Origin of the sequence: Streptomyces sp. NPDC048383 (assembly GCF_040651775.1) — a bacterium.
GTDB lineage: Bacteria > Actinomycetota > Actinomycetes > Streptomycetales > Streptomycetaceae > Streptomyces.
This window is the reverse complement of sequence record NZ_JBEZKS010000005.1, coordinates 1-113,173: the sequence shown is the minus strand read 5'-3', so window position 1 is coordinate 113,173 and position 113,173 is coordinate 1. Positions and strand designations below refer to the sequence as shown.

The 113,173-nt window shown below is 69.9% G+C and carries 103 protein-coding genes and 8 pseudogenes (1 of these 111 cut by a window edge); 78 read left to right on the top strand and 33 right to left on the bottom strand.

The window, feature by feature from the left end; all coding sequences use genetic code 11:
• From AB0D46_RS06185 to AB0D46_RS06170, 4 genes are all read right to left on the bottom strand, one after another.
• Positions 1–157, bottom strand: partial view of a branched-chain amino acid ABC transporter permease gene (locus tag AB0D46_RS06185; protein ID WP_362876156.1) — the 5' portion only. It extends 908 nt beyond the left edge of the window; only the first 157 of its 1,065 coding nucleotides appear in the window; its start codon is at positions 155–157; its stop codon lies off the left edge, out of view.
• 64 nt (positions 158–221) lie between these two features.
• Positions 222–1,112, bottom strand: a complete 891-nt coding sequence (locus tag AB0D46_RS06180; RefSeq protein WP_362876083.1) for a branched-chain amino acid ABC transporter permease — start codon at positions 1,110–1,112, stop codon at positions 222–224.
• Positions 1,109–1,903 (bottom strand): ABC transporter ATP-binding protein, encoded by a 795-nt coding sequence (locus tag AB0D46_RS06175; RefSeq protein WP_362876082.1) that lies wholly within the window; start codon positions 1,901–1,903, stop codon positions 1,109–1,111. Before AB0D46_RS06175 ends, AB0D46_RS06180 begins: the two co-directional genes overlap by 4 nt.
• Entirely contained in the window at positions 1,900–2,697 is a 798-nt protein-coding gene (locus AB0D46_RS06170) for an ABC transporter ATP-binding protein (protein ID WP_362876081.1), read from the bottom strand. Before AB0D46_RS06170 ends, AB0D46_RS06175 begins: the two co-directional genes overlap by 4 nt.
• 203 nt (positions 2,698–2,900) lie before the next feature.
• Here AB0D46_RS06170 and AB0D46_RS06165 point away from each other — a divergent pair, with 203 nt between their 5' ends.
• The 3 genes from AB0D46_RS06165 to AB0D46_RS06155 all read left to right on the top strand — a co-directional run bounded on the left by AB0D46_RS06165 (position 2,901) and on the right by AB0D46_RS06155 (position 7,485).
• Positions 2,901–4,109 carry a helix-turn-helix domain-containing protein gene (locus AB0D46_RS06165; protein ID WP_362876080.1) on the top strand — a complete coding sequence of 403 codons (1,209 nt, stop codon included), beginning with the start codon at positions 2,901–2,903 and terminating at the stop codon, positions 4,107–4,109.
• Between the two features lie 274 nt (positions 4,110–4,383).
• A complete protein-coding gene (locus tag AB0D46_RS06160; protein WP_362876079.1) occupies positions 4,384–6,606 on the top strand; it encodes a helix-turn-helix domain-containing protein in 2,223 nt (740 codons plus the stop codon).
• A gap of 306 nt (positions 6,607–6,912) precedes the next feature.
• Positions 6,913–7,485, top strand: a complete 573-nt coding sequence (locus tag AB0D46_RS06155) for a snapalysin family zinc-dependent metalloprotease (RefSeq protein WP_362876078.1) — start codon at positions 6,913–6,915, stop codon at positions 7,483–7,485.
• A gap of 219 nt (positions 7,486–7,704) precedes the next feature.
• Here AB0D46_RS06155 and AB0D46_RS06150 read toward each other — a convergent pair whose 3' ends face one another.
• Entirely contained in the window at positions 7,705–7,932 is a 228-nt protein-coding gene (locus AB0D46_RS06150) for a hypothetical protein (RefSeq protein ID WP_362876077.1), read from the bottom strand.
• Positions 7,933–8,429: 497 nt separating this feature from the next.
• On the opposite strand from AB0D46_RS06150, the gene AB0D46_RS06145 reads away from it, so the two are divergent.
• The 4 genes from AB0D46_RS06145 to AB0D46_RS06130 all read left to right on the top strand — a co-directional run bounded on the left by AB0D46_RS06145 (position 8,430) and on the right by AB0D46_RS06130 (position 12,223).
• The gene (locus AB0D46_RS06145; protein ID WP_362876076.1) at positions 8,430–8,747 is read left to right on the top strand and encodes an STAS domain-containing protein; all 318 of its coding nucleotides are present in this window, start codon (positions 8,430–8,432) and stop codon (positions 8,745–8,747) included.
• A 222-nt stretch (positions 8,748–8,969) separates the two neighbouring features.
• A complete protein-coding gene (locus tag AB0D46_RS06140; protein ID WP_362876075.1) occupies positions 8,970–9,533 on the top strand; it encodes a dihydrofolate reductase family protein in 564 nt (187 codons plus the stop codon).
• Between the two features lie 113 nt (positions 9,534–9,646).
• Positions 9,647–9,805: a hypothetical protein gene (locus tag AB0D46_RS06135; protein ID WP_362876161.1), complete on the top strand. Its 159-nt coding sequence runs from the start codon at positions 9,647–9,649 to the stop codon at positions 9,803–9,805.
• A gap of 57 nt (positions 9,806–9,862) precedes the next feature.
• Entirely contained in the window at positions 9,863–12,223 is a 2,361-nt protein-coding gene (locus AB0D46_RS06130) for a phosphoketolase family protein (RefSeq protein WP_362876074.1), read from the top strand.
• An 87-nt stretch (positions 12,224–12,310) separates the two neighbouring features.
• On the opposite strand, the gene AB0D46_RS06125 is transcribed toward AB0D46_RS06130, so the two are convergent.
• Together AB0D46_RS06125 and AB0D46_RS06120 are read right to left on the bottom strand one after the other, a co-directional pair.
• On the bottom strand, positions 12,311–13,138 hold the full coding sequence (locus tag AB0D46_RS06125; protein WP_362876073.1) for a PRC and DUF2382 domain-containing protein: 828 nt from the start codon (positions 13,136–13,138) through the stop codon (positions 12,311–12,313).
• A gap of 888 nt (positions 13,139–14,026) precedes the next feature.
• Entirely contained in the window at positions 14,027–14,410 is a 384-nt protein-coding gene (locus AB0D46_RS06120; protein ID WP_362876072.1) for a helix-turn-helix domain-containing protein, read from the bottom strand.
• A 92-nt stretch (positions 14,411–14,502) separates the two neighbouring features.
• On the opposite strand from AB0D46_RS06120, the gene AB0D46_RS06115 reads away from it, so the two are divergent.
• From AB0D46_RS06115 to AB0D46_RS06105, 3 genes are all read left to right on the top strand, one after another.
• Positions 14,503–15,342, top strand: a complete 840-nt coding sequence (locus AB0D46_RS06115; RefSeq protein ID WP_362876071.1) for an NAD(P)H-binding protein — start codon at positions 14,503–14,505, stop codon at positions 15,340–15,342.
• Positions 15,343–15,788: 446 nt separating this feature from the next.
• A complete protein-coding gene (locus tag AB0D46_RS06110) occupies positions 15,789–16,013 on the top strand; it encodes a hypothetical protein (RefSeq protein WP_362876070.1) in 225 nt (74 codons plus the stop codon).
• 231 nt (positions 16,014–16,244) lie between these two features.
• A complete protein-coding gene (locus tag AB0D46_RS06105) occupies positions 16,245–16,841 on the top strand; it encodes a hypothetical protein (protein WP_362876069.1) in 597 nt (198 codons plus the stop codon).
• A 142-nt stretch (positions 16,842–16,983) separates the two neighbouring features.
• On the opposite strand, the gene AB0D46_RS06100 is transcribed toward AB0D46_RS06105, so the two are convergent.
• Positions 16,984–17,280, bottom strand: a complete 297-nt coding sequence (locus AB0D46_RS06100; RefSeq protein WP_362876068.1) for a hypothetical protein — start codon at positions 17,278–17,280, stop codon at positions 16,984–16,986.
• Between the two features lie 499 nt (positions 17,281–17,779).
• On the opposite strand from AB0D46_RS06100, the gene AB0D46_RS06095 reads away from it, so the two are divergent.
• Genes AB0D46_RS06095 through AB0D46_RS06080 form a run of 4 tightly spaced genes read left to right on the top strand, consistent with a single transcriptional unit; the run spans position 17,780 to position 20,451 of the window.
• On the top strand, positions 17,780–18,286 hold the full coding sequence (locus AB0D46_RS06095) for a hypothetical protein (RefSeq protein ID WP_362876067.1): 507 nt from the start codon (positions 17,780–17,782) through the stop codon (positions 18,284–18,286).
• Entirely contained in the window at positions 18,283–18,627 is a 345-nt protein-coding gene (locus AB0D46_RS06090; protein WP_362876066.1) for a transcriptional regulator, read from the top strand. The genes AB0D46_RS06095 and AB0D46_RS06090 overlap by 4 nt, the downstream gene beginning before the upstream one ends.
• Complete coding sequence (locus tag AB0D46_RS06085; protein ID WP_362876065.1) at positions 18,624–19,580, top strand: ABC transporter ATP-binding protein; 957 nt, start codon at positions 18,624–18,626, stop codon at positions 19,578–19,580. The genes AB0D46_RS06090 and AB0D46_RS06085 overlap by 4 nt, the downstream gene beginning before the upstream one ends.
• A gap of 10 nt (positions 19,581–19,590) precedes the next feature.
• Positions 19,591–20,451, top strand: a complete 861-nt coding sequence (locus AB0D46_RS06080; RefSeq protein ID WP_362876064.1) for an ABC transporter permease — start codon at positions 19,591–19,593, stop codon at positions 20,449–20,451.
• A 204-nt stretch (positions 20,452–20,655) separates the two neighbouring features.
• Here the strand turns inward: AB0D46_RS06080 and AB0D46_RS06075 are convergent, their stop codons facing one another.
• Together AB0D46_RS06075 and AB0D46_RS06070 are read right to left on the bottom strand one after the other, a co-directional pair.
• On the bottom strand, positions 20,656–22,143 hold the full coding sequence (locus tag AB0D46_RS06075) for a UDP-N-acetylmuramoyl-L-alanyl-D-glutamate--2,6-diaminopimelate ligase (protein WP_362876063.1): 1,488 nt from the start codon (positions 22,141–22,143) through the stop codon (positions 20,656–20,658).
• Between the two features lie 322 nt (positions 22,144–22,465).
• Positions 22,466–22,612, bottom strand: coding sequence for a hypothetical protein (locus AB0D46_RS06070; RefSeq protein WP_362876062.1), 147 nt, complete (start codon positions 22,610–22,612; stop codon positions 22,466–22,468).
• 169 nt (positions 22,613–22,781) lie between these two features.
• Between AB0D46_RS06070 and AB0D46_RS06065 the strand changes: the two are divergent.
• The 6 genes and pseudogenes from AB0D46_RS06065 to AB0D46_RS06040 form a co-directional block, all read left to right on the top strand.
• Positions 22,782–22,898 (top strand): annotated as a pseudogene (locus tag AB0D46_RS06065) (IS5/IS1182 family transposase); the annotation flags it as partial.
• A gap of 406 nt (positions 22,899–23,304) precedes the next feature.
• The gene (locus tag AB0D46_RS06060) at positions 23,305–23,757 is read left to right on the top strand and encodes an SRPBCC family protein (protein WP_362876061.1); all 453 of its coding nucleotides are present in this window, start codon (positions 23,305–23,307) and stop codon (positions 23,755–23,757) included.
• Positions 23,750–25,339 (top strand): NAD(P)/FAD-dependent oxidoreductase, encoded by a 1,590-nt coding sequence (locus tag AB0D46_RS06055; protein WP_362876060.1) that lies wholly within the window; start codon positions 23,750–23,752, stop codon positions 25,337–25,339. The genes AB0D46_RS06060 and AB0D46_RS06055 overlap by 8 nt, the downstream gene beginning before the upstream one ends.
• Before the next feature lie 462 nt (positions 25,340–25,801).
• Positions 25,802–26,509: a hypothetical protein gene (locus tag AB0D46_RS06050; RefSeq protein WP_362876059.1), complete on the top strand. Its 708-nt coding sequence runs from the start codon at positions 25,802–25,804 to the stop codon at positions 26,507–26,509.
• 81 nt (positions 26,510–26,590) lie between these two features.
• Positions 26,591–27,229 carry an ATP-binding protein gene (locus AB0D46_RS06045; RefSeq protein ID WP_362876058.1) on the top strand — a complete coding sequence of 213 codons (639 nt, stop codon included), beginning with the start codon at positions 26,591–26,593 and terminating at the stop codon, positions 27,227–27,229.
• A gap of 307 nt (positions 27,230–27,536) precedes the next feature.
• A complete protein-coding gene (locus tag AB0D46_RS06040; protein WP_362876057.1) occupies positions 27,537–28,415 on the top strand; it encodes a SigB/SigF/SigG family RNA polymerase sigma factor in 879 nt (292 codons plus the stop codon).
• A 130-nt stretch (positions 28,416–28,545) separates the two neighbouring features.
• Here AB0D46_RS06040 and AB0D46_RS06035 read toward each other — a convergent pair whose 3' ends face one another.
• Entirely contained in the window at positions 28,546–29,211 is a 666-nt protein-coding gene (locus AB0D46_RS06035; RefSeq protein ID WP_362876155.1) for a response regulator transcription factor, read from the bottom strand.
• 275 nt (positions 29,212–29,486) lie between these two features.
• Here AB0D46_RS06035 and AB0D46_RS06030 point away from each other — a divergent pair, with 275 nt between their 5' ends.
• The 5 genes from AB0D46_RS06030 (at position 29,487) to AB0D46_RS06010 (ending at position 35,472) form a co-directional block, all read left to right on the top strand.
• Entirely contained in the window at positions 29,487–30,455 is a 969-nt protein-coding gene (locus tag AB0D46_RS06030; protein WP_362876056.1) for an ATP-binding cassette domain-containing protein, read from the top strand.
• Positions 30,452–31,273, top strand: coding sequence for an ABC transporter permease (locus tag AB0D46_RS06025; RefSeq protein ID WP_362876055.1), 822 nt, complete (start codon positions 30,452–30,454; stop codon positions 31,271–31,273). Before AB0D46_RS06030 ends, AB0D46_RS06025 begins: the two co-directional genes overlap by 4 nt.
• Before the next feature lie 122 nt (positions 31,274–31,395).
• A complete protein-coding gene (locus AB0D46_RS06020; RefSeq protein WP_362876054.1) occupies positions 31,396–33,126 on the top strand; it encodes a histidine kinase in 1,731 nt (576 codons plus the stop codon).
• A gap of 238 nt (positions 33,127–33,364) precedes the next feature.
• Positions 33,365–34,558 carry an FAD-dependent oxidoreductase gene (locus AB0D46_RS06015; RefSeq protein ID WP_362876053.1) on the top strand — a complete coding sequence of 398 codons (1,194 nt, stop codon included), beginning with the start codon at positions 33,365–33,367 and terminating at the stop codon, positions 34,556–34,558.
• The gene (locus AB0D46_RS06010) at positions 34,555–35,472 is read left to right on the top strand and encodes an RNA polymerase sigma-70 factor (protein ID WP_362876052.1); all 918 of its coding nucleotides are present in this window, start codon (positions 34,555–34,557) and stop codon (positions 35,470–35,472) included. Before AB0D46_RS06015 ends, AB0D46_RS06010 begins: the two co-directional genes overlap by 4 nt.
• A gap of 157 nt (positions 35,473–35,629) precedes the next feature.
• Here AB0D46_RS06010 and tal read toward each other — a convergent pair whose 3' ends face one another.
• The gene (gene tal, locus AB0D46_RS06005; RefSeq protein ID WP_362876051.1) at positions 35,630–37,297 is read right to left on the bottom strand and encodes a transaldolase; all 1,668 of its coding nucleotides are present in this window, start codon (positions 37,295–37,297) and stop codon (positions 35,630–35,632) included.
• 708 nt (positions 37,298–38,005) lie between these two features.
• Between tal and AB0D46_RS06000 the strand changes: the two genes are divergently transcribed.
• Both AB0D46_RS06000 and AB0D46_RS05995 read left to right on the top strand, forming a co-directional pair.
• Entirely contained in the window at positions 38,006–39,364 is a 1,359-nt protein-coding gene (locus tag AB0D46_RS06000) for an APC family permease (RefSeq protein ID WP_362876050.1), read from the top strand.
• Between the two features lie 285 nt (positions 39,365–39,649).
• Complete coding sequence (locus AB0D46_RS05995) at positions 39,650–39,778, top strand: hypothetical protein (RefSeq protein WP_362876049.1); 129 nt, start codon at positions 39,650–39,652, stop codon at positions 39,776–39,778.
• A 582-nt stretch (positions 39,779–40,360) separates the two neighbouring features.
• Here the strand turns inward: AB0D46_RS05995 and AB0D46_RS05990 are convergent.
• Positions 40,361–40,984 carry a TetR family transcriptional regulator gene (locus tag AB0D46_RS05990; RefSeq protein ID WP_362876048.1) on the bottom strand — a complete coding sequence of 208 codons (624 nt, stop codon included), beginning with the start codon at positions 40,982–40,984 and terminating at the stop codon, positions 40,361–40,363.
• 128 nt (positions 40,985–41,112) lie between these two features.
• Between AB0D46_RS05990 and AB0D46_RS05985 the strand changes: the two genes are divergently transcribed.
• Together AB0D46_RS05985 and AB0D46_RS05980 are read left to right on the top strand one after the other, a co-directional pair.
• Entirely contained in the window at positions 41,113–42,063 is a 951-nt protein-coding gene (locus AB0D46_RS05985) for an alpha/beta hydrolase (protein ID WP_362876047.1), read from the top strand.
• A 68-nt stretch (positions 42,064–42,131) separates the two neighbouring features.
• A complete protein-coding gene (locus AB0D46_RS05980) occupies positions 42,132–42,611 on the top strand; it encodes a hypothetical protein (RefSeq protein ID WP_362876046.1) in 480 nt (159 codons plus the stop codon).
• 281 nt (positions 42,612–42,892) lie between these two features.
• On the opposite strand, the gene AB0D46_RS05975 is transcribed toward AB0D46_RS05980, so the two are convergent.
• Positions 42,893–43,756, bottom strand: a complete 864-nt coding sequence (locus AB0D46_RS05975) for an ABC transporter permease (protein WP_362876045.1) — start codon at positions 43,754–43,756, stop codon at positions 42,893–42,895.
• A complete protein-coding gene (locus AB0D46_RS05970; protein ID WP_362876044.1) occupies positions 43,753–44,664 on the bottom strand; it encodes an ATP-binding cassette domain-containing protein in 912 nt (303 codons plus the stop codon). Before AB0D46_RS05970 ends, AB0D46_RS05975 begins: the two co-directional genes overlap by 4 nt.
• 132 nt (positions 44,665–44,796) lie before the next feature.
• Here AB0D46_RS05970 and AB0D46_RS05965 point away from each other — a divergent pair, with 132 nt between their 5' ends.
• The gene (locus AB0D46_RS05965) at positions 44,797–45,966 is read left to right on the top strand and encodes a histidine kinase (protein ID WP_362876043.1); all 1,170 of its coding nucleotides are present in this window, start codon (positions 44,797–44,799) and stop codon (positions 45,964–45,966) included.
• Positions 45,963–46,625: a response regulator transcription factor gene (locus AB0D46_RS05960; protein WP_362876042.1), complete on the top strand. Its 663-nt coding sequence runs from the start codon at positions 45,963–45,965 to the stop codon at positions 46,623–46,625. Before AB0D46_RS05965 ends, AB0D46_RS05960 begins: the two co-directional genes overlap by 4 nt.
• A gap of 515 nt (positions 46,626–47,140) precedes the next feature.
• On the opposite strand, the gene AB0D46_RS05955 is transcribed toward AB0D46_RS05960, so the two are convergent.
• The gene (locus tag AB0D46_RS05955; RefSeq protein ID WP_362876041.1) at positions 47,141–48,484 is read right to left on the bottom strand and encodes a polysaccharide lyase family 1 protein; all 1,344 of its coding nucleotides are present in this window, start codon (positions 48,482–48,484) and stop codon (positions 47,141–47,143) included.
• A 511-nt stretch (positions 48,485–48,995) separates the two neighbouring features.
• Between AB0D46_RS05955 and AB0D46_RS05950 the strand changes: the two genes are divergently transcribed.
• From AB0D46_RS05950 to AB0D46_RS05940, 3 genes are all read left to right on the top strand, one after another.
• A complete protein-coding gene (locus AB0D46_RS05950) occupies positions 48,996–49,562 on the top strand; it encodes a SigE family RNA polymerase sigma factor (RefSeq protein WP_362876040.1) in 567 nt (188 codons plus the stop codon).
• The gene (locus tag AB0D46_RS05945; protein WP_362876039.1) at positions 49,559–50,419 is read left to right on the top strand and encodes a hypothetical protein; all 861 of its coding nucleotides are present in this window, start codon (positions 49,559–49,561) and stop codon (positions 50,417–50,419) included. Before AB0D46_RS05950 ends, AB0D46_RS05945 begins: the two co-directional genes overlap by 4 nt.
• 547 nt (positions 50,420–50,966) lie before the next feature.
• The gene (locus AB0D46_RS05940; RefSeq protein WP_362876038.1) at positions 50,967–53,027 is read left to right on the top strand and encodes a pectinesterase family protein; all 2,061 of its coding nucleotides are present in this window, start codon (positions 50,967–50,969) and stop codon (positions 53,025–53,027) included.
• Between the two features lie 428 nt (positions 53,028–53,455).
• On the opposite strand, the gene AB0D46_RS05935 is transcribed toward AB0D46_RS05940, so the two are convergent.
• Positions 53,456–54,775, bottom strand: a complete 1,320-nt coding sequence (locus AB0D46_RS05935; protein ID WP_362876037.1) for an ROK family protein — start codon at positions 54,773–54,775, stop codon at positions 53,456–53,458.
• A gap of 185 nt (positions 54,776–54,960) precedes the next feature.
• Between AB0D46_RS05935 and AB0D46_RS05930 the strand changes: the two genes are divergently transcribed.
• Genes AB0D46_RS05930 through AB0D46_RS05915 form a run of 4 tightly spaced genes read left to right on the top strand, consistent with a single transcriptional unit; the run spans position 54,961 to position 59,546 of the window.
• Positions 54,961–56,277, top strand: coding sequence for an extracellular solute-binding protein (locus AB0D46_RS05930; protein WP_362876036.1), 1,317 nt, complete (start codon positions 54,961–54,963; stop codon positions 56,275–56,277).
• 13 nt (positions 56,278–56,290) lie between these two features.
• Positions 56,291–57,286, top strand: a complete 996-nt coding sequence (locus AB0D46_RS05925; RefSeq protein WP_362876035.1) for a sugar ABC transporter permease — start codon at positions 56,291–56,293, stop codon at positions 57,284–57,286.
• Between the two features lie 31 nt (positions 57,287–57,317).
• A complete protein-coding gene (locus tag AB0D46_RS05920) occupies positions 57,318–58,157 on the top strand; it encodes a carbohydrate ABC transporter permease (protein ID WP_362876154.1) in 840 nt (279 codons plus the stop codon).
• Between the two features lie 33 nt (positions 58,158–58,190).
• On the top strand, positions 58,191–59,546 hold the full coding sequence (locus AB0D46_RS05915; protein ID WP_362876034.1) for a GH1 family beta-glucosidase: 1,356 nt from the start codon (positions 58,191–58,193) through the stop codon (positions 59,544–59,546).
• 330 nt (positions 59,547–59,876) lie between these two features.
• Here the strand turns inward: AB0D46_RS05915 and AB0D46_RS05910 are convergent, their stop codons facing one another.
• Positions 59,877–60,896, bottom strand: a complete 1,020-nt coding sequence (locus tag AB0D46_RS05910) for a LacI family DNA-binding transcriptional regulator (protein WP_362876033.1) — start codon at positions 60,894–60,896, stop codon at positions 59,877–59,879.
• A gap of 371 nt (positions 60,897–61,267) precedes the next feature.
• Here AB0D46_RS05910 and AB0D46_RS05905 point away from each other — a divergent pair, with 371 nt between their 5' ends.
• The 4 genes from AB0D46_RS05905 (at position 61,268) to AB0D46_RS05890 (ending at position 69,933) form a co-directional block, all read left to right on the top strand.
• Positions 61,268–63,472 (top strand): discoidin domain-containing protein, encoded by a 2,205-nt coding sequence (locus AB0D46_RS05905; RefSeq protein WP_362876032.1) that lies wholly within the window; start codon positions 61,268–61,270, stop codon positions 63,470–63,472.
• 342 nt (positions 63,473–63,814) lie between these two features.
• Positions 63,815–65,995, top strand: a complete 2,181-nt coding sequence (locus tag AB0D46_RS05900) for a discoidin domain-containing protein (protein ID WP_362876031.1) — start codon at positions 63,815–63,817, stop codon at positions 65,993–65,995.
• Positions 65,996–66,181: 186 nt separating this feature from the next.
• Positions 66,182–67,267, top strand: coding sequence for a DUF1996 domain-containing protein (locus tag AB0D46_RS05895; RefSeq protein ID WP_362876030.1), 1,086 nt, complete (start codon positions 66,182–66,184; stop codon positions 67,265–67,267).
• A gap of 179 nt (positions 67,268–67,446) precedes the next feature.
• Positions 67,447–69,933: a glycoside hydrolase family 3 C-terminal domain-containing protein gene (locus tag AB0D46_RS05890; RefSeq protein WP_362876153.1), complete on the top strand. Its 2,487-nt coding sequence runs from the start codon at positions 67,447–67,449 to the stop codon at positions 69,931–69,933.
• A gap of 181 nt (positions 69,934–70,114) precedes the next feature.
• Here the strand turns inward: AB0D46_RS05890 and AB0D46_RS05885 are convergent, their stop codons facing one another.
• Together AB0D46_RS05885 and AB0D46_RS05880 are read right to left on the bottom strand one after the other, a co-directional pair.
• Positions 70,115–70,786, bottom strand: coding sequence for a response regulator transcription factor (locus AB0D46_RS05885; protein WP_362876029.1), 672 nt, complete (start codon positions 70,784–70,786; stop codon positions 70,115–70,117).
• A complete protein-coding gene (locus AB0D46_RS05880; RefSeq protein WP_362876028.1) occupies positions 70,783–71,958 on the bottom strand; it encodes a sensor histidine kinase in 1,176 nt (391 codons plus the stop codon). Before AB0D46_RS05880 ends, AB0D46_RS05885 begins: the two co-directional genes overlap by 4 nt.
• 227 nt (positions 71,959–72,185) lie before the next feature.
• Here AB0D46_RS05880 and AB0D46_RS05875 point away from each other — a divergent pair, with 227 nt between their 5' ends.
• The 4 genes from AB0D46_RS05875 (at position 72,186) to AB0D46_RS05860 (ending at position 75,639) form a co-directional block, all read left to right on the top strand.
• Positions 72,186–73,106 carry an ATP-binding cassette domain-containing protein gene (locus AB0D46_RS05875; RefSeq protein WP_362876027.1) on the top strand — a complete coding sequence of 307 codons (921 nt, stop codon included), beginning with the start codon at positions 72,186–72,188 and terminating at the stop codon, positions 73,104–73,106.
• Complete coding sequence (locus AB0D46_RS05870; protein WP_362876026.1) at positions 73,103–73,957, top strand: ABC transporter permease; 855 nt, start codon at positions 73,103–73,105, stop codon at positions 73,955–73,957. The genes AB0D46_RS05875 and AB0D46_RS05870 overlap by 4 nt, the downstream gene beginning before the upstream one ends.
• A 795-nt stretch (positions 73,958–74,752) precedes the next feature.
• Complete coding sequence (locus AB0D46_RS05865; protein WP_362876025.1) at positions 74,753–74,956, top strand: EF-hand domain-containing protein; 204 nt, start codon at positions 74,753–74,755, stop codon at positions 74,954–74,956.
• Between the two features lie 551 nt (positions 74,957–75,507).
• Positions 75,508–75,639, top strand: coding sequence for a hypothetical protein (locus AB0D46_RS05860; RefSeq protein WP_362876024.1), 132 nt, complete (start codon positions 75,508–75,510; stop codon positions 75,637–75,639).
• Positions 75,640–75,865: 226 nt separating this feature from the next.
• Here the strand turns inward: AB0D46_RS05860 and AB0D46_RS05855 are convergent, their stop codons facing one another.
• Positions 75,866–77,116 carry a PP2C family protein-serine/threonine phosphatase gene (locus tag AB0D46_RS05855; RefSeq protein WP_362876023.1) on the bottom strand — a complete coding sequence of 417 codons (1,251 nt, stop codon included), beginning with the start codon at positions 77,114–77,116 and terminating at the stop codon, positions 75,866–75,868.
• A 461-nt stretch (positions 77,117–77,577) separates the two neighbouring features.
• Between AB0D46_RS05855 and AB0D46_RS05850 the strand changes: the two are divergent.
• The 5 genes and pseudogenes from AB0D46_RS05850 to AB0D46_RS05830 form a co-directional block, all read left to right on the top strand.
• A pseudogene (locus AB0D46_RS05850) lies at positions 77,578–77,778 on the top strand (cold-shock protein); the annotation flags it as partial.
• 104 nt (positions 77,779–77,882) lie between these two features.
• A complete protein-coding gene (locus AB0D46_RS05845) occupies positions 77,883–78,251 on the top strand; it encodes a transposase (RefSeq protein WP_362876022.1) in 369 nt (122 codons plus the stop codon).
• Between the two features lie 336 nt (positions 78,252–78,587).
• Complete coding sequence (locus tag AB0D46_RS05840) at positions 78,588–78,758, top strand: hypothetical protein (RefSeq protein WP_362876021.1); 171 nt, start codon at positions 78,588–78,590, stop codon at positions 78,756–78,758.
• A 195-nt stretch (positions 78,759–78,953) separates the two neighbouring features.
• Positions 78,954–80,303, top strand: coding sequence for an FG-GAP-like repeat-containing protein (locus AB0D46_RS05835; RefSeq protein WP_362876020.1), 1,350 nt, complete (start codon positions 78,954–78,956; stop codon positions 80,301–80,303).
• A gap of 134 nt (positions 80,304–80,437) precedes the next feature.
• Positions 80,438–81,571, top strand: coding sequence for a transglycosylase family protein (locus AB0D46_RS05830; RefSeq protein WP_362876019.1), 1,134 nt, complete (start codon positions 80,438–80,440; stop codon positions 81,569–81,571).
• Positions 81,572–81,869: 298 nt separating this feature from the next.
• Here the strand turns inward: AB0D46_RS05830 and AB0D46_RS05825 are convergent, their stop codons facing one another.
• The gene (locus tag AB0D46_RS05825) at positions 81,870–82,874 is read right to left on the bottom strand and encodes a hypothetical protein (RefSeq protein WP_362876018.1); all 1,005 of its coding nucleotides are present in this window, start codon (positions 82,872–82,874) and stop codon (positions 81,870–81,872) included.
• Positions 82,875–83,113: 239 nt separating this feature from the next.
• Between AB0D46_RS05825 and AB0D46_RS05820 the strand changes: the two genes are divergently transcribed.
• From AB0D46_RS05820 to AB0D46_RS05780, 9 genes and pseudogenes are all read left to right on the top strand, one after another.
• Positions 83,114–83,440, top strand: a complete 327-nt coding sequence (locus tag AB0D46_RS05820; RefSeq protein ID WP_362876017.1) for a hypothetical protein — start codon at positions 83,114–83,116, stop codon at positions 83,438–83,440.
• Positions 83,441–83,556: 116 nt separating this feature from the next.
• Positions 83,557–83,868, top strand: coding sequence for a hypothetical protein (locus AB0D46_RS05815; RefSeq protein WP_362876016.1), 312 nt, complete (start codon positions 83,557–83,559; stop codon positions 83,866–83,868).
• Positions 83,865–83,987 carry a hypothetical protein gene (locus tag AB0D46_RS05810; protein ID WP_362876015.1) on the top strand — a complete coding sequence of 41 codons (123 nt, stop codon included), beginning with the start codon at positions 83,865–83,867 and terminating at the stop codon, positions 83,985–83,987. Before AB0D46_RS05815 ends, AB0D46_RS05810 begins: the two co-directional genes overlap by 4 nt.
• 178 nt (positions 83,988–84,165) lie before the next feature.
• Positions 84,166–84,801 (top strand): NAD(P)H-dependent oxidoreductase, encoded by a 636-nt coding sequence (locus AB0D46_RS05805; protein ID WP_362876014.1) that lies wholly within the window; start codon positions 84,166–84,168, stop codon positions 84,799–84,801.
• Between the two features lie 277 nt (positions 84,802–85,078).
• Positions 85,079–85,513, top strand: coding sequence for a hypothetical protein (locus AB0D46_RS05800; RefSeq protein ID WP_362876013.1), 435 nt, complete (start codon positions 85,079–85,081; stop codon positions 85,511–85,513).
• Positions 85,514–85,523: 10 nt separating this feature from the next.
• Positions 85,524–85,909, top strand: a pseudogene (locus AB0D46_RS05795) (transposase family protein); the annotation flags it as partial.
• A gap of 185 nt (positions 85,910–86,094) precedes the next feature.
• Positions 86,095–86,307: a hypothetical protein gene (locus AB0D46_RS05790; protein ID WP_362876012.1), complete on the top strand. Its 213-nt coding sequence runs from the start codon at positions 86,095–86,097 to the stop codon at positions 86,305–86,307.
• A gap of 306 nt (positions 86,308–86,613) precedes the next feature.
• Complete coding sequence (locus AB0D46_RS05785) at positions 86,614–87,504, top strand: aminoglycoside phosphotransferase family protein (protein WP_362876011.1); 891 nt, start codon at positions 86,614–86,616, stop codon at positions 87,502–87,504.
• A 279-nt stretch (positions 87,505–87,783) separates the two neighbouring features.
• Positions 87,784–88,068 (top strand): hypothetical protein, encoded by a 285-nt coding sequence (locus AB0D46_RS05780; RefSeq protein ID WP_362876010.1) that lies wholly within the window; start codon positions 87,784–87,786, stop codon positions 88,066–88,068.
• Between the two features lie 600 nt (positions 88,069–88,668).
• On the opposite strand, the gene AB0D46_RS05775 is transcribed toward AB0D46_RS05780, so the two are convergent.
• The 3 genes and pseudogenes from AB0D46_RS05775 to AB0D46_RS05765 all read right to left on the bottom strand — a co-directional run.
• Positions 88,669–89,247: a dienelactone hydrolase family protein gene (locus AB0D46_RS05775; protein WP_362876009.1), complete on the bottom strand. Its 579-nt coding sequence runs from the start codon at positions 89,245–89,247 to the stop codon at positions 88,669–88,671.
• Position 89,248: 1 nt separating this feature from the next.
• Positions 89,249–89,548, bottom strand: a complete 300-nt coding sequence (locus tag AB0D46_RS05770; protein ID WP_362876008.1) for a hypothetical protein — start codon at positions 89,546–89,548, stop codon at positions 89,249–89,251.
• Positions 89,549–89,593: 45 nt separating this feature from the next.
• Positions 89,594–89,830: pseudogene (locus AB0D46_RS05765) on the bottom strand (hypothetical protein); the annotation flags it as partial.
• A 199-nt stretch (positions 89,831–90,029) separates the two neighbouring features.
• Here AB0D46_RS05765 and AB0D46_RS05760 point away from each other — a divergent pair.
• From AB0D46_RS05760 to AB0D46_RS05745, 4 genes are all read left to right on the top strand, one after another.
• Positions 90,030–90,440, top strand: coding sequence for a transposase (locus AB0D46_RS05760; protein WP_362876007.1), 411 nt, complete (start codon positions 90,030–90,032; stop codon positions 90,438–90,440).
• Between the two features lie 850 nt (positions 90,441–91,290).
• Complete coding sequence (locus tag AB0D46_RS05755; protein WP_362876152.1) at positions 91,291–91,479, top strand: hypothetical protein; 189 nt, start codon at positions 91,291–91,293, stop codon at positions 91,477–91,479.
• 564 nt (positions 91,480–92,043) lie between these two features.
• On the top strand, positions 92,044–93,528 hold the full coding sequence (locus tag AB0D46_RS05750; protein ID WP_362876006.1) for an MFS transporter: 1,485 nt from the start codon (positions 92,044–92,046) through the stop codon (positions 93,526–93,528).
• A gap of 150 nt (positions 93,529–93,678) precedes the next feature.
• Positions 93,679–93,825, top strand: a complete 147-nt coding sequence (locus tag AB0D46_RS05745; protein ID WP_362876005.1) for a hypothetical protein — start codon at positions 93,679–93,681, stop codon at positions 93,823–93,825.
• Between the two features lie 96 nt (positions 93,826–93,921).
• Here the strand turns inward: AB0D46_RS05745 and AB0D46_RS05740 are convergent, their stop codons facing one another.
• On the bottom strand, positions 93,922–94,110 hold the full coding sequence (locus AB0D46_RS05740; RefSeq protein WP_362876004.1) for a hypothetical protein: 189 nt from the start codon (positions 94,108–94,110) through the stop codon (positions 93,922–93,924).
• Positions 94,111–94,305: 195 nt separating this feature from the next.
• On the opposite strand from AB0D46_RS05740, the gene AB0D46_RS05735 reads away from it, so the two are divergent.
• Together AB0D46_RS05735 and AB0D46_RS05730 are read left to right on the top strand one after the other, a co-directional pair.
• Positions 94,306–95,202 (top strand): aminoglycoside phosphotransferase family protein, encoded by an 897-nt coding sequence (locus AB0D46_RS05735; RefSeq protein WP_362876003.1) that lies wholly within the window; start codon positions 94,306–94,308, stop codon positions 95,200–95,202.
• Positions 95,203–95,441: 239 nt separating this feature from the next.
• Positions 95,442–96,251, top strand: a complete 810-nt coding sequence (locus tag AB0D46_RS05730) for a recombinase family protein (protein ID WP_362876002.1) — start codon at positions 95,442–95,444, stop codon at positions 96,249–96,251.
• 105 nt (positions 96,252–96,356) lie between these two features.
• Here the strand turns inward: AB0D46_RS05730 and AB0D46_RS05725 are convergent, their stop codons facing one another.
• Entirely contained in the window at positions 96,357–97,355 is a 999-nt protein-coding gene (locus AB0D46_RS05725) for a quinone oxidoreductase (RefSeq protein WP_362876001.1), read from the bottom strand.
• Positions 97,356–97,457: 102 nt separating this feature from the next.
• On the opposite strand from AB0D46_RS05725, the gene AB0D46_RS05720 reads away from it, so the two are divergent.
• Positions 97,458–97,646 (top strand): recombinase family protein, encoded by a 189-nt coding sequence (locus tag AB0D46_RS05720; protein WP_362876000.1) that lies wholly within the window; start codon positions 97,458–97,460, stop codon positions 97,644–97,646.
• 870 nt (positions 97,647–98,516) lie between these two features.
• Here AB0D46_RS05720 and AB0D46_RS05715 read toward each other — a convergent pair.
• Entirely contained in the window at positions 98,517–98,744 is a 228-nt protein-coding gene (locus AB0D46_RS05715) for a hypothetical protein (RefSeq protein WP_362875999.1), read from the bottom strand.
• Between the two features lie 241 nt (positions 98,745–98,985).
• On the opposite strand from AB0D46_RS05715, the gene AB0D46_RS05710 reads away from it, so the two are divergent.
• Positions 98,986–99,192 (top strand): hypothetical protein, encoded by a 207-nt coding sequence (locus AB0D46_RS05710; protein ID WP_362875998.1) that lies wholly within the window; start codon positions 98,986–98,988, stop codon positions 99,190–99,192.
• Between the two features lie 240 nt (positions 99,193–99,432).
• On the opposite strand, the gene AB0D46_RS05705 is transcribed toward AB0D46_RS05710, so the two are convergent.
• The 3 genes and pseudogenes from AB0D46_RS05705 to AB0D46_RS05695 all read right to left on the bottom strand — a co-directional run bounded on the left by AB0D46_RS05705 (position 99,433) and on the right by AB0D46_RS05695 (position 100,511).
• Entirely contained in the window at positions 99,433–99,633 is a 201-nt protein-coding gene (locus tag AB0D46_RS05705; protein WP_362876160.1) for a hypothetical protein, read from the bottom strand.
• 18 nt (positions 99,634–99,651) lie between these two features.
• Positions 99,652–100,115 (bottom strand): annotated as a pseudogene (locus tag AB0D46_RS05700) (transposase); the annotation flags it as partial.
• A gap of 117 nt (positions 100,116–100,232) precedes the next feature.
• Positions 100,233–100,511: a hypothetical protein gene (locus tag AB0D46_RS05695; RefSeq protein ID WP_362875997.1), complete on the bottom strand. Its 279-nt coding sequence runs from the start codon at positions 100,509–100,511 to the stop codon at positions 100,233–100,235.
• Positions 100,512–101,270: 759 nt separating this feature from the next.
• Here AB0D46_RS05695 and AB0D46_RS05690 point away from each other — a divergent pair.
• The 3 genes and pseudogenes from AB0D46_RS05690 to AB0D46_RS05680 all read left to right on the top strand — a co-directional run bounded on the left by AB0D46_RS05690 (position 101,271) and on the right by AB0D46_RS05680 (position 102,852).
• Entirely contained in the window at positions 101,271–101,462 is a 192-nt protein-coding gene (locus AB0D46_RS05690) for an antitoxin (RefSeq protein ID WP_362875996.1), read from the top strand.
• A 258-nt stretch (positions 101,463–101,720) separates the two neighbouring features.
• Positions 101,721–101,991, top strand: a pseudogene (locus AB0D46_RS05685) (IS5/IS1182 family transposase); the annotation flags it as partial.
• A gap of 44 nt (positions 101,992–102,035) precedes the next feature.
• Positions 102,036–102,852: pseudogene (locus AB0D46_RS05680) on the top strand (IS5 family transposase).
• Between the two features lie 8 nt (positions 102,853–102,860).
• On the opposite strand, the pseudogene AB0D46_RS05675 reads toward AB0D46_RS05680, so the two are convergent.
• A pseudogene (locus tag AB0D46_RS05675) lies at positions 102,861–102,962 on the bottom strand (IS5/IS1182 family transposase); the annotation flags it as partial.
• 66 nt (positions 102,963–103,028) lie between these two features.
• Here AB0D46_RS05675 and AB0D46_RS05670 point away from each other — a divergent pair.
• The 7 genes from AB0D46_RS05670 (at position 103,029) to AB0D46_RS05640 (ending at position 111,176) form a co-directional block, all read left to right on the top strand.
• Complete coding sequence (locus AB0D46_RS05670) at positions 103,029–104,729, top strand: alpha-glucosidase (protein WP_362875995.1); 1,701 nt, start codon at positions 103,029–103,031, stop codon at positions 104,727–104,729.
• Positions 104,730–104,786: 57 nt separating this feature from the next.
• Positions 104,787–105,785: a TIGR03885 family FMN-dependent LLM class oxidoreductase gene (locus tag AB0D46_RS05665; protein WP_362875994.1), complete on the top strand. Its 999-nt coding sequence runs from the start codon at positions 104,787–104,789 to the stop codon at positions 105,783–105,785.
• Entirely contained in the window at positions 105,782–107,476 is a 1,695-nt protein-coding gene (locus AB0D46_RS05660; RefSeq protein ID WP_362875993.1) for an alpha-amylase family protein, read from the top strand. Before AB0D46_RS05665 ends, AB0D46_RS05660 begins: the two co-directional genes overlap by 4 nt.
• Positions 107,477–108,444: 968 nt before the next feature.
• Complete coding sequence (locus tag AB0D46_RS05655) at positions 108,445–109,017, top strand: dihydrofolate reductase family protein (protein ID WP_362875992.1); 573 nt, start codon at positions 108,445–108,447, stop codon at positions 109,015–109,017.
• A gap of 270 nt (positions 109,018–109,287) precedes the next feature.
• Positions 109,288–110,121: a hypothetical protein gene (locus tag AB0D46_RS05650; protein ID WP_362875991.1), complete on the top strand. Its 834-nt coding sequence runs from the start codon at positions 109,288–109,290 to the stop codon at positions 110,119–110,121.
• Between the two features lie 350 nt (positions 110,122–110,471).
• Positions 110,472–110,636: a hypothetical protein gene (locus tag AB0D46_RS05645; protein WP_362875990.1), complete on the top strand. Its 165-nt coding sequence runs from the start codon at positions 110,472–110,474 to the stop codon at positions 110,634–110,636.
• A gap of 171 nt (positions 110,637–110,807) precedes the next feature.
• Positions 110,808–111,176, top strand: a complete 369-nt coding sequence (locus tag AB0D46_RS05640; protein ID WP_362875989.1) for a transposase — start codon at positions 110,808–110,810, stop codon at positions 111,174–111,176.
• A gap of 151 nt (positions 111,177–111,327) precedes the next feature.
• Here AB0D46_RS05640 and AB0D46_RS05635 read toward each other — a convergent pair whose 3' ends face one another.
• Positions 111,328–112,569 carry a transposase gene (locus tag AB0D46_RS05635; protein ID WP_362875988.1) on the bottom strand — a complete coding sequence of 414 codons (1,242 nt, stop codon included), beginning with the start codon at positions 112,567–112,569 and terminating at the stop codon, positions 111,328–111,330.
• Between the last annotated feature and the right edge of the window lie 604 nt (positions 112,570–113,173).

Here is a 113,173-nt window from a genome sequence, read left to right as displayed (position 1 = left end):
GCTGACCGGTGGCCCCGGTGAGCAGGTTGAGTCCGATGGCCCCGATGGCGGCGGCCATCGCGAACAGCCCGGCCTGCAGCCAGAACCGGTCGAGGTAGAACGGCAGGCCCAGGAGGACCAGGCCCGCGGCTGCCGCCGACACGCCACGTACGCTCATCGACCGCGACCGGCCGCCCGCCCGGGAGGTGGCGGCCGCGGAGCGCCGCACGGCGCTGCGGGTGTCAGACACGGGCCAGCTCCTTCGTGCCGAGGAGTCCGGCGGGACGCACCAGCAGGACCGCGACCATCACCAGGTACGGAGCCAGGTCGCCGATGCCACGGCCGAGGAAGGCCAACTGTCCCTGGTAGCCGGTGGCGAGCGCCTCGGTCACTCCGACGATCAGACCGCCCGCCAGCGCGCCCGACGTGGAGTCCAGGCCGCCGAGGATCGCCGCCGGGAAGGCTTTGAGCGCGGCGAGGGAAGTGGCCCGCTCCAAGCCGGGAGTGGGAAAGACCGTCAGGAAGAGCGCGGCCACGGCCGCCAGGGCCCCGGCCACCGCCCAGGCCGCCAGCGAGACCCGACCCAGCCGTACGCCCATCAGCGCGGCCGTCTCGGGCCGCTCGGCGGCGGCGCGCATGGCCACGCCCCATGAGGTGTGGCGGAACACGAGCAGGAAGACCGTGATCAACAGAGCGGCGGCGAGGATCGCGGCGATCCGCGTCTGGGGCACCGTGACCGCGCCGAGATGGACGACGCGATCGCCCCACGGATCGCCGAGCGAGAGCACGTCCGTGCCGATGCGCCGGGTGAGGTCGGTGATGAGGAGGATGTCGACGCCGATGGTGACGATGGCCAGCACGCTCTGGTCCTGGCCCCGGTAGCGCCGCATCACCAGGAATTCGATCGCCGCCCCCACCGCCGCCGCCGCGAGGACGCCGGTCAGCAGGGCGCCCCAGAAGCCCAGTTCCTCGTGCAGCGTCGCGGTGACGTACCCGCCGGCCAGCAGCAGGGAGGCGTGGGCGAAGTTGACCACCTCGGTCGCCTTGAAGATGACGACGAAGCCGAGGGCGATCAGCGCGTAGACGGAGCCCATGGAGAGCCCGCCGAGGAGGAGTTCGAGGAAAGTGGTCATGCCGCCGGCTCCTCCTCTCCGAGGTACGCCCGGATCACGGCCGGATCGTTCTGCACCTGCGCGGGAGTTCCGCCGCCGATGCGCCTGCCGAAGTCGAGTACGGTCACCGCGTCCGCGAGCCGCATCACCACCCCCATGTCGTGTTCGACCAGCACGATCGAGATGCCGAGGCCGTCCCGCACGCCCGCGATGACGGCCGCCGTACGGTGCCTCTCGTCCGCCGTCATGCCGGCGACGGGCTCGTCGAGGAGCAGCAACCGCGGCTCCACGCACAGCGCCCGGGCCAGTTCGACGAGCTTCTGCTTCCCGTACGGAAGGGAACCCGCGGGCGCCGCCAGATCCCCATCCAGTCCGACGAACTCGGCTATCTCCGCCACTCGTTCGCGGTGCCGGCGCTCCTCCCGGGCGGCGGCGGGCAGGCGCAGGCCCGAGGCCAGGAACCCGGACCGCATCAGCCGGTGGCGGCCCAGCAGGAGACTGTCGGCGACGGTGGTGTGCGGGGGCAGCGCCAGGTTCTGGAAGGTACGGGCGACGCCGAGGTCCGCGACGGCGTGCGGCGCAAGGTCCGTGAGCTCGGCGTCGCCGAACCGGACGCTGCCGGCGGAGGCCCGGTACACCCCGGACAGCACGTTGAAGCAGGTCGACTTGCCCGCCCCGTTGGGGCCGATGACGGCGTGGACGCTGCCGGGTTCCACCGTGAAGGACACGGAGTCGAGCGCGGTCAACCCGGCGAAGCGGACCGTGACGTCGGTGACGGTCAGTGCCGGGGGAGAGGACGAGGACGCGCTCACGCCGACCACCGCCCCAGCTCCCGCCGCTCCCCGACGGGAGCCGGTACGGAGCCGTCCCCATCGGTGATGCCGAGGTAGCGGCGCCGCACCTCGTCCGAGGCGGCCAGTGCGGCCGCCGGGCCGTCGAGGGTCACCTCGCCGACCTCCAGGACGTACGCGTGGGAGGCGAGACGCAACGCCAGCGCGGCGTTCTGCTCGACGAGGAGGACCGAGGCGCCCGCGGCGTTGATCTCGGTGATGGTCTCCGCGATGGTGGCGGCCATCCTGGGCGCCAGCCCGAGGGTGGGTTCGTCGAGCAGCAGTAGGCGGGGGCGGGCCATCAGGGCGCGCCCCAGGGCGAGCATCTGCTGCTCGCCGCCGGACAACAGCCCGGCGCGCTGCCGCGCCCGGCGACCCAGTACGGGGAACAGCTCGTGGACCCGGGCGAGCGAGCGGGCGGTGTCGGCCCGGGATCCCGCGCGGCCGCCCAGCGCTCCGGCCCGCAGGTTGTCCGCGACGGTCATCCGCGTGAACACCTGCCGGCCCTCGGGGACCTGCACCACCCCCGCGGCGACGACCCGTTCCGGACCGAGCCCGTCCAGCGGCCTGCCGTCGAAGCTGACGCTCCCGCCCGTCACGGCGCCGCGGTGGAACCCGAGCGAGCGTGACACCGCGCGCAGCAGCGTCGATTTCCCCGCGCCGTTGCCGCCGAGCACGACGACCACCGCGCCGGCCGGCACATCGAGCGACACCGAGCGCAGGGCCCGGACCGGCCCGTAGCCGACGGACAGCGCGCGCACCTCCAGCGAACCCACGTCCTCCTCCATCCTCTGCACGGCCCCGCACGGGCCTTCGAAGGGCCGACGAACGGCCCGTGTGCTGGCGCACACCCCAACACCGGCCCGGGGCACCCGTCCACGCCCGGATGCGGAATCGCTGCCGATGACCAGCCGGAACCGGAACGTGTTGTGCACCGGCACAGACCTGGTACGCGCGCCCCTGACGGGGGCGGCGGCGGATGACATTCTCAGCGGCCATGGGCGGCGGACGCAGAACGCGCACGGAAGAGGAATGGTCGGTCCTGCTGTCGGCGGCGGACGTGTTGATCGCCGACATCCCCGGGCTCACCGAGCACCTCATCGAGGACCTGGCGAAACACTCGCCGCTGTTCGACCTGGCCGTCCCGCGCGACGAACACTGGCAACAGATCAGCGAGGCCATGCACTACGGCATCGAAGCCTTCACCGCCCGCCGGTCGGCCCCGCGCAAGGACCTGGCGTACGCGGAGGAGTTGGGCCGCCGGCGCGCCGAACAGGGCCTGCCGCTGGACCTCCTCCTCTACGCGTACCGCCGGGCGGGCCGGCTGACGTGGGACGCGCTGCTGGACACCGTCACCGAGAAGGAGCCGGAGGCGCTGCCGGTACTGGCCCGCGCGGCCGGGGCCATGTGGGCGGGCATCGAGCAGCAGGCGACCGCGACCGCCGAGGCGTACCGCACCACGGAGGTGGAGATGCGCCGACGCAGCGACGAGAGGGTGCAGGCCCTCCTGGACGCCCTGCTGGAAGGGGACACCGCCCCGGCCCTGGCCGCCCAGGTGGCCCTCGCCCTGGACCTGCCCGAACCGGGACGCTACGTGGTGGTGGTGCTGCCGGCCGACCGGGGCGAAGCGGTACACCGGGTGGCGGCGGCGAACGGGATGCGCCTGTTCTGGCGGATGCGCACCGAGCGCGAACTGGCCGTGGTCGCGTTGGGCGACTCCGCACCGTCCGACCTCGTCGCGGAGCTCGCGGACCGCTGCCCGGGACCGGGCGGAATCAGCCCGGTGGTGGGCGGACTCACCGAACTGGGCCGGGCCCGTCGGCTCGCGGAGACGGCGCTGCGCACCTGCGGGCAGGAGGAACGGGCCCTGGTGCAGCTGGCCGACCGGCTGCCCACCGCGCTGGTGGTGCGCCAGCCCGAACTCTCGGCGGAACTCGTCCACGCGGTGCTCGGCCCCTTGCTGGACCTCGATCCGGCGGACCGGGCGATGCTGCTGGAGACCCTCGACGCCTGGCTGGCGGCGGAGGGCTCGGCGGGCCGCGCGGCGAGCCGGCTGTACTGCCACCGCAACACGGTCTTCAACCGCCTGCGCCGGCTGGAACACCTGACCTCGATGTCCCTCTCCCGCCCCCGCGACCTGATCGCCCTGACCCTGGCGCGTGACGCGTACCGCCTCTCGGGCGGCTGACCGCGCCCTCGGGCGACGTCCGCGGTACCTCCGACCGCGGCGAGGGGGTGGGACATGGAACTCCCGTACCCGATCGGAACCGAGAAGGGCTACCGCCGGCCCTGCGCCGGATGCCGGACGCCGGACGCCGGAGGCCGGAGGCCGGGCCGATGTGCTGACCGCCGTCTTCCGCGACGGCACCGGAAGCCTCACCGGCAGAAGTGGCGTCGGGCATACTTCTGCCGGAGAGGTACGGCGTTCCGGCTGGGCCGCCCTGACCAGGGGATACGCAGACATGGACAGCGGTACACCGGCCACCGGCGGATTCGGCGCGCTCCTGCACGGTCTGCGGACGGGAGCCGGGCTCAGCCAGGAGGAGCTGGCGCACGGTGCGGGGGTGAGCGTACGGGCGCTGTCGTCCATGGAGCGCGGCCACACCCGGGGCCCGCAGCGCCGCACCGTGCAGGCCTTGGCCGCAGCCCTCGGCCTGGACGCGGTCGCCGCCCAGCGGCTGGAGCACACCGCGAGCCTGGGCCGTCCCCGCCCCGCCCGCGCGACGCAGGCCCCGCCGGCCGCCGCCGCAGGGGATGCCGTGGCACCGGCGGGCGTGCCCGATCTGCTGCCGCGCGCGCCGCGCGGCTTCCACGGTCGGGCGACGGAGCTCGACGCCCTGTCCCGGGCCGCCGCGGACGAGGCGCCCGTCTGTCTGGTCGTCGGGCCCGCCGGCGTGGGCAAGACCGCCCTCGTGCTGCACTGGGCCCACCGGTGCCGGTCCGGATTTCCCGACGGGCGGCTCTACGCCGACCTGCGCGGTTTCGGCGACACGGGCGGGCCCGCCCTCCTGGAGGTGCTGCGCGAGTTCCTGCCGGCGCTCGGGGTGCCGCACGGCCGGATTCCGGAGTCGGCGAACGCCGCGGCCGCGCTGTTCCGGTCGCTCGCCGCCGACCGCGGGCTCCTCGTCGTCCTCGACAACGCCCGGGACTCCGAGCAGGTCAGGCCGCTCCTTCCCGGCGGTCGCCGCTGCGTCACCGTCGTCACCAGCAGACACCGGCTGTCGGGGCTGATCGTCACCGACTCGGCCCGGCCCGTCGCCGTGGACGTGCTCGGGCCGCAGGACGGCACGATGCTCCTCGCCGGGGTGCTCGGCACGGAACGGGTGCGCGCGGAGCCCGAGGCCGCGCGACGGCTGGCCGCGCTGTGCGGCGGGCTGCCCCTCGCCCTGCGGGTGGCAGGAGCCCGGCTCGCGCAACGGCCCGGCTGGTCGCTGGACGCGATGGCGGACGAACTGTCCGACGAGACGCGCCGACTGAGCCTGCTGGACGTGGAGGACACCGGTGTGCGAGCGGCGCTGCGCGTGACCCTGCAACAGCTTCCGTCCGAAGTCTCCCGTCAGTTCGCCCATCTCGGTCGACACCCCGGCACGCACGTCGACCGGTATGCGGCGGCGGCCCTGGCGGACACCGACCCGGCAGCCGCCGAAACCGCCCTGGAGCGGCTGGCCGTCGCACACCTCGTCACGGAGACGGCGCCCGGACGATGGACGATGCACGATCTGGTGCGGCTCTACGCGCGCAGCCTGGACGTCGGGCCCGACGCGCTCAAGCGCGTGCTCGACCACTTCATCGCCACCGGCCTCGCCGCGGTGGCGGCGGCCGAGCCCGGCAACGAGGAGTGCTTCCCGCTGCCGCCGGACTTCCTGCCGCCCGCCGCCGTGCGGGAGTTCGGCGATCGATCCGCCGCCGTGGCATGGTACGCGGCCGAACGGGACGACCTCACCCTGGCGGTGGCCGCCGCGCACGCCGCCGGACTGCACGGCAGGACCTGGCGGATCGTCATGACGCTGTGGCCCCTGATCGTCTGGCGGGTACGGGACGGCTGGGTCCCGCTCCTGGAGACCGGGCTCGCGGCGGCACGCGCCGGCGCCGACCGGTACGGCGAGTCACGGGTGCTGAACGTGCTCGGCTGGGTGCTGATCGAGGAAGGACGCATCGCGGATGCGCTGACCCGTCTGGGGGCCGCTTGTGCGCTCGCCTCCCGGGCGGGTGACGCGGTGGCCGAGGCGAACGCCCTCATCGTTCTGGCCGTGGCACAAGCGGCGCTCGGCAAGCTGGACGAGGCCGCCGAAGGATGCGAGCGGGCGGTGGAGCTGTCGCGCCGGGCGGAGGACCGGACCATCGAGCGGCTGGCGACCCAACACCTCGCCCGCCACCGGGCCGACGCCGGGAATTGGCGCCAGGCCCTCGACACGGCGACCGAGGCGCTGGCCTTCGACGACCGACCGGGCACGTCCGACGTGCCCCGGATCCTCCTCCTCGTGGTGAGGGGGGAGGCGCTGCTGGGTCTCGGGGACGAGGCCGAGGGCCTCCGGCAACTCGACCTGGCGGCCCGGGAGGCGGAATCGTGCGGCTACGACGACGGCGCGGTACGGGCGCTCCGCGCCCTGCTGCGCGCATCGGCCGATGAGGGACTTCAGGCACGATACGAGGCGGCCGTCGCGCGACTCACGACGCGGACGTGACGCGGCGACCGTCTCGGCCGGGCAGCAGCGCATCCGCGAAGGCGGCGGCCGGTCGACCTTCTGAGAGGACGTCACCATGCGCGTCCCGCCCGGTCACGCGCCCTCCGCTGACCGGGCACCGGCCGGAGTCCCTGCGGTAAATGGCTGGCAGGTGCATGACGAGTGAGGGAGGCGGGGGGCTACCTTCTTAGGGCTCCGGAGGGGCGGCCGCCCGAACGCGCGTGCCACAGGCGGGCGGTGGCGGCGTCTCCAGTGCCCCGGCTCCGCCGAGGGGTCGGGTCCCCCCACGCGTGAAGGAAGACAACCATGTCTCTGGGCATCTGGCTGAAAGCAGGCACCTCCGCCGCCGCGCTCGTCCTCGCCGCGGCAACCGCCGCGACCGCGGCACCCGCACCCGCTCCGGACGCCACCGCGGCAGTGGTGACACTCCGTTACGACGACAGTCGGGCCGTCGGCTGGGAAGCGGCCGTCGCAGCCGGGGTCGCGTCCTGGAACGCGAGCGTCGGCAACGTACGGCTGGTGGAGGCCGCCCCCGGGGTCCGGGCCGAGATAGTGATCGTCGCGACCACCGGCTGGCCGCAGGCCAACCTCGGGCCGGTGCGTCCGGGGCGACAGGTACGAGTCGAACTCGGTGCGCAGGCCGTGAGCCAGGGCTACGACAAGACGCGCATCGCCGCGCACGAGCTGGGCCACAGCCTGGGCCTGCCGGACACCAAGCCGGGGCCGTGCACCCAGCTGATGTCCGGGTCCAGCGCCGGGACGGCCTGCACGAACGCCGTGCCCAACTCGACGGAGCGGTCCCGCGTGCAGAACGCCTACGCGAACGGGCTCGTGGGGGCGGTCCCGGCCGACGGCCGGGTACTCATCGACGCCCCCTGACCATCGGGGTGGGCGAGTGGGCCGGTGCGGGGGCCCGACCGGAGGTCGGGACTCCCGGAGGGCAGCCGTGCCGGTCCACCACCACGCCTTCATGAGGAAGCGGCTCCGGGCGCGGGTGCCGCGGCTCGGCGGTCACCTACGACCGCCCCTCCGTTGCGGGCGGGCGGGTCCTGCCGCGCCCTACCCCACCGTCCTCCCACACCCGAGCAGGCTGGAGTACTACGCGCGCGGCGTCCGTCGGCCCACGCCCCACTCGCCGAGCGGCGCGACGAGGTCGGAATCGGACAGCTGGTATCCGATGGCCACCGTCGCGTGCGGGGCGGGGACGAAACGGGGCCGGCCGCGGTCCGCCTCGGACGCCTGACCGGAGGCCGCGGCCGCGGCCGCGATCACGACGGCACCGGCCACGGCCGTGGCACCGGCAACCAAAAGGAACTTCTGCTTCATGCTGGCTCTTGCCTCTCGTTGTGCTCGACACGTCCCGCTCTTCATTCCTGGACCACGTGGGGGGCCAGGACAGGGGCGCTGTGCGCCGGCGGCAGGGGCGACCGCCGGTGCGGGGGCAGCGCCCCTGCGGCAGGCTCAGTCGATCACGGCGGACGGGTACGGTCCCAGGCAATTCCACCGGCAGAAGTACGGTGGCGTTCTTCTGCCGGGCGTCGGATCCACCGTGCCGAATCCGACCCCGCCGCGAACCTCGGCTTCCCCGCCGCCGCCCCGATCGCCCGCGCCGCGCACCGGCCCGACCTTCGGTTCACCCCCGTCAGCGAGCAGGGACGCGCCGGCACCTGACGTGCCACCCTGGCGCGGAGTGCACCGCGCGCCGGTGCGCCCGTACGGTGTAGACCCGACGGGACGGCCGGTGTTCCGCGAGGAGGAATCCACCGCTTCGGCCGGCGGGCCCGTACGGTCGGGTCAGGCTGTGCTGATGAGGGGAGATGCTGGTGGAGGCGCCAACGGTGGCGGTGCGGTCCGAGACGGGCGGCGTGTGCAGGGTGGTGTGCTCGGGAGAGTTCGATCTGGACTCGATCGGCCTGCTGGCGGACGCCTGTGACCGCCAGGCCGCCGACGCCGACCTCCTGGTCGTGGACGTGGCCGGGCTGACGTTCGCGGATTCGGCGTTCCTCGGTGTGCTCGTCCGCCTGCGCCACACCCGCCGGCTGGTTCTCGCGGGCCCGGTGCCCGGCCAGTTGCGGCGGCTGCTGGAGATGACGGGCGTCCTGCCCCTGTTCGAGATCCGCGACGACAGCACACCGGCCTGACCCGGCGCTGCCCAGGGCGCGCGTCCCGGCGGAGGCTGTCCGGGCAAGGCCCAGGTCCCCACTCCGGGGCGGGCGGGGCGCGCCAGTGCGGGGACTGAAGCACGGCTGGATCCACGCGGAGGGCTTCGCGATGCCGACACCGGTGGCAGTGTGGCTGACCGATGATTCTGCCGCGCCGTGCTGGTCTGTACGTCGCATGCCGACTCACAGGAGGCTGACGCCGTGCGGAAACTGACCTTTGCCATGAACGTGAGCCTGGACGGATACACCGCCGCGCCCGGCGACGACCTCGGCTGGAGCGTGCCGAGCGACGAGATGTTCCAGTGGTGGTCCGACCGGGTGGCCGCGACGGGCCTGGCGCTGTACGGGCGCAAGCTGTGGGACGAGATGAGCTCCCACTGGCCGACCGCCGACCAGCAGCCGGGTGCCACACCGGCGGCGATCGAATACGCCGGGCGCTGGCGGGACATGCCGAAAGTGGTGTTCTCCTCCACGACCGGCACGGTCGACTGGAACACCCGTCTCGTCACCGGCGACGCGGTCACCGAGATCACCAGGCTCAAGGCCGAAGACGGCGGCCCCATGGACATCGGCGGTGCCACACTCGCCGCGGCGGCCATGCGGGCCGGGCTGATCGACGAGTACGTGATGCTCACCCATCCGGTCCTGGTGGGCGGCGGCACGCCGTTCTTCACAGCCCTGGACACGTGGGTGAACCTGACCTTGAGGGAGACCCGGACGTTCCCCGACGGCCTGCTCCTGACCAGGTACGAGACCAAGCGCTGAGCCTCCCGTGGCCGAAGCCCCGATGCGGCATGGGTGTCGACACGTACTGTCGACACGTACTCGGGGACCGCGCCCCTCATCGCCGACCGCCGATTCATGGACCGCGCGCAGGTGTGAGGCGTACGCGAACGACCAGGCCCGCCGGCTGGCTCAGCCTCGGCGAGGGCGACATGGCGGAGATCTCCGCACTGGACCGGGGCGAGCGGACCGGCCCCGACCCCGACCGGTTCAACGGCTGCGCCCCTCCTGCCACCCCGCGGCGCCGGGACTGATCCGCGCTCGGCGGGGCAGGCGCGGGGCGCGCGCCCCCCGACGAGCGGAGTCCTGTCGTGACCGAGTCCCCCCAGCCGCCCGTACAGCCGGATCCGCACACCTACCGGCGGGCCGCGGACTACGCGGCCGCGGCCCTGATCCACCTCCAGGACAACGTCCTGCTGAGGGAGCCGCTGCGGCCCGAGCACATCAAGCCGCGTCTGCTGGGCCACTGGGGCACCTGCCCCGGCATCACCATGGTCTACACCGCGCTCAACACCCTGGTCCGCGAGCGCGGCGCCGACGTCCTGCTCGTCACCGGACCCGGGCACGGAGCGCCCGCCCTGCACGCCAACCTCTGGCTCGAAGGGACCCACGAGGACCACGACCCGGAACTGGCCAGGACCGAGGCCGGCCTGCGCACCCTCGCACGCCGCTACTGCGCCCCCGACGGCTTCCCCAGCCACCTCTCCCCGGCCGTGCCGGGCACCCTCCACGAGGGCGGCGAGCTGGGCTACGCCCTCGCGACCGCGTTCGGCGCCGCACTGGACGCCCCCGACCGCATCGTGGCCTGCATCGTCGGTGACGGCGAGGCGGAGACCGGACCGACCGCCGGAGCCTGGCACTCCACCAAGTACCTGGACCCGGTGAGCGGGGGAGCGGTACTCCCCGTCCTCCACCTCAACGGCTTCAAGATCTCCTCGCCCACCGTCTTCGCGACGATGTCGGACGAGGAACTGACCGCCCTCTTCCGCGGATACGGATGGGACCCGCGGATCGTGGACGCCACCGACGATCCGCCGGCAGACCCCCTCGGGGCCGCGGTCCTCGACGCCCACGCCGCCATCCGCCGACTCCAGCAGCGTGCCCGCACGGGGGACGAGCCGGTCCGCCCGGCCTGGCCCATGATCGTGCTGCGCAGCCTCAAGGGCCAGGGCGCGCCCGCCGAGGTCCAGGACAAGCCGATCGAGGGCACCTTCCACGCCCACCAGGTACCGCTGCCCGGCGTCCACGAGGATCCCGAGCAACTGCGGGCCCTCGAAGGCTGGTTGCGTTCCTACCGGCCGCAGGACCTGTTCGACCGTGAGGGACGCCCGCTGCCCGACGTCCTCGCCGCCGTACCGGAGGGCGCCGCCCGCATCGGCGCCCAGCCCGCCGCCAACGGGGGACACCTGCGCCGGCCGCTCGACCTCCCCCCGCTGGAGCCCCACGCCGTCGACCTGCCCCGGGGGCCCGGAACGGCCGACGCGAGCCCCACCCGCGCCCTCGGCGAATGGCTGGCCGAACTGATGCGCACCAGCGCCGAGAACCGGGACTTCCGCATCGTCTCGCCCGACGAACTGGCCTCCAACAAGCTCGACGCGGTCCTGCAGGTCAGCGGCCGTGCCTACGTCTGGCCGGCAGAGGGCTACTCCGAGGACCTGACCCGCGACGGCCGGGTGATGGAGATGCTGTCCGAGCACAACTGCCAGGGCTGGCTCCAGGGCTACCTGCTCACCGGCCGCCACGGCCTCTTCCCCACCTACGAGGCCTTCGCCGCGGTCGTGGACAGCATGGTCAACCAGTACGCGAAATGGCTGAAGGCCTCCCGCGACGTCCCCTGGCGCACCTCGGTGAGCAGCCTCACCTACCTCCTCACCAGCGAGGGATGGCGTCAGGAACACAACGGCTACAGCCACCAGGGCCCCGGGTTCATCAACAACCTGCTCAACCGGAAGAACACCGTCACGGGCGTCTACCTGCCACCCGACGCCAACACCCTGCTGGTCACCATGGCGGACCTGCTGGACGAGACCGGCAAGGTCAACGCCGTCGTCGCGGGCAAGCACGACGCCGCCCAGTGGCTCGACCTCGACGCGGCCCGCGCCCACTGCCGCGCGGGCGCCTCCGTGTGGGAGTGGGCGAGCACCCACGGCGGCGAGGAACCCGAGGTCGTCCTCGCCTGCGCCGGAGGCATCCCCACCGTCGAGACGCTGGCCGCCGTCGACCTGCTGCGCCGCGACCTGCCCGACGCCAGGATCCGCTGCGTGAACGTGGTGGACCTGTGCGCCCTCGCGCCGCCGGAGCGCCACCCCCACGGGATGGCGGAGGACCGCTTCCGCGCCCTGTTCGGCGAGGACGTCCCCGTCGTCTTCGACTTCCACGGATACCCCTCGGCCGTGCACCAACTGCTCCACGGCCGCCCGCACCCCGAGCGGTTCCACGTCCGCGGGTACGTCGAGGAGGGCACCACGACCACCCCGTACGACCTGCTCACCCTCAACGGGACCTCGCGCCACGACCTGGCCGCCGCCGCACTGGCGTACACGGAGAGCCGCTCCGGCCGGTCCCGGGACCTCGCCGAGCACTACCGGCGGACCCGCGACCGGCTGCGCGCGGAGCTGCGGCGCACCGGCGTCGACCCGGCCGAGATCACCGGATGGCGGTGGCCCGTCTGACGGTTCCGGCCCACCGGGCGTGCGGGAAGGGCCCGGACTCGTCGAGTCCGGGCCCTCCCTCACGCAGGCGGCCGTGGCCGCGCCGGATCAGCGGCGCGGGCCGTTCCTGCCCTCGCCACGGCGGCCGTTCTTGTCCTCGTCGTAACGGACCTGCTCCTTGCGGACGGTCTCGGAGACCTCCTGCTGCTCCGTCACCCTCTCGGTCTCCAGCCGTACGCGCTCGACCGGCACGGTCTCCTTGCGCGTCACCGCGCGTTCGGCGTGCAGGGTCACTTCCTTCTCCGCCTCACCGATGCCGCCCCTGACCCGCTCGCCCTTGCGGATGGGCTCGCGCACGACGCGGACCTCCTCGTGGCTGACGGGGACGGTGGTGGTGACGTTCTCGGTGACGACGACCTTCTTCAGCCGGGCGCGCCCGACCTCTTCGTTCGTCGTACCCACGCGCAGCCGCTCCTCGGAGCGGACCACCTCGTCGCCGCCGCGGCCCTCGCGCGGCTCGTCTACGTACGTTCCCGTGGCGGTCCCGGGGGCGTCCACGGCGGTGCGGCGGGCCTTGCCGTTGCCGTTGCCCTTGCCCTTGCCGTTGTCGTGGGAGCCGGGCAGGCCGTAGTGCTGGTACAGCCTGCGCTCCTCATCGACGTCCAGGTGCTGGTCGGCGTCGACGCGCGGAGCGTCCTTGACGAGCTCCTTGGCGTGCGGGACGTGCAGGGCCTCGCCGTCGCTGCGGGCGCCGGCCAGCGGGACGAACGACTCCTTCATGCCGAACCAGCCGGTCTTGACGGTGACCCACTCGGGTCGGCCGGTCGCGTCGTCGCGGTACACCTGGCCGATGCTGCCGATCTTCTCACCGTCCGTGTCGTAGGCCGTGAGGTTGATCAGCTGCTCGGTGCTCAGGAATCCGTTTCCAGCGCTCATCGGTGCATTCCTCCAGTGCGGTACGGCACGTGGCGCGCAGCGACCTCGATGTCCCGCGCTCACCTCGTGCCCCTCCCCAGCCCGCACCCCGGGGCGCCCGCCCGCAACCGCTCGGCGACACCGGAACGCGGGAGGAGGCGCTGCCGGACCTGCGACACACGGTGTGTCGCAGGTATGACGTGTAGTGACCGCTCTGATCCGAACGGGTGAACGCGTGAACGGGTATCGGCGCCACCGGTGCAGCGCGTGCGCGGCGAACGTGGCGAACCAGGCGACGGCGATGGTGGGCCGTACGAGGTCCAGCAACTCGGCCGTGGCGGTGCGCGGGTCCAGGAGCCGCCCCTCCGGGTCGCGGTACCAGGCCACCGTCTCCAGGGCCGAACGTTTGGTGACGGCCTCCGGCTGGGTCCCGCGCACCCGTGCGATCAGGTCGGCCAAGGCCTTCTCCTGTCGGGCACGGGCACGGGCGCGGCGGGCGCGCACATGGCGGGGCCCGGGAACGGCGAACCCGTCCACCATGGCCGTGCAGTCGCGTGCCGGCTCCGAGGCCGCCGAGTCGCTCAGGGGGAGCCCCGCCCAGTCGCACACCGCCCGAGCGAGGACATCGGCGATCAGGTCGAAGAGCACCACCCTGAGTTCTGACCACCCTTGCGGACTCCCGGCGCATCCGGCCGCGCAGCTACGCGAACCCGTACATCAAGAGGCCGAGGGTGCTGTCGTTCCACGGAGCGGCGGGATTCCTGGAAGGGGTCATGCGGCGCGGCTACCCGATGCGATGTACAGCACACCCATCACCCGCTCCTCGAAGCGGAGTTGGGTGCCCGGGATGACGGGAGCCGGCAACCGTGTCGATCGGTTCCGCGCAGTCGCTTCGCCGGCCTGCCGTGCTCAGTCGCTCTGCGGCGAACGTCCGCCGGCCGGCAGCCGCCGCGTGACCCGGTCGAACAAGTCCGTCAGGGGCTCGGCGATGTCCTGGCCGAACTCGGTCACCCCGTAGGTGACTTGGGGTGGTGTCGTCGGTTCGACCTCGCGCCAGAGCAGACCGTCCTGGACCAGTGCGCGCAGCGTCTGAGCGAGCATCTTCTCGCTGATGCCCTGAATGCTGTCGCGCAGCTCGAAGAAACGCAGGTTGTTGTGCCGCAGGGAGATCAGAACCCAGATCCCCCACCTGCTGGTCACATGGTCGACCACGTCCCGGGCGGGGCAGTCGGTGTGAAACACCTCATACGGCCGGCCCGCCTCGGCCTGCGTCAGCTGCGCGCCTTCCTTCATGTCCGGAGCTTACCTCCGGGTATGTCCTTACGGAAAGTAAGTCGGCCTCCTAGCGTCGGTTGTCACAGCGCACAACTGACCAGGAGCAGAACATGATGGTGGTGACCGGAGCTACCGGGAACGTGGGCCGGCCTTTGACGCAGGCCCTGGTCCAGGCGGGCGAGCAGGTGATGGCGGTGTCGCGACACGAGGCGGCGGTGGCGAACGGGGTCCGGCACGTGCGGGCCGACCTGTCCGAATCGCAGGGTCTCGCCGCAGTGTTGGAGGGGGCGACGGCGCTGTTCCTCCTGCTGTCCGGCGACCTGCACGCCCCCGAAGCCAGGCCGACCGAGATCATCGATCTGGCCGAGGCCGGCGGGGTCCGCCGGGTCGTCCTGCTGTCCTCGCAGGGCGTGGCCACCAGGCCGCTCGGCCCGTCGCGGATCGCGATGCGCGCGGTGGAGGACGCCTTGCGCGGGTCCGGCATGGACTGGACCGTCCTGCGGCCGGGCGGCTTCGCCTCCAACGCCTTGGCCTGGGCTGAGTCCGTCCGTACCCGAGGCACGGTCGCCGCGCCCTTCGGCGATGTCGGGGTTCCGGTCGTGGACCCGGCGGACATCGCCGAGGTCGCGGCGGCCTGCCTGCTGGACGACCGGCACACCGGCCAGATCTTCACGCTGACCGGTCCCGAGGTGATCACGCCGCGCCGGCAAGCGGCAGTCATCGCCGCCGCGCTCGGCGGGCCGCTGCGGTTCCACGAACTCACCCGCGAGGAGGCCAAGGACGCGATGACCCGGTTCGTTCCGCCGGAGCTCGCAGACGACACCCTCGACATCCTTGCCGCCCCGAACCCCGCCGAACTGCGGATCAGCCCGGACGTGCAACGAGTCCTCGGCCGCGGCCCGCGCCCCTTCGACAACTGGGTCGCCCGCAGCATCGCCGCGTTTCGCTGAGCCGCGACTCAGCCGAGTCGACGGCACCGCCTCCAGGACGCCGCATCCAAGGACAGCGGCACCGCGCGCGGGGTCTCCCGGCCGGAGCGGTGACAGGAGCCGGGCCGCGCACGTGGACTGCCGGAAGCGGCCTTACTGGGTGCGCTGACCCCTGGCGGGCCCGCACCGCAGTCCGACGCCGTGGCCGTGCGGCTCGGAGAGACCGGGGGCGGGCGGATCCGGCACAGCCACCGGCGCGCGGACCGCCGGCCGCGTCGCACGGATCTGCTCGCACACCCCCGACCCCGCGAGGCGGTCCGCGAGCGAGGACACACGCTCGCGGACCGGCTCCGCGACCGGCGCCGACGACGTACGAGCTCTGATCGGGCCCGCCCCCACGAAGGAGGAAGGAGAAGCGAGAAGCCCTGGGAGACCGAACCCCCTCACTCGCTTCGTACACTCGTCCCGTGGACGGGATGAAATGCACGTACTGCGGCGCCGTCGGACTCGAACCGGGTTTCGTCGAGGACGCGGGGGAGGGCTCGCGCGGCTACGCACGCTGGATCGCCGGGACGTTGGAGCGTGGTCTGTTCGGGGGCGCCAAGCGGCTGGGCCGGCCCCGCCGCAGGATCGAGGCGTACCGCTGCTCCCGCTGCGGCCACCTCGCACTCTTCGCCACCGAACCCGTCTGACGGTGCCCGGAGGGGACCTCGGCGCCGCGCGCTCCGGCGGCCCCGCGGGATCACCACCCGCACCGAGACGCCTGCCACGGGCGAGAGTTCGCACAACCCGAAGAGGCTCACACCGTCCTTGAGCAGAGGCGGCCACCGCCTGCCCCGGGCACCTTCAGCCCCGCGCAGGTCGTGTGAAAAAATGACCGATGGTCCTGCCCCGCCCGGTGGGGAAGGGAATGGGAGACCACCGTGACACGCTCGCCCCGGCTCGCCGCCGCCGCTGCCCTCGTCCTCTGCTTGTCGGCCATGGCCGCATGCGGCACCACGCAAGCCGGTGCCGGCGCGGTCTCCGAGAGCGCGCCCGTCGCCGCTCCGATCCCCACGGACCCCGTGGCAGCCCATGACAAGGACTTCCCGGGGATAGCGGCAGGCTGCCCCGCGACGGCCGCGTCGGAGCCCGCGCCGACCGAGCCTTCCGCCCTGCCCACGGATCCCGAGGCCGCCAAGTACGCCGAGAACCACGCCTACCGGCAGACGACCCGACTCACCCCGGCGATGCGCTGCCGGGGCGACGCCCACGCCCTGCGCATCCGTCAGGCGTTCACCCGGCCCGGCGCCACCACGCCCACCGCCGAAGCGGAGCTTGAGTCCGTGCTCAAGGGACTCGGCTACCGCTCGGACAGGCACGACGCGCACGTCTACCGCACCGGCGGCGCGCTCGCCTTCACGCTCTTCATCCCCGGCGCCGGCCCCTGCGTCACCGGAACACCCACCGATCCCGACGGGATCAAGGCCCACGGCGCCTACGGGGAAGGCGGCTGCATCGCACCGAGCGGCGGTCACTGACTGAATCGACCGGTGGTCGCGCGGGGCGGACACGTACACCTCGACGTCGACGCGGGTGTCGGGGGGCGCAGGCGCTCACAGGCCCCGCAGCGGCCGGTTCGCTGCGGGGCTGTCAGCTCACGCGAACTCCGAGCGGCCGGGGTCAGCCCTTGACGGTCGGCACGTTGGGTACGCAGAAGAGGCCCTGCAGGTATCGGAAGACGATGTGCTGGCCATCGGGACACCAGCCCTGGTTCGGGTCCTTGTCGAACGGGATGCCGTCGTACACGCCGCGCGTGCAGAACGCCTTGGCGTCACTGTTGTAGCCGCCGAAGAAGCCGCCGTTCTTGAAGCACTGGTCGGCGGTGACGGTGGTCGGGGTGGCGGCGGAGGCAGTCGCCACGGGTGCGAGGGCGAGGGCGGCCCCCAGAGCGAGGGCGGCCGAAATGCGGTATCGCATGACAACTCCTTTATGTGGTGGACAATTTGGCAGAAGCCGCCACTCATGTTTCCCGCCCAGCAACCCACGGGCCACACGTCCCGACCCCTGTTCCGCCCCTGAAGCCCCCTCAACCGGACCCAAGAGCCGCCCATCGCCGGCCCTGGCGGAGCCCGCCGGGTGGCTCCTCCGAACCGCGAAGCGGGCGGGGCGTTGCCCCCGGGCAGGGGCCGTCACCGCCCAGATCGTCGAAGAGGTCGACACGGAGTTCCCGGGACTCGCCTGCTGGTAGCAGCGGCGAGCCTCTCCCGTGCCCTGCAGGGGATTGGGCCCCTCAGGGCCCCGGGGAAAGGCGTGCGATCCGAGGTTGGAGATCGCCGGAACGGGCCATCGGCCATGGATCGAGGAGACCGTTGCCGGTCCCGCCTCCCCGCTCCGGCACACTTTCGACTTGCCTGCCAGGAAAGTCGAAGGTAACTTTCCTGGTGGGAAAGCAATCGAGATCGGGAGAGTAGTGATCATGGGCACGCCAGTGGATGCCGAACAGGCATGGAAAGACCTCCAGCGCATCCGGGTGCCGCAGGAGCGGGTGTACGACGAGTTCGAGCGCTCCGCGTCCGGCGGGCGCGGCATGGCCTACGGCACGGCCGCGCTCATGTGGGTGTTCCTGGCCGGCGTCGGCTTGGACCTGCCCGGGTGGGGCGTCGGACTGTTCATGGCCGCCTACGTCGGCCTGTTGAGCGTTCTGATCGTGATGAGCAGCCGGAGGAACCGGATGCAACTGCACCACACGCGCTACCCCGGGCGCACGTGGGCGGCGTTCGGTGTGACGGCGGTGCTGGTCGGCGGGACGATCGTGCTGGTGGACCTCCTGACCGAACCTCTGGAGCCGATCTACGCCGGCCCCATCCAGGCCACGGTCGCGGTGGCCGTCTACCTGCTGTCCCTCGGTCCTGTCAACCGCTGGGCGGTCGACGCGGTGCGGAGCGGCGGCAAACCGACCGCCGACCAGGAGGCGGGCCGATGAGCACCCCCACCGGCTTCGATGAGCTGATCCACCCCGCCACCCGCCTTTCGGTGGTCGCGCTGCTCGCCGCCACCGAGTGGGCGGACTTCGCCTTCATCCGCGACAGCCTCTCGCTCAGCGACTCCGCGCTGTCCAAGCAACTGCACACCTTGGAGGGGGCCGGGTACCTGGAGACCCACAAGGAGGGCGGCGGCCGCAACCGCCGTACGAAGGTACGCCTGACGGACCGCGGCCGCACCGCCTTCAAGGGGCACGTGGCGGCACTCCGAGCCATCGTCGACGGCGCCGGACCCGCGATGGAGGCCGCCCGACAGCAGCCCCACGCGCAGACCGGCCGATGACGGCGTACGGGCGCACCGACGTCCAGCCGGTGATCCAGGTACGCGATCTGACCATGGCGTACGGCGATGTCGACGTCCTGCGCGGCATCGATCTGGACGTTCACCGCGGCGAGGTCTTCGCGCTGCTCGGACCCAACGGCGCGGGGAAGACCACCACCGTCGAGATCCTGGAAGGCTTCCGGCAGCGCTCCGGCGGGGAGGTGAGCGTCCTCGGCACCGACCCCGAGCGGGGCGGCGACGCGTGGCGGGCCCGGATCGGCCTGGTCCTGCAGTCCTGGCGCGACCACCGCCGTTGGCGGGTCGCCGAGCTGCTGACCCACTTCGCGACCTACTACCCCGACCCACGCGACCCGGCCGAACTGCTGGCCCTGGTCGGCCTCACCGACCAGGCCAGCCAACGGGTGGACCGCCTGTCGGGCGGGCAGCGCCGGCGCCTCGATGTCGCGCTCGGCATCGTCGGGCGCCCCGAACTCCTCTTCCTCGACGAGCCGACCACCGGCTTCGACCCTCAGGCGCGGCACGAGTTCCACGTCCTGGTCGAACAACTGGCCCGCGACGAGGGCGTCACCGTCCTGCTCACCACCCACGACCTGGCGGAGGCCGAGCGGCTCGCCGACCGGATCACCGTGCTGGTCGGCGGCCGGATCCGGGCTTGCGGCACACCTGCGGAACTGGCCCGGCGCGCCGCCGCCCAGGCCGAGGTCCGCTGGACGGCCGACGACGGGACGCCCCGCCGCGAACGCACGGCGGAACCCTCACGGCTGGTCTGGGAACTCCACCGACACGCGGACGGCCCGATCGCCGACCTGCAGGTCCGCCGCCCGACGCTGGAGGACACCTACCTGCACATGGTGCACCGGGAGGCCGGCGGCACGAACACGGACACGATTACGGACACCATTACGGACACGGATGCGGATGCGGACACGGACGCGGAAACACCAACCGCATGAGGGGACACCGATGACGAACCGGGCGAACAGCTGGCGTGCCGGACTCCAACGCGGCGGAATCGAGCTGCGGCACTTCCTGCGCAACGGCAAGGAGATGTCCGGCCAGCTGACCAACGTGGTCGTCGCGGTGCTCGTCGCCGCCTACCTCAGCGACGACGTGCCAGGCACCCGAACCCCGATGTCTCATCTGGTGCTGGCGGGTTTCGCCGCCTACCTGCTGTTCCAGGTCGGGCTGATCAACCTCCCGCAGATCCTCGTGACCGAACGGGAAGAGGGCACCCTACTGCGGCTGCGCGCCACTCCCGGCGGGATACCCGCCTACCTCGTCGCCAAATGCCTGCTGGTGGTCGTCCTGGCGGTCGGCACCCTGGCGCTGCTCCTGGTCGCCGGCGCCCTGCTGGCGGACGGACCACTACCGCGCGGGCCGGGTGACTGGCTGACCTTGCTGTGGGTCACCGCCCTCGGGTTGCTCGCCGTCGTACCCCTCGGCGCGGCCATCGGCGCCGTCCTGCCCAACCCCCGCGAGGCCCTGGCACTGATCATGCTGCCGACGATGGGGCTGCTGCTCACCTCGGGGACGGTGTTCCCCATCACGGCACTGCCCGTGCCGGTCCAACAGGTGGCCTCGGTGTTTCCGCTCAAGTGGATGGCGCAGGGCCTGCGTTCGGCACTGCTCCCGGACTCGGCACGGACCGCCGAGCCGGCCGGTTCCTGGGAACTGCCCACGGTCGCCCTGGTCCTCACGGCTTGGGCGGTCCTCGGGTTCCTCCTCGCGGTACCGCTCCTGCGCCGCGCCGCCCGCCGCGAGTCCGGCTCGCGGCTGACCGCCCGCCACCGCAAGGCGGTACGGAACGGCGCGCCGGCGGCGTAGACGGCCTCGCGACCACCGGGCCACGCCGCCCCCGGGATCTCTACCTCGGTGACCGGGCCCTCGCGCTGGAGCGGCCGAACCTCGTGTGGGAGCGGCCGAAGGTCCATCCGGCCGCACCCCTGCCCTGGGACGCGACGGACAGCAGCGGGGGATCGGGCGTCATCCGAGGTCGGGGTGGTGGCGGGCTCGGTTCGGAGCGCTCTTTCAGCTGCCGGCGAGTTCGCGGACCGTTGCCATGTCACTGAAGGGGATGAGTTCCTCGCCGATGATCTGGTGGGGTTCGCTGCCCTTCCCGGCGATCAGGACGGTGTCGTCCGGACCCGCCGCGGAGAGGGCGAAGGCGATCGCGAGCCGGCGGTCGGTGAACCGGTGGAACGGTGTGCCGGTCGAGGTGAGCCCGGGGGCGATCTGGTCGAGGATCGCTTCGGGGTCTTCGGTGCGGGGGTTGTCCGAGGTGAGGACGCACAGGTCGGAGTGGGCTCCGGCGATCTCGCCCATCTCCGCGCGTTTGGTGGTGTCGCGGTCTCCGCCGCAGCCGAAGACGGTGATGACCCGGCCGGTGGCGTAACCCTGGATCGTGGTCAGGACGTTGCGCAGGGAGTCGGGGGAGTGGGCGTAGTCCACGATCACCGAGGTCCTGCCCGGGGTCTCGAAGCGTTCGAACCGGCCCGGGATCGGAGGCATCCGGGCGAGCGCGGCGATGAGCCCGGCCAACTCGTGTCCCAAGGTGTGGCAGGCCGCCACCGTGGCGAGCGCGTTGGCCACCGCGTACCGGCCGGGCACGGGGATCGACGCCGGGTATGCGTGGCCGTCGTGGTGCAGGGTGAACCGCATGCCCGAGGCGTCCATGTCGATGTCGGTCGCCCGGTAGTCCGCCTCGACAGCGTCGAGGGCGTACGTGGTGACCGCCTCGGGCATCAACCGCTGGATCCCGGCCCCGACGGGGTCGTCGGCGTTGACCACCGCGTGCCGGCACAGGCCCTGGAACAGACGCAGCTTGGCGTCCCGGTAGTTCGCCATCGTTCCGTGGTCGTCCAGGTGGTCCTGCGTCAGGTTGGTGAAGACCCCGACATCGACGAAGGCGTGGTCCAGCCGGTGGGTCAGAAGGGCCATCGAGGTTGCCTCCAGCACCACGCCGGCGACGTCGCGGTCGCGCATGTAGCCGAGCAGGTACTGCAGGTCGGGTGCCTCCGGCGTGGTGAGCACCGACGGCGGCATCGGGATCAACTCGTCACCGATCCGGCTGCCACCCGTCCCGATGACCCCGGTCTTCGCCCCCTCGGCGATCCGCAACGCCGACTCGACCATGTACGACACCGAGGTCTTCCCGTTGGTTCCGGTGACCGCGACCACGTCCATCCGTCGTCCCGGTTCTCCGTGGTAGCGCGAGGAAGCGAGCGAGGCTGCCTTCCGGGTGTCCGCCACCCGGACCAGACAGACTCCGGAATCGGACGCCCGTACCGATGCGGGAAGGCCCGGAAGGTCGCTTTCGACGAGTACCGCCACCGCACCGCGCGCGACGGCGGCTCCCACGGACTCCGGGCCGCCCGCCCGATGACCGGGTACGGCGAAGAACAGTGAGCCCGAGGTCACCCGGTGTGCGTCGAAGGCCGTTCCCGCGGTGACCAGCACCTCGGCGTCACCCCTGAGTACCTCGTGGTCGTGCCCGGCCAGCAAGTCGCTGAGCTTCACAGTGATTCCTTCGAAAACGGCGCGGCCCTGTCGTGCGACCGTCGCCGGACGGCAGGACCGGCGGCATGCCGGAAGCTGCGGTGGTGACGTGGAACGGTCCTCGGCGAGCCGGCTGCGACGGGGCGGGTTCGGCCGTTGGACGGGGTCCTGCGGTGCGATGGAGGGGAGGAACAAGCACCCGGATCCGGGCAGCCTGAGGTCGAACAGCCTGAGGTAGAGCAGCCCGAGGTCGAGCTGCTCACCGGTCCGCGCGGTCGCGACCTTGATCGACCGGCAGAGCGGGCGGGGCCTGAACGGCCCTGTGGTACGAAGGGAAAGCCAGCTAGCCGTGGCCGTGCAGCGCGCGGAGGACGGACTGCGGCGCTTCGGCGCGGCAGGCGGAATCCAGACCTTGACGGCCGGGGATGGCGGCCGGGTACGGCGCCGTGGCAGCCCGCGGGCTCGTCGTCACCACCCCGCCGGAACTCATGAGCCGAGTGTACGGCCCCCGCGCCACGCCCCACGCCGCCCGTGATCACCCCGGAAGGCATCGCGCGCGCCGCGCCCGGAGTCGGCCATGCCGCCCGCCGATACGGGTCACCTGCCCGCCCCGGCCCCCGAGGCCCGCTGTAGGGGAGCCGGCCCCCGCCACGGGCAGGGCCAGCATGCGCATCACACAGTGCGGAGCCGGCCGACCACGCACCCGGCCCCACCGGGTGGTCGGCGACAAGGGCTACTGGTTCCGCAGGATCCGCGCCCCCTTGCGCAAACGCGGAAGCGCCCGCCACTGCTGCCCCTGTTACGTCGCCGTTCACCGGATCGCGTCCGATGTCGACGGATGTGGACGACGTCGAGGGACGTCACACACGTGGCCGAACCCGTCGGAGGCGGGTGGCAAGCAGCATCGGGTCCCCCGGGCGTAGGCGCCAGTGAGGGTCCGGCGGCGCTCCGGCGTGGCCCGCCGATCAATGCCCGCCACTCCGCGCGTCGATGTCGGAGCTTGCGCGGCCGGTGGCTCGCGTCGATGTCCGGCCGTCCCTCCGCGGGCCGCGTGATTCGGCGGGAGCGGGGTACGCGCCCCATGACCATGCCATCACCCCTGCCTCAGGGAGCACTCCCGTCCCGGTCGCAGCGGCGCGGCAGGTTTGGTTCCCCGTTCCGCTCTGCCGTCAGGAGGTCATCGTGGCCGTACGCCATCAGCTCATCCGGCGCCCCCCGCGCGCCGTGTGGGCCGTACTCGCCGACCCGAACCGTTACGGGGACTGGGTAGTGGGGCCGTGTGACTCCACCCCGCTCGACAGCGCCTGGCCCGAACCCGGTTCCCGGCTGCGCTACACGATCAAACTGGGGCCGTGGGCCACCGAAGGCACCACCACGGTCCGACATCGGGAGACCGGCAAGGAACTCGAGCTGGAGGCGGCGTTCAAGTCCCTGGGTACGGCGAGGATCTTCCTCCAGCTCAGGCCCTGGGGCGAGGAGACGCTGGTCGTCTGCGACGAGCACCCGTTGCGGGGCCTCGGTGGAACCCTCCACAACCCGATCAGCGAGGCCGCTCTCCAATTGAGGCATCGCGGCATGCTGGCCCGCCTGGCCAGGATCGTGGAACAGCGGCCGCACGAGGTGCTCCATGCCTGACGCGGTGGTCATCGGGGCCGGTCCCAATGGGCTCGTCGCCGCGAATCTGCTGGTCGATGCCGGGTGGAGCGTGGAGGTCCTGGAAGCACAGGACGAACCCGGCGGCGCCGTGCGCAGTGATCGGGGGGTCGACCCGGATTTCGTCTCGGACGTCTTCAGCGCGTTCTATCCGCTCGCGGCGGCTTCTCCGGTCCTCGCCGGCCTCGATCTGGCCCGCGAGGGCCTGCGCTGGACTCACGCCCCGAGTGTCCTCGCCCACCCGCTGCTCGACGGCAGGTGCGCGGTCCTGGAGCGACGCGTGCAGGACACGTGCGCGGGGCTGGCAGAGTTCGCGGACGCGGACGGCGATGCCTGGGAGGCCCTGTACCGGACGTGGGCGCGGCTGGGTCCCGACCTCGTGCAGGCTCTTTTCACACCGTTCCCGCCGGTCCGCGACGGACTGCGGTTGGCGGGGAAGCTGCGTGCCGCGGGCGGGCTGCGGTTCGCCCGCATGGTGGCCCTGCCCGTACGACGGCTGGGCGAGGAGACGTTCGTCGGCGAGGGCGGCCGCCTGCTCCTGGCGGGCAACGCGCTGCACGCCGACCTGGCCCCCGAGGCGGCCGGCAGCGGCGGCTTCGGTTGGCTGATGTCGATGCTCGGGCAGAGCCACGGCTTTCCGGTCCCCGTGGGCGGGGCAGGCGCCCTGACCACGGCCCTGGTCGACCGATTCCGTCGCGGTGGGGGCGTCCTTCGGTGCGGGGAGCGGGTCGCGTCCGTCGTCGTACGGAGCGGCCGCGCGGTCGGGGTCAGGACCGAGGGCGGCGAGGACGTGCCGGCGGGCCGTGCCGTGCTGGCGGACACCTCCGCGCCCGCCCTCTACCGGGACCTGGTGGGTGAGGAGCACCTCCCTGCACGCCTGATGAGGGACCTGGAACGCTTCCAGTGGGACTTCGCGACCTTCAAGGTCGACTGGGCCCTGACCGGGCCGGTGCCGTGGTCGGCGCCCGGGGCGGTGGGGGCGGGAACCGTCCATCTCGCCGACGGCGTGGACGGCCTCACCCGCTTCGCCTCCCGGATCGCCACCGGTTACGTACCCGACGAGCCGTTCGTCCTCTTCGGACAGATGACCACGGCCGATCCCGATCGCTCGCCCGCCGGCACGGAGTCCGCCTGGGCCTACACGCACCTGCCCCAACGTGTCATCGGAGACGCCGGCGCCGACGGCATCACCGGCCGCTGGGACACCCGCGAGCAGGAAGCCATGGCCGACCGCGTGGAAGCGCAGGTGGAGCGGTACGCCCCGGGCTTCCGCGCCCTGATCGGCGCCCGCCGGATCCTGGCTCCCACGACTCTCCAGGCCATGAACGAGAACCTCCACAACGGTTCCATCAACAACGGCACCACCGCCCTGCACCAGCAGGCGATCTTCCGCCCCACCCCGGGCACCGGCCGCCCCGAAACCCCCATCGCCCACCTGTACCTGGCTTCGGCGGCCGCCCACCCCGGCGGAGGCGTCCACGGGGCACCCGGGGCGAACGCCGCACGGGCAGCCCTGCGGCGGCGCGCCCTGCACCCCCTCTTCCACCGCGCCCAACGGGTCTGACGACCTACCGCGACGCGCGGCACCCGTCCCCGCCGTCGCGTCCAGCGGGACCGACCACCGCCCCGGAGAGCCGGGGCGGTGGTCGGTGGTGTTGCGGAGTCAAGACGCCGCGGGAGCATGCGCGGGCGAACGTTGCGCACAGTTGACGGCGGGCTACGGACAGCGGCCGTGATGAGCCGCTCGGTCGGGGTCGGTAGTGCGTCGTATGTCGGCGACAACTTCCGGACAGGCGGCGCTTTCGGCGGTGCCGACGGATGGTCCCAGGCGGCCTTGTTCCAACGTCCGCTCCCGAAGCAGGGTGCGTGAGCCTTGTGGCGGCGGGTTCGAGGTGGGGCGGCGGATCCTTTCCCCAGTACTACTGATCCGCCCATGCGGGTGGACCCGCCGGACGGTGCCGGGCGGGCCTCGGCACCCGCACCTATAAAGGGGCCCGTCACATTGATCGACTGATGGGCCCTCACCATGTTCCAGGCCGCTCTGCGGGTGCTCGCCGCCGTCTCCCTCGCCTCCCTCGGCTTCGCCGCCGCCGTCTCTCCCGCCACGGCGGCCGTGTCCCCCGCCACCTCGGCGGCCGTCCGCGACGACCCGCTGACCGCGCCCTGCGGGCCCGCGGTCGAGTACCGGGCCTGGGACTGGTGGCGCACGACGACCAACCCCTCGCTGGCAGGCCCCGTCGCCGGCGCAGCGGCGTTCGAGCGGTGGCAGTGGCGCTCGGACGTCAACGCCCTGTGGCGCGGCGACACCCGCGAGACCGTGGACGAGATCTTCCGGACCGGTTTCACGCCCCGGGGCGAGCAAGTCACCCCGCTCGCCGAGTACATCGTCAAGGGTGGCGGCCAGAACAGCGCACACCTCAGCACCAGTTGTGAGAAGTGGGTGGCGCAGAAGTTCGCCACGTACGGCAGCGCGAAGACCGGCTGGGTCTACGAGATCCACGCGCCCGGCGGCATCGACGTCAACGCCACCGCCCGCCTGAACAACTACAACTCGCCCTACCTGTGGAACAAGGAGGTCGACTTCCCCGGCGGGGTCATGGGCCGTTTCATCAAGGGGGCCTGCAAGTTCCGGCTGACCCACACGGATCCACAGACGAAGGTCAACACCTACGAGGAACTCGGCTGCAAGAACAACGACGGTTTCGCGCCCTACGTGACGGACGACGCCGCATAGGGCGCGGCCCGCGGACGCCGATCCGCTCGGACAGCGGATGACCCGCCTGCCGAGGCCGGCTGTCCATCGCAGCCGACGAAAATGCCTCAGGACCTCGACCAGGAGGCGCGCTCCCGGTGCGTCGTCCGAGCGGCACTTCGAAATGCCGAAGAGGAAGGGTCCGCCGGCGAAAGTCCCGCGCTCGGCCGGCCCTTGTCCCCCGCGGTCACTTCGACCGCGGGGGCGGGGGACCGGTATGCGAGCATCGGCGTGGTCCAGCGGATACCGGGCAGACGCCGAGACATGGAACGGTCACGAGGGAGCGACGAGCGGGGTGGACACAGCCCCCACTCGGGAACGATCGCCACGGCTGAACACCCCCCGCTTCCCACCACGGTGGCCGACGCCCGCCGCCAGGTCCAGGACCTGCTGCGGCGATCCGGATTCTCCCGCGATACCCGCGCGGTGACGGACGCCCTGATGGTGACCTCCGAGCTCGTCACCAACGCCGTACGCCACGGCGACGGCCTGACCGACTTCCGCGCAGACGTGCACGGTGGCGTGCTGCGCCTCTCGGTGGCCGACCGCAATCCCCGAGCCCCGCTCTCCCGGACCGGCCCCACGGCCGTCATCCGCATAGGCGGCTACGGCTGGCCCCTGGTTCAGAGCCTGGCCGATCACCTCACCATCACCCCCTCCGGCAACGGTAAGCGGATCACCGTGGACCTGAACCTTCACTGAGCAGAGTCACGCCGGAGCGCACCTCTCAGCACCGTCCTGAGGGCTGCCGACGGCGGGTCACACCGCCCGGTTCCACGACACGAGACCGCCGTCCGCCCCGTGACGGGCGACCGACCTGCCCCTACCGACCTGCCCGGACTCTCGGAGGGAACGCTTCACTCCTGCACAGCAACTGAACTCGCGAAACCTGTTTCGCGTATTGCTTGACGGGTGTGGCTGTCTGACGCATGATCTGGGGGTCAGCACACAGCAGCGCCAGGCCGGGGTGCCTCCCCGGGCGTCGGAGCCGAGTACTTGGGGAGATGAGATGGACACCCTCACCACGCACGCAGCGGACACCACGACCGAGGCGGTGACGGAGACCCCGCAACTCCCCACGCAACTGCCCCGGATCGCCGAACCCCGCGAGGTCGCGCCGGAAGACGCCCGCGCCCTTTCGAAGGCCTTCTTCGAGCGGCTGCGCACCCTGGACGAGGGCACCCACGAGCGTCAGTACGTCCGCAACACGCTGATCGAGATGAACCTGTCCCTGGTCCAGTTCGCGGCCCGCCGGTTCCGCAACCGCACCGACGGTACGGACATCGAGGACATCATCCAGGTCGGCACCATCGGCCTCATCAAGGCCATCGACCGCTTCGACCCCACCCTCGGCAACGAGTTCACGACCCTGGCCCTTCCCTACATCACCGGGGAGATCAAGCGGCACTTCCGCGACACCACCTGGGCGGTGCGCGTCCCGCGCCGCCTGCAGGAGCTGCGCATCGCGCTGGCGCGCGGCAAGGAAGAACTCCACGCGGTCCTCGACCGCGCGCCGACCGTCCGGGAACTGGCTGAGCACCTGGACATCACCGAAGAAGAAGCCGTGGAGGGCCTCGTGGCCGCCAACGGCCACTCCAGCCAGCCCCTCGAACAGGACACGGACGAGTCCTCGGATACGGCAGCCCGGCCGCTGGCCGAAATCCTGGGCACCGAGGACCCCGCGATCGAGCTCTTCGAGGACTTCCGCACGCTCGCCCCGCTGCTGAATCAGCTCGAAGGCCGTGAGCGGCTCATCCTGCAGATGCGCTTCGGGCAGGAAATGACTCAGGCGCAGATCGGTGAGCGCCTGGGCATCTCCCAGATGCAGATCTCCCGACTCCTCACCCGCACCCTCACCCGCCTCCGCGAAGGCATGCTCGCCGACTAGCGGACGTGCCGAACGGGGCCGGAGTAGGTGCACAGGACCGGTCCCACGGTGAGTTCCGGCTCTTCGCCGGGTAGCCATACGACGACGTTCCCATCCCCGGCGCGGAGCCGGCCGCGTTCGGCCCCGAGGGTCAGCGGGGGAGTGGCGGGAGCAGGCCGGCCTCATACGCGCAGATGGCGGCTTCCACTCGGTTGCGTACGCCCAGTTTCGCAAGGACCGCGCTGACGTGCGCCTTCACCGTTCCCTCGACGAGATGGAGCCGGCCGGCGATCTCCGCGTTGGACAGGCCCGCACCCAGTGCGGCCAATACCTGCCGTTCTCGTTCGGTCAGCCGTTCCAGCGACCGGTGCGGATGTGCCGCGCGGTGGGCGCGCATCCCGGCGATGACCCGGCCGGCGACCCGCGGTGACAGGTAAGCCCCGCCCGCTCCTACGGCCCGTACCCCGTTGAGGAGTTCTCGCGGGTCATCGGCCTTGAGCAGGAAGCCGTCCGCCCCCTCTTCCAGGGCGCGGGTGACGTACTCGTCCTGACCGAACGTCGTCAGCATGATCACGCCGACTCCGGGCAGTTCCCTCTGAAGGTGGGTGAGCGCCGTCAATCCGTCGAGTGCGGGCATCTGGATGTCCAACAGGACCACGTCCGGACGGTGCCGACGGGTGAGGTCCATCGCCTCGTACCCGTCGCCCGCCTCGGCGACGACCTCGATGTGCGGATCGCGGGCCAGGATGGCCCGTACTCCGGCCCTGACCATCGCCTCGTCGTCGACCACCAGGACGCGGACCGGCCGGTCGTTCATCATCGTCTCTTCCACGTCGCGAGCCTACGGTCGTGCCGTGACCTTCTCGGCGCCGAGCCGCGCGGATACACCCAGGGGCTGATCACACCCCTGACGAAAGTCAAGGTGCTGGTGCCCCATGACGGATGGGCCGCGGTGTCGCGGCCTTCTAGCGTCGCCTGGGTACGGAAGAACGCGGCGCCGGACGGCTGGGAGGCCACCGGACGGGGGCGGCGGCGCCGGCGAACTCGCGGCTTCCGTACGCCTCGTGACGCGACCGACAACGAAGGATTCTTGTGATCACCTTGCGTGGACTGAGCAAACGCTACGGCGGCACCGTGGCCGTGGACGACCTGACCTTCGATGTCCAGGCCGGACGGGTGACCGGCTTCCTGGGACCCAACGGAGCCGGGAAGTCCACCACGATGCGGATGATCCTGGGGCTCGACCATCCCACCGGCGGGCGTGCCCTGATCGCAGGCCGTCCCTACGCGGACCTGCGGCAGCCACTGCGCGCGGTCGGAGCGATGCTGGACGCACGAGCCGTGCACCCGGCCCGCTCCGGCCGCGCCCACCTGATGGCGCAAGCCCGCTCCAACGGCATCCCGGTCCGTCGTGTGGATGAGGTGCTGGAGACGGTGGGCCTGGCCAAGGCGGCCCGGCGGCCGGTCGGGACGTACTCGCTCGGGATGAGTGGGCGCCTCGGGGTGGCGGGCGCCCTGTTGGGCGACCCGCCGGTGCTCGTCCTGGACGAGCCGGTCAATGGCCTCGACCCGGACGGGGTGCGGTGGATCCGGCGGCTCGTGCGCGAGGGGGCGGCGGAAGGCCGCACCGTGTTCCTCTCCAGCCATCTGATGAGCGAGATGCAGTTGACGGCCGACCACCTCGTCGTCATCGGGCGTGGCCGACTGCTGAGCGACACCTCCATGACGGAGTTCCTCGCCGCCGCGTCTCCCGCGTCGGCGCGCGCCCTGGTGCCCGACCCGGAAGAGCGGGCGATGCTGGTCCGCCGCTTGATCACCAGGGACGGAGTGCGCGTGGAGACCTCCCCGGCCGGCGAACTCACGGTCGAGGGACGCAACGCCGTCGAGGTCGGCGACCTCGCCCACGCGTGCCGGGTCCGGCTGCACGGGTTGAGCGACGTTCGAGTTTCGTTGGAGCACGCCTACATGGACCTCACCGCACGAAGCGTCGAGTATGCCACCGGCGTGGAAGCGCGCCCGGCGGGAACCACCACCGCGTCGAACGACGGAGGACGAAAGTGACCCCGACAACGGCACCCGCCGAACGGACGGACACGTTCCAAGGCGGAGCGGCCCGCGATCGGAGCCGAAGGGGTTCCGCGGGCTTCACGGGGGCGATCGCCGCCGAGTGGACGAAACTGTGGTCCGTCCGTGGCCCCTACTTCTGCCTCTTGGCGGGCCTCGCGATCACCGGGGTGTTCACCTACTACTACGCCGCGATCGCCCGTATCAACGGGCATGCGGTCCAGCCCGTCGGGAACGCGTCGGCCGCCTCCACCGTCCTGGCGCAGTTCGCCGTCGTCATCCTCGCCACGATCGCGGTGACCTCCGAGTACTCGACGGGGAGCGTGCGGGCGTCACTGTTGTGGGTGCCCCGGCGTCATCGGGTCCATGTGGCGAAAGCGGCGGTGGTCGGCGGAGTCGCCTTCATCGCCGGGATCGGCTTCGCGATCGTGGGGATGGTGGTGGCATGGGGAGGGTTCGGCGGGCGGGCCTCGTTCGAAGCGGGCACGACCCTCACTCAGATCCTGGCCATCGGGAGCTACCAGGCGCTGATCGCCTTGCTGACCGTCGGCGTTGCCTTCGTCACGCGTCACGCGGCCGGAGCACTGTCGATCCTCACCACGCTCCTGTGGGCGTTGCCGAGCCTGCTCCTCGGGCTCGGCGGTCCGACCCTCGCGGCCATCAACGACCATCTGCCACACGGTGCGGCAGACCACTTCATGTTCATCGGCACCGACGCGCCGCACTCGGCGGCCACCTCCGTTCTGATCGTCGTGGCATGGGCTGCGGCGGCGCACCTGATCGGCTTGTACGTCCTTCGCCGCAGGGACGCCTGACGGCCTGTCGAAACCTGTCCGTGGCGGGGTCGTCGAACACCCTGTGGTCGCTGGTTCGGAGCCGTCCCGCAGAATCGACGGAGGTAGACCAAAACAGCCACCGACCGGAGGGGCGACGTGCCATGGCGTACTCGCGCATACCCCTGCCCCCGGCCAGGGTCCTGTTCGGCGACGTGGCCCTGTGGGCCGTACTCGCCGCCGCGACCGGCTACGGCTTTCGGGACGCGGGCGCGGTGTCCCCCTTCTCGGACCTGATCCTCCCTTTGGCCGTCCTGGCAGTGGCCGTGCCGCTGTCCCGCAGTCGGCCGGGGGCCGCTGTCATCCTCGCCAACGGGCTGTGCGCGCTGGGCCTGGCCGACTCCTCGACCCCGGCCAACGCCCATGTCCTGTCGCTGGCTGCCCTCGGTTGCCTGCTGGGAGCCCGGGTCACTGCTGCCCGTGGCCCGCTTCTCGTGCTCGCCGCGTGCCTCGCTGTGGATGTCGCGACGTGTGCGGTGCTGCGGGTGCAGGTCGTTTGGTGGTTCTGGGCGCTGACGGTACTGCCCGCCGCTCTCCTCCTTCCGTGGCTGATCGGCAGGCACTGGCGGGGCCGCCGCGAATTCGTACGCGAGGGATGGCGCACGGCCCGAAGCCTTGAGGAACGCCAACACCTGGTTGCGGAGCGGGCGCGCCTGACCGAACGCGCCGACATCGCGGCCGACATGCACGATTCCCTCGGCCACGCCCTGAGTCTGGTGGCCCTGCGGGCCGGGGCCCTGGAACTCTCCCCCGATCTCACCGACCGCGACCGCACCGAGCTCTCCGACCTGCGGGGCACGATCGCGGACGCCGTCGAGCAACTGCGGGAGACGATCGCCGTCCTGCACGAGACCCCCGAACCGGGCACGGACCGCCCCGTCAACGACACCATCGACGACCTCCTCGGCCGAGCCGTCACCTCCGGAGTGCCCGTGCGGTGGGAGCGGCGCGGGGCGGTGCCCGCGTTGTCGCCCCTGGTCGACCGCGGAATGTATCGAGTGGTGCAGGAGGCCGTCACCAACGCCGTCAAACACGCCCCCGGCGGCGCGATCCGTGTGGAGATCGCACACGGCGCCGACCGCACCCGCGTGAGTGTCGTGAACGCCGCCCCGCCGGCGGACGGAGCACCACGCGCCGGCGCGGAAAGGGCGGACGGTCTCGGGCGCCGAGGACTGACCGGGCTCCGCGAACGGATGACGGTTCTCGGCGGCTCCTTGCGCACGGGCCCCCACCGGGGCGGCTTTCAGGTCATCGCCCTGTTCCCCCACCAGGCGACAGCTCGCTCTGCCACCCCGGCCCCGGCACCGAGGACGGCGCCCGGAAGGCCGCCCTGGAACCGGCGCACACATGCGGGGCTCGCGTCGCCGTCCTCCGACATCACCCTTCCTCCGGCCCCGGAAGCCACCGCCACTGAGTTCACCAGGCGGCTCGCCCACGCACGGCGCACCGCTCGACGCCGCTCCGTCGTGGCCTTCGCGGCGCCGGCCGCCGCAGCGGCCGTCTTCGTGCCCACCGTCGGCTTCCTGGCCTGGCAGTTGACGACGAGCGTGCTACCGCCCTCCGCCTTCGACGAGTTGACCACCGGCCGGCCGCGCACCGAACTTGCCTCACTGCTGCCGGCCCGCCCCTATCCCTACCCGCCCGACCACGCCCGCTCCACCCCTCGACCAACCGGCACCACGTGCGAGTTCTACCGATCGGGCCGCGACCTGCTGGAACAAGTCGACCTCTACCGCCTCTGCTGGTCCGACGACACCCTCATCACCAAAGACACCGTCCCCGCGGGCCGAACCGGCCGCGGGACCGCTTCTCACCGATCAGCCGACGTGGATTGACGTGTGCCGTGACCGACGCGCCGTCGGAGTCGGTGACATCCGGCCGACGACCGCGCCCGGCGCGGCGGCGTCCGGGCGCAGAACGCCCCGGCGCAAACGCACGGCGAACGATGGACACGCTCCCTCCCCTTCGTGTGACGCGGGTCATATCGGCTCCATGTCACGAACGGCAGGGCAGCTTGCGTCTGGTGGTCGTCCGCACAGCGGGAACGACCGACACGAAAGAGACAACAGAGCGATGAACGTGACAGCAACGCAGCAGCACGAGGTCCTGGTCCTGGGCGCCGGCTACGCCGGGCTCTCCACCGCGATCCAGCTCGCGGCCCGCACCAGGAAACGCGGAAACCTGCGAGTGACGCTGGTCAACCCCTACGACACCTTCACCGAGCGGCTCCGACTGCACATGACCGCCACCGGTCAGGAGACGGCCGAGATGAACATCCCGGAGCTGCTGGACGGCACCGGCGCCGGATTCGTCCGTGGCTGGGTCACCGCCGTGGACGCCGGGGCGAAGACCGTCCGGATCGACGACGACCGCGTTCTGCGCTACGACACCCTGGTCTACGGCCTGGGCAGCATCGCGGACACCGTCGCCGTCCCCGGCGTGGACGACCACGCCCACACCCTCAACAGCCCGGAGGACGCCGCCCTCCTCGCCGACCGGCTGACACGCCTCGACGGTGGGACCGTCGTGGTCGCCGGCAGCGGCCTCACCGGCGTCGAGGCCGCCGCGGAGATCGCCGAGCGGCACCCGGAACTCGAGGTGGTGCTGCTGGGCCGGCAGGAGCCGGGCGCGAGCATGCACCCGAAGGCCAGGGCCCACCTGGACGCGGCGCTCGCCCGGCTCGGCGTGCGGGTGCGCAGCGGCGTCGAGGTGGCCAAGGTGCTGCCGGACAGCGTCGAGCTCGCGGACGGATCCGTCATCCCGGCGGGCGTGGTGCTGTGGACCAGCGGCACCCGTGTCTCCCCGCTGGCGGCCGCCGCGGGCCTGACCGTCGACGAGCGCGGCCGTGTGGTCACCGACAGCGCGCTGCGCTCGGTCTCCCACCCGGACGTCTACGCCGTGGGCGATGCGGCAGCGATCCGTCAGGGCTACGGCGTGATGCACGGGACCTGTCAGGGGGGTATGCCCACCGGCGTGCACGCGGCCCTCTCGATCCTGCGGGTGCTGGCCGGCAAGGAGCCCAAGCCCTTCCGTTTCGGCTACTACCACACACCCGTCAGTCTGGGCCGGAACGACGCCGTCGTACAGTTCACCCACCCCGACGACAGCCCGCGACGGATCGTGCTGTCCGGCAAGCGAGCCGCAAAGTACAAGGAGACGGTCACCGCCGCGCCGTGGCCGACCTTCGCCCGCATGAAGAAAATGCCCGCCTCGGGCGCGTTCTGGCCGCACGGCGGCCGCTACACCCGGATTCGGAGCGTCAAGTGACCCAGCCGCAGCAGGTCGGCCCCGACCAGCTCGCCTTCCAGCAGTACCGCACCCTGCTCTTCTCCGTCGCCTACCGCATCCTCGGTACCGCTGCCGATGCCGAGGACGTGGTCCAGGACGCCTGGCTCAAGTGGTCGGCGGCCGACCGGTCCCAGGTCGCCGACCCCAAGGCCTACCTGGCCCGGATCGTCTCCAACCTGTCGATGGAGCGGCTCCGTTCGACTCGCCATCAGCGCGAGACCTACGTCGGGCCATGGCTCCCCGAGCCGATCCTCACCGGCCCGGACACAGCTGACGGCGTTGCTTCGTCGGACTCGGTCTCCATGGCCCTGCTGGTCGTGTTGGAGACGCTGAGCCCCCTGGAGCGCGCGGTCTTCGTGCTGAAGGAGGTCTTCGCCTTCAGCCATGCGGAGATCGCGCAGGCGGTGGAACGTTCGGAGGCGGCGGTCCGGCAGGCCGCGCACCGCGCCCGCGAGCACGTACAGGCCCGCCGGCCCCGTTTCACCGCGGACCGCGCCCGCCAACGCGACATCACCGAGCGCTTCTTCGCGGCGACGGCGGGCGGCGACATCAACACCCTCATGGAGCTGCTCTCCCCGGACGTGACGCTGTGGACCGATGGCGGGGGCAAGGTCCGCCAGGCCCTCAAGCCGGTCGTCGGACTGGAGACCGTGGCCCGTTGGTTCGCCGCGCTCGGCACCGCGACCTATCAGGGCATCGAGCCGGGGCAGATGCGGGCAGAGCTCACCTGGATCAGCGGCGGCCCGGGCGTGGTCTTCCTCGGCCCGGACCGCGTGGTCGCCACGCTGACGTTCGACTTCGATCCGGAAGGCCGCATCTCGACCATCCACAACGTGGCCAACCCCGACAAGCTCCACGCAGTCGCCGACGGAACTCGACACGACCTCATCTGAGGCGCCTCATCGCAGCGGGCGGGCTCTGACGGCTGGACCGAGGTCGTCCTCGACCCCGCCGGCGGACACGGCAAACCGGAGCCAGGCAGGCGCTTCCGCCACACCATTCAGCGACTCTCCATCGTGCGTGCCGCCGAGCAGCCGGTGTTGTCCCGGATCAGGAAGCGGGGGAGGGCCGGGCACACAGCACCCGGGCGACTGCCGTGCTGCGCACTTCGTCCACGAGCCTTGCCTGCTGGTCGGCGCGCTCCAGCAGTGTGTCGAGGGCGGGGACGGAGAGACGGCCGTCGGTCTCGGCCAGGGCGCGCAGGGTCCGCCAACCGGCCGCCTTGCCGTGGACGGCCAGGAGCATCGATTCGGCCTCCACGACGGCGCTGAGGGGCGAGCGGGACACCATGTGACCGTTGGGCTTGAGGCGGCCCGCCTTCTCCGCGAGCCACCCCATGGCGACCTTGGAGTGGCTGATGGACACGCCCAGATCAGCCATGATCTGTGCCAACGAGTCCCGGTCCTCCGCGATCCGTCGCGCCAGGCCGGAGAGCACTTCGCCGCCCTCCTCGCCCGCGTTCGCCTTCGCGGCGCGACGGAACAGCTCCAGACCGCCGGTCGCCGCGGAGTAGTGATCGTTGAGGTAGATGGAAAGGAGCCCGGCCTCGGTGTTAGAACCATCGTCCGGATGCCCGTTGACGTCGCCACGCCGGTCGGTTTCCGAAGCCATCTCGCGTTCCACCGACGCTCCCAGCTCCTTCCAACTGGCCTCGAACTTCGCCAGACCCTCGCGTTCGAGTGTGTCGGTGACGTCCCCGAAGTCGATGCCGACCCGCTCCAGCTCCTCGAAGTGGGTCGCGGCGGCCGCGAATTCGTCAGCCGCGACCGGGGGGCCGGGCAGGGCGCCGTGGTCGGCGTACGCGGCCAGCGTGGCACCCGGCATCGTGTTCACGGTGCCGGCGATGACGAGTTCGCTGACGTACCTCGTGTCGGGGTAGGACGGGTCCTTGACCCCGGTGGACGCCCACAGCGGGCGCTGCATACGTGCTCCGGCCGCGGCGAGGACCTGCCAGCGCGGCTCCAGGAGCATCCGCTCGTACGCCTGGAACGCCAAGCGGGCGTTGGCGACCGCGGACTTGCCCCGCAGCGCCCGGGCCTCGGCCGTGCCGAGGGCGTCGAGACGGCGGTCGACTTCGGTGTCGACGCGGGAGATGAAGAACGAGGCGACCGAGTGGATGTCCGCCAGTGGGCGTCCGGCGGCGTGCGCCCGCTCCAGACCGCTCTGGTAGGCGTCCATCACCTCGCGGTAGCGGTCCAGGGAGAAGATCAGCGTGACGTTGACGCTGATTCCCTCGGCGACGGCGGCGGTGATCGCCTCCAGCCCCTTGCGGGTGGCCGGAATCTTCACGAGCAGGTTCGGGCGGTCGACGCTCTCCCACAGCCGGCGGGCCTGCTCGCCGGTCGCGGTGGCGTCCTGGGCCAGTCGCGGGTCGACCTCGATGGACACCCGTCCGTCGATGCCACCGGTGCGCTCGTGGACGGGAAGGAAGACGTCGCAGGCGTCACGGACGTCATCGGTGGTGAGAGCGAAGACTGCCTCATCGACGGTGGTACCCACGGCCGCGAGACGGCGGAGCTGCGCGGTGTAGCGGTCCCCCTTGGACAGGGCGGACGCGAAAATCGTCGGGTTGGTCGTCACCCCGACCACGTGTTTGTCGGTGATCAGCTCCTTGAGCCCACCGCCGGCCAGAAGTTCCCGGGACAGGTCGTCGAGCCAGACCGAGACCCCCGCGTCGGACAGAGTGGCAAGCCGGTCAGTGGCGGTGGGACCAGACATTGAAGACCTCCATAAGGGCGCGGCGCCGCCGACTGATCACGCTGCGGCGCCCGGCACCGTCCTTTCCGCTCCTGCCCACCACATCCCGGGACACGCACTCACCCCGCCCCGTGGGACGAAGCTCCAAGGCGGACGGCGCACCTCCGCATAGCGCTGCGAGCCCCGGACGTGCACCCCGCAACGGCGTAATCGACACCCGGTTCGAGCCGTGTACATGGGTCTGACGCTCCCCTCGATGCGACGGTTGCGGCGCATGGGGCGGGGCAGGAGCAGCGTGCCGCTGACGAAGGTCAGCGGAGACCCACCCCGCGGCGCTGCCGCTCCACCGGAGGTACACGATGTCCAGTACCGCTCTGCCCTTGAGCGCGTTGCCTCCGGGGCCGGTCGCGCTGTCGACCGGCTACCGCCCGCAGGCAGCCACGCGCCTTCCGGCACCGGCACCGGCTCGCGAGACCTCCGCTCACGTGCTCACGTCACGGGCGTCCTGGAGATCGGCACCGGAACGGGCGCACTCGCCTCGCAGGCTGCCGACCGCGGCGCGGAGGTCACCGCCCTGGTCGTGTCCGCCGTGGCCGCAACCACGGCGCGCGTCCACGCCTGGCCGCACCGTCTGCCGCTAGGCGCCCCACAGGGGTGGCCGCACCACCGGACCGCTCCCGGCGTCCGCTCGAACGCCCGTCCCGTACCGTGACTGAACAGTTGAGGATCATGCCCCCCAAACCTGCCGACACAGGAGAGCAGGGACCGCTCCGAAAGGTCCTCACCACACGCCTGCTGTACTTCTTCATCCTCGGAGATGTCCTGGGCGCCGGCGTCTACGTACTGGTCGGCGAGATCGCCGCCAAGTCGGGCGGCGCCGTCTGGGTGCCCCTGACGGTGGCCCTCCTCCTGGCGCTCCTGACCGCCGCTTCGTACGCGGAGCTCGCCACGAAGTACCCGCGGGCCGGCGGCGCCTCCTACTACGCGACGCGCGCCTACGGCCCAGCCGTCGGGTTCTTCACCGGGTACTGCATGCTGGCAGCCGGCATCGTGTCCGTCGCGGCGCTCGCCCGCGGCTTCGCGGGCGACTACCTGACCGCACTGGTCTCGCTGCCGGTGGTGATCGTCGCGGTGGTATTCCTCGTCCTGCTCGCGCTGCTGAACGCCCGCGGAATCCGTGAGTCGACCCGCTTCAACACCGTCGCCACCCTGATCGAGACCGGTGGCCTGCTGCTCGTGGTGGGGCTCGGAGCGTGGATCGTGATGCGGGGCGACGGCGACGTGGGCAGGCTCACCCAGCTCGGGACCGACTCCGCGTCGCCCGCGGCCGCCGTGATGGCGGGAGCGGTACTCGCCTACTACTCGTTCGTGGGCTTCGAGACGTCCGTGAACGTCGCCGAGGAGACCTTGGACCCCACCCGTTCCTACCCGCGCGCCCTGTTCGGGGCGCTCGCCACCGCCGGCGTCGTGTACGCGGCAGTCGGCGCGGCGGCCTCCGCCGCCGTGCCGACCAGCACGCTCGCCGCCTCCGACGGTCCGTTGCTGGAGGTCGTCCGCACCGCCGGAGCCGTACCCCCGAAGCTGTTCGCGCTCATCGCCCTGGTCGCGGTGGCCAACGGAGCCCTCCTCACCGGCATCATGAGCTCCCGCCTGGCCTACGGGATGGCCCGCGAGGGCCTCCTACCCGCCTTCCTCACCCGGGTCCTGCCGACCCGGCGCACCCCCTGGGCGGCCATCGCCGCGACCAGCACCGCGGCGGCCCTGCTCGCCGCCACCGGCGAGATCGACGTTCTGGCGGGCACGCTCGTCCTCCTCCTGCTGGCCGTCTTCCTCACCGTGAACACGGCCGTCCTCGTCCTGCGACGCGACCGGCGATCTCCCACCACCGGGCACTTCCGTGCACCCGCGGCAGTGCCGGTGCTCGGCGCGCTCTCCTGCCTCGCCCTGGCGACCCGGATCGAGGCCTCGGTGTGGGCCCGCGGGCTCGCCCTGATGGGGGTCGGCGTGGTGCTCGGTGTTCTCACCCTGTGGCTGAGGCGCCGCCGAGCAGTGCCCGCAGACACCAAGCCCGCCGCGGACAACCCCTGACGGACCTAGAGGACAGCGGGCCGGCGCCCGGCTGGCAGAACGACGCCGAGACGCTGATGCGCACACCAGGGTGTCGGCGGGGCGCTCACAGTGGGGGAGTCCCCTGTGCGCGGGCCGCCGCCCGTAAGGGCCCGGCTGCGGAACCGGCCGCCCGCCGACTTCCCGCAGCACGGGCCATCACCCACCGGCTGCGCCGCCGCACCCGGGACTGACCCGGCCTCGCCTGGCTAGGCCAACGCGGCCCAACCACTTGTCGGTGAGTGCGGGCTCGGGTCGTTCCTGAGCGTGTTGATCCGCCTGCGCCTCACCCGGCAGCCGGTTCTTGAGGGTCCGGTGCCGAGCCAGTTTCGGCGGTCGCTGGAGATGACTGGCGTCCTGTCGGTGTTCGAGATCCGGGACGGCACCGCGGTCTGACCGGGCGACGCCGGGAGTCCCGGCGGTGGGTGTCCGGGCAGGGCCCGCTGCCGGCAGGCCGCGCGGCGGATGTGGGGGACACCAGCCGCACGGCGGGCAGGCAACGGCACCGGGGCCGTAGTGGTCACGGGCGGGCCGTCGGCCGGTTGACGACCGGTCGGCTCCGGACCCCCGGACGCCGGACGCGTCCGTGGGCGTGGACTCGGCAGCCATTCGCCCCAGCCGGCGAAGCGGCGGGGACCGGGGCGTGGGGCGGTACGAGTGGGAACCGTGATCGACGACGGGCTTCTCCCGGACAGGACCCGGCCGGCGCGCGCCTCGTAGTCACGCCGGTCGGGTTCTGTCATGAGAGGGAAGGGCCCCGTGCCTTGAGGCGCCGCGCGGGCGGCTGGGCTGCGGCCCGTACGACAGGCGGGGCGGGGGAGATGGTGCTGAGCGGCCGCCGGTGGGCCCGATGCTGGCGCAGGCCGCCGAGGCGATCGCGCCCGTACGCCCCCGCGCCGCCGCGGTGGCCTCTGAGCGGAAGTCATGGACAGGGTTCCATGGCAGTCCGCTGGGTGGAGTCCGGTGTCGCTGTCGATGTCATGCGGAGGGCGTGATGGGGCTGTTGGTGAAGATCCGGTCGAGGTGGTGGTGGAGTACCGCGATGGCGGATTCCGGTGTCCGTTGGCCGACGAGGATGCTGGTGCCCATGGTCGCGGTCATGGCGAGCAGGCTGATCGCCTCCGTGCGCGCGTCGACGGCCGGATCGGCCAGGGCGGTCTCCTGTGCCTGCTGGAGCAGTGCGGTCAGGGCGTTCTCGGCGGCGTCGGGGTTGTCGATGAAGGGCTGGGCGGCCAACGCTCCGTCGGTCACGGACAAGATCGCATAGGAGCTGTACAGCAGGTGGAACGTGCGGCTCTCTTCGTCGATCGGCAGCGAGGCCAGCAGCAGCGCCTCGATGGTGGCGCGCGGGCCCGGGTCCGGTCCGACGGTGGCGAGGCGGGCGCCCACACGCGCGGTGAAGCGGTCGGTGAGGTGCTTGAGGCCGTAGAAGAGCAGCTTCTCCTTGGTCTCGAAGTAGTACTGGACGAGCCGTAGTGACACGCCTGCCTCGGCTGCGACGTCGCGCATGCCGACGGCGTGCAGTCCGCGCCGTCCGGCGGCCTGGATGAGGGCGTCGGCGATCTGGATGCGCCGTTCCTCGTGGTCCACGTGTTTGGGCATGTGCGGTGCCTCCGGCTGTCGATGGGTGGGTTCGCGTCCGGCCACGTCCGGATCGCTTCATGGTACTGCCGTATCAACAATGTGATACGGTCGTATCACGAAGAACGAACCTTTCTGGAGGTGCCCCCGTGCCCGAAACCACGACCCGTGCGCGCCGCGACGTCGGCCGCTACGTCAACGACAAGCTCCGCGATCGCTACTTCGCCGCCGCGGACGTGCTCTACGCGATGGGAGCACCGGCCCGCTCCGAGACGGACGTGGAGACGAGCTTCGGCACCACCCACGTCTACCGCTACGGCCCCACCGACCCTGCGGCCGAGTCGCGGACGCCGATCGTCCTGATTCACGGCGCCGGCTACAGCTCCGCCATGTGGTACCCCAACACCCCCGGGCTCAGCCTCGACCGGCCCGTCTACGCCCTCGACACCCCGGGTGACGCCAACCGCAGTGTCCACCGCGAGCCCATGTGGCAGCCCGAGCGCGCCGCGCAGTGGATGGACGAGGCCCTCGACGCGCTGGGCCTCGACGAGGTCCACCTCGTCGGCTCCTCCTACGGTGGTTGGCTCGTCCTCAACCAGGCCCACCGCCGGCCCGAACGACTCGCTTCCGTCACCGCCCTCGACCCGGGCGGCCTGGAGAAGGTCGGCCTGCGCTTCTTCGCCTGGGTCTTCATCAGCCTGTTCGCCACCTTCGCCCCCAAGGCCCTGCGCCCCCGGCTCGCCAAGTGGCTGGACCAGCCGGTCATCGCCGTCCCCGAGATGCGCAAGTGGATCCAGCTCGGCGCCCGCGCGTACCGAATCCGCCGCCCCGCACCCCTGCCGCTCGCCGAGGACGCGCTGCGGTCCATTCGGACCCCCCTCTACCTCATCATGGGCAAGCACAGCCTGCTCGTGCACCCGAAGCGGCAGCTGGAGCGGGTGCCGCGCCTGATACCCGGGGCCCGCGCCGAGATCATCAGCGCGACCGGGCACGGCCCGCAGATCGACCACCCGGACGTGGTCAACGCCCGGATGCTGTCCTTCATGGAGGACGTCGACTCCCTCGACCCGGCGGGGAACCGGGGCGCCACGTCCGCATAGAGGGGCCGGGCCGCCGAGGCCCTCGCGGACCGTCCAACAACGCATAACTGAAGTTCGACGGGCACCGGATGCTCGTCTCCACCCCGGACGGGCCGGGCGGGCGAGTGCTGCTCCAGACCCGTCGCGGAAAATTGGTCCAGGACGCGTTCCCCGATCTGGTGACGGCGGCCGAGCCGCCCCCCACGGCCTGGTCCTCGACGGCGAAGTGCTGGTGTGGGACCCGGGAGGAAGGCCGGCTGTCGTTCGAGGCGTGGCAGCGCCGGGCCACCGCCCGAGCCCGCACCGCCCCCACACTTGCCGCTCGTCCGCCCGCCTACTACGTGGCCTTCGACCTCCTTCAGCAGGACGGCGCCGAGCTGCTCACGCTGCCCCAGCGGGAGCGGCCCCGACGCTTTGAGGTGTTGTTCGCGGCCCGCGCCCTGGACGCCCCGTGGACGTTGTGCTCGATGACCACGGACGTCGCGAAGGCCGGGAGTGGCTGGAATCGTGGACCGATGTGTCCGGCGTCGAAGGCCTGTTGCAGCCAGGGTTTGGCATTGACCGATTGACCGCTATGTTGCCGTGTCGACGGTCAGTCAATTCCCCTTATCAAACGTCAGATGATGCCCCACCGTCTCGCGCCCAGCCGCTGTACGGTCAGGTCGACCGACGGGGTTCAGAGTGAACGTCAGTCGAAACGAGCGTCGAGCTCAGGTCGATGCGGTGCGCGCGCGGATGCGGTGCGCGGTCCGCAGTCCCTGCTTGGCGGCGGTTGCCACGAGGCCGCCGAGGGTGGTTCTGGCGAGGTCGTGGGCGGCGAGGCGTGCCAGTGCCGTCCGCTGAGCCGGCCTCAGACATCCCGTCGCCGCACGACCATCACGGCGACGGTCACCGAGACGAGCGCCCAGGCCGCGAGTGCGATCCAGGAGCCCGTGATCGTGGCCGGATACTCGCCCAGGCTGGTGTGGCCGTCGGGGTTCAGCGACAGCCGGGCCTGCGCGGCCAGCGGCAGGTGGTTGCCGATCTCCTTCAAGAGACGGTACCTCTCGCCACCGAAGAGCATGGGCAGGATGAAGAGCATCCCCACGACGGCGACGATTGAGGCCGTGGCGTGTCTCAGGACGGCGCCGAGCGCCATGCCGATGAGCGCGCAGACCGGGATGACCAGCGCGTATGCCGCGACGGCCCGCAGGCAACCGGGGTCGTGGATGGAGAGTCCGACGTGGCGGGAGGCCAGCATCGCGTTGGTGGTGAAGAACGACGTCACGGAGACGATGACACCGAGGACGAGCGTGATCGCCGTGACGAGCGCCACCTTGGCCGTGATCACCGCGCGCCGGTCGGGGACGGCGGCGAGCGTGGTGCGGATCATTCCGGTGGCGTACTCGCCGAAGACCGTGATGGCGCCGAAGCTGGCCGCGGCCAGTGCCATGACGCTGGCGGCGATGCTGCCCAGGCCGTGGAACAGCGGGTCGTACTTGTAGGGCGGGAGGCCGGGGAGCGGGGGATGCGGCTGGTCGATGTACGTCAGGTCGGAGTGGACGGCGTTCACGTTGATCGCGATGGCGACGACGGCACTGAGGGCGAGCACCCAATAGGTCGACCGTAGGGACCGCATCTTGATCCACTCGGCGGAGAGCAGGTCGACGAACCTGGCCACCGGTTCGGCGGCGCTCTCGGACGGCCGGGTGCCGGAGAACATCGTGGTGCTCATCGGGCTTCTCCTGCGAGGTATTCGACGCTGTCGGCGGTGAGGGACATGAACGCCGACTCCAGGGACGAGGTGTGGGTGGCGAGCTCGTGCAGCACGATGCGGTGCCGGTGGGCGAGGTCGCCGATCCGGGCTGCGGTCAGGCCGGTGACCCGGCCCGCCTGGTCGCTCTCGCGGCGCACCGACGCACCCTCGGCGATCAGCAAGGTCTCCAGGGCCGCCAGGTCGGGCGTGTGCACGGTCACGCCCAGGGATGCGTTGCGGGCTGAGAAGTCCTCCAGGCTCTCGTCGGCGATCAGCCGGCCCTGGCCGATGACGAGGAGCCGGTCGGCCGTGTGCTCCATCTCGGCCATCATGTGACTGGAGACGAACACGGTGCGGCCCTCGGACGCCAGACGGCGGAAGAGGCCACGCACCCACAGCACGCCCTCGGGGTCCAGACCGTTCAGGGGCTCGTCGAACAGCAGTACCGGGGGATCACCGAGCAGGGCGCCCGCGATGCCGAGACGCTGTTTCATCCCGAGGGAGAACCCTCCGATCCGGCGCCGCGCCGCCTTGGCCAGCCCGACCTCTTGGAGGACCTCGTCCACGCGGGCCGGCGGGATGCGGTTGCTGCGGGCCAGGGCGGACAGGTGTGCCTGTGCGGTGCGTCCGCCGTGGACATCCTGGGCGTCCAACAGCGCGCCGACGTGACGCAGTCCGCGCGGGCGGTGCGAGAAGGGAGCTCCGTCCACGGTGACGGACCCACTGGTGGGGGCGTTCAGGCCCAGGATCATCCGCAGTGTGGTGGACTTGCCTGCGCCGTTCGGGCCGAGGAAGCCGGTGACCTTGCCCGGTTCCACAGTGAAGGTCAGGTCGTCGACGGCGACGGTGTCGCCGTACCGCTTGGTCAGCCGGGTGGATTCGATCATGGGTCCAGGCTGCCGGGGAGGGCAAGGAGCCCGCGTCGGCCGGCGGTTCACACTTGTGAGCCCTGCTGGTAGCCCGGGGGATTAAGCCCGTGGGCCAATGCCCCGGTGGGAGCGCGTCGATAGGATCGACTGATGATCGCCACTCCCCATCCACCCCTGCTCAAACGCGTGCCACCGGGCGTGTGGGTGGCGGCCTTCTGGTCGACCCTCATCCTGGTACGCACGTTCCAGCGGCCGGACGAACTGCAGCGTCTACTCCGGTACCACGGCAACATCGAGGACGCGCCGCTGCTGGTCACCGCCGTCGTCACGACCCTGGGCGCGCTACTGCTGTTCCGCGCACCGCTGGCGGCCGTGGCCATCGCGCTCACGGGCGCCGTGTTCTCGCTCGGGATGGAGGTGCGGGCGACGCCGGTCGTGCTCTTCCTACTGGCCGACGCGGCCGTGGGCTACACCGCGGCGACCCGCTCACGGCGGGTCTCGGTCCTCGCCGCCGTACTCCCGGTCGGCGTGCTGGCCGCGTACACGGTCTGGCGGCTGGGAAACGGGTACGCCTTCAATCTCTCGGCGCCGGCCGCCCTCGCGTCGACCGCCGTCACCGCCTGGCTGATAGGCAACACGATCCATCAGAACCAGGCACACGCGCACACGCTACGCGCCCAGGCCACGAAGCAGGCGGTCACGGCCGAACGGCTGCGGATCGCCCGGGAGCTGCACGACATGGTCGCCCACAGCATCGGCATCATCGCCATCCAGGCAGGCGTGGGCAGCCTGGTCATGGACACCCAACCCGCCGAGACGCGCAAAGCGCTGGATGCCATCGAGGCCACCAGCAGAGAGACCCTCGCCGGCCTGCGGCAGATGCTCGGCGCACTGCGCCGCAGTGACCAGGAGTCCGCGCCGCTGGATCCGCTCCCTGGTCTGGCCGCCCTCGGCCAGCTGGTCGGGAAGACCGCGGCCGCCGGGGTCCGGGTCGACGTCCGGTGGCGGGGGGAACGTCGCGACCTGCCCTCCGACGTCGACCTGGCAGCCTTCCGCATCGTCCAGGAGTCGGTCACCAACGTCGTGCGACACTCCGGCACCCGGGACTGCAACGTCACGGTCGACTACCGCCCCGACGAACTGGCCGTCGATATCGTCGACCTCGGCTCGGGCGGCACCGTCGCAGGATCCGGATACGGCATCGCCGGAATGCGCGAACGGGTCAGTCTGCTGCACGGCGAGTTCAGCGCCGGTCCTCGTCCGGAAGGCGGCTTCCGCGTGGCAGCTCGGCTTCCGGTGCCTGTGGAGGCAGGCCGATGATCCGTGTCGTTCTGGTCGACGACCAGCCCCTGATCCGTTCCGGCCTGCGCGTCCTCATCGCCGACACCCCCGACCTGGAGGTAGCGGGGGAGGCCGGGGACGGTGCCGAGGCGGTGGAACTGGTCCAACGGCTACGGCCGGACGTCGCCATCATGGACATCCGCATGCCCGGTACGGACGGCATCGAGGCCACCCGCCGGATCAACGCGGATCCGGAGTCGAAGACCCGCGTCCTCATCCTCACCACTTTCGACGACGACGAGTACGTCTATGGCGCGCTTCGCGCCGGAGCGAGCGGCTTCCTCGTCAAGGACATGCCGCTGAAGACCATCCTCGACGGGGTCAGGGTCGTCGCCGCCGGAGACGCCCTCATAGCTCCGAGCGTCACCCGTCGTCTCATCGAGGAGTTCGCGGCGCGGCCCGAACCCGCCGCCCCTACCCGCCGGGCAGTGGTCGACGGCATCACCGACCGGGAACGCGAGGTCCTGACCCTCGTCGGCCGCGGCCTGTCCAACACCGAGATCGCCGAAGAGCTCATCATCAGCGTGGCAACCGCCAAGGCCCACCTCGCACGGCTCTTCACCAAACTCGACGCACGCGACCGGGTCCACCTCGTCATCCTCGCCTACGAGATCGGCCTGGTCGCGCCCCCACGGTGAGTTTCACCGGCGGAAGACGTTGAGGACGGAACAGGGCCCTCCGTAGCATCGAACGACACCGACACACCCAGCAACGTCGGCAGCTCGGGCGCGGGGGCGGGCTGGGCGGTACGGCGCCGGGGGAACTGCCCAGGAGGTGCCGCCCGGGTCAACTCGATGCTCGTGGTCGCCGGGCACCGCCACGGCTGCAGCCGGACCCTCCACAATCACTGGAACAAGGAGCTTCACGCAAGCGACAGGTGCAGCACCCGCAAGGAGGTCACCCCAACCGAAGCCGTCGAGACGCCCCCGCATGGCGGCCGCCGCCGCTCGTGGACCATTCCGCCGGCTTCTGGCTACCGATATCAAGTTCGTGCGGCCTGCGTGAACCGGCTTGTGGGCTGTTGTCCGGCAGACGCCGTGAGGGGCCCCGGGAACACATCGGCGGGCCCTCACCGTCCGTGGCGGCGGACCGCGCGGCGCGCGGTACGCGAGGGCCGGGGGCGTCGTCTCCCGGTCCTCGCGTGTCGCGGGCGCTACTTGAGCACGCTCGCCCCCGTCGTCGTCGCCAGCGAGGTCGGAAGGTTGATCGCCGAGGGTTCCAGGCCCGTCGTGAGGGTCGGTGTCCAGTTGACCGTGGTCTTCAGGTCCTTGGACGAGGCGGCGTTGTAGGCGGCGACGAGGTCGGTCACCGCCCCGTTGACGAGGTTGCCGGAGCCCTTGACCGAGCCGGTGCCGTCGCCGCTGAGGAGCTTGGCCGCCTTCGCGCCGGACGGTAGCTTCCAGTAGTTGTTCTCCGCGACGATCTGAGCCTTGGCGCGGGAGTTGATGCTGTACTGCGGCGTGTACCCGTTGAGGGGTGTGACGTCGTAGTAGTTGTTGTAGATGTGGATCTGGCCGATGCGGGCCAGCGGGGCGCGCTGCATGATGCCCTTCCACACGTTGTGATGGATGGAGACGCGCAGCTTGCCGACGCTGTCGGTGTCGCTGCTGCCGATCAGCATCGTCTTGTCGTGGTTGGTGAACTGGTTGCGCGAGACGGTCACCAGGTCGGATCCCTTCGTGATGTCGAGGGCGCCGTCGTGGATCTGGTACTCGCGGCCGAAGTGCTTCGGGTTGGTGTTGTCGAAGTGCGGCGCGTCGGTGAACGTGTTGTGGTCCGCCCACACGTGGGTCGCGCCGCGCAGGGACACCGAGTCGTAGTTGGAGTTCCAGTTGCCGTCGTCGCCGTCGGTCGGGTCCCACTGCGGGAAGCAGTCCTCAGTGGCGGCGAAGGTCAGGTTGCGGACGATGACGTTGTCGACGTTCTGAATCTGGAGCATGGCCCCGTTGAGGCCCGCGTTCGTGCCGGGGACGCCCACAATTGTCGTGTTGGCGGGGACCTTGAAGACGACGTTCTTGCCCTGTTTGGCCTGGGCGGCGGCGCGTGCCGTCTCCTGGGTGCCGGAGGGCAGCTTGGAGCGGCCGTAGGTGGCCGGGTCGTAGGCCTTGAGGTAGGCCGACAGCGAGTAGCCGGTACCGAGGGCGTAGTCGGCGCAGGTCAACTTCTTGCCGGTGTCATCGGTGTTGGCGTCGATCATGCCGTTGATCTTGATGAGGCGGGGTGTGGTGTCGGAGACCGAGCCCAGCGCCTTCACGAGCTGCGCACGGGTGGAGACGGTGAGGGTGTGGGCGGAGTCCGCCTTCGTGCCACCGGTGGTCCCCGTACCGGAGGACGCCCAACCGTCCTTGGAGGTGAGCGTCTGGTGGTACAGGTCGGCGGTCCCGGCGTTTGCGTTCATCACGACAGCACCAGAGCCGACGCATGCGGCCACGACGGCCGCGCAGAGGACGGCGCCACGACGGGATCGGAGGGACCGGCGGTGGGAGCGAGCAGCCACGGGGCTTCCTTAGGGGGAGGAGCGGGGTTGACGGGGTTACGCCCTGTTAGTGGCCGCCGACCCTTGAAAGGTTGCCGCGTGCGGGAAACCGGTTCGCAGACCAGGTCGGTTCAGGTCAGGCCCGTAACCGAACCTCCTTCGGGACCAAGAGGTCACGAGTACACATCCCGCCCGCCCGAGCCCTACAGAGGCGGGTGGAGGCCAGCCGGCGTAAGTGGCTACCTCTGGCTTTGTCTGCGCGTCCAGGACGCCCCCCACGGTTCCGGTCCGGTCGCCGCATCGATTCAGCCGATCGTCTCGACGGCTGCGGGCGCCCCCTGTGCGCCCGTGCTGGGACCTCTGCCCGCCGGCCGGGACCGGGAGTGCCGTCGGGTAACAGACGTGGCAGAGCAAGCGCTTGCTCACTGCTACTCTTGCGGATCTCGTTCGGACATTCATATGTCGCACACATGACAGGCACAGGCGCTCGGTTCCGGGGCCCCGAGGTCGCTGCGAGGAGGAGACATCGCCCGTGGCCACAATTGTCGATGACGCCGCTTCCGTGGAGTTCCATGCCTTCTTCGAGCGGCACCACGCCGAACTGGCCCGGCTCGCACACTTGTTGACCGGCGAGACGGATGCCGCCGACGACCTGGCCGCGGATGCGCTGCTCGCGCTGTGGCACCGCTGGGACCGGGTGCGGGCGAGCGGGCAGCCGGTGGCGTACGCGCGGGGCGTGGTCGCCAACATGGCCCGGGCGCGGATACGCAGCGCGGTGCGCGAGCGGCGGCGCGTCGCGCTGTTCTGGGCGCAGCGGGAGGAGAAGACGGAGAATCCGGACGTGGCCGGGGTGGTCGACGTCCGAGGGGCGCTGCGCAGGCTGCCGTTCCGGAAGCGGGCGTGTGTCGTGCTGCGCCATGCGTTCGACCTGTCCGAGAAGGACACCGCGCTGGCCCTGGGCGTGTCGGTCGGTACGGTGAAGAGCCAGACCTCGAAGGGGATGGCCGAGCTGCAGCGGCTGCTCGGCGCGCAGGACGCTCCGCGTAAGGTGCACGCGGCGATGGCGCGTACCGGGATGGCCGGAGGAAGGGACCGATGAGGATGCGGGGGGACGGGGACGACGAGCTGCGCGCCCGGCTGCACGAGGCGGCCGGGGCGCACCGGCCCGACCGCGCGCGGATCCTGGCACGGATCGAACGCGGCATGGCACAGGAGGACCTGCCCCGTTTGCGTGCGGCACGCCCTCCACGGTTCGGCTGGTTGCGCGCGGTCGGCGTCACCGGGGCGGTCGCGGGGATCCTCGCCACGGGCGGCTACGGCGTGGCCTCCCTGGTGAACGACAAACCTCCGCGGCAGACGGTCGCGGTCCCGCCGCTGCCCGCCCCCACCTCCACGCCCACCCCGTCGACCGAGGCGACGCGCCGGGTTCCCTCACCGGTGGGCCCGACGCCCGTGGATCCGGCGCCCGCGGACCCGACACCGAGCGCCTCCCGCGAGCCCCGCGAGCCGGACGTCTCCCCGCCGCGTACGCCCGATGCCGGCGCGCCCGCCGCCGGTGAGCAGGACGGGCCGCTGTGGTCGGACGGCTCCGTGGACCCGCACAGCAACGACTTCTGGGCACAGAGCAACGTCACCCTCAAGACGCGCGAGGAACTGACCACGCTGACCGTCGAGTTGCGGATCGCTCAGACCGGCCAGGTCAGCTCCACCGGTGCGTGGCGGTCGCTGCCCGAGGCCGACTTCACGCTGACGATCGCCGAGAAGGCCGGTTACCTCGTCCACACCTGGGTGCTCAAGCAGGGTCGTACGGTCCCTGCCGGCCAGTGGGTGTTCGCCGGGCAGTACAACCACGCCGCCGGCGGCCGGGACGCCTGGGACGACCGCTACGCGGCCACCGCCCGTACGCGGAGCGAACAGCTCGCCGTCTCGGGCGACTTCGCCCGGCACGACGACTGATGACGACGAAAACGCGGCAACCGTTCCCCATCCGTGGCGAGTGGAGGGCGCAGGATCTTCCCCAGGCGAGCATCCCGCGCCGCCGGTAGCGGGCCTTCGACAGGACCATCCCGGTCGCCGGGGTGTGGGGCACGGGAACGTACAGACCCCAGTCGGCCTCACCGATGGTGGGCCGGCCTCCGGCCCACGGCCTCCGGCCCACGGGGTGCGGGTGGTCACCCACACGGGACCGGCGAGTGCTGTCCGTCCAGTCCTCCAGCCACTCCCCGGCCTTGTCCGGGGCGTGGTCGTGGGGCACAGGGTCCATGGGGCGGTCAGGGGCGGGCTGCGAAGAGGCCCTTCAGGCGCGGCTCTCTGCAAGGGCAGCGGATCGGAAGGAGAGTACGGGACCGCCCAGCGGCGGACCCGGAACGTGGAGCGGCTGTTGGTGCGGGCACCGGGCGGGCGGAACGGGCGTCGTGCCCCGGAATCGGGCGGCAACCTTTCCGCCCGCGGTGGCAACTGGCAGGTGTACGCCCCACAACCATCCTCCCAAGGACAGTGAACGATGAAAACCACGCAGCCCAAGGCACGGCACCGCAGGCGCAGACTCGGCCTGACTGTCGGCATCCCGTTGGCCACGGCCACCGCAGTGGGCATGTCGTACGGCGGAGCCTTCGGAGTGTTCGGCGAGGACGCCCGGCCGAAGGCCGCGGCCGCCACAACGGGCCCGGCCTGGGCCCGTGAGGTCGCGGACGGCTTCGCCTCGGTCAACGCGCTGGGACAGAAGGGCACCTACGGCGGCCGGGACGGCGCGATCGTCACCGTGAAGACCCTGGCCGACCTGGAGAAGTACGCGACCGCCCCGCAGCCGTACGTCATCGTCGTGGCGGGCACGATCACCATGAACCCCAAGGGCAAGGAGATCAAGGTCGCCTCGGACAAGACCATCGTCGGCGCGGGCACCTCGGGACACATCGTCGGCGGAGGGTTCTTCCTCGGCCAGGGCGTCCACAACGTGATCATCAGGAACCTGACGATCCGTGACTCCTACGCCGACACCTGGAACGACAAGGACCACGACTGGGACGCCATCCAGATGGACGGCGCCCACCACGTGTGGATCGACCACAACAACCTGCGGAACATGGCCGACGGACTGATCGACAGCCGCAAGGACACCACATACGTGACGGTGTCCTGGAACCAGCTGAAGAACGAGAACAAGGCCTTCGGCATCGGCTGGACCGACCACGTCACCGCCGACATCACGATCCACCACAACTGGTTCCACGAGACCGAGCAGCGCAACCCGTCGACGGACAACGTGGCACACGCCCACCTCTACAACAACTTCCTCCAGGACGACCCGGACTCGTCCATCACCTCCTCCTACGGCAACTACGCGCGCGGCGGGACGAAGATGGTGCTGGAGAACAGCTACTTCGAGGGGATGAACAACCCGGTCATCAAGGACGGTACGGCCGCTCTCGTGCAGCGCGGCAATGTCTTCGTGGACACCACCGGCCGCAACGAGAGCGGCGGCACGGCCTTCGACCCCACGACCTACTACCGCTACACCCTCGACGCGGCCGCTGACGTCCCCTCGAAGGTGAAGTCCGGCGCCGGCCCCCGCCCCGCCATCGGCAGGTTGGCGGCCACCCCCTCCGCCGCGGCCGCGACAACCCTGACCGTGGCCAAGGACGGATCCGGCACGTACAAGACGGTCCAGGCCGCGGTGGACGCCGTACCCGTCGGCAATCCCTCCCGCGTGGTCATCTCGGTCAAGCCGGGTACGTACCGCGAGACGGTGGACGTTCCGGCGAGCAAGCCGCACATCACCATCCAGGGCTCGGGCGCGAGCCGCAAGGACACGGTGATCGTGTACGGCAACGCGGCCGGCACGCGGAAGCCGGACGGTTCGGGCACGTACGGCACACCGGGTAGCGCCACGGTCGCCGTCCGGTCGGACGACTCCCAGCTCCGCAACCTCAGCGTCTCCAACGACTTCGACGAGGCCGCGAACCAGGCCCTGAACGGCCACCAGGCAGTCGCCCTGCTCACGGCTGCGGACAGAATCGTGCTGGACGGCGTCATCGTCACCGGCGACCAGGACACCCTGGAGATGGAAACCGCGGCGCCGGACAAGCCCGGCCGCGTCTACGTCACCAACTCCTACGTCGTCGGCAACGTCGACTTCATCTTCGGCCGTGCCACCGCGGTGATCGACCAGTCGGTCATCACCCTCAAGAAGCGCTGGAACGGTACCTCGGCCGGCTACATCACCGCCCCGAGCACCCCGGCGGGCCGCAACGGCATCCTCATCAACCGTTCCACGGTCAACGGCGATGTGGCCGCGTCCTCCTTCCACCTCGGCCGGAACTGGCATCCCGGTGGCGACAAGGCGACCGACCCCCAGGCCACCATCCGCAACTCCCACCTCAGCGCCGCGATCAAGGGCACGCCCTGGACCGACATGGGCGGCTTCGCCTGGAAGGACGACCGCTTCGCCGAGTACATGAACACCGGCCCGGGCGCCGGTCCGAAGGGCACCGAGCGGCCCCACCTGACCGACGCCCAGGCCGCATCCCACGAGGTCGCGCACTGGCTGGGCGGCTGGACCCCGTAGATCGGCGGGAGAAGGGGGCCGGGGGTCGCGCAGCTCCCGGGACCCGGATCCGCGGACGGGCCCGAGGCGGCCGCATCCGCCGTCACTGCGGGAGTTTCAGGACGCGGGCCGGTGCCCAGAGACGCTCCAGCGCCCTCGGGGTCCTGCCTGCCGGCTCACAGCGTCACCGGTCAGCGGGTGCGCTGCCCACCCACGCGATCGGCCGGCCCTCGCTGGTCCGTCCCCAGCGCGGTTCCTCCATCGAGGACTCGTGACCGATCGTCGAGCACGTCGAGTACCAGGGGCACCAGGCCCTGGTGGGCAGTTGTACGTCTTCGACCGGGCGGGGCGTCGGGTGTCGCCGGCCGGGGACGGGCTCACACCTTTGGAGAGGTGGTTTCGCTCGCGCTGGTCGGCCCACCTCGCGCGCTGCGGGGTGGGCCGGTGGTTCAGTGCGCCGTGCGCTCCTGCAGGGTGGTTCGCCAGGCCGGGAGCAGCTCCTCGCGTTCTGGTTCCGTGCGGTGGCCGCCGTGGGCGAAGAAGTCGGCGAGGGGCAGGATTCCCGCGCCGACGGTGACGGCGTCGGGGCCGAAGGTTCCGAGGTCGATGCGGACGTTGGCGGCCGGGTAGGACAGGGCGTAGGAGGTGGCGTAGGACCGTACGGAGTCCAGGAAGCGGGTTCCGAGCTGCAGGCCGGCCCAGCCGCCGACGAGGATGCGTTCGGGCTGGAAGAGGTTGATCAGGTCGGAGAATCCCGCGCCGAGGTACTCGGCGGTCTCCTCCAGGACGGCCAGTGCCGTCGTGTCGGCGCCCGGGGTGTTGCCGTCGGGGTTTGGCGTCGGGTAGGCGGCGGCGAGCATCGCCGTCAGGGCGGTCTCCTCGTCGGTGTCGGCCGGCGGGCGCCCGCCTTCCTCGGCCCAGCGTTCCAGGAGCGCCTCGGCCCCCGCGTATGCCTCCAGGCAGCCCTGCGCTCCGCAGCGGCAGCGGCGCCCGCGCACGCGCACGGTCAGGTGGCCCCACTCGATGGCGCGGCCGGTGCGCGTGTCCTCGCTGACCACGCAGGCTCCGACACCTGAGCCGAAGAGCACGACGACCGCATTGCGCGCCCCGCGGCCGGCGCCGAACCACATTTCGGCCTGGCCGAGGGTCTTGGCCCCGTTGTCGATGTAGTACGGGACGGTCTCGGGCAACAGGTGCGAGTCGCGCAGCATTTGCTCCAGGGGGACGGCGTCCCAGCCGATGGTCTGGCCGTGGACGACGGCGCCGTCCGCGGTTCTGGCGACGATGCCGGGAACACCGATGCCGACGCCGAGCAGCCGCTCGGGGGCGATGCCGGTCCTGTGCAGGACCTCGGCGATGCTCTCGCGCAGGTGCCGTACGACGACGGCGACGTCGTAGCGGTCGATGCGGCGGGGCCCGGCCGCCTCCAGGGGGCGCTCGACGCGTGCGAGCTCGGTCAGGGTCAGGTCGAAGAGCTCGATGCGGATCCGGGTTTCGCCGACATCGACGCCGATCATGTAGCCGCTGGTCGGGTTGATCCGGAGCAGGGTCCTGGGTCGCCCGCCGGCCGACTCCACGCTCCCGGCTTCCTCCACCAGGCCCTCGCCGACCAGTTCCGCGACCACGTTGCTGATCGATCCGGAGCTCAGTCCCGTGGCGGGACCCAGCGAGAAGCGACTCAGAGGACCGTCGAAATACAACCGTTGCAGGACAGCGGTTCGGTTCTCCCGCCGCAGGTCACGCACTGTTCGGCCGCTACGTACTCGCACTCTGTCCCCTGTCGTCGATACCCATAACTGCAAGATACCTGCGTTGACGCTCTTGACGAGCCCTTCGCTTGAGGTTTAACTCACATCCTAAATTAAGCCATGTGGTTTTGAGGGCGAACCGCGGAACGTCCGCTCCCCACCCCACAGCCGGCATCCCCGTTCCTTCCTGAAAGGCCCATGGAGCCATGCGCAGAATCAGAGTCGCAGCGGTCGGCGCCGTCACCCTCTCCCTCGTCCTCGGAGCGGCCGCCTGTGGCGGCGACTCCACCAGCGGGAGCGGGTCCAACGCGCAGCCGAAGACGTTGACCTATTGGGCCTCCAACCAGGGATCGAGCCTGGAGGTCGACAAGCAGGTCCTCCAGCCGGAGCTCGACAAGTTCGAGAAGCAGACGGGCATCAAGGTCAAGCTGGAAGTCGTGCCGTGGGGCGACCTCCTCAACCGCATCCTGACCGCGACCACCTCCGGACAGGGCCCCGACGTCCTGAACATCGGAAACACCTGGAGCGCTTCGCTGCAGGCCAGTGGCGCGCTCCTCCCGTGGGACAGCAAGAACTTCGAGAAGATCGGCGGCAAGGACCGCTTCGTGGAGTCGGCGCTGGGCTCCACCGGCGTCCAGGGGCAGGATCCGGCGGCCGTCCCGCTGTACTCCATGTCGTACGCGCTCTACTACAACAAGAAGGCGTTCGCCGACGCGGGCGTCACCAAGGCGCCGGCCACCTGGGACGAGCTGATCGCGACCGGCAAGCAGCTGACCAAGGACGGCAAGGCCGGCTTCGGTGTCGAGGGCTCCAACCTGTCGAACAACATCCACCAGGTCTTCGTCCTGGGCAAGCAGCACGGCGCGGACTTCTTCACCGCGGACGGCAAGGCCGACTTCACCTCGGACGGTGCGGTCAAGGCCGTGAAGCAGTACGTCGACCTGATGGCCGACGCGCAGATCGTCGCCAAGGGCAACGCCGAGTACTCCCAGAACCAGTCGCTGAGCGACTTCGCCAAGGGCAAGACCGCCATGGTGCTGTGGCAGACCGCGTCGGCCACCTTCGCCGCGCAGGGCATGAAGGAGGACGAGTGGGGCGTGGTCCCCGCGCCCGTGCAGTCCGGCACGCCGGGTCAGGGCACCTCCACCAACTCCATGGTCGCCGGCATCAACATGGCCGTCTTCAAGAACACCAAGAACATCGACGGCGCCACGAAGTTCGTGAACTTCATGACCGGTGACGAGGAGCAGAAGATCCTCAACAAGGCCTACGGCTCCATCCCGCCGGTGAAGTCCGCCCAGTCCGACCCGGCGTTCAACACCCCCGGTCTCACCGTCCTGCGGGACACCCTGTCCAAGAGCGCCGCCGCCCTCCCGCAGGTCCCCGAGGAGTCGCAGTTCGAGACGGTCGTGGGCACCGCGGTCAAGGAGCTCTTCGCCGACGCGGCCGCCGGCCGGCCGGTGACGCCGGAGTCGGTGAAGGCCAAGCTCGAGAAGGCCCAGCAGCAGATGCCCAAGAAGTAGGCACGGATACCTCATGACCACCACCGCCCCCCCTCGTTCGGGCAAGCGGACGGTACGGAAGAACCACCCCGGAGCGGCGCCCCGCACGCGCCGCTCCGGGCGGCTCCGCCGCATCTCCCTTCCGTACCTGCTCCTGCTCCCCGCGCTCGTCCTGGAGCTCCTGGTCCACCTGATCCCGATGCTCATCGGCATCGTGGTCAGCTTCAAGGAGCTCACCCAGTTCTACCTCCGCGACTGGGGCAGTGCGCCCTGGGCCGGCCTGGACAACTACTCCCTGACCGTCGACTTCGACGCACCTGTCGGCGAGGCACTGCTGAGCTCCTTCCTCACCACGTGCCTGTTCACCGTCTTCTCCGTGGGCCTGTGCTGGCTGATCGGCACGGCGGCCGCGGTCTTCATGCAGGAGACGTTCAAGGGCCGGGGCATCCTGCGCACCGTCTTCCTGGTGCCGTACGCGCTGCCCGTCTACGCCGCCGTCATCACCTGGGCCTTCATGTTCCAGCACGACAACGGCCTGGTGAACCACGTCATCCACGACCAGCTAGGGCTCACCGACAGCCCGCCGTTCTGGCTCATCGGAGACAACGCCTTCATCACGCTGCTGGTCGTCTCGGTCTGGAAGGGCTGGCCCTTCGCCTTCCTCATCATGATGGCCGGCCTGCAGAACATCCCCCGCGAGATCTACGAGGCCGCGGCCCTGGACGGGGCGGGCGTCTGGCAGCAGATCCGCCGCATCACGCTCCCCTCGCTGCGCCCGGTCAACCAGGTCCTGATCCTGGTGCTGTTCCTGTGGACGTTCAACGACTTCAACACGCCGTTCGTCCTGTTCGGAAAATCGGCGCCGGCGGCTGCCGACCTCATCTCCATCCACATCTACCAGTCCTCGTTCCAGACCTGGAACTTCGGTACCGGTTCCGCGATGTCCGTCCTGCTGCTGCTGTTCCTGCTCGTGGTAACCGGCCTCTACCTCCTGTTCACCTCTCGAGGAAGGAGCGCCACCGATGCCTGAGCACAGTCAGGTGGTGCAGTCCCGGTCGCCGATGGCGCCCCCCAAGTCGTTCCTCGTGAGCCGGCTGGTGTTCCTGACGCTCCTCACCGGTTTCGTCCTCCTGCCGGTGTACGTCATGATCTCCAGTTCGCTGAAGCCGCTGCAGGACGTGTCGGGGAAGTTCCAGTGGATCCCCTCGGGCTTGACCGTCCAGCCGTACTTCGACATCTGGAAGACCGTTCCCCTCGGGGACTACTTCATGAACTCGCTGATCGTGGCCGGGGCGGCGACCGTCTTCTCCGTCGTCATCGCGATCTTCGCGGCCTACGCCGTCAGCCGCTACTCCTTCCGCGGCAAGCGCGTCTTCACCGTCACGGTGCTGTCGACGCAGATGTTCCCCGGCATCCTGTTCCTGCTGCCGCTGTTCCTCATCTACGTCAACATCGGCAACGTCACCGGGATCGCGCTCTTCGGCTCACGCGTCGGCCTGATCCTCACCTACCTGACGTTCTCGCTGCCGTTCTCGATCTGGATGCTGATCGGGTACTTCGACTCGGTCCCCAGGGACCTCGACGAGGCCGCGAAGGTCGACGGCTGCGGTCCGATCGGCGCGCTCTTCCGCGTCATCGTGCCCGCCGCGATACCCGGCATCGTCGCCGTCGCCGTCTACGCCTTCATGACGGCCTGGGGTGAAGTGCTGTTCGCCTCGGTCATGACCAACGACGCCACCCGCACGCTCGCGGTGGGCCTGCAGGGCTACTCGACCCAGAACGACGTGTACTGGAACCAGGTCATGGCCGCCTCGCTCGTCGTGAGCCTGCCCGTGGTCGGCGGCTTCCTCCTCCTCCAGCGCTACCTCGTCACCGGGCTGACCGCCGGCGCCGTCAAGTAGCCCCACCTTCCATTGATCTTCGAAAGGTTCGCTGTGTCCGATTCCATAGACCTCGGCGCCTTCCCCCAGGACTTCGCCTGGGGCACGGCCACCTCCGCCTACCAGATCGAGGGAGCCGTCAAGGAGGACGGTCGCGGCCCCTCCATCTGGGACACGTTCTCCCACACCCCCGGCAAGGTCGACAACGACGACACCGGTGACGAGGCCTGCGACCACTACCACCGCTGGCCGCAGGACATCGCCCTCATGAAAGAGCTCGGCACCGACGCCTACCGCATGTCGATCGCCTGGCCCCGCATCGTCCCCGACGGCTCCGGGCCGGTCAACGCCCGTGGCCTCGACTTCTACGACAAGGTGATCGACGGGCTCCTGGAAGCCGGCATCACCCCCTCGGTGACGCTCTACCACTGGGACCTCCCCCAGGCCCTGCAGGACCGCGGCGGCTGGACCGTCCGCGAGACCGCCGAACACCTCGCCACCTACACCACCGCGGTCGCGGAACGGCTCGGCGACCGCGTCACCCAGTGGGCCACCCTCAACGAACCGCTCTGCTCGGGCTGGATCGGCCACCTCGAAGGACGCATGGCTCCCGGCCTGACCGACCTGACCGCCGCCGTCCGCGCCTCCTACCACCTCCTGCTGGGCCACGGCCTGGCCACCCAGGCCCTCCGTGCCGCAGCACCCGGCGCGCAGATCGGCCTCGTCACCAACCACTCCACGGTGGTGCCCGCCACGAACCACCCCGAGGATGTCGCCGCCGCGGCCCGCATGGACGGACACACCAACCGCTGGTGGCTCGACCCCGTATACGGTCGCGGCTTCCCCGCCGACATGCGGGCCCTGTACGGCGTGGAGCTGCCCGAGCGCCCCGGCGACCTCGACACCATCGCCGCCCCCCTCGACTGGCACGGCCTCAACTACTACTTCCCCGCCACCGTCGCCAACGACGCCACCGGCCCGGTCCCCTTCGCCCGCGAAGTCCGCCTCCCGGACGTACCGCGCACGGGCCTGGACTGGCAGATCGACGCGGGCGGCATCGAGTCCCTGCTGCTGCGCCTCACCAACGACTATGGCGTGCGCAAGCTCTACGTCACCGAGAACGGCTCCGCGTTCCCCGACACCGTCGGACCCGACGGGGCGGTCGACGACCCCGAGCGCACCGCCTACCTCGAGCAGCACCTTGCGGCCTGTGCCCGCGCCGTGCGCCAGGGCGCTCCGCTGGCCGGTTATTACGCCTGGTCCCTGCTGGACAACTTCGAGTGGGCCTACGGCTACGACAAGCGCTTCGGCCTCGTACACGTCGACTACGCGACCCAGCAGCGCACCGTGAAGACCAGCGGCGGTCGCTACGCGGACATCCTCCGCAGCCACCGCGAACTCCACGCGTAACCGGCGCCGAGCCGGTCCCGATCGGCTTTCGCCGTCGAGGCGCGGTCGGCGATCCTCACCCACGCGGAACGCTCGGCCGGGACACCCGGCCGAGCGTCCGGCCTTTTCCCCGGGGCACCACGGGGCGGCCCCGTCGACCTGTTCAGGGGCGCCACTTCGGGTTGTTGCGCGCCGACTCGTGGCCGCCGTGGTCCGGGTGCTCGAAGCGGTGGTACTCGGCGGCTCCTGCCCGCCGAGGAGGCCTTCCCGCAGGTCCACCATTCAAGTGGGACCTTGCTTCGCCAAGCGTGCGGTACCGGGCAGGCACCTTGCTTCGCCAAGCGAAACGGTTCAGGCCGAGTCGCGTATCACCAGTTCGGCCTCGAAGACGATAGAGGCGGGTTCCGTGCGTGGGCGCTGGATGTGCTCCGCCAAGAGGCGTGCCATCTCCGCGGCCATTCTCTCGACGGGCTGGCGGACCGTGGTCAGGGCGGGGCGGCACGTCGCAGCTACGCTCGAGTCGTCGAACCCGATGACGGCGACGTCCTCTGGTACCCGCTTGCCCTGTTCGCGCAGGACCTGGCAAGCGCCCTGGGCCATGAGGTCGTTCGCGGCGAACACCGCGTCCACGTCCGGATGCTGGATCAACAGCTGGGCCATGGCCGCCGCGCCGCTATCCACCGTGAAGGTTCCCTCGGCCACCGGAACCTCGGTGATCCCGGCCGAGGCCAGAGCCCCACAAAACCCGTCGAGCCGGTCCTTGGCCGCCGGGATCGACTGGGGAGCGGAGATCATCGCGATCCGCCGGCAGCCGCGGGCCAGGAGGTGCTCGGCGGCCAGCCGACCTCCGTCAGCGTGGGCGAGATCGACGTAGCTGACTGCCTGCTCGGGGTCAGGACGGGCGAAGAGCACCACGGGGATCCGTGCGGCGACGAGCATCGCGGGCAGGGGATCGCCGGCCTGGATCGACACCACCAGCGCGCCATCAGCAGCGCCCTGGCCCAGGTATTCCACCGCCTGTTCCCTGGCGGCCCCGGACTCGGCGACCAGGATGACCGGGTGCATCGCGTGCGCCCGCAGGTACCCCATGGCCCCGCTGACCACCCGTCCGAAGAACGGGTCGGCGAAGACGCGCGAGGCGAAGGTGTCCCCGGCGCCGGAGATGATCAGCGCAACCGTCTCCGTCCGCCGGGTCACCAGGGACCGGGCTGCCCGGTTGGGCCTGTACCCGGTCTGCTCGACAGCGCGACGGACGAGTTCCTGGATGTCGGGATCCACGTTGCGCGTCCCGTTGACCACCCGCGACACCGTTGCCCGGGACACCCCCGCCGTGCGCGCCACGTCCTCCAGCGTTGGGCCCCATCTGCTCATACCCAGAACCCTAACGCGCCGCCCCTTCGCGGCGGCCCGGTCCCACGAAGCACGCCGACCCCGACCCCGCCCCGGCGGCAGCAGGTGTCCGGCAGCCCGCCGTACGGGATCACGCGCATACGTCCGCAGAGCCCACCTCAGCCCCGAACTCGCGCACCGTCAAAGGATTATGACGGGCTGTGAGGGAATCGCGCGCGCTGACCACTCGAGCTTCGGACGATCCGCCGCTTGCGCCCCACGTACTCACCCCCTCCGGCCTCGGAACTTAATGAAAGACTAAAGAAAAGGCGGCAAGCACCTTGACCGGTCGATTGCGTTACGGGCAAGGTCTGGAGAGCGCTCTCCCGTTTCAGGTTCGTTAAGGAGCATCAATGCCTACTGGCATACCTGTCGACGCGTCGCCACGCAGACGACGTCCCGTGTCCACCCGGAGGGGGATCGCCGGGGTGGTCACGACCGCGCTCTTCGGCACTCTGCTCGCGCTGGCACCGTCGTCCCCTGCGGCCTCGGCCGAGCCGGCGCTGCTCTCGCAGGGGAAGCCGGTGACGGCTTCCAGTCAGGAGCACCACGGCACCCCGGCGGCCGACGCCGTAGACGGCGACAACGGCTCGCGCTGGTCCAGCGCCGCCTCCGACGCCCAGTGGCTGCAGGTCGACCTCGGCGCCGCGACCGAGCTGAGCAAGGTCGTCCTGCAGTGGGAGGCCGCCTACGCCAAGGCCTACCGGATCGAGCTGTCGACCAACGGCACCGACTGGACCACGGCCTACTCCACGACCAGCGGGCCCGGCGGCACCGAAACCGTCAACATCACCGGGGCCGCCCGCTACGTCCGTATGCAGGGCGTCACCCGTGCAACCGGCTACGGCTACTCGCTCTGGGAGTTCCAGGTGTTCGGCACCGGTGGCGGAGGCACTGGCCCGGCCCTGCCGGGCGGCGGCGACCTCGGCGCGAACGTGCACGTCGTGGATCCGTCGACCCCCGGCATCCAGGACAAGCTGGACCAGGTCTTCCAGGAGCAGGAGTCGGCGCAGTTCGGCAGTGGCCGGCACGCCTTCCTCCTCAAGCCCGGTACGTACGACAACCTCAACGCCCAGATCGGTTTCTACACCCAGATCGCCGGTCTTGGACTGCGCCCGGGCGACACCACCATCAACGGTGACGTGACGGTCGATGCGGGCTGGTTCAACGGCAACGCGACGCAGAACTTCTGGCGCGGTGCGGAGGGTCTGACCGTGAACCCGGTCAGCGGCACCAACCGGTGGGCGGTCTCGCAGGCGTCCTCCTTCCGCCGCATGCACGTCAAGGGCGCGCTCAACCTGGCGCCGAACGGCTACGGCTGGGCCAGCGGCGGCTACATCGCCGACTCCAAGGTCGACGGCCAGGTCGGCAACTACTCGCAGCAGCAGTGGTACACCCGGGACAGCTCCATCGGCGGCTGGTCCAACAGCGTGTGGAACCAGACCTTCTCCGGCGTAGAGGGCGCTCCGGCCAACGGATTCCCCGAGCCCCGTTACACCACGCTCGACACCACGCCCGTCTCCCGCGAGAAGCCCTACCTCTACCTCGACGGCGACGAGTACAAAGTGTTCGCGCCGGCCAAGCGCACGAATGCCCGCGGAACCAGCTGGGCCAACGGCACGCCGCAGGGCGAGTCCGTCCCGCTGAGCAAGTTCTACGTGGTCAAGCCCGGCACCACCGCCGCCACGATCAACCAGGCGCTGACCCAGGGCCTGAACCTGCTGTTCACGCCCGGCGTCTACCACGTCGACCGGACCATCAACGTGAACCGCGCGAACACCATCGTGCTCGGCCTCGGCCTCGCCACGATCATCCCGGACAACGGGGTGACCGCGATGAAGGTCGCCGACGTGGACGGCGTCCGGCTCGCCGGCTTCCTGATCGATGCCGGGCCGGTCAACTCGCCGACCCTGCTGGAGCTCGGACCGCAGAACTCCTCCGCCGACCACGCCGCCAACCCCACCACCGTGCAGGACGTCTACATCCGCGTCGGCGGGGCGGGCGCCGGCAAGGCGACGACCAGCGTGGTCGTCAACAGCGACGACACCATCGTCGACCACACCTGGGTGTGGCGTGCCGACCACGGTGAGGGCGTGGGCTGGGAGACCAACCGCGCCGACTACGGGGTGCGGGTGAACGGTGACGACGTGCTGGCCACGGGCCTGTTCGTCGAGCACTTCAACAAGTACGACGTGGAGTGGTTCGGCGAGCGCGGAAAGACGGTCTTCTACCAGAACGAGAAGGCGTACGACGCCCCCAACCAGGCCGCCATCCAGAACGGCAGCACCCGCGGCTACGCCGCCTACCGGGTGGACGACTCCGTCAATACCCACGAAGCCTGGGGCCTGGGCTCCTACAGCAACTACAACGTCGATCCGACGATCATCCAGGACCACGGGTTCAAGGCTCCCGTCAAGCCGGGGGTCAAGTTCCACAGCCTCCTGACCGTGTCGCTCGGCGGCAACGGCCACTACGAGCACGTCATCAACCAAACCGGGGCGTCCACGGTCCCGGCCGGCACCTCGACGGTTCCCTCGACGGTCGTCTCGTACCCCTGAGCCGCCGTCCCTGCCCACCGGCTCCGGTGACCCGCCGGAGCCGGGCCGCACTCCCCGGGCCCGGTTTGCGCCCTGCCGCCGAGGCCCGGGGGTACCACCGCTCGACCGGCCTCCGCTGACCCGACGGAGGCGAGCTCTCCCCCTGGGCCGGGCGAACCGGTCTCCCCGCCCCGGCCCAGGGGGCCCAGAGCCCACACCGACCAGCCCGGCATTCCCGGCCGGGGCGAGGCGCGAGCACCTGGCAGGGCCGTGCCCGATGACACAGGGAGCGCCGTCGCGCGGGCGAGGCGCCCCCACGGGAGAGCTGGTCAGTCCCCACCGCCATTGACATCAGGAGCCGCAATGTTCCCCCATCCCCCCTCCACCGGCACCCCACCCCGCCGCCGCACGCGCGGAGCGGCCGCCCTCGTCACCCTGGGCGCGCTCCTCGCGTCGTCACTCGCCCTGGCCACCGCCCCCACCGCGGTCGCCGCCGAAACCCTGCTCTCCCAGGGGAAGACGGCCACCGCCTCTTCGAGCGAGGGCGAGGCCTATTCCGCGGCCGCCGCGTTCGACGGGAACCTCACCGGCACCCGCTGGGCCAGCCAGTGGCGCGACGCCGAATGGATCCAGGTCGACCTCGGCGCGAGCCGCAACCTGAGCCGTGTCGTCCTCACCTGGGAGGGCGCGTTCGGCAAGAACTACGACATCCAGGTCTCGGACGACGGGACGAACTGGCGCACCGCCAAGTCCGTCACGGGCAGCGACGGCGGCACCGACGAGATCGCCGTCTCCGGCAGCGGCCGCTACGTACGGATGAACGGCCTGGTCCGCTCCGGTGGCTACGGCTACTCCCTCTGGGAGTTCCAGGTCTTCGGCACCACCTCGGAGGAACCCCCCGTCAAGGGCGCGGTGCGCGTGGCCGGCTCCCAGGGCAACTGGCAGCTGACCGTCGGCGGACAGCCCTACACCGTCAAGGGCCTGACGTGGGGTCCGTCCTTCGCTGAGGCTTCGAAGTACATGCCCGACGTGAAGTCGATGGGCGTCAACACCATCCGCACCTGGGGCACCGACGCGTCGAGCAAGCCCCTGCTCGACACGGCCGCGGCGAACGGCATCCGCGTCATGAACGGCTTCTGGCTGCAGCCGGGCGGCGGTCCCGGCTCCGGCGGCTGCGTCAACTACGTGACCGACGCCGCGTACAAGAGCAACATGCTGACCGAGTTCGCGAAGTGGGTGGACACCTACAAGTCGCACCCGGCGACGCTCATGTGGAACGTGGGCAACGAGTCCGTGCTCGGCCTGCAGAACTGCTACAGCGGCACCGAGCTGGAGGCGCAGCGCAACGCCTACACGACGTTCGTGAACGATGTCGCCAAGAAGATCCACACGATCGACCCGGACCACCCGGTCACCTCGACCGACGCCTGGACGGGGGCGTGGCCGTACTACAAGCGCAACGCCCCGGACCTCGACCTGTACTCGATGAACGCCTACGGCGACATCTGCGGGGTCAAGCAGGACTGGGTGGACGGCGGCTACGACAAGCCCTACATCATCACCGAGACGGGCCCGGCCGGTGAATGGGAGGTGCCGAACGACGGAAACGGCGTTCCCGAGCAGAAGACCGACGTCCAGACCGCGGAGGGTTACACCACCGCCTGGAACTGCATCACGGGGCACCAGGGCGTCGCCCTGGGCGCGACGATGTTCCACTACGGCGTCGAGCACGATTTCGGGGGCATCTGGTTCAACCTGCTGCCCGACGGGCTCAAGCGGCTGTCGTACTACGCCGTGAAGAAGGCGTACACCGGCTCGACCGCGGGCGACAACACCCCTCCGGTCATCAGCAACATGGTCGTCGACCAGGCCTCCAACGCCCCGGCCGGCGGCGAGTTCACCGTCCGCGCCAACATCAGTGACCCGCAGAACGACCCCCTGACGTACAAGGTCTTCCTCAGCGGCAACTACGCGAACGGCGACAAGCGCCTGGTCGAGGCCCAGTGGCGCTCCACGGGCAACGGGACCTTCGCGGTCACCGCTCCCGAGAAGCTCGGCGTGTGGAAGGTGTACATCCAGGCCGAGGACGGGCGCGGCAACGCGGGCATCGAGACCAAGTCCGTCAAGGTCGTCGCCCCGCCCGTCAGCGGCACCAACATCGCCCTGAACAAGCCCGCCACCGCTTCCTCCTCGCAGGCCTCCTACGGCGACTGTCCCTGCCCCGCCGGCAACGCCACCGACGGCAACACCACCACCCGCTGGGCCAGCGACTGGAGCGACCCCCAGTGGATCAGCGTCGACCTCCAAGCCTCCAGGGCGATCCGCACCCTGCAGCTGGTCTGGGACCCCGCCTACGCCAAGTCCTACGAAGTGCAGCTCTCCGACGACGGCACCAACTGGCGCACGGTCCACACCACCACGACCGCCAACGGTGACATCGACACGATCAACGTGTCGGCGAACGCCCGCCACGTGCGGCTGCACCTGACCGCGCGCGGCACCGGCTGGGGCTACTCCCTGCACGAGTTCGGCATCTACAGCTGACCGGCCGACCGGGTGACGTCGCGACCCTGGCCAGGTCCGACCGTCCTTGAGGGGCTGGCGCCCCGTGACTCTCCGGCCTCCCGGTGGCGGCCGGAGAGCGGGTGGCGGGAAACGAGCCGCTTCCCGCCACCCGCCCACGAGCGTCGCCCCTCCCACCCACCGTCACAAGAACGGCAGGAGACTTTCATGACAGCACGTCCCAAACGGCTTTCCGCGTTCCTCGTCGGCACCGCCCTCGTCGCCGGCCTCCTGGGCGTCGGCGCGATCGCCAACGCAGCGGATCCCGCCGGCTCGGCCCCCTCCTCGTCCGCCGCTTCACACAGCGGACACACGATGGCCGTCTCCCTCCAGGCGTCGGGTGACGACGCCGACGGGGACGGCTACATCCCGGCGGTCCCGCAGGTCACCGGTGTCACCCCGTCCGACCGGACGCCGCCGCCCGCCTACCACCACGAGTTCCAGGCCGGCTGCTCGGTCACGCACACCGCGCCGGACGACCCGATCGTCTACCCGGGCCAGGCCGGCAGGTCCCACGACCACACGTTCATGGGCAACACCTCCACCAACGCGAACAGCACCACCGATTCGCTGTACGGCGGTGCGACCGCGTGCAAGGCGCCCGCCGACGCGTCCGCGTACTGGATGCCCTCGCTGTTCAAGGGCGACCAGAAGATCCTGCCCACCGGACCGCAGGTGATCTACTACAAGGCCGGCGTCACCGACTACACCAGCGTGCGCCCCTTCCCCAAAGGCCTGCGGTTCGTCGTCGGCAACCCGATGCAGACCGCCCAGCAGTTCCGCGCGCACAAGGGCTTCGTCGAGGGCTGGGAATGCGGCGACAGCTTCTTCAACACCGACATCCCGGCGAGCTGTCCGAACCGGCCCGACGTGCAGCTCAACCTCCGCTTCCAGGCGCCCAGCTGCTGGGACGGCAAGTACCTCGACACCCCTGACCACCAAAGCCACATGTCGTACACGGTCGTCAAGCCCGGCACCAACGACAACATGTGCCCGGCCTCCCACCCGGTCGCCCTGCCGATGATCGAGTTCAAGATGGCGTGGCCGGTCAACGGCGACATGTCCCAGGTCCGCCTCGCCAGCGGCCGCGGCTACTCCTTCCACTACGACTTCTTCAACGCCTGGGAGGAGCGCACGCTCAAGGCCCTCGTCGACCACTGCATCGTCGGCGGCCTGCAGTGCGACCCGCGCGGCTTCGACCTGTACCGCCCCGAACGCGGTGCCGCGCTGAACGCGGAGTACCGACTGCCCTGACCCAGTCGGCCCTCCGTACCGGCCCGGCCCGCCCCGTCTTCACGACGGGGCGGGCCGGGGCCTTCTCTTTTGTCGCAGATTCGCCCTCCAAGGACGCTTGACTCCGGTACCGGGTACACCAAAGCTTGGGAGAGCGCTCTCCCACAGGTGAGGAGCGGATGACGTCGGATGGGGTGGGGATGGGCGAGGAGATGATCGATCGACTGCTGGAGGAGCTCGATCTGGTGCAGAAGGTGCGGCTGCTGTCCGGGGCCACGACGTGGCGGACAGCTGGCGAACCGACCATCGGCCTGCGCGAGATGGTGACCTCCGACGGCCCCGCCGGGGTGCGGGGAGAGGCCTGGGACGAGCGGCTCACCTCCGCACTGCTGCCTTCCGCTTCCGCGATCGGCGCGCTGTGGGACGAGGGCCTGATCGAGGAGCTGGGGGGTCTGCTCGCCTCGGAGGCGGTCCGCAAGGGCGTGGACGTCGTCCTCGCGCCGACGCTCAACCTGCACCGCACCCCCCTGGGCGGCCGGCACTTCGAGTGCTTCTCGGAGGACCCCGTACTGACGGGTCGTACGGGCGCGGCCCTGATCCGTGGCATCCAGGCGGCCGGGGTCGCGGCCACGGCCAAACACTATGTGGCCAACGACTCCGAAACCGGCCGCATGCACGTGGACGTACGGGTCTCCGAGCAAGTGCTGCGCGAGGTGTATCTGGCTCCGTTCAAGGCCGCCGTCGAGGCGGGCGTATGGCTCGTCATGGCCGGCTACAACGGCGTGAACGGCGCGACCATGACCGCCAGTCCGTTGCTCGCCGACCCCCTCAAGGGCGACTGGGGCTTCGACGGGGTGGTGGTCTCCGACTGGGGCGCCCTGCGCTCGACCCGGGAACCAGCGCTCGCCGCACTCGACCTGGCGATGCCGGGACCGCAGGGCCCCTGGGAAGCCTCACTCGTCCGGGCCGTGCAGGACGGCCACGTCCCCGACGAAGCCATCGACGAGAAGGTGCGGCGCCTGCTGCGGCTGGCCGGCCGCGTGGGCGCGCTCGAACCGGACCGGCGCCCGCGCACCGCGGTGTTCGGGCCGGACGACACGCGGGCGCTGCTGCGCCGTACGGTGGCCGCCGGATGCGTCCTGCTGACCAACCGGGAGGTGCTCCCGCTCGACCCGGCGTCGTTGGCGAAGGTCGCCGTCATCGGCGTGCACGCCGCCTCCCCGAGGGTGCAGGGCGGCGGCAGTGCGGGGGTCTTCCCCTCGCGCGTGGTCACTCCCCTCGACGGGATCCGCGCCCGGCTGGACGGCCTGGCCCAGGTCGTGCATGTACCGGGTCCGGGACTGGGCGTTCCCCCCATGCCTCTCGGCACCCGCTGGTGCAGCGACCCGCGGTCGGGGGAGCCAGGTGTGCTGCTGCGCCTGCTGGACGAGGCGGGCCAAGAGCTCCACGCGGAGCACCGGCTGTCGGGGACGCAGCTGGAGCCGCCCGTGGGTCCCTCCGCACGCACCGTGGAGATCAGCGCGCTCATCCGGCCTCCGACGACGGGGGAGTGGACCTTCGCCATCGCCGGCTTCGGCCGCATGAGCCTCACTCTCGGCGATCGGACCGTACTGGACGGCGAGTTCCCGTGCACCACCGACGACCCGGCCATCGTCCATGTGAACCCGCCCCGCCACACGGCGCGGGCGACCCTGGACACGCCGGAACCCGTTCTCCTGACGGCTCGGCGTCAGCTGGTCCCGGGAGCCGGGCGCGCCACGATCGTGGCGGCGGCACCCCCGGAGCCCGAACCAGCGGACGCCCTTGCCGAGGCGGTACGGGCGGCACGCGACGCGGACGTCGTGATCGTGGTCGTCGGCACCACCGAGCACACCGAAACCGAGGGCCACGACCGCAGTGACCTCTCCCTGGGCGGCCACCAGGACGCGCTGGTCCGCGCCGTGGCGGCCGTCAACCGGCGCACCATCGCCGTGGTCAACAGCGGCGGCCCCGTCGAACTGCCCTGGCACGACGAGGTGGGCGCGCTGTTGCTCACCTGGTTTCCCGGCCAGGAAGCCGGAGCCGGGCTCGCCGACGTCCTGTTCGGAGACGCCGAGCCCGGCGGCCGTCTTCCCACCACCTGGGCAGCCGCCTTGGCCGACGCACCCGTCAGCCACGCCCATCCGGTCGACGGCCTTCTCGCATACGGCGAAGGCGTGCACATCGGCCACCGGGCTTGGCTGCTCACCGGCAGGGAGCCCGCCTACTGGTTCGGTCACGGCCTGGGCTACACCACCTGGGAGTACGGGGCGGTGCAGGCCCCGGACGAAGCAGTGGAAGACTCACCATTCACGGTCCGCGTACAAGTACGCAACACGGGCAGCCGGCCAGGCCGGGAGGTCGTGCAGGTATACCTCGCCCGTCCGCAATCCACCATCGAGCGTCCCGTCCGCTGGTTCGCCGGCTACGCCGCGGTACACGCGGAACCCGGCGCTTCGGTGACCGCCCTTGTGAAGGTCCCGGCGCACGCCCTGCGAACCTGGTCCGAAGCCGAGAGGGCTTGGATCACGGAGCCCGGGGCCTACCAGATCATGGTGGGTCGCTCGGCCGACGACCTGGTATGGAAAGGGGCTCTGCCCCTTCGGGGACGGAGTGACACGAGGGTCGAGAGGAGGGGCGACAGCCGACAGATCCTGTCCAGCCTGTAAACAAGCGGGCCGAATCCGGTCATTCGTAGGATCGGGGAAGCCCAGGGGTTCCGGGTATGGCCGTGCTGTCGCCGCCTGGCGGCTCAAAGAACTTGGCCGCCCGGAGCCCCGCGACGACATCCCGTCCTGAGCGGCGGCAGGGTTGTGCGACGAACGGACCAGGAAACGGTGTCAGAGGCTCTCAAGCGGGCAGCGTGACGAGCCCCATCTCGTAGGCGGTGATCACGAGCTGGACCCGGTCCCGGGCGCCCAACTTGGTGAGCAGGCGGGAGACATGCGACTTGGCGGTGGCCACCGTGATGAAGAGGTCCTCAGCGATCTCGGTGTTCGACCGGCCGCGCCCGATGAGAGTCAGGACTTCCCGTTCTCGCTCGGTGATGCCCTCGACCAGCCGTGGGGAGCGTGCCGGGGCGGCTTCGGGGCGCCTGGCGAACTCCGCGATCAGACGGCGCGTGACACCCGGGGCGATCAGCGCGTCGCCGGCGGCGACCACGCGGATCGCCGCGAGGATGTCGTCGAGCGCCATGTCCTTCACCATGAAGCCGCTCGCTCCGGCCCGGAGCGCACCGTAGACGTGGTCGTCCTCGTCGAAGGTGGTCAGGACGAGGACGCGGGCGGTCGCCGGACCGGCGGTGATCAGTCGAGTAGCCTCGATCCCGTCCATGCCGGGCATTCGGATGTCCATCACCACGACGTCGGGGTATATGTCCCCAGCCAGTTGGACCGCCTCGGCGCCGGTGGACGCCTCACCGACGACCTCCAGGTCGGGGTGGTCGGCCATGATCACGCGCAGGCCGGACCGCACCAGCGGTTGGTCGTCGACGAGCAGGACGCGTACGGGACTGCCGGTCATCGGGCCTCCACCGGAACTCCGGAGGGGTCGGGCAGGGGCAGCCGCGCCGCAACCCGGAAGCCGCCTTCGGGACGCGGCCCGGCTATGAGGCGGCCGTGCAGCAGAGCGACCCGCTCGCGCATACCCACGATGCCGAAGCCGTGGGCCGGGCCGTCCTCGGTGGCGCCGCGCCCGTCGTCGACGATTTCCACGGATAGTTCCCCGTCCCCGTACTCGATGCTCACCCGGCAGTGTCCGGTGCCCGCGTGGCGGACCACATTGGTCAGCGCCTCCTGGACGATACGGTAGGCCGACAGATCGATGTCGGCCGGCAGCGGGCGCTGTTCCCCGCCGCGGCGCACGTCGACCCGTACGCCGGCGTCCGCCGTCGCATCCGCCAGCCGTTCGAGGTCCGCCAGACCGGGCGAAGGCGAGAGCGGTGCCCGCCCCGAAGCCTCCGCGTCCGGGTCTGCCTGACGGAGTGCCACCAACGTGCGCCGAAGGCCCGACAAGGTCTCTCTGCTGGTGGCTTCGATGGCTCGCAGAGCCTCGCGGGCCTCCTCGGGCTGGGTCCCGATGACCCGGCTTCCCACCCCGGCCTGGATGGCGATGATGCCGATGCTGTGCGCGACCATGTCGTGCAACTCCCGTGCGATCCGCAACCGTTCGGCGACGACGGCCTCGCCCACCTCCTGTGCTCGCAGCGCCACCGCGTGCTCACGGCGCTCGCGGCTCAGCAGACCGGCCGTGCAGGCCGTGACCATCGCCAGGAGGGCGATCACGAGGTTGACGGTCAGGCTGTCGCCGTGCGCGAAGCCGCCGACGAGCAGGAGCTGGACGGCGAGGGAGGTGGCCGCGGCGACGGTCGAAACCCGCCGCGCGCGGGTGGCGACGATGAAGCCCAGGACGAGGTCCACCGCCAGATACGACAGGAACTCGCCCTGGTACGAAGCCGACAGGTCCACACCGGCGGAGCTCGGGGGACCCACCACCACGGCCGTGGACCCGAGGAGCGTCATGGTCAGGGCCAGGACCGGCCTGCGTCGTAGGACACCGACGAGCAGGCTCGCCGCCAGCAGTGCTCCGATGCCATGGACCGTGCCAGAAGCCCGCGGCGCGCCTCCTATGAGCAGACCCACCGCGAGGACGTACAGAACACCCCCCACCCAGGCCATGACCTTGGCTTTCGTCATCGGCGGTGTGCCCTCTCGAGGCGGTGTGCCCACTCAAGAGGAAGATCGTGCCCTGCGACGCGCGCAGGCAACGGTGTGGTCGGTATGTCGTTCATTCCGGGAGGCTATCCAGCCGCCGACTCTGCGGCATCGGCCCGTGGACGTACGCCCACGGGCGAAGGCGGCCGCAGGTGATTGCCGCCCACGGCTCCATGACCGGACGGGGCCCTCCCGGCAGGGTTGTCCCTGTGATCGAAGTCAACGAACTCACCAAGCGCTACGGCGGCAAGACCGCCGTCGACCAACTGTCCTTCACCGTACGGCCGGGTCAGGTCACCGGCTTCCTCGGCCCCAACGGAGCCGGCAAGTCCACCACCCTGCGGATGATCCTCGGCCTGGAAGCCCCCACCTCGGGCACCGCCACCGTCAGCGGAGTCCCCTTCCGCAGCCACGCCCGGGGACTCCGGCACGTCGGCGCCCTCCTCGACGCAGGACAGGTCCACGGCGGACGCACCGCCACAGCCCACCTGACCGCCCTGGCTTGCAGCAACGGGATCTCCCCGCGCCGGGTGAACGAGGTCCTGCACGAAGTGGGATTGACCGATGCGGCCACCCGTCGCATCGGTGGGTTCTCGCTCGGCATGAAGCAGCGCCTCGGCGTCGCCACGGCCCTGCTCGGCGACCCGCCGGTGCTCATGTTCGACGAGCCGGTCAACGGCATGGACCCGGAAGGCGTGCTCTGGATGCGCCGCCTCTTGCGGCGCCTCGCGGCCGAGGGCCGCACCGTCTTCCTCTCCAGCCACCTCATGTCGGAGATGGAGAACACCGCCGACCAGCTCGTCGTCATCGGCCGGGGCCGGCTCATCGCCGCCGAGTCGGTAGGGGACTTCGCGGCCCGCAGCACCTGCCTCGGCGTGGTGGTGGGCACGCGGCAGGCAGCCGAGCTGACGGCGGTACTGACCGCCGCCGGCGCATCGGTCGAGCCGGAGGGATCGGCGGGCGCCGAGAAGCTCGCCGTGACCGGACTGCCGACGGACCGGATCGCCGCGCTCGCCTTTGAGAACGGAATCCTGCTGAACGAGCTGACCACCCGAACCGCCTCGCTGGAGGAGGCCTTCATGGAACTCACCGCCGACAGTGTCGAATACCAGGCAGGACAGCCCCGATGACCACACGCGCCTCCGCCCTCGCGACCACGTCGGCCGCGTCCCTCGTCGAACCGACTGCCCGCTTCCGCGACCTGATCGCCTTCGAGTGGATCAAGACGTGGTCCCTGCGCTCCACCCCGTGGACGCTCGCGCTCACCGCCCTGTTCGTCATCGGGTCCGCCGCTGTATCGGCACTGGCGGAAATCAACAACCTCCGGACGATGAGCCCGGCCGCGAAGGCCGATCAGGGATTCCTCGTGTTCGTCGCTTTCCCCGCGGCCGGCTTCATGGCGCTGATGCTCGTCGCCGGCAGCTTCGGCGCCCTCACCGTCGTAAGCGAATACAGCTGCGGCCTGATCCGCACCACCACCGTGGCCGTCCCCGCCCGTGGTGCGGTGGTGCTGGCGAAGGCGGTCGTTACCACCGCGCTCTGGACCGCAGTCGGCACAGTCATCTCCACCGGCTGCTTCCTGGCCTCCCAAGCCATCCTGAAGGGGCAGCAGGCCGGGGTTTCCCCCACCCATCCCGGAGTGCTCCGGGCGCTGGCGGTATCCGCCCTTCTTGCGCCGGTCTGCGCACTGATCGGCATCGGCCTCGGGGCCCTGATCCGGCACAGCGCCACCACCATGGTCACCAGCGCCTTCACCCTGGTGATGTTGCCGCCGATCTTCTCGCAGAGCGCACGCTGGTCCGCCGCCATAAGCCATGCGATGCCGTTCACCGCTTGGAAGCGCCTGGCCCAGAACTGGGCACCGGATCCCCACTCACTCGCCTACAGCGCCACCATCCCCGGCTCATGGGCCGTGTACGCACTCTGGCCGCTGATCGCGATTGCACTCGCTGTGGTCGTCGTGCGGCACCGCGACGTTTGAACGGGCCCCCCACCCTGCAGCTCCAGGTCAACGCTTTACGGCCCATCCAATCAAGCTGAAGATCATTTCATGGGAGGTTGTCAGCTACTGGCTGGTAATTGGGGGGAGTTGCGTCGTTGGGGCAGCTCCATCCCGGGGAACACAGGGCGCGGCAGGCCGGACTCGACCATCCGTGCGGATGCGGCTGGTAAGCGGATCAAGGCCTTGTACTTCGCCGATCGCATACTTTGCGGTGACACCTTCCACGTCACCGTCGTCCCCTGAAGGACGCTGAGCGAAGGCCAGGCCGGGCTCATCTCCGTGGATTGAGCTCACCAGGGGATCGGCCGGCTCCATGGCTCTTCCTCGCCCAGGCGCACACGAGAGTCACGCCGCGTGGCACAACCGACAAGCCACTTCCGACTATGTCGATGAGTGCGTGGACCGCTTCCTTGGGGAGGACTGGAACCCGATCCAACTCGGACGGGCAGGGAACGGATGCCCCGTCCTTGAGCGACTACACCATCGACCTGTGGCACACCACCCGCTGACGGTGCGCCCCGATGGGCGCCCGGAGCGCGTCGGGGGGCGGCCGATGCTTCCACTGCGATGGGACCGGGCGTGCCAGTCCCCTGTCGGAGTCGACGATTGGGCCGGCTCGAGTGCCTGGGCAAGCGACCGGCGAGGGCGGGTTGTCCACTTCAACGGGAGCGTGGCGGTGCGTCCAAGGCTTGGCCGCTGGCGTGCTGTTGATGATGTGGCAGGGTGGTGAGGCATGTGGCCCTTTGGGGCCTGTGAAAGTGAGAGGGGTATGTTATGAACGAGGCCGAGCTCAGGACGCTGTTCGCCGAGATAGACACGGACGGTGACGGGCGGATCAGCGTCGTCGAATTGGCGGAAAGGTTCAAGGCCGAGGGAGCCCAGGGGCACCTCTCTGAAGAGGTCAAGAAGGCCATGGTGGCCGACGTGAACCACGACGGGGTCCTCGACTTGGAAGAGTTCCGCACCCTGCTGAAGTAGCGGGCAGGCCTGACAGCCGGGGCAAGCCTCAGGGGGGTCTGGGCAAGCCGCCCGTGGGAACGGCTAGCCCACCCTGCTTCGGGCGCCGGCGCCCGTAGCGCAGGATGTCGGCGAAGAACCGGTCCTGAACACCGGGTTCGCCGGCATCCTGTTCGTCGCGGACCGGGAGACGACATTCCGAGGTGTCTTGAGGGCGAACCAATGCCGGGATTCACCGACATTCGCTCTCCGCTCTCACCTACGCAGCCAGACGGGCGGAGGGCAAGGCTCCGGTGCTACGCCGCGCTTGGTTGTCCATGAGGCCGCAGATGTTGTCCTCCTGATGTGCCGGTGCTTGGTCCGTGCTGTTCAGGCTGGTGTGTGTGGGTCGTGTCCGTGTTCGGCGGCGCCCGGCAATGGAAACATTGGTTGATATGCGGGCATGTTGGGTGTATCAGTTTCGGGACGGCCCGGAGCGCGTGGTCGTCGAGGTCCTGGCCGAGCAGGATGGAAGGCCCCGGCAGGTGCGGGTCAGGGAGTGCCCCGGTAGGCGTGGGCTGGTGGACGGGTATGTGCTGCAGCACGTCGATGCGACGGCCCGGGCTGCCGTCTACAGCTGGGTGCGGCGCGGTGAGCCCGAACCGGTCGCCGCCCATCTGCTGGAGCTCCTGGCCGAGGTCTGCCCGCAGGAGAGCGCCTGGTGAGGTTCGAACCGGTGGGTGGCAGCGCCGGGGGTGGAGCTGCGGGCGGGTGCCGGGGATCGGTCGGTGGCCTGCTGATCCTGTGCGCCCTGGACGCAGGACAGTGGCGTCGGGCCGACCAGGCGGGCGTTACCTGGCGCTGCATGCGCCGCCTGGTGACCGTTGGTGCCGGTACCCGCAAGGCGCATGAGGACAGTTCTACTGTTTTGCCGCGCGCCCCACGCCGTGGTCATCGCTCGGAAGCGGGTCGTCCCGTCCTTGCGGGTTGTGAGGCGTCGGTGAGGTCGGCGCCGTGCGCGGCGTCGCGCTCGGAGTTGTGGACGCCGTGCCAGTCCAGGCACATGACGGTCGCGTCGTCGTCGAGGTGGCCGTGGCCGGCGTCGACGATCGCTTTGATGAGGCTGCGGGCGGCTTCGCGGGGGTGCAGGGCGCGGGTGTGGATGATCAGGTCCGACAGGTCGAGGTGCTCGGCGTTGCGTTCCAGCATGCCGTCCGTCAACATCACCAGCCGGTCACCCGGCCGCAGGTTCAGCGTCTGCACCCGGTAGGCGTTGGCCTGCGCCGCCTGGGCGTTGAGGCCGAAGGGGAGATCGACTTTCGGAACGACCTCTTGGACCTTTCCGTCGCGCATGCGCAGGGGCCAGGGGTGCCCGGCATTGACGAATTCCGTCCTGCCGTCGATCAGACTGATGCGCAGCAGTTGGCCGGTGACGTAGCCGCTGCGGCCGTGGTCACGCATGGCCCGGTCGGCCTGGCGGGCCTGTTCGGCGAGGTCGGCACCCTCTCGCCGGGCCCGTCGCAGGGCGCCCACCACGAGGGTGGCGAGCAGGGCGGCGTCGACGTCGTGGCCCATGGCGTCGGTCACCGACAGCTGCACGGTGTCCCGGTCGATCACATAGTCGAAGGTGTCGCCCCCGACGTGGTCGGCGGGTTCCAGGGCTCCGGCGACCGCGAACTGTGCCGCCTCGCACGCCAGGGACGCCGGGAGTAGCCGGTGCTGGATCTCGGCGGCCAGACTCAGGGGCTTGGTGCGTCGGCCCCACTGGTAGACGTCGGTGTGGGATCGGTTGGCGATCACGATGTACGCCAGCGCGTGCGCGGTCTCGCCGATCTCCCGCATCACCTCCGCGCCCGGCGCCTCAGGCAGGAACAGCTCCAGGAGCCCGATCGCGTCCCCGCGGTTGGTCACCGGTGCGACGACCCGCACCAGCCGGCTCTCCCCCCGGTGCTCCACCTGCGGTTGCTGACTGCGGATCACGTCGTCGTACAGGGTGCCGCGCAGCGGGATGCGCCGGGCCGGCGCGCCGGTCTCGACGCTGTCCGCGGCCCCCAGCCGTACGACCGAGCTGCCGGTGAAATCTGTGATCAGGAACGACACCGACGCCGCCCGGAGGTGGTCCTTGAGCATCCGGGCGACCACGTCGAGCGACTCCACGGGCGCAGCGGCCTCCGCCGCCTCCAACGCTCCCGCCAAGGTCATCGCGCTCTCTCGCCGGCTCCCGCCCGCGAGAGGGCGAGAGGCCCCATCGTCCGGCTCTCCTGCGCTCACAACGACCCCTTACTGCTCGATGCCGACCCGGAGATCTCGCCCCGATATGCGAAGGTCCGCGCCAGGGCGGCGCCGGACAGGCCCATTGCACCACGCGGATCCGAGGGCCCGGCGGTTTCGGCCGGGCCTGTGGGACTTTCTTGGACCATCCGCCGCACTGGCTGCCCCGCTCCCCGTGCACCCCGCTTGGCGTGTGCCATTCGGGTCGTTTTCCTTGGTGGCAGGGTGTGCGGGCATGTAGCGTTTGAGTCAGCTGTCGTAATTCGGAAGTTCCCTTTGCCCACGCTTTTGACGTGGGTTTTTTGCTGTGCTGCGCGTGCCGCAGGAACCAGGGCGATCACCTCCGCCTTCCGCAGGGTGTGGGAGGCGTTCATCGGCTGGAAGGCATGGATATGGCTACGGGAACTGTGAAGTGGTTCAACGCGGAGAAGGGATTCGGCTTCATCGCCCTGGACGGTGGCGGCCCGGACGTCTTCGCCCACTACTCCGCGATCAACTCCTCGGGGTTCCGTGAGCTCCAGGAGGGCCAGGTCGTCACGTTCGACGTCACCCAGGGCCAGAAGGGCCCCCAGGCCGAGAACATCACCCCGGCCCAACCCCCTTCCGATTTGCTCCCGGGGTGCCCAGAGCACCCCGGGCGCAGCGGCCTGAGCAGTTACTGACTTCGAAGACGGGTTGTCGCAGGGGATGACGACCGATGACCGTCGCGGTATGCCGGGTGTATGAGGTATCCGCAGGGTGGGGGTCTGACCGCGGAACGGCAAGCGTTCCGCGAGCGGGTCCGGATGGAAGCGGTCTCAATGTTGGCCGAGGGCTGAAGCGGTACGAGGCCGAGCAGGACTGGCTCACCACCGTCCCCCTCCCGGCATACGCACCTGACCTCAACCCCGTTGAGGCCGTCTGGTCACTCCCGCGCGGAGCGATGACCAACACCGCTTTCGACACCCCTGACGACCACGACCGCACACTCCGTCGCGAGATACGCAGAATCCAACTCCGCCCCCACCTCATCGACGGCTGCCTCGCGGCCACCGGTCTGGCCATCAAGCCACCGACCCTGTCCTGAAAACTTCAGTCACGGTCGGGCAAGCTCATGGGCGCCCTGCCCCAGGCCCTGCGGTGTCCCCTGTGATGTCCAAAGAATCGGCTCCAACACCTCTTACCGGAACCGTCTTCGAGCAGATGCTGTCCGGTTCCGGACCGCCGCAGGGGGCGATGGACGGAAACGTCCAAGGCCCATTCGGTCCACCCGGAAGCTCTTCCGACGCCCCTGACCATCGGTGAAAGTAGTGATCGCCGGCAGGGAACACCGAACGGCAGGCAAGTGCCGAGAACGCGTCACCGTGGGATGCGGACCGGTTCGGGCCACCCGAACGCTCCGACTCAGCAAAGGACCCCTATCGTGATCCGCACAGGTTTCGCCCTGGCCGGCGCGGTCGCCTCTCTCGCTCTGATCGCCCCCGCCGCCATGGCCGCAGACTCTGCCGCCGGCGCGGCCACCGTGAACTTCACTGCGGCCGCCATGGGCGAGAAGTCGGTCGTCCCCACCCCCGACGACATGATCTGCCAGTAGGCCCCTCACGGGCGTGGGCCCTTCCCGGGCCCCGCAAGCCCCCTCCCGGGTCCCCGGCCCGACTCGGCTCCATTCGGCCCCACCTCTTATTCCGCCCCGGTTCACCCCTGACCGCTGCTCCCGCAGGGCAGCAGTCACACGAACTGCGCGGGCCCCACGCACTTCTCCCCAGCAGCACCGACCCTAGGATCTGTCATGTCCCTGTCTCTTCGTACCCGCCGCAACCTCTCCGCCGCCGGTGTCACCCTCGCCGCCATGGGCTACGCCCTCACTATTGCCGCCGCCCCCGCCTTCGCCGACACCACCACACAGGCCGCCTCCCTGGCCCGGGCACAGGTCGGCGACAACGCCTGCTCGACCAACAGCCTGGGTGGCAGAGGCTTCCTGACGAGCTGCAACACCTCCACCGGTCACGAGGCGGAACCCTGGTGCGCGGACTTCGTGAAGTGGGTCTGGAAGAACTCGGGCTTCAACGTCAACGGGACGGACGCACGGGCAGCTTCGTTCTACTCCTACGGCCAGTCGAACGGCACCCTGCACACCTCGTCCTCGTACCAACCCCAGGTCGGAGACGCCGTGGTCTTCGAGTACTCGAACAGCTGGGCCCAGCACGTCGCCATGGTCACCGCCGTCAACTCGGACGGCTCGATCATGACCACCCACGGCAACTGGAGCGACAAAGTCGCCGACGTCGCGGTGAGCGCCTCGCAGAAGCAGGTGGGTGACACACCCAGCTCCATCGGCCAGCGCATCAGCGCCTACGTCACACCGCTCGGCGCGACCCCGACCTCATACAGCAAGGGCGACCGCGACTTCACCGGTGACCTCAACGACGACCTGCTGGGCGTGAGCGCGAGCGACGACAAGCTGCGCATGTACGCCGGCAACGGCGACGGCGAATTCGCCTCGCACGAGGTCGGCGCCGGCTGGGGCGGCATGGACAAGATCAGGGCGGCCGACTTCAACAACGACGGCGACGGCGACCTGGTCGCCCGGAACGCCTCGACCGGCGACCTGTACCTCTACCTCGGCAACGGCAACGGCGGCTTCAAGAGCACCACGAAGATCGGCAACGGCTGGAACAGCATGTCCGACTTCGTGGCCGGTGACTTCACCGGTGACGGCAAGGCCGACATCGTCGGCGTCCGCAAGGACGATGCGACCCTCCAGCTCTACACCGGCACGGGCACGGACGTGACCTACACCAAGCAGATCGGGCAGGGCTGGGGCGGCATGTCCAAGCTGGCCGCCGGTGACTTCAACGGCGACGGCCGCGCCGACCTGGTCGCCATGGTCAACTCCACCGCCGACCTGAACCTCTACGTCGGCACCAGCACCGGCGTCGCCCCCGCCATCCAGATCGGCCAGAACTGGTCCGGCATCGACAAGATCACCCTCGCGGACATCGACAGCGACGGCCGCGCCGACGTGGTCGGCACGGTCGCGAGCACCGGCGACCTGTACCTCTACAAGAGCCAGAGCAACAGCCTCAAGGTGGGCGTGAAGGTCGGCCAGGGCTGGGGCGGCATGAGCCACCTCATCTAACCGGCATGCGGCCGGGGGCCGGGCCCGTCCTTTCGGAACGGGCCCCGCCCCCGCCTTCCCCACCACTGCTTCTCCCTCCTCACTCCACTCCTTCCCCCCCTGCCGCGTCGTACGAGATGAAGGTCCGCCTCGCCATGTCCCACTACGCCCTGCGCCGTTCCGCCCTGACGCTCCTGGCCGCCTCCGCCCTCAGCGCCCTGATCCCCCTGGCCGCCGCGGCCCCCGCCTCCGCTGCGTCCGTCGCCACCTGGGACAAGGTCGCCCAGTGCGAGAGCGGCGGCAACTGGTCCATCAACACCGGCAACGGCTACTACGGCGGACTGCAGTTCTCGAAGTCCACCTGGGACGCCTACGGCGGCGGCGCGTACGCCACGTACCCCCACCAAGCCTCCAAGACGGAGCAGATACTCATCGGCGAGAAGGTCCTCGCCGGTCAGGGTGAAGGCGCCTGGCCCACCTGCGGCCCTGCCGCCGGTCTCGGCTCCGACGGCCGGGATCCGTACCCGACGCAGCCCGCTGTTCAGCGCGACCACGACTTCACCAGCGACGGCAATGACGACCTGCTGGGCGTGAGCGCGAACGACGACAAGCTGCGCATGTACGCCGGCAACGGCGCGGGCCAGTTCACCTCCCACGAGGTCGGCGCCGGCTGGGGCGCCATGGACAAGGTCAAGGCGGCCGACTTCAACAACGACGGCGACAGCGACCTCGTCGCCCGCGATGCCTCGACCGGCGACCTGTACCTCTACCTGGGCAACGGCGGTGGCGGCTTCAAGTCCACCACCAGGATCGGCACCGGCTGGAACGCCATGTCCGACTTCGTGGCCGGTGACTTCACGGGCGACGGCAAGGCCGACATCGTGGCGGTCCGCAAGGACGACGCCACCCTGCGCCTTTACTCGGGCACGGGTACGGACGTGACCTACACCAAGCAGATCGGGCAGGGCTGGGGCGGCATGTCCAAGCTCGCCGCCGGTGACTTCAACGGCGACGGCCGCGCCGACCTGGTCGCCGTGGTCAACTCCACCGCCGACCTGAACCTCTACGTCGGCACCAGCACCGGCGTCGCCCCCGCCATCCAGATCGGCCAGAACTGGTCCGGCATCGACAAGATCACCCTCGCAGACATCAACAGCGACGGCCGCACCGACGTGGTCGCCACCATGGCCTCCACCGGCGACCTTTACCACTACGCCAGCATGAGCAACAGCCTCAAGGCCGGCGTCAAGATCGGCCAGGGCTGGGGCGGCATGAGCCACCTCATCTGACCAGACACACCCCGACGCACGTGAGCCGCCCGGCCGTACAGGCCGGGCGGCTTCGCACCGTCCCCCGCCGGCCCGGACGGTCAGCCGGCCTGCTGCTGCCTGTGGCACTCCGGCACCGGGTGCCGACCTTCCAGTCCTCCAGCTCGCGTGCCAAGGGTGGTGTGCGTACCTGCCAGTGGGCGGAAGGCCGGGATCCGGGTCGTTGCGGGTCGTGGTTGCAGGCCTTCAGCAGTGACCGGGCTGGGATGTGGCCTTGGGAGATCGGTCTTCCCGGGGCCCGTGCCCCGAGGTCTGCCGGTCAGTAGGTGAAGGCGAGTCCGTGGGTAGCGGCGATCCGGCCGGGTGCCCAACCGAAGTGGAGGTTGACCGGATTGCCGTCCACGTGACGGATCTTGAGGACGGTACGGATCCGGGTGCAGCCTCCGAGCTGTGCCTTTGTCAGGTGCAGGACGTTGGTGGCGCTCTGGTGGTGCTTGGCGTCGGAGATATTCCATTTGCCGATGCCGCCCTTGATTGGGCCGCCGCACTTTGCGCCGTCGGGGTTCTGTGGCTGGGCCTCGACCCAGGATTCGGTTTGGGTGCCGGTGTACGTGCTGGAACCTTCCCCGCCGCAGATGGGGGAGTTGGCCACGCACGTCGTCAGTGCGGCGTCCTGGACGACGGTGATGTCGTCGCCCTCGCCGGGGGTGTAGGTGTAGCCGAGGGTGGTGTGTGTCGATCCCTGGGCGATGACGGTGCCTTTGGCTTCGCCGACCTTGGGTAGGGTCCAGCGGGCGGCTGTCGTGTACGGCTGGCGGGCAAGTTGCGCTCCGGCGGGAACCGTCATCGTGACCTTGCGCCCACTATGGATGACGGAGGAGTAACTCGTCACCGACAGACGGCAGTCGTAGGTTCCTGCGGTCGGTGCGGTGAAGACCCACCTCAGGTACGGGGCCACTGACTTCTCGTTCGGCGGTACCTGGTTCGTTGCCCAGTACGCCCCGGCTTCGGTGTCTGCCGGCACTTCCTGGCCATTGGACTGCCGGCAGCGCACAGCCGCGGTGGAGCCGATGTTGTCTCCCGCCCCGAGAGTGGCGTCACCGGCGATGGTGAGGTTGCGGGACCACAGGTACGACTTCTCGCCCGCCGCAGCGGAAAACACCACGTTCGTGCCGGGGATGTCCTTGTACCCCGTTGCTGTCCGTGTCACCAGGTACTCGAAAGCCGGTGAGACTGCCCAGGCCTCCGGTGCCAGTGTGAGTGCGCTCGTGCCCCATAACGTGAGTGTTGCAACCGCGAGCCGAAGGATCGCCTTGATCTGCATGATGTTCCCCTGTGCTGCTGGTTGTGACTGGTTATCGGGCGGCGTAGAGCAACTTTTCCGGATGCCGCGGGCCACCGCACGGGAAACAAAGAGTCCGGGACGCGACTGCCGACACATGGAAGGCGCCCTACCACCCGTTACCGGCAGTGGGACATCTTAAGAGCCCATAACACGATCTTGTGACCTCAGATTCTGCATAGCTGACACATGGCTGCCTGCTCGCTCGCGATACTCGGACCATGGATAGCTACGAGGGCACCGCGACGCTTGAATGGTGGGCCAATCGCTCGACGTGTCTGGGCAGGCTCCGTGTGCAGGTCGCGGTCCGTGCCACCGGAGACAACCGGACGTCCGAGGCGACCCTCGAATCTCTTCTGGCCGCGGAGGACAGGGAGAGCTTCGACTTCCTGATGCAGCTCGATCCGTACTTCACCTTGCGCTTTGACGACGCGAGCACACTACTGGTCAAGGTCGCCGAAGCAGGGGTCGAGGGACGGCTCGTCTTCACCGCAGTCGAGGCGGACACTGCAGAGCCGACCGGAACCGGGCACGTACCGCACCAGTAGCCCCAGGGCTTTGCGAGGTGCTGAGCAGCTGACCTTGTGGAACAGGACCGCCCACCTGTGGCCGGGCGCGTCCCTCGGGCTGAAGGTCCTGCCCTTGGAGGCGATGCAACAGCGACATGGACATCGTCACCCGTACCCTCGGCCTGCCCCAGGACGTCACAGTGAACGCCGTCGCACGCGACAAGGACTCCGCCGCGATCGACGCTGCCTTCGGCTTCGACGGTGCGGCGGCGCGCAGCTCGATCTCCTCCCTGATGCCCACGGCATGGGGGGCGCGGGGTGGCTACACCGCCACGTTCGAGCACGGGGTGCTGGACGCCACGTCCACGATGGGCTTCGACGGCAAACAGACCGGCACCGTCACCGCCTACACCGCCGAGGGCAGCGGGAGCTGGATCTGCCGCCGGCCGACCAGTACACCGCGATGATCGACCACGTCCTGGCCGTGCTGCGCGGCGACGCCGAGAACCAGATCGGGCCCGACAGCGTGCTGGACACCCTCCGGCTCACCCTCGACATCGACCAGCGGGTCAACAACCCGCTCTGAGCACCCCTATGCCCACCGGGGGGGCTCCGTGACGGGTCGGCCCCCGCTGAACTCAGGAACCGGCCATGAGCAGTGTGTCCTCGCATGGGCCTACCGGCCCGCCGATGACGGCGAGCCTGATGCAGGTCCGTTGAGACGGGAACGCCGAGATCAAGGCGGAGGAGGAGCGGCACGGGCCATGAGGGAGCGTACGGATCGGTTCGAAACAACTGGGGGACAGGTGCGTGTAGGGGTGTATGTGGCCCATCCGCGGTTGGGAAGCTTCAACCACGCGATATTCGATGCCGTCGTGGCGGAGCTGCGCGGACGGGGAGCCGTAGTGTCGGCGCACGACTTGTACGCCGACGGTTTCGCACCGCTGCTGACCGCGGCCGAAACAGGCACGGTCGAGTCGGCGGAGCACACTCACGAGGAACAGGTGGAGCTCCACCGCGCTTTGGTGGCCACCTTGGACGCCCTGGTGTTCATCCATCCGAACTGGTGGGGGATGCCACCCGCAGTTCTCGCGGGTTGGGTGCAACGGGTGCTTGTGCCGGGTGTGGCCTACAAGCTCGGGGTCGCGGAAGGCGAACCCGCCGGGCTGTTGCGTGCGGGGAAGGCACTCGTGCTGAATACCTCCGACACTCCCGCCGCACGCGAGGAAAGCGAGTTCGGAGACCCGCTCCAACACATCTGGTCGGCATGTGTCCTGCCGTACGTCGGCGTCGGCGACGTACGACGCACGGTGTTTCGAACCGTTGGCGATTCGACCGAGCGAGAGCGCGCCTCCTGGCTGGAGCAAGCGGGCCGCCAAGCAGCCGCACTCCTGGCGTGAGAACAGGACCAGGCCACCCGAGGCCGGCCGGCTCTTCGCTGCCGCGAACCCCCGGCCTCGGGGGCGGGGGCTTGGCGGCGGCCGCTCGCTCTACGTCACATCCCGCCGTCCGAAAGCCGGTCAGTCCTCCGGCACCTGGCGACCCGCAGGCCCCAGATGTCCTGCTGCACTGGCGGCCGGGGCCACCGCGAAGCTCCGCGCGGTGTACAGCCGCACCCCAAGGCTTGTCCCGTTCAAGGCTGCGAGCTGGGAGGTCCGTCGGCGGTACTGTCGGCCGATGGATTCTGAGAAGTCGAACGAGTGCCTGCTTCACGGCGCTGAGGTGGGCGGGCAGAGCTTGGTGGGGCGGCGGCTTGCACAGGCCGTCGGGTCGTGGCACGTGTACGGCAGTGATGACCCCGTCGGCCCGTTGGATGTGTGGCTGATCGATGATCGGGGTGCCAGTATTCACATCACGACTGGGTCGGATTGGTGTTTGATCGTTGAGGTGTCGGAGCCGCACGCCGGCTACGACATGGGCGTCTCGGGACTCATCACAGTGGGAGCGATCGGCGAGGAGACGCCGTTCGCAGACCACCTCGGGGAGAGCGTTCTGGCGGTGCGAGAGGACCACGAACCGAACACCGGGCGCATGGCCCTGGAGATCTCCTTCCCCACGGGTCGGGTCCGGTGTGAAAGCTGGGCTGGGGACCTCCGCCTGACCGGGGTGTGATGATCTCGGTGTGGCTGGTGTGATCACGGCGTCGGAGCCGTCTTGGATAGCCCGTTCAGCGGGCTGAGCCCGCGCTGTTTCGGGAAGCTGGTGACCGTGTTGCGGCGCGAGGGTGCGGACGCGGTCCGCAAGGGCCGGCCGTGGAGCCTTCCCCTGAAGGACCGGGCCCTACTGGTTGCGGCGTACTGGCGAACGCACTTGCCGATGGGCCGGCTTGCCCCGCTGTTCGGGGTCTCGAAGTCGGCCGCGGACCGCATCATGGACCACCTCGGGCCAATGCTCGCCCTGCAGCCCCGCAAGCGGTTCGCTTGCGTACGGTTTGCGTTCACTCACCCCTCCACCCCAACAGACCACCGGCTGCGGACCAGCGAATTCCGCCCCCACCCACACCATCAGGCGACGACAGAAACACGCGAACACTCACGCACCGCCCTCTCACCCCCGGCGCACGCCAGCCGACGCGGCGTGGCGGTGGCTTCCTTAGGCGGAAAACTCCACGCCGTCCACCCGTCCCCCGACGGCGACCACCTACGCCACAGCTCCTTCGACGGCACCAGGCAGGACACGAGCAGCGCGTCTACGTGACGGGATCCGAGGACAACCCCTGCAAGGACATCGCCGCGGACGGACCAACCTCGTTCGACTGCCAGTGGTCCAGCCCCGGCGGGCCGGGCACCTACGAAGTGGTTTTCACCGGCCGCAAGGCCGGCGACGGCTACTGGGTCACCCAACGCAACGGCGCCCGGTATAGCGACATCGAACTCACCCCGGCCCGCGTCCGCATCACCCTGTAGAGGCGATCCCCGGTCATGTCCCTTGTGGTTGTCGGCGTGGCTGTCCTCTGTCTTTGGAGTTGGACCGCTTGCCAACGAAGTTGGACCGGTGACTCAGGGGCTTGGCCTCCGATGTCCCGTCTCAAGTGATCGGGGTCGAAGTTGCCGCTGTGGCCTGGGGCGACCAGAACGGTTGAGGCACCTGGGTGGTCGAAAATCTCAGTTGGTCTGGACTCTGCCCTATGGATACTGGCTGTCGTCTCAGTTGATCTGGTCTGCTTCCGGCGTTTCGAGTTGGACCAGTGGAAGAGCTTGCGAGGGTTGACCATGCACGATGACCAAGTGGACGTGACCGCCGAGATCGTTGCGACCTTGATCGGAGAACAGTTCCCTCAGTGGAGCGGCAAGGCGATCCGACTCGTATCGTCGACCGGGACGGTCAACGCCATCTTCCGCATCGGGAACGACCTCTCTGCGCGTTTCCCACTGCGTCTGGCCGATGCTGCCGAGGCGCTGGCGGTTCTGGAACAGGAAGCCCAGGCGAGCGCGGAGCTGGCACAGGTGTCTCGGTTCCCCGCTCCGGAGCCCGTCGCCTTGGGAAAGCCTGGAGCGGGTTACCCCATGCCGTGGTCGGTCCAGACATGGCTGCCGGGAACGGTCGCCTTTGATGCCGACCCGAGTGGGTCGGACACTTTTGCCGAGGACCTTGCGGCCTTCATCGCCGCCCTGCGAGAGGCCGAGACGAGGGGGCGGCTTTTCAGCGGCGAAAATCGTGGCGGAGTTCTCGCTCACCACGACGACTGGATGGCGAAGTGCTTCGAGGAGAGTAAGGGGCTGCTCGATGTGCCCCGGCTGCGCCAAGTGTGGAGTCGTTTTCGGGAATTGCCACGCACGGGTGCCGACGTGATGAGTCATGGTGACTTGATTCCCGGCAATGTGCTGGTCGCGGGAGACCGGCTCAGCGGCGTGCTCGACACCGGCGGCTTCGGTCCGGCCGACCCCGCGCTGGATCTGGTCAGTGCCTGGCACCTGTTGGAGACAGGCCCGCGGGAAGTGCTCCGGCGGACACTGGTCTGTGACGATCCGGAGTGGGAGCGGGGCAAGGCATGGGCGTTCGAACAGGCGATGGGTGTTGTCTGGTACTACGTCGAGAGCAATCCGACGATGAGCAGAATGGGGCGCCGGACACTCGACCGCATTCTGGAGTCGATGGAGTGATGACAGACTCCTCAAACAAACTGGCGAACCAGCTCTTCTGAGAGGACGAGCGAACCACACACTTGACTCCGTCCGATCTGGAGGACGTCCTGCAGCACGTCTGGGTCTCCGGTCCCGGCAGCCCCAGGCCTGGTGAAGTCCTCACCGGGCCGACCACTGCGCTGACCCGCGAGCAGGCCCAGGCCCTTGCCATCGACCTCGCCCGCCGCAGCACACCCCATGAGCGCGGGTTCTGCTCCTTCCAGCCCGTCGTCGACGGCGGCGCCTGTCCCTGGAACCTTGACTGCCACAACTGCGACAAGTTCGTCCTTTTACTGGCGCCGCAAACGCGAACAGTGGCGACTGCTGGCCGGGGGTGCCCGAACGACGCCACCGCCGACTACCTCCACCGCTACTTCGAGCCCACCGCCCCGCGCCATCGACGGCCTGGAGAAGGCCCTTACCGGCCTCGGTCTCCTCGACGACGTCCTCGCCCTGGACCTGCGCAAGCCTCAGGACTACTTCCACCGCGTGTGGTCCACTGGTCGAGCGGGAGCCGGCGAAGGCCAGCGGCGGGCCGGGTGACGTTCGCATCGGTCCGGTCTTCATCGAGGTCGTCACCTTCGTCGAGGATCGGAAGTTTCAGGACTACGAAGGGTTCCGCCAGACCTGCCGGATGCACCTCATCACCGTGGAGGGGGACCGCGACATCCATTGGGAAGGGGACTTTCCTGAACTCGTCAACAGCCACGACTTCGAGATGTGGAAGAGGCGAACCGAGGCGGCAGCCCGGCTGTGCGCGGACTCGGGGGCGGCCGTCGACGCCCTGAGCGGTGCCGGCAGGCGGCTGACGGTCAACCCTGGAGCAGCTCCCCCCGGCACCACCTTGACCGGGGAGGTCGTGGAAAGCGGCCAGGGGAAGCGACTCCTGGGCAGGGTGCAGGGCAAGTGCGCAAAGACGGCTGGAGCGATGGCCGCCACTACGCGGCCGCCGCGTCCTGGCTGGCGCCCAGGCGCTTCAGGAGGCCGCGGGCCTTCACCTCCGCTTCCGCGCTGGGCGCGGTGCCCAGGAGGGAGGCGAACTCGACGCGGGCCTGGGCGGCGCGCTCCTCGACACGCCGGTCTTGGAAGTGGAGGTTGGAGCGGGTTGCCTTTGGCTTTGGTAGTCCTGGCCGAAATGCCGGGCTATTTGATGCGGTTGAGGAAGTCCAGCACTCGATCGGTAGCCTGCGTTGCGGCGTGTTCGTCGTGCGAAGGCAGGCTGCTGTCGGTGAACAGGTGCCTGTCGCCGGGGTAGAGGAACAGTTCGGCATCCGCCGCCGTCGCGACGAGCGCCCGGGCTGCGTCCACATCGCCCTCCCTGGCGAAGAACGGATCCGCGTCCATGCCGTGGACCTGGACCGGGACATCGTCGGGCCAGGCGCCGCCGAACTCCGTGACCGGAACGCATGCCTCCAGCAGCAGCGCACCCTTTGCGCCGGGGCGGGTCTGGGCCAGCTTCTGCGCCGGCAGGACGCCGAGCGAGAACCCTAGGTAGACCAGTTCCGCAGGCAGCCCCTCGGCGGCGGCGGTTCCGCGCGCGATGACTGAGCCGAATTCGGCGTCCTCGGCGTAACCCATGCCCTCCGCGAGGCTGTCGAATACCTGCCCCTCGAACAGGTCCGGGACGTGGACGGTGTGTCCGGCCTGTCGCAGCTGCTCGGCGAACTGACGGACGCCGACGGTCAGCCCGTGCCCGTGGTGGAAAACCAGCACCTCAGCCATGTCACTCCCCTCGTGCTGCGGTGCCCGGGCGGCGCCGCAGCACGAGTATGTCCCGCGCCACTGACATCTGCGGGTCGTAGCCGGACGGGGTCCGATCGTTGAAGCCGGATCGGTGAGGCGGGCTTCGAGATCGGCGACGCGTCGGTCTTGGAAGCGGAGGTTGGAGCGTGCGGCCCTTGAGGCGCTCGTCGAGGGTGCGGTTGTCGGTGGTGAGCTGGCGGATCCGCTGCTTGAGGGTGGTGTTCTCGGTGGTGATCCGCTGGATTGCCTCCTCGGTCCACTCGGCCTGCAAGTCCCGCACTTGGCCGAGGAGTTCGCCGATACGGGTCTGCTGGGCGAGGATCTCGCCGTGGGCTGCCTTGAGGGCCTCCTCCGCGTGCAGGGCACGTTCGCGCCAGGTCGCCTCACGTTCGCTGTCCTGCTCGGTGAGGATCTGGGACCGGCGTTCGCCGCCCTCAGTTATGGCGGTGGCGGCGGCGGCTCTGGCCTCGGGATTGTCGTAGAGGAAGGTTCGGGAGACGTCCGCGCGGCGGGCGACTGCCGCGACGCTGACTTGGGCTTTCTCGCGTCGGAGTCGGGCGATGGCTTCCCGGACCCGTTGGAGGGCGGGTCTCGGTCCTGCGGCGGCGAGCGGCCATGGCAGCGGCGGTGCGGGGTTCGGGAACGGCAGCGGTTTTCATGCGATGTCCTGTTCGGGGTCGTCGCCGTCGGTTGTGCACGTATCGCTGTACTCGCTCTGCTCGTCGGCGCCCGCGTCGGCGAGGTCTGCGGCGAGGAAGGGCATGACGGCAGTGCCAGGCGCCCGGGCGGGTGCCGGGCCGGGCGACGCCGCCGGACCGGCTGGTCGGGTGCGCCTGCGGGTGATGCAGCCGCAGATCACCCAGGTCTGGGCCGACTCCGCCTACGCCGGCCGGCTCGTGCGTTGGTCCCAAGACTTCCTGAGGATGACTCTCAGAACCGTCTCCCGCCCCCGCGGCGCGAAGGGTTTCGTCGTTCTGCCCCGGCGCTGGAAAGTCGAACGAACCCTCGGCTGGATCATGAAATCCCGCCGCAACGTCCGGGACTATGAACGGCTTCCGCGGAACTCTGAAGCCCACCTGAACTGGGCACTCGTCACACTCATGACCCGGCGCTCGACCCGCAGGGGACCCCGCGCCGACTGGTCGAAGAAGCAGCCCGTAGCGAGCAACTAAACCGGGGGCGGTGGAGACATCTCCGGCGTGTCCACCGCCTCGGCCCCGCTGCCCGGCCCGGAATCGTCCTCTGGGCACACCATTTGTCGTCAGGCGAGGTGAAGGGGTCGGGCCAGGTTTTGGCGATGTAGAGGTCGTCGAGCGGTTTCACCAGACGCCGCAGTTCACGCGCCGCCTGTGGCGGAAGAGCGTGCATGGCCGCTTCCAGAACGCCCCGCTCGTCGGTTGTGCAGAAGGGGTTGCACGAAGGGCAACCGCAACCGCCGGCGAGAGCACCACTGGGGCGGTGGGCTGTTCGCGACCACTGCTGCAAGGCCTGGGCTATCGCCCCAGGCCAGAGCCGATCGTGCTCGAGGCGAGAAACCGCTCCGGCAGGCTTGCCCGAGCCACGCGGCAGCCCAGGTGCTGGTGTTTCATGCGCCTGCCGCCTCGGGTGACGTCCGGAGGCGCGGACTTGGGACGGCCGACTACGCGGCATCGTCCTTTCTGATCTTGTTGTTCACGGGGACGGCATGCCAGATCCGGGGACGGCTTCGCGCCCAGGATTAGGCGTCGGAACGGGTCGTCTCGCCAGTGCGCCGGGGCTTGGTTCCTTGCTTGTGGTGCGCGGGGCGGGCGTAGGACTCGCCGGTGGCGAGGACTCGTCCGACGTCGGCCTGCCCGGGGTCGGGGCGATGACGCCCGTGAGCCTTTCGCGCCAGGGCGGGAACACCGACTCGTTGATCTCGGCGATCGCTTCCGCGTCGGGGCCCGGAAGTGGACTTTTGTACCTGGCGCTGCGGCCCTTCCGCACGGGAGACGCGATCCGGTCCTGCTGGTATGAGCGCGCTTGCCTGCCCTCCGAGGCCTTCTGTCCGGGGTACCGACTCCGCCCGACGACCAGGGCGGGCGACGCGTACGGGTCGACGGCCCGATCCTCGGGCGCGCCTTCGGGCCCGGCGACCTCCTCGAATTTCTGCGTCGCGCCGGCCTCGACCCCGACGACGTCCATCTTGATGGAGGGCTTTTCGAGTGGCGCGGCGGCGGCCCCGCGACGTGAGCCGGGCGTAGGCCTGAACGACTACCCGCAGCAACCTCGGTCCTGTGGTGCGCCGGCTGGACCTGTTCGGCGGGCCGGAGTGGCTGGGGTAGTGCCACGCTGGAAAGAGGGGCTAACGCAGGAGGTGCGGTGCGTCCCATCTGGTCCGGGGCGATCAGCTTCGGCCTGGTCACTTCTCTGAACCTTCCCGATGTGTGGTGGGCGCGGGCCGAACATCGTTTCGGGGGTCGGCTATCTGCTGTGCGGCGGCGCCTGGGGATGTCGTATGGTGAACAGGCCCCTGCGTCGAGGTGTCGGTGGCGGTGACCGGAGTTCTTGTTCCATCTGTGTCGATCTTGAGGTGACGTCCTATCAACCAGGCCATGTAGTCGTCCGTGTTCCCCGCGTGCTGTGTTGTCGCACGTGTCCGGGGGCGGACGTCGCGCTGGCCTGAGTTGCGTCACCCATCCCCGCAGTTTTCTGTCCCGGGTGCAGCTCTGCCGTCTGCTCCGGGCTCTGATCTTTTCGGCTGCGGTGCGGCTGTCGGCAGGGCTCTCCGGTGCCTTTGGATCAGGAGTTCCCGTTTTGTCTTCCTCCGCGCTCGACAACGAGCCAGAGCACACCACCACTACCCAGACCTCGGCCCACCCCTCACCTGGCCCCTCGAAGATGGCCTTGGGGGCCTGGATCGCCCTCCTGGTGCTGCTGACCGCCGAGCTGATGAACATGCTCGACCAGTCGGTCGTCCTGACCGCCCTGCCCGCGATCCAGGAGTCGACCGGTGCCGGACCGGTCGCGGTGCAGTGGCTGACCACCGCCTATTCGCTGCCCGTCGCCGTCGGACTGATCACCGGCGGACGGCTCGGTGACATCTACGGCCGGCGCAGGATCCTCCTCATCGGCACCGTCGTGTTCACCGCCGCATCGCTTCTGTGCGGTCTGGCCACCGGCCCGGGCGTGCTGATCGGCGCCCGCTTGCTCCAGGGCGTCGGCGTGGCCGTGATGATTCCGCAGGTCCTGGCGACCATGCACGTCACCTTCGAAGGCCACAACCGCAGCAAGGCGTTCGGCCTGTACGGGGCCGTCCTGGCCATCGCCAACGTCCTGGGCCCGGTCCTGGGCGGCGTGCTCACCCAGGCCGACCTGTTCGGGCTGTCCTGGCGGCCGATCTTCCTGATCAATGTGCCCGTCGGGCTGGCCGTACTCCTGCTGGGACGCAAGTTCATCCCCGAATCGACCGTCCGCAAGGCCGACCGGCTCGACCTGGGCGGCATGCTGCTGTCCGGCCTGGCCATCGTCCTGATCCTCTTCCCGCTCACCGAGGGCCACGCCCACGGATGGCCGCTGTGGTGCTTCGCCATGCTCGCCGCCGGCCTCCTTGGCCTCGGTGTCTTCCTGCGCCAGCAGTGGCGCAGGCAGGACAACGCCCCGCTGGTGGCCCTGTCCCTCTTCCGGGTCAGGCAGTTCTCCGGGGGCATGGCCGCGGACCTGATGCACGGGCTGCTGTGCGGCCTGTTCTTCATGACCTGGACGCTGTACCTGCAACGCGGACTCGGCTTGAGCCCGCTTGAGGCAGCAGTGGCCTTCGTACTGCTCTCGGTGGGAGAACTGGGCGGCGCGACCATCGCGGCGAGGACCGGCGGACGTTTCGCCCGCCGTCTGCCGCAGGCCGGAGCCCTCATCGCGACTGCTGCGATGATCGCCTACGGGCTCCAGATCGGCAGCCACCAGGCCGACCTGAGCCTGCTGGCGATGACCGTTCCGGTGGTGCTGGTCGGCTTCGGCCTGGGCATGGTCTCCGGCCCGCTCGCCGATTTGTCGCTGGCCAGGGTCCCGCACGAGGACGCCGGCTCGGCCTCGGGCCTGTTCAACACCGCCATTCACCTGGGCATCGCGCTGGGCACCGCGCTGACCGCCGTGGTGTTCTTCGCCATCACCGGCGGGTCGCCCGACGGGGCGGTCAACCGCGACGCGTTCGTCACCGTGCTGTGGTGGGTCTGCGGCCTCCTCGCCCTGATGTGGGCCCTGATGTTCTGCCTGCCCAAGCGAGCAGACAGCCCGACCGACTGAGCCACATCCCAGGGGCGGCGGCACCCGGCACCGCCGTCCCCGGCCCGCCTGTCCTCCAATCACGAGTTCCGCCGTGCCTCCTTCTTCCACGCTCGGCACCGAGCCGCATCACGCCGCACAGCCCCCGGCTCACGGCCTGCCGGGCCGGCTGTGGAAAATGACCGCGCCGCCCGGATCGCCGTCGTGGTTCTCCTGGTTGCCGCGCTCATGGACATCCTCGACCAGTCGGTCGTCCTGACCGCCCTGCCCACGATCCAGTCATCGACGGCGCCGGACCGGCCGCGGCGCAGTGACTGACCTCCGGGTTCTCGCTGACCGTCGCGTCGGACTGATCACCGGCGGACGGCTCGGCGACATACCCGGCCGACGCACGCTCTTCCTTTCAGTGCCGGATCACCCCCGGGGCGCAGGGCGTGGCACCGGCAGGCCGAGCAGCACGGGCCTGCCAGCCGTCGCCCCGTCGATCTGCCTGATCTTGGCTTCGGCCCCGGCGAGGCTGACGCGGAGGCCCTCGATCTCGCCGAGCCATCCTTCGTGCTCGGCTTCGGTGATCCGGTCCAGGAGGTTGTCACGGATCTCCACGAGTCGGCCGCGCTGGGCGGGGTCTGGGCACAGGAGGGAGCAGCGGACGCAGACTTCTCTGAACTTGGGGCCGGTCTGTCCCGAGCCTCTGATCCGTAGCTTCTGAAACCGAATTGGTGACGCCCGAGGGTCGCAGCGAGATGTTCCGGAGAGCGAGAGCCCGCTCCGTCTGCCGCCTCAGTACTGTGACTTCGCATGACCGACACCGAGATCGAGATCACCCCAGGCCTGGTCCGTGACCTGCTGCAGGAGCAACATCCAGACCTTGCCGGGCTGGCCATCCGCGAGGTGGCGGGCGGCTGGGGCAACCAAATGTGGCGCCTCGGGAACGAGTTGGCCGTGCGCATGCAGCGCATGGATCCCACCCCGGAGCTCCAGCTCAAGGAACGGCGGTGGCTCCCCGTGCTGGCCCCACGCCTGCCGCTCCCGGTGCCGACCCCCGTGCGGTTCGGCGAACCGTCCGAGCGCTTCCCCAAGCACTGGACCGTGATGACGTGGGTTCCCGGCGAGCCGCTGGACCACGGCTCGATCAGCCGCGGCGCCCACGCGGCCGACACGCTAGCGGGCTTCCTCCGGGCACTCCATGTGGAGGCGCCCCCCGAGGCACCGATCGCTACGGACCGCGGCGGCCATCCCAGGAATTGCACGGAGGGCTTCGAGAACTTCTTCCAGGCCGTTGCCCCGGGCGACATCGCTGCCGACGTCCGGGCCGTCTGGGACGACGCCGTTGCGGCCCAAGCGTGGGCAGGCCCGCGGGTGTGGGTGCACGGCGACCTCCATCCCGCGAACGTCGTTGTCTCGGACGGAACGCTCTCCGGCATCGTCGACTTCGGCGACATGTTCGCCGGCGATCCAGCGTGGGACCTCGCCGCCGCATGGGTGCTACTGCCCGTGGGCATGGCCTCACGGTTTTTCGACGTGTACGCGCATGCAGACGAGGCGTCGATCCGGCGCGCCCGCGGGTTGGCTGCTATGAAGAGCCTGTTCCTGATGCTCATGGGGCAGAACGGAGATCGGGGCCTTCCCGGCGGCAAGCTGCACTGGGGACCTGCAGGCCGGGCGGCACTTGATCGTGTTCTGAAGGGCGTTTGACGCACGCTTCTTCAAGAAAGTCCTCTCGAAACCCACGTGTTGTGCCACGCACTTCTGAGAGACGCCCCGCATGGATCTCACGCCCGATCGGGCCGCATTGGCGGTAGAACGTCACGGCTGCCCGAACTATGACGCACGCCCGCTGGCTCCGCCTGCCGCACCCGCGGCGGGAAGACCGCCGCGAAGTACCACACCCCCCGCTTCGTCCTCGTCCCCGCGGACCGCCACCCCGGCCGCGCATGGAAGCAGGGTGCGGTACTCGCGGTCGTGCCCGCGCCCCGGACCGAGCGGCCGGTCCGGATCGGGTACTCGGGGAGGTCGACCGCCCGCACCAGGAGCTGGCGAGCCAGCTCGAAGCCCTTTACCGGGCGGAGTGCCACAAGGTCTTCAAGGAGCAGATCAGCACCCGCGTAAAGATCCGGCCCGAGCTGGAGAAGGCGCTCACCCTGGCCCACCAGTTCAAGGAGGCCGCCCCCGAGACGCCTGTCATCCTCACGGTGCACGAGCTCAAGCGCCTTGCAAGGAACGCAGCCGAGCTGATGACCTTGTCCGCCGAGCTCCAAGCCAGCGGCATCCAGCTCGAACTCCTCACCAGCCCGCTCACCGGCATCTACGACCCCAACGGCATGGGCGCCATGTTCTTCGCCGTCCTGGCCGTCGCCGGGCAGATCGAGCGGAACTACATCCGGGAGAAGACCGTCGAAGGCCAGGTGATCGCCGTGTCCAAGGGCAACCACGGGGGACGCCCGAAGGTCATCGACGACGATATGCTCACCTTCGCCGTCGCGCTCAAGGACAAGGGTGTCGCCGTCCCCGAAATCGCGAAGAAGCTGACCATCAAGGTCGGGAAGAACGCGGGCAAGTCCCCGTCGGTCGCCCCGCTCTACCGGGCGCTCGCGGAAGCCGAGGCCGCCGCGGCGGATGACGGCCTGCCCCTGCGGCCCAAGCCCGTACGCATCCGCCGGCCCGAGGACCCGCTCACCTCCAAGGAGATCGACCTCCGCGAACGGCTCCAGGCCCAGCACCACCCGAACGCCGAGATGCGGTAGGCCCGCCCACGACCTGCCCCGATCCCGTGGTCACCGGCTTAGCGTTAACCGCTGTACCGCTGTCCCCCCCCAATGCCGCGGTAGGCGTCTCCCTGGGGAAATCCGCTACCGGCTGCTTTCCATACCCCGTGCCGACGGTATGACGAGTAGCTTGCCGGTGGTACGCCGAGCCTCGAGATCGCGGTGAGCTTGGGCGACCTCGGCGAGCGGGTAGCGGGCCGTCACGGTGGTCTCAAGCGCCTTGGTGCGCACCAGTTCAAGCACGTCGGCGGCGCGTCGGAGCAGCTCGGACCGATCGGCGATGAAGTGCCCGAGGCTTGGCCGGATCAGGGTCAGCGAACCGCCCTGGGCGAGCCGGATGGGGTCGAAGGGTGGCACTGCACCACTCGCGGCGCCGAAGAGCACCAGGTGGCCGCGGGTTCGCAGGCTGGCGAGGCTCGCATCGAAGGTGTCCCTGCCGACGCCGTCGAAGACGACAGGCAGGCCTTGGCCGCCATGGAGCCGCTTCACCTCGGCCGCGAGATCGTCCACTGCCGAGTAGAGGATCACCTCGGCGGCCCCGGCGCGCCGCGCCAGCTGGGCCTTCTCCGGTGTCGAGGTTGTGCCGATCACCCTGCCGCCGAGATGGGTGATGAGCTGGGTCAGCACAAGCCCCATGCCGCCGGCAGCAGCGTGCACGAGCACCGTGTCGCCCGGCTGGACCGGGTAGGCGTCCTTCACGAGGTAGTGCGCCGTCATGCCCTGCAGCAGCACGGCGGCGGCGGCCTCGAAGTCGACGCCGTCGGGCAGGGGCACGAGCCGGGAGGAGTCCACGACGGCCTGCTCGGCATAGGTGCCGGGAATATCCACCCAGCCGACCCGGTCTCCCACAGCGACGTGGGTGACGCCGGGTCCAACCTCGAGGACCGTGCCCGCGCCCTCAGTGCCAGGGATGAAGGGCAGCGGGAGGGTGTACCGGCCCTGGCGGTGGTATACGTCGAGGAAGTTGACGCCGGACGCGGCGACCTCCACGACCGCCTGGCCCGGGCCCGGCGTCGGTTGATCAATGTCGACCAATCGCAGCACCTCGGGACCGCCCACTTCGGAAACCTGAATCGCTCGCATGACCCCTCCTGAAACGGCAAACTTCCCTCACCAACTCCACTCGTGGCGATCCTATTTCCGCTCGCGGTGAGGTGTCGTAGCCGTCACGTTCAGGTCAGCGACATGCGGGCCGGCGTCGACCGCGACAACATCCACGTCGACACCGCGAGCGGTGCGAAGGCATCCCGCCCGAAGCTCGACCTCGTGATGCAGCTGCTGCGCGAGAGCGACACCCTGAAGGCCACCCGGCTCGACCGCCTGTCCCGCTCTGTGCTGAGACGGGGTCTCCGCCCAAGCGCCGCAGCGTTCTGACCGTCCGGCACTGGACGCCCGTCACGATCGAGGAGTGGATCAGCGAGGTCCGGCCCGGGATGCGGCACTCGACCAGCCGGGCCCTGTGGCCGTCCGAGCGCGGCCCGCGGGTCGGGGTCCAGCGGCTGGACTCCCGCTTCGCCGCCTACCGGGACGCCATCGGCCTGGATCCCGCCCTGGAGTTTCACTCGCTGCGCAGGTCCTACATCACGCACCTGATCGAGGACGGCCACGACCCGCTCTGTTCGTCCAGCAGCAGGTCGGCCACGACCACGCTTCCACCACCGCGATCTACACCTGCGTCTCCTCCGACTTCCGCACCCGCTCCCTGCGTCGCGTCCTGGACGCCACCATCGAGGCCGCTCTGCGGCAGGGCCCCTGCGGGCGCGGGTCGCCGGCGCCCTCGTCCTCCTCTAAGCGCAAGCTGTCAGCCGCATCGTCCGCCTCACCATCGACGATGTCATCGACGACGAGACCGTCGTCACCGTCCGGCTGGGAGAACCGCCGTCCCCGCTGCCGAAGCCCGTCGCCGACCTGATGCGGGCCTACATGCAGTCTCGCCGGCACCTGCCCTACGCCAGCAGCAGGAGTTCACAGTGGCTCTTACCCGGCCGTCAGCTTGGACAGCCAATGAACCCGGTCAGCCTGCAAGCCCAGCTGCGCGAGATCGGCGTCCCTCCGCAGCGCAGCAAAACCTCCGCGATCCGTCAGCTCGTCCTCCAAGCCCCGGCCCGCGTCATCGCGAAAGCACTCGGCTACCACGACAAGACCGCCACCGTCTGGTCACTGGGGCCGGGGGAACCTGGAGCCGATACGCCCCCGGTGACCACACACGGTGCGTTGTCGCGCCGCTCCAGCTGGCATGCCTCGTCACTCGGGAAACGTGAAGCCCAGTTCGCGCAGGCGGGGCAGGCAGGCTTCGAGGCACTGCTCCACCGACGCAGCATCGGTACGCACGAGGATGTCGTCACGCAACGGGGCGCCACTGGCCACGAACGTCCAGGGCTTCCGCCTCTCTGCCATCCGCTCAGTATCAGCCTTGAACAGCACGGTTATGCCCTGTTCGGCCAGCGCCTCCATGATCGCGACGATGTCCACCGGTGACCCCTCCAGAAGTGGCTCGAACACACCACGGTGAACCTATCCGTCCGAGGACGCACCACGAACACCGGCGTCGCCACCCAGAGTGACCAACGAGAGCCATCGGAGCTGGAACACGCGACACCTCAACCTGCGGACCTACCAGTCAAGCGCCCCCGGGTGATCCGCATGCCGTCGGGCAGAGGTGGGAATAGCCCAGGTACTCATGTCCGCAGAGTGAGCATTCCTGGGGGGAATCATGACGGGTGACCGTCACGACGCGGCCGGCCCGGCTCGCCGCATCCGGCGCGAGAAGATGACGGCTTGGTACGGCCGCAATGCGCTGTGGGTCGTCATAGGCGGCTTTTTGCTGCTGATGGCGGTGTTCTTCCTGATTGCGCTCACCAACAGCCCCGGCGGTGGCGAGCCGTGCCCGGCCGACAAGGTCTGCAATTTCGTCCGTTGATCTTGCCGAACCGGCCAAGCGAACCCGACCAGCTTGCTGGGCCCCCTCCGTGACCTCGGTGTCCCGGCCCAACGAGCACGGACCTCCGCCATTCGGCACCTCGTCCTCCAGGCCCCCCGCGCCGGTCATCGCCAAGGCCCTCGGCTATCACGACGAAACCGCCACCCGGCTCGTCACCGAGGCCGGTGGCACCTGGAGCCGATACGCCCCCGGTGACCACGAGCGGTGACACGTGAGCACTCACGCTGAGTCGGCTGAGCCTCGCTTGTCCTCAACGTGGACGACGTGAAGTTCTATGCCATCCCGATGGCGCTTGGAGCGTCCGAACAGCCCCACAGCGCTCTCCGACTGATCTTGAGGCTCATCAGGGCCGACATAGGTAAAGACGTCGTTGGGGTGCCCGGTGACGACCCATCCCTCGGCGTCCTGGAGGTCGATCACCCCAAACCTCCTGCCGGGTTTCGGTGCACGGGCCGGATAGGTGAGATTCGGCGGAGGTTCCGAAACCCCCGGTGGACACGGGCCGGGGTGAACCGTGCGGGCTCGGCCGGCCTCTCCCAGGGGCGGCGGAGATCCGCCGCGGCTTCGCGGGGTGAGCCGGAGCTGGGTGTGGGCGGCGATCAAGAACCACGTCCAGCGGTCTCCGACATCGGGGGTGCGGAGCTTCGGGGGGTCCAGCCCAGGGTCTGCTTCATCAGCCGGAAGGCGTGTTCCAGGTCGAAGCGCCGCAGGCATGCCTGCCGGCGCACGTCGACGTCCTCGCCGCTCAGGCCGGTGGCCGACGACCACAGCCAGAGCGGCAACGGGTCTCCGCCGGGAAGGCGGTCGACCTGGAGGCGGATCAACGTGCCTTCGATGGCCGGGAGTTCGCCGGTGTGGTCGATTAGCGCGGAGCGAGTGGTCAGGCGGGGGTGGATGCGGTCGGTTGTCGCGTGCCTGCGGACCGACTTGGCCGCACCCCGGCCGCTGCCTGCGGACTCCGAACCTCCCCTACTCCTCCGTCGTGCCGCCGGGGCCATCGACGCCCGCCGAAAAACAGGTCAGGGCGCTGCCCGGCGCAGGGACAGGGCGAAGGCGCAGCTGGTGACGGTGAGGACGATGATCGGTGGCGGTGGCAGGAAGAGGGCGGATATCGCCAGGCCAACGAGTGAGGTGGCGAGGAGTGTCCACCCGAAGGCGGTGCGTCGTTCGATCAAGGTCGGGGAGTGCTGGGCGGCGAACAGAGCGAGGAGGGCGCAGGAGATGACGAACAGGGCCATGGCGGCACTCATGCCGTGGACGACATCGAGGGTGGTGCGTTCCAGGCCTAGCAGCGTCATGGTCGTTGCCCGCATCGCTGCCGATGAGGTTTCTTGCTGAGGGGTCGGGTTGCCCCAGGCCGCTGCAGCGGCAAGGGCGAGGTGGCCCGTACCCAGAGTCAAGAGGCCGCCGACTCCCACCCTGAAGGGGCGCCGTGGTTCGGGCTTCTGTCTGATGGCTGAGGGGGCGGTCGCGCTCATTGCGGCTCCTTGGGGACGAGTCGGATCATCCTCTACGCATGTAGAGGATGACTGAGCTGCACTCTACATCTGTAGAGGTGGCTGGTGTGGGGTGATGGCATCAGCCCCGTGTGGCGCCGCCGGTGGAGCCGTCCCGTACGTTCCTTCCGACGCTGAGCCGAGACTTCTGCCGTCGGTGGACCGGCCGGGTCCCGGCGCTCCCTGCCGGTTCCGGAGTCACCGATGAGGCAGAGGCGCAGAAGGTCGCGCGCGGTGCGCGGGTTCAGAGAGCTGCTGCCGACGGGCATCGCCGGGACACTCGTCGTGGACATGGACACCGGCCCCGCCCGGTGCCCCGCCTGAGGCGTTGGTGGGGGAGCAGGACGGGGCCCCGGGACGGGGGGGCGTCCCAGGGCCAAGGCGTCGTGGTCACCGCAGGGGGGAGCGGTCGTGCACTGACGCGACGATATGGATAAACGATTCATCAGAGCGTCGGTCACGGCCCGACAGGCATCGGAACGGGCCGGAGTTGGCGTAGGAGCGGTTTTGGCGGGTACCTGCGATCGGGTACGACGCAGGCGCTATTCGTGGGAGGTACTGATGGGCAAGCTGGGAGACATGGCCGACAAGGCCAAGGAGATGGCCAAGGGCCACCCGGACCAGGCTGACAAGGGTGTCGCGGAAGCCGAGCGGCTGGTCGATGAGCGTACGGGTGACAAGTACGACGCCCAGACCGACAAGGCCGCCGATGCCGCCCGCAGTTCCTACGGCACCGATACGCCGGAGCGCTGACCTCACCCTCGGCATCCGTGGCCCCCGGCACTTTCCTGCCGGGGCCACGTCGTACCCGCGCCGTGGCCGACGAGCCGTGGCTCCGCTGCGAAGGTCAGGTCGCCAGCCCATGTTGACGCCGGGCCGCGCAACCCAGTCATGCGAGCTGGCACCGGGTACCCCCGAGCAGGCCCAGGGGTGGGACGGGGGTCTGCCAGACGATGCGGCCTTGATCTCCACGCTGTCGACCAGAGGGTGTTTAGCCCTGATCTGCGTGGTCTCGACGGCGGCTACCGCCAGCACCTCGTGAACACGCTGCCACCCTGGACATCGACATGCACATCATGCGCCGCGACCCCACCACCAGAGGATCCACCGTCCTACCCCGCCGGTGACCCGTCGAACGAACCCGGGGCCGGCTCATGAATCCCCGCCGCCTGGCCCGCGACTACGAAGCCCATTCACACCGCTCCGAAGCCAGATCCACCTCGCGATGATCAACCTCATGACCCGCATACTCACCTCCGAATCCACCCCCACATGGCGCGGTCTAAGAAGTCATCTCATTTGGCTTTCGCGGGTAGGCTGTTGGTCATGGTGGGGATCGTTGAGCGTCTGGTGCCGGACGAGTTGTGGGTGCTGTTCCAGCGGGTGGTGCCGGAGGCGCCGTCGCGGCCCCAAGGCGGTGGGCGGCGCCGGCACGGTGACCGTGAAGTACTGGCCGCGATCGTGTTCGTGGCCACGTCGGGTTGTACCTGGCAGCAGCTGCCCACGGCGTCGTTCGGCCCCTCGGGGGCGACAGCCCACCGACGGTTCTCCGAGTGGAGCAAGGCCCGGGTCTGGGCCAAGCTCCACCGACTGGTCCTCGACGAACTCGGCGCCCGCGGCCAGCTCGACTGGTCCCGCTGCGCGATCGACTCGGTGAACATGAGGGCCTTGAAAAGGGGGATCTGACAGGTCCGAACCCTGTCGATCGGGACAAGTTCGGCTCGAAGAGCCACTTGATCACCGAGCGGACCGGTCTGCCCCTGTCCGTCGCAATCTCCGGCGCCAACCTGCACGACAGCCACGCCCTCGAGCCCCTCGTCCGCGGCATACCCCCCATCCGATCCCGCCGCGGACGCCGCGGACGCCGACGACTCAAGCCCGGCAAGCTCCACGCGGACAACGGCTACGACTACGCCCACCTGCGACGATGGTTACGCGGACGTGGCATCAAGCACCGCATCGCCCGCAGAGGCATCGAGTCCTCACAACGCTCGGCCGCCACAGATGGGTCGTCGAAAGGACCATGTCCTGGCTCGCCGGCTGCCGACGACTCCACCGCCGCTACGACCGCAAAGCCGAGCACTTCCTCGCCTTCACCAGCCTCGCCCGCACCCTCATCTGCTACCGCCGACTGGCCAAATGAGATGACGCCTTAGCCCGGACGTGGGCGGAGTCGCGGACGGCGCGGGAGAGGTCGAGGAGGCCGGCGTCGTCCAAGCGGTGCAGGATCTCCTCGTGGAGCCGGCCCCACAGGGCATGACCTCAGCCTCCGGGGAAAGGAGACTCACGTTGCCCACCCCGAGCGAGAGGAGTCCACCAATGGCAGCCGACGACATGGGGCACGCCGAGGACGCGTGGTGGCGGTCCGCGGTGGTCTACCAGGTCTATCCGCGCAGCTTTGCCGACTCCGACGGTGACGGCGTCGGCGACCTGGACGGCCTCACCGGACGCCTGGACCATCTGTCCGGGCTCGGCGTCGACGTGCTTTGGCTGTCGCCCGTCAACCCGTCCCCGCAGGCCGACAACGGGTACGACATCAGCGATTACCAGGACATCGACCCCGTCTTCGGTGACCTGGCGGCCTTCGACCGGCTGCTGGGCGCCGTGCACGAGCGCGGAATGAAACTCGTCATGGACCTGGTCGTCAACCACACCTCCGACGAGCATCCGTGGTTCCAGGAGTCACGCGACCCGGCGAGCCCGAAGCGCGACTGGTACTGGTGGCGTCCGCCACGTGAGGGACGCGAACCCAACAACTGGGGCTCCTTCTTCTCCGGTTCCGCCTGGGAGCTGGACGCGGCGAGCGACGCGTACTACCTCCATCTCTTCTCGCCGAAGCAGCCCGACCTCAACTGGGAGAACCCCCGGATGCGTCGGGCCGTGTACGCGATGATGCGCTGGTGGCTGGACCGGGGCGTGGACGGCTTCCGGATGGACGTCGTCAACCTCATCTCCAAGGACCCCGCCCTCCCCGACGGCGAGGTGCACGAACAGGGGCCGTACGGCGACGGCTCGCCCTACTTCGTCTGCGGACCCCGCATACACGACTACCTTCAGGAGATGCACCGCGAGGTGATCGCCCGGTACCCGGGCCGGCTGCTGACCGTCGGGGAGATGCCCGGGGTGACGGTCGAGCAGGCCCGTCTGTTCACCGACCCCGCGCGTGCCGAGCTCGACATGGTCTTCCAGTTCGAGCACGTAGGACTCGACCACGGGCGGGGCAAGTTCGATCCCCGCCCGCTGCGGCTCACCGACCTCAAGGCCTCGCTCGGCCGCTGGCAGTCCGGCCTCGCCGACGTCGGGTGGAACAGCCTGTACTGGAACAACCACGACCAGCCCCGGGTGGTCTCTCGGTTCGGTGACGACGGACCGAGCCACCGGACCCGGTCCGCGACGATGCTCGCGACCGTGCTCCACCTGCACCGGGGCACGCCGTACGTCTACCAGGGCGAGGAACTCGGCATGGCCAACGCGCCCTTGCGCACCATCGAGGACTTCAGGGACATCGAGTCCCTGAACCACTACACGGAGGCGCTGCGCGCGGGGGCGGAACCCGAAGACGTCCTCCCGGGACTACGGGCGATGGGCCGCGACAACGCCCGTACACCCATGCAGTGGGACGCGTCCCCGCATGCGGGGTTCACCACAGGCACCCCGTGGATCCCCGTCAACCCGGACCACACCGAGGTCAACGCCGAAGCGGCCCTCGCGGATTCCGACTCCGTCTACCACCACTACCGTCGGCTGATCGCCCTCCGGCACCAGGAACCGGCCGTCGTGCACGGCGACTTCACGATGCTGCTGCCGGACGACGAGCGGATCTACGCGTTCACCCGCCGGTACGGCCGCACGGTGCTCTTGGTCGTCGGGAACTTCACCGGCGACACGGCCTCCGCCGTGATGCCCGCCGGATGGGACGGCGCCGAACTCGTCCTGGGCAACGGTCCGTCGGTCCCCCCGCGGCCCGGCCGACTGGTGCTTGCCCCGTGGGAGGCGCGGGTGCACCGGCGCAATGACTGAGCCGAGCGGGCGGGGACGGCGACCGATGATTCCTCCGGTGCCGGGTACGCGTATCTCATGACCGTCTATGGATTCCACGCCTCCCATGAACAGGTACCTCCCGCCGACCTGCTGGCAGCCGTCGTGCGCGCGGAAGGCGCGGGCTTCACCGCCGCGATGTGTTCGGACCACTTCTCACCGTGGAGCGTCCGGCAGGGTGAGTCCGGCTTCGCCTGGTCCTGGCTCGGCGCGGCGCTCCAGGCCACCGACAGGATCCCCTTCGGAGTGGTGAACGCCCCGGGCCAGCGCTACCATCCGGCGATCGTCGCGCAGGCGATCGGCAGCCTCGCCGCGATGTACCCAGGTCGCTTCTGGGCGGCACTGGGAAGCGGTGAGGCGTCCAACGAGCACATAACCGGCGACCGTTGGCCGCGTAAGGACGTCCGGAACGCGAGGCTGCGCGAGTGCGTCGACATCATCCGGGCGCTGCTGCGCGGCGAGGAGGTGAGCCACGACGCGCTGGTGACCGTGGACCGGGCCAGGTTGTGGACCCGTCCGGAGACGCTGCCACCGTTGGTGGGAGCCGCCTGCAGTGAGGCGACCGCGCGGTGGTGCGCGGAGTGGGCGGACGGCCTGATCACGGTGAACGCGCCGCGCGAGACACTGCGCCGGATCGTGGACGCCTACCGTTCGGCGGGCGGCGTCGGCCGGCTGCACCTCCAGGTGCACCTCAGCTGGGCCCCCGACCTGGAAACCGCCCGGGAACTCGCCCACGACCAGTGGCGCACCAACGTGCACGGGCCGCCGGCGAGCTGGGACCTCGACTCTGCCGAGCTGTTCGACAACGTCAGCGAGCACGTCTCTCCGGACAGGGTCGCGGAGTCCGTCAACATCTCCAACGATCTCGGTCGGCACGCGGCCTGGCTCCAGGAGTACGCCGACCTCGGCTTCGACGCCGTCATGCTGCATCACGTCGGCAAGGAGCAGAGCGCCTTCATCGACGCGTTCGGCGCGAAGGTGCTGCCGCAGCTGGATGTCACCCGGCCCCCGGCCGCCGTCGCGGAGGGTGTCCGATGAGGCTGACCCGCACCTCCGACCTGTGGTGGAAGAACGCGGTCGTCTACTGCCTGGACGTGGAGACGTACCAGGACTCCGACGGCGACGGCACCGGCGACTTCGCGGGCCTGACACAGCGCATCGACCACTTGGTGCGCCTCGGCGTCACCTGCGTGTGGCTGATGCCGTTCTACCCGACGCGGGAGCGCGACGACGGCTACGACATCACCGACTTCTACGCCGTCGATCCCCGGCTCGGCACGCTGGGCGACTTCACCGAGTTCGTGCGCACCGCCCGCGACCGGGGCATCCGGGTCATCGCCGACCTGGTCGTCAACCACACCTCCGACCACCATCCGTGGTTCCAGGACGCCCGCTCCAGCCGCACGTCGAAGTACCGCGACTGGTACGTCTGGTGCGACAGCCCGCCGGAGGACGGCCCCGAGGGTGTGGTCTTCCCCGACGTGGAGAAGAGCGTGTGGGAGCACGACGAGACCACCGAGCAGTACTACCTGCACCGGTTCTACAAGCAGCAGCCCGACCTCAACGTCGCCAACCCGGCGGTCCGTGACGAGATAGCGCGCATCATGGGCTTCTGGACGCAGCTCGGACTGTCGGGATTCCGGGTCGACGCGGTGCCGTTCCTACTGGAGACCGACGGCCAGCAGGACGCGGACCAGCTGCCCGACCCGCACGAGTACCTCGCCGACCTGCGGGCCTTCCTCGGACGTCGCAGCGGTGACGCGGTGCTGCTGGGCGAGGTGAACCTGCCCTACCCGGACACCGCGAAGTTCTTCGGCGACCCGGAGTCCTCCCGCGGTGACGAGCTGACCATGTGCTTCGACTTCATAGGTATGCAGCAGATGTACCTGTCGATGGCGCGGGGCGAGGCGGCCCCGCTGGCGGCGGCTCTCCGGGAGCGCCCCGCGGCGCCCCGCGACGCGCACTGGGCGACGTTCGTCCGCAACCACGACGAGCTCACGCTCGACAAACTCGACGACGACGAGCGAGCCGAGGTGTTCGCCGCCTTCGGCCCCGACAAGGACATGCAGCTCTACGACCGGGGCCTGCGCCGTCGCCTGCCGCCGATGGTCGACGGCGACCGGCGGCGCGTGGAACTGGCCTACAGCCTGCTCTTCTCCCTGCCCGGCACACCGGTGCTGTTCTACGGCGAGGAGATAGGCATGGGCGAGAACCTCACCGCCGAGGGCCGGCAGGCCGTCCGCACCCCGATGCAGTGGACGCCCGACAAGCATGGCGGTTTCACCGCGGGGGAGGGAGTGGAGCTGCCCAATCCCGTCGTGACGGGTGCGTTCGGCCCGACGAAGGTCAACGCGCACGACCAGGCGCACGACCCGGCTTCGCCGCTGGGTCGGATGCGGACGCTGATCGAACGCTACCGGGAGACCCCCGAGCTGGCCTGGGGCGACTACCGGGTCATCGACGCGGACGATCCGGGCGTGCTGGTCCACCTCAGTTCGCTGGAGGGCGGCGCGGTGCTCGTGCTGCACAATTTCTCCGAGCGATCCGTCACCGCCTCCGTCGAGGTCCCGGGACTGAGGGGCGGCCGGCTGCTCACCGATGTCTTCAACGGTGACACCCTCAAGTCGGCGGCCGCCGGCCTCGTCGATGTCACGCTGGACCCGTACGGCTACCGGTGGCTGAGGGTCAACACCCCCCTTGACGACCCGGATCGGGCGACAGCGGTGTGATCCGACGCGCGCGAGGTGCCCGGCCGCACGGATGGGCCGGGCACCTCGCGCGATGGTCGTCCCGCCGAGACTGCTGCCGGGGTTTTCAGCGTTCTGCCTGAGGGGCGGCGGCTGCTGGGATCATTGGCGGGGTAAGTGCTCTCCTAAAGCCCTGTGATGTCTCGCCCGTGTCGGCACTCGGGAGCAGAACGATGGAACCGACCGACGACGCGCACCCGCCCCCTGGCTGACCTGCTTCCGCTGAAGATCCTGCGCGGGGACATCCCCGCGATGCACACCGCCGCCCGCGCGTTCGAGGCCCGTTGGGGCCTCACCGCCATGTCGCCGCTCGGGCGGACCGCGCACCGACGGCCGGTCACCGGCGAGGCCGAGCAGGCCGCCCGCGCCCCGGCGCCATCGAAGGCCGCGCCCGGGCTGGCTGGCGCGCCTCGACCCGGGCCCTGGAGCGGGCCCCACGCGCCGCACGCGGCGGCGGCGCCACGGTCGTCCTCACCGTGCTGATCGCGCTCGTGGAGGCGGTGGAGGCCGTCGCCTCCTGGCATCGAGCGCAGGCCTACCAGGCAGGCGAAGGCGCCGTACTGCTGCGGGAAGCAGCCGGCCCGACTGGCAACCTGCCCTCGACCGGGAAGCCGCGCATCGGTCGAGTAGCCCGCGCTGCACACCGTGGCCTGCCCGCCGCTGCGCCCGTTACCGGCGTACGGTTAGGCCGTTTCGTTTGGATCACGGAGTGCGACGGCATCAAGGTGCCGCGTCACCGATCGCGGCAAGGTCGCACGACCCGGGACGTGTGGGGCTCACCGAGGTGATCCCGATGGCCGAGGTTTTCGGAAAGAGCCGGCGACGACCGATGAGGTCCTCCATGATCCACAGTCATAGATCATGATTGGTGCACGGCAGACACGAGGGTGGTCGAAGCGTGCACCGGCCGTACCCGTTGAGCTCCAGACACAAGACACCGAGGAACCGAGATGCGTACCCTGATCAGCTCCGCCTTCGTATCGCTCGACGGCGTCGTGGAGGCCCCCGGCGGCGAGCCCGGCTACCGGAACTCCGGCTGGACCTTCAAGAATGTCGAGTTCCTCCCCGAGGCCTTCGAGATCAAGGGCCGGGAGCAGAGGGAAGCCACCGCGATCCTGCTCGGCCGGACCAGCTACGAGGCGTTCAGCCCGGTGTGGCCCGGCATGGAGGACTTCGCCGATTACAAGGAGATGCCGAAGTACGTGGTGTCCACCACGCTCGCCGAGGACGACCTGGTGTCGAACTGGGGCGACACCACGATCCTGCGATCGCTCGACGAGGTCGCCGCGCTGAAGGAGACCGAGGGCGGCCCGATCATCATGCACGGCAGCGCCACCCTGAACAGGGCGCTCTCCGACGCCGGCCTGATCGACCGGTACCACCTGCTCGTCTTCCCGCTGCTGCTCGGTGCGGGCAAGCGCCTCTTCAGCGCCACCGACAAGGACGCGCAGAAGCTGGAGCTCGTCGAGCACGAGGCATACCCCAATGGCCTGCAGCTGAACGTCTTCGACGTCGTCCGCTGACAAGGCTCCCGCGCTCGCCCCCGCCGTCACGGCACTCGTCCCAGTCGGAGCGCGGTGGCTCACCTCGCGGACCGCAGGAAGATGGTCGCTACATGGAGCCCGGGCGGTACACGACCGCGGTCTCTTCGTAGGGGGGCAACGCCGCGCCACTGCTTCAGGCGATTTACCACAGTTGTGCTCTGCACGACGAAAGGGCCCAGGTGCCGCCGAAGTTCAAGGTCGATCTGAACGCGGTACCGTAGCCGCGGGATGCGCCCTACGATCACGATCATGCCGATCACATCGCCCATACCCGTCTTGCAGGGAAGCAAGAAGACCGTTCTCCGTTCCGACGACGGGGCGCTGCTTCTGAGCCGCCCTCATGAGGAGCTGCGCATTCCTCTGGCGGCGATCGAACGGGTACGCGCCGAGGGCCGGTCCGTCGCCGTCGAGCTGACCGCCGCGGTCGGGGCGACGCCGGCCGTCCGCCGGGTCGGCGGTGTGAGCGAGGCAGCCGCCAGGGCCTTCGCAGATGCCGTGAACCGCGCCCTGCCCGAGCGTGCCGAAGAGGACGTGGTGGTCGACGGCTCCGGTCTGGTCATCAAGCGCCTCCTGACCGAGTCCCAGGCGGAGCGGAGGCGGCGCGTCTTCAGGCGAGGAGCGCTCGCCGTTGCCCTGGTGATCGTCGCTCTGGCCTTGACCTTCGGGATCCGCGAAGGCGGGATTGAGGGTTTCATGCTGGCAGTCGTCACCATGCTCGGCGGCGCGATCGCAGCAGCGTCCACCGCGGGCGGCGCTGCGGGGTTGTGGTTGGCGTGCAGGGGGTGGTACCTGACCCGGCAGGGCATCACCGTCGAGGCGGAGAACGCCGCTGAGACAAGTGGCGAGCTCCGCAGGTCGGGGACGTACATCTACACGGACACTGCGGGCGTAAGCCGGACCATGGCTATTGGAAGAACCGGTGCCGAGACCATCCAAGTTGCCTATGACCCTCAGGACCCCGCGAGGGTGGTCACCCACCGCTCAGGGCTTCGGACGGTCGTGTACGTCCTCCTCTCCCTGGCCTGCTTGTGCTTCGGCCTTGCCTTCACCTTCGCCTTGATCATGATGCTCATCACAACGTGAAGGTGCCCGCCAAAGGTTGTCCCATGATCCCGCGAGGCTGAGGGTCATGCGGTGTCCGGGTCGGCGCCGACGGCGCCGGACGAGTGAAGCGAACGTCCAAGGTCGCCGGTGAGGATGCGGGGGTGCCGGCGCCACCACCACAGGTCGGGACCGGGCAGCCTGCGGCATTGGTCGAGTGCTTGGCCGTCGTCGTCGATGGTCGCGGCTTTGTACCGGTCGTCCAGAGCTTTGATCTGCGGGGTCCAGAACTGGACGATGTGTTCGTCCAGCAGGATCCACGCCTCGTGCAGCCAGTTTCGGCAGTAGAGGTCGTTGTGTACTCGTAGATGTCCTCGCCGTAGCCGCGCTCGATGGCGCTCACCAGCGCGGCCTACGCGTTCACGGTCGGCTACTGGACGGCCCACGACACCCACAAGGACACCCCGCCCGACCAGGCCGCGGCCGCGCTCGGCCTCAACCCCACCGACACCCGCAAGCTGCTGGCCCGCTACGGCCGCTGGAGTCCCTTTCGCTGACCGGCCGGAAGGATGCGACGGAAACGCCGCGATGTTCTCCGGCGGGGCGCCGGGTGTGCGGCCTCCGTCGCGGCCCCTCTGGCCAAGGCCGCACCCCGCCTACCGCAACGGCGCGATCCCGGTCACCGCTCCCTTGCACACCTGACCGTCCGAAGGGTCACCGGCTGGACCATGCGCCGACCCGACCACCTCACTGACGTTGAACGAAAGGGTCTCGACGAACTGTGCAAGCGGAACCTCACGCTGGCCACGACCGTCGAATACGCACGCCGCCTGGCACTCATGATCCGCGACCGCCGCAGCGAACACCTCGCTCTCGACGTCTGGATCGCTGACGTCCGCCTCGACGGACTTCGCGAACTCCGCACCCTGGCCAACGGCATGCGACGCGACCGAGCAGCCATCCAGGCCGCCCTCACCACGACCTACACGTCCGGAGCAGTCGAGGGCAACGTCACCAGGATCAAGCTCCTGAAGAGACAGATGTACGGCCCCGCCAACTTCGATCTCCTACGACGCCGCATCCTGCTCTCACCATGATCAAGAGGCCGCTACCCCCAAATCAGCGACAGAGCCCAAGAAGTGGACCAGAGCCGACTGGGGTTCAGGCACCGCTTCTGTGGTGCAGCCACGTTTAGTGACCGGATCGTCTCGCGGGTGACCAATCCCGGTGGCGAGAGCGAACCGTTGGTCAGTCCCCAGCCGCGGCTGCCGACCCCTTGCAAAGGAACTGCTTCGCTGCCTCAACCGCTTCCTCGGTGAGTTCCTCGACGGAGACTCCCCAGCTCTCCTCCCAGCCGTCCAAGTTATGCGCGCAGTGGACGAGGGGTTCGAGTTCTACGGGGTAGCCGAGGTCATAGGCGATGTCTGCCCAGATGAGGTGGGTGCCGACTGCGGGATCCAGGGATCCGTCGGCGATCTGACCGGCGATCCAATAGGCCATGGCCCACTTCGCGGCCTGAGGGTCAGCGGGCGGGTGGAAGAGCAGTCCCAACTCCTCCAGCACTTGGTCGAAGAGTGCCGGAGCCTCGGGCTCTTCGCTCCGGAGGAGACCGGCCAGCATGGCGAGGGAGGGACTCTCGACCCCGGCGATCAGCGCGTCCAGTCCAGCCTGGACGAGCCGGTCCGACCCGACGTGCCTGCCGAATGCCCTCTCGCGCGCGATGTGGCTGAGTTGCTTGAGAGCGTCGTCGCGGGTCATCACAGTCTTCTCGATCGGCCATCTGGGAGAAGGAGACTCGCATATTTCCGGACGGTGCTGCCATCGAGTTCCTCGTGCGTGTTCGGTGATCAGTACATGAGAACCCGTTTCCGCAGGAGGGCGAAGCGCGCGACCGAACATCTGGCGCTTGAGCATTTTGATCCTGTTGACATGTCCTTCGACGACGCCTGAGTTCCAGGGCAGGGTCAGGCCGGCGATGACGGCGGCGCGGTCGCGTTCCAACCCTGTGGCGAGGTTGTGGAGGCTGGGAAGGTCGTCCTGTCGGACGGCGTCGAGCCAGGCGGGCAGCTGTTCGCCCTGGCGCTCGGTCAGCATGGTCGCGAACGACCGGACGTGGCGGGTGAGGGCGGCGATCTCGGGGCAGTTGGCTGAGATGTTCTTGAGCTGGAGTCGCTCGGGTTCGGTGAGGGTCTCGGGGCGACGGAGGATCCATCCGGCGACTGAGCGGAGCGAGGGGGGCCGGGCCGCCACCGGACGGGGTGATGTCTGTTTGAGGTGCATGTAGGCACGGACGCGTCCGTGGCTTCCCTGGTATCCGAGGGGGACGATCTCCTCCCGTAGCTTCCAGGCATTGGTGCAGCACTCGCTCCAGCGGTCATCGAGGTAAGGCTTGTACTCGTCCAGGACCGAGGACCGGTTCTGCCGTTGGCCGGTGAAGAGGTTTTCCGGTCGTGCGGCGTCGGCGAAACGCTGGACGGTGCGGTAGGTCATGCCGAGCTGACGTTGGATCGAGCGCCGGTTGTGCCCGGCCCCGAGCAGGGCATGGATCGTGGCGTGCCGGGCTCTGGTGCGATCCGCGTAGCGGCTGCTGGTCGCCCACGGCGAGGTCGCGGGCTCGGCTGCCGGGGCCGGCTCTGTGTCGGACGGACTGTGGGGCAGCGGGAACGAGTACCTGCAGGCAGCGGAGGTGCTCGGAGACGCTTCGCTCGGCGGCCTCGCTGAGGTTGTGCCACAGGTGCCACAGGTGCCACCGGTCGGCGACCTGGAGCGCCTGGGGTGCGCCGATGGCCTGGGTAGCCCCCCGAGGCGGCCGGTGCGGACCCCGAAGGCTGAGGCCTGGAACGCCCGTGTGATCGTAAAGGTGTTGCATTCCTTCGCCCGCGAGGTGATCTTTTGACGACGGTGGCACTGCGTTCTTACGCACTGTTGCCTCGGCAGTACGACGAGCGGAAGGTACTGGTCTCCGTGGGGCCTGGCTCTCTGGCTGATCTGCGCTGATGCCCGTTTTGCCTACAGGTGGGCCGGCCGGGACGTCCCGGCGCCCACGCATCTGCCCTTCGACGCCCTCGTCGTCATCAGCGACCGGGGTGAGGTT

Bases quoted from the DNA above. Each gene is read 5' to 3' on its own strand.
- AB0D46_RS06180 (WP_362876083.1), bottom strand. From the start codon at position 1,112: ATGACCACTTTCCTCGAACTCCTCCTCGGCGGGCTCTCCATGGGCTCC.
- AB0D46_RS06165 (WP_362876080.1), top strand. From the start codon at position 2,901: ATGACATTCTCAGCGGCCATGGGCGGCGGACGCAGAACGCGCACGGAA.
- AB0D46_RS06160 (WP_362876079.1), top strand. From the start codon at position 4,384: ATGGACAGCGGTACACCGGCCACCGGCGGATTCGGCGCGCTCCTGCAC.
- AB0D46_RS06155 (WP_362876078.1), top strand. From the start codon at position 6,913: ATGTCTCTGGGCATCTGGCTGAAAGCAGGCACCTCCGCCGCCGCGCTC.
- AB0D46_RS06150 (WP_362876077.1), bottom strand. From the start codon at position 7,932: ATGAAGCAGAAGTTCCTTTTGGTTGCCGGTGCCACGGCCGTGGCCGGT.
- AB0D46_RS06125 (WP_362876073.1), bottom strand. From the start codon at position 13,138: ATGAGCGCTGGAAACGGATTCCTGAGCACCGAGCAGCTGATCAACCTC.
- AB0D46_RS06120 (WP_362876072.1), bottom strand. From the start codon at position 14,410: ATGAAGGAAGGCGCGCAGCTGACGCAGGCCGAGGCGGGCCGGCCGTAT.
- AB0D46_RS06115 (WP_362876071.1), top strand. From the start codon at position 14,503: ATGATGGTGGTGACCGGAGCTACCGGGAACGTGGGCCGGCCTTTGACG.
- AB0D46_RS06100 (WP_362876068.1), bottom strand. From the start codon at position 17,280: ATGCGATACCGCATTTCGGCCGCCCTCGCTCTGGGGGCCGCCCTCGCC.
- AB0D46_RS06095 (WP_362876067.1), top strand. From the start codon at position 17,780: ATGGGCACGCCAGTGGATGCCGAACAGGCATGGAAAGACCTCCAGCGC.
- AB0D46_RS06090 (WP_362876066.1), top strand. From the start codon at position 18,283: ATGAGCACCCCCACCGGCTTCGATGAGCTGATCCACCCCGCCACCCGC.
- AB0D46_RS06085 (WP_362876065.1), top strand. From the start codon at position 18,624: ATGACGGCGTACGGGCGCACCGACGTCCAGCCGGTGATCCAGGTACGC.
- AB0D46_RS06080 (WP_362876064.1), top strand. From the start codon at position 19,591: ATGACGAACCGGGCGAACAGCTGGCGTGCCGGACTCCAACGCGGCGGA.
- AB0D46_RS06070 (WP_362876062.1), bottom strand. From the start codon at position 22,612: ATGAGTTCCGGCGGGGTGGTGACGACGAGCCCGCGGGCTGCCACGGCG.
- AB0D46_RS06055 (WP_362876060.1), top strand. From the start codon at position 23,750: ATGCCTGACGCGGTGGTCATCGGGGCCGGTCCCAATGGGCTCGTCGCC.
- AB0D46_RS06050 (WP_362876059.1), top strand. From the start codon at position 25,802: ATGTTCCAGGCCGCTCTGCGGGTGCTCGCCGCCGTCTCCCTCGCCTCC.
- AB0D46_RS06045 (WP_362876058.1), top strand. From the start codon at position 26,591: ATGCCTCAGGACCTCGACCAGGAGGCGCGCTCCCGGTGCGTCGTCCGA.
- AB0D46_RS06040 (WP_362876057.1), top strand. From the start codon at position 27,537: ATGGACACCCTCACCACGCACGCAGCGGACACCACGACCGAGGCGGTG.
- AB0D46_RS06035 (WP_362876155.1), bottom strand. From the start codon at position 29,211: ATGAACGACCGGCCGGTCCGCGTCCTGGTGGTCGACGACGAGGCGATG.
- AB0D46_RS06020 (WP_362876054.1), top strand. From the start codon at position 31,396: ATGGCGTACTCGCGCATACCCCTGCCCCCGGCCAGGGTCCTGTTCGGC.
- AB0D46_RS06015 (WP_362876053.1), top strand. From the start codon at position 33,365: ATGAACGTGACAGCAACGCAGCAGCACGAGGTCCTGGTCCTGGGCGCC.
- tal (WP_362876051.1), bottom strand. From the start codon at position 37,297: ATGTCTGGTCCCACCGCCACTGACCGGCTTGCCACTCTGTCCGACGCG.
- AB0D46_RS06000 (WP_362876050.1), top strand. From the start codon at position 38,006: ATGCCCCCCAAACCTGCCGACACAGGAGAGCAGGGACCGCTCCGAAAG.
- AB0D46_RS05990 (WP_362876048.1), bottom strand. From the start codon at position 40,984: ATGCCCAAACACGTGGACCACGAGGAACGGCGCATCCAGATCGCCGAC.
- AB0D46_RS05980 (WP_362876046.1), top strand. From the start codon at position 42,132: ATGCTCGTCTCCACCCCGGACGGGCCGGGCGGGCGAGTGCTGCTCCAG.
- AB0D46_RS05975 (WP_362876045.1), bottom strand. From the start codon at position 43,756: ATGAGCACCACGATGTTCTCCGGCACCCGGCCGTCCGAGAGCGCCGCC.
- AB0D46_RS05970 (WP_362876044.1), bottom strand. From the start codon at position 44,664: ATGATCGAATCCACCCGGCTGACCAAGCGGTACGGCGACACCGTCGCC.
- AB0D46_RS05965 (WP_362876043.1), top strand. From the start codon at position 44,797: ATGATCGCCACTCCCCATCCACCCCTGCTCAAACGCGTGCCACCGGGC.
- AB0D46_RS05960 (WP_362876042.1), top strand. From the start codon at position 45,963: ATGATCCGTGTCGTTCTGGTCGACGACCAGCCCCTGATCCGTTCCGGC.
- AB0D46_RS05945 (WP_362876039.1), top strand. From the start codon at position 49,559: ATGAGGATGCGGGGGGACGGGGACGACGAGCTGCGCGCCCGGCTGCAC.
- AB0D46_RS05940 (WP_362876038.1), top strand. From the start codon at position 50,967: ATGAAAACCACGCAGCCCAAGGCACGGCACCGCAGGCGCAGACTCGGC.
- AB0D46_RS05930 (WP_362876036.1), top strand. From the start codon at position 54,961: ATGCGCAGAATCAGAGTCGCAGCGGTCGGCGCCGTCACCCTCTCCCTC.
- AB0D46_RS05925 (WP_362876035.1), top strand. From the start codon at position 56,291: ATGACCACCACCGCCCCCCCTCGTTCGGGCAAGCGGACGGTACGGAAG.
- AB0D46_RS05920 (WP_362876154.1), top strand. From the start codon at position 57,318: ATGGCGCCCCCCAAGTCGTTCCTCGTGAGCCGGCTGGTGTTCCTGACG.
- AB0D46_RS05910 (WP_362876033.1), bottom strand. From the start codon at position 60,896: ATGAGCAGATGGGGCCCAACGCTGGAGGACGTGGCGCGCACGGCGGGG.
- AB0D46_RS05905 (WP_362876032.1), top strand. From the start codon at position 61,268: ATGCCTACTGGCATACCTGTCGACGCGTCGCCACGCAGACGACGTCCC.
- AB0D46_RS05900 (WP_362876031.1), top strand. From the start codon at position 63,815: ATGTTCCCCCATCCCCCCTCCACCGGCACCCCACCCCGCCGCCGCACG.
- AB0D46_RS05895 (WP_362876030.1), top strand. From the start codon at position 66,182: ATGACAGCACGTCCCAAACGGCTTTCCGCGTTCCTCGTCGGCACCGCC.
- AB0D46_RS05890 (WP_362876153.1), top strand. From the start codon at position 67,447: ATGGGCGAGGAGATGATCGATCGACTGCTGGAGGAGCTCGATCTGGTG.
- AB0D46_RS05885 (WP_362876029.1), bottom strand. From the start codon at position 70,786: ATGACCGGCAGTCCCGTACGCGTCCTGCTCGTCGACGACCAACCGCTG.
- AB0D46_RS05880 (WP_362876028.1), bottom strand. From the start codon at position 71,958: ATGACGAAAGCCAAGGTCATGGCCTGGGTGGGGGGTGTTCTGTACGTC.
- AB0D46_RS05870 (WP_362876026.1), top strand. From the start codon at position 73,103: ATGACCACACGCGCCTCCGCCCTCGCGACCACGTCGGCCGCGTCCCTC.
- AB0D46_RS05865 (WP_362876025.1), top strand. From the start codon at position 74,753: ATGAACGAGGCCGAGCTCAGGACGCTGTTCGCCGAGATAGACACGGAC.
- AB0D46_RS05855 (WP_362876023.1), bottom strand. From the start codon at position 77,116: ATGACCTTGGCGGGAGCGTTGGAGGCGGCGGAGGCCGCTGCGCCCGTG.
- AB0D46_RS05845 (WP_362876022.1), top strand. From the start codon at position 77,883: ATGACCGTCGCGGTATGCCGGGTGTATGAGGTATCCGCAGGGTGGGGG.
- AB0D46_RS05835 (WP_362876020.1), top strand. From the start codon at position 78,954: ATGTCCCTGTCTCTTCGTACCCGCCGCAACCTCTCCGCCGCCGGTGTC.
- AB0D46_RS05830 (WP_362876019.1), top strand. From the start codon at position 80,438: ATGTCCCACTACGCCCTGCGCCGTTCCGCCCTGACGCTCCTGGCCGCC.
- AB0D46_RS05825 (WP_362876018.1), bottom strand. From the start codon at position 82,874: ATGCAGATCAAGGCGATCCTTCGGCTCGCGGTTGCAACACTCACGTTA.
- AB0D46_RS05820 (WP_362876017.1), top strand. From the start codon at position 83,114: ATGGATAGCTACGAGGGCACCGCGACGCTTGAATGGTGGGCCAATCGC.
- AB0D46_RS05815 (WP_362876016.1), top strand. From the start codon at position 83,557: ATGGACATCGTCACCCGTACCCTCGGCCTGCCCCAGGACGTCACAGTG.
- AB0D46_RS05810 (WP_362876015.1), top strand. From the start codon at position 83,865: ATGATCGACCACGTCCTGGCCGTGCTGCGCGGCGACGCCGAGAACCAG.
- AB0D46_RS05805 (WP_362876014.1), top strand. From the start codon at position 84,166: ATGAGGGAGCGTACGGATCGGTTCGAAACAACTGGGGGACAGGTGCGT.
- AB0D46_RS05800 (WP_362876013.1), top strand. From the start codon at position 85,079: ATGGATTCTGAGAAGTCGAACGAGTGCCTGCTTCACGGCGCTGAGGTG.
- AB0D46_RS05785 (WP_362876011.1), top strand. From the start codon at position 86,614: ATGCACGATGACCAAGTGGACGTGACCGCCGAGATCGTTGCGACCTTG.
- AB0D46_RS05775 (WP_362876009.1), bottom strand. From the start codon at position 89,247: ATGGCTGAGGTGCTGGTTTTCCACCACGGGCACGGGCTGACCGTCGGC.
- AB0D46_RS05760 (WP_362876007.1), top strand. From the start codon at position 90,030: ATGACGGCAGTGCCAGGCGCCCGGGCGGGTGCCGGGCCGGGCGACGCC.
- AB0D46_RS05735 (WP_362876003.1), top strand. From the start codon at position 94,306: ATGACCGACACCGAGATCGAGATCACCCCAGGCCTGGTCCGTGACCTG.
- AB0D46_RS05730 (WP_362876002.1), top strand. From the start codon at position 95,442: ATGGAAGCAGGGTGCGGTACTCGCGGTCGTGCCCGCGCCCCGGACCGA.
- AB0D46_RS05725 (WP_362876001.1), bottom strand. From the start codon at position 97,355: ATGCGAGCGATTCAGGTTTCCGAAGTGGGCGGTCCCGAGGTGCTGCGA.
- AB0D46_RS05720 (WP_362876000.1), top strand. From the start codon at position 97,458: ATGCGGGCCGGCGTCGACCGCGACAACATCCACGTCGACACCGCGAGC.
- AB0D46_RS05710 (WP_362875998.1), top strand. From the start codon at position 98,986: ATGACGGGTGACCGTCACGACGCGGCCGGCCCGGCTCGCCGCATCCGG.
- AB0D46_RS05695 (WP_362875997.1), bottom strand. From the start codon at position 100,511: ATGACGCTGCTAGGCCTGGAACGCACCACCCTCGATGTCGTCCACGGC.
- AB0D46_RS05690 (WP_362875996.1), top strand. From the start codon at position 101,271: ATGGGCAAGCTGGGAGACATGGCCGACAAGGCCAAGGAGATGGCCAAG.
- AB0D46_RS05670 (WP_362875995.1), top strand. From the start codon at position 103,029: ATGGCAGCCGACGACATGGGGCACGCCGAGGACGCGTGGTGGCGGTCC.
- AB0D46_RS05665 (WP_362875994.1), top strand. From the start codon at position 104,787: ATGACCGTCTATGGATTCCACGCCTCCCATGAACAGGTACCTCCCGCC.
- AB0D46_RS05660 (WP_362875993.1), top strand. From the start codon at position 105,782: ATGAGGCTGACCCGCACCTCCGACCTGTGGTGGAAGAACGCGGTCGTC.
- AB0D46_RS05655 (WP_362875992.1), top strand. From the start codon at position 108,445: ATGCGTACCCTGATCAGCTCCGCCTTCGTATCGCTCGACGGCGTCGTG.
- AB0D46_RS05650 (WP_362875991.1), top strand. From the start codon at position 109,288: ATGCCGATCACATCGCCCATACCCGTCTTGCAGGGAAGCAAGAAGACC.
- AB0D46_RS05645 (WP_362875990.1), top strand. From the start codon at position 110,472: ATGGCGCTCACCAGCGCGGCCTACGCGTTCACGGTCGGCTACTGGACG.
- AB0D46_RS05640 (WP_362875989.1), top strand. From the start codon at position 110,808: ATGCGCCGACCCGACCACCTCACTGACGTTGAACGAAAGGGTCTCGAC.
- AB0D46_RS05635 (WP_362875988.1), bottom strand. From the start codon at position 112,569: ATGACCTACCGCACCGTCCAGCGTTTCGCCGACGCCGCACGACCGGAA.